The sequence below is a fragment of the Nocardia sp. CDC153 genome, assembly GCF_035818515.1.
GTDB lineage: Bacteria > Actinomycetota > Actinomycetes > Mycobacteriales > Mycobacteriaceae > Nocardia.
In genome coordinates this window covers 514,102-628,202 of sequence record NZ_JAYKYU010000004.1, presented here as the reverse complement: position 1 = coordinate 628,202, position 114,101 = coordinate 514,102, and the positions used below count along the sequence as shown (strand labels likewise).

At 68.3% G+C, this 114,101-nt stretch carries 103 protein-coding genes, 2 tRNA genes and 4 pseudogenes (2 of these 109 only partly in view); 52 read left to right on the top strand and 57 right to left on the bottom strand.

Annotated elements, in window-relative coordinates:
* Positions 1–1,264, top strand: partial view of an NAD(P)/FAD-dependent oxidoreductase gene (locus tag VMT65_RS25440; RefSeq protein WP_326310904.1) — the 3' portion only. It extends 23 nt beyond the left edge of the window; the window shows 1,264 of its 1,287 coding nt (coding positions 24–1,287); its start codon lies beyond the left edge, outside the window; its stop codon occupies positions 1,262–1,264.
* A 12-nt stretch (positions 1,265–1,276) separates the two neighbouring features.
* Positions 1,277–1,981, top strand: coding sequence for an aspartate/glutamate racemase family protein (locus VMT65_RS25435; protein ID WP_326310903.1), 705 nt, complete (start codon positions 1,277–1,279; stop codon positions 1,979–1,981).
* Positions 1,982–2,003: 22 nt separating this feature from the next.
* Here the strand turns inward: VMT65_RS25435 and VMT65_RS25430 are convergent.
* A pseudogene (locus VMT65_RS25430) lies at positions 2,004–2,927 on the bottom strand (RNA polymerase sigma factor); the annotation flags it as partial.
* A gap of 119 nt (positions 2,928–3,046) precedes the next feature.
* The gene (locus VMT65_RS25425) at positions 3,047–3,919 is read right to left on the bottom strand and encodes a helix-turn-helix transcriptional regulator (protein ID WP_326310902.1); all 873 of its coding nucleotides are present in this window, start codon (positions 3,917–3,919) and stop codon (positions 3,047–3,049) included.
* Between the two features lie 138 nt (positions 3,920–4,057).
* Here VMT65_RS25425 and VMT65_RS25420 point away from each other — a divergent pair, with 138 nt between their 5' ends.
* The gene (locus VMT65_RS25420; protein WP_326310901.1) at positions 4,058–4,837 is read left to right on the top strand and encodes an NAD(P)H-dependent oxidoreductase; all 780 of its coding nucleotides are present in this window, start codon (positions 4,058–4,060) and stop codon (positions 4,835–4,837) included.
* Positions 4,838–4,958: 121 nt separating this feature from the next.
* Here VMT65_RS25420 and VMT65_RS25415 read toward each other — a convergent pair.
* Positions 4,959–6,227 (bottom strand): annotated as a pseudogene (locus VMT65_RS25415) (MFS transporter); the annotation flags it as partial.
* Positions 6,228–6,636: 409 nt separating this feature from the next.
* Between VMT65_RS25415 and VMT65_RS25410 the strand changes: the two are divergent.
* The 3 genes and pseudogenes from VMT65_RS25410 to VMT65_RS25400 form a co-directional block, all read left to right on the top strand.
* Positions 6,637–6,777 (top strand): annotated as a pseudogene (locus VMT65_RS25410) (cell wall synthesis protein); the annotation flags it as partial.
* 88 nt (positions 6,778–6,865) lie between these two features.
* A complete protein-coding gene (locus VMT65_RS25405) occupies positions 6,866–7,462 on the top strand; it encodes an Rpn family recombination-promoting nuclease/putative transposase (protein ID WP_326310900.1) in 597 nt (198 codons plus the stop codon).
* 190 nt (positions 7,463–7,652) lie between these two features.
* Entirely contained in the window at positions 7,653–8,846 is a 1,194-nt protein-coding gene (locus VMT65_RS25400; protein WP_326310899.1) for a permease, read from the top strand.
* A 17-nt stretch (positions 8,847–8,863) separates the two neighbouring features.
* On the opposite strand, the gene VMT65_RS25395 is transcribed toward VMT65_RS25400, so the two are convergent.
* A complete protein-coding gene (locus tag VMT65_RS25395; RefSeq protein WP_326310898.1) occupies positions 8,864–9,364 on the bottom strand; it encodes a CGNR zinc finger domain-containing protein in 501 nt (166 codons plus the stop codon).
* 25 nt (positions 9,365–9,389) lie between these two features.
* On the opposite strand from VMT65_RS25395, the gene VMT65_RS25390 reads away from it, so the two are divergent.
* Positions 9,390–9,554, top strand: a complete 165-nt coding sequence (locus tag VMT65_RS25390) for a hypothetical protein (protein ID WP_326310897.1) — start codon at positions 9,390–9,392, stop codon at positions 9,552–9,554.
* A gap of 249 nt (positions 9,555–9,803) precedes the next feature.
* Here the strand turns inward: VMT65_RS25390 and VMT65_RS25385 are convergent, their stop codons facing one another.
* Positions 9,804–10,763, bottom strand: coding sequence for a sigma-70 family RNA polymerase sigma factor (locus tag VMT65_RS25385; RefSeq protein ID WP_326310896.1), 960 nt, complete (start codon positions 10,761–10,763; stop codon positions 9,804–9,806).
* Between the two features lie 135 nt (positions 10,764–10,898).
* Here VMT65_RS25385 and VMT65_RS25380 point away from each other — a divergent pair, with 135 nt between their 5' ends.
* Both VMT65_RS25380 and VMT65_RS25375 read left to right on the top strand, forming a co-directional pair.
* Complete coding sequence (locus VMT65_RS25380; RefSeq protein ID WP_326310895.1) at positions 10,899–11,627, top strand: DUF899 domain-containing protein; 729 nt, start codon at positions 10,899–10,901, stop codon at positions 11,625–11,627.
* A gap of 199 nt (positions 11,628–11,826) precedes the next feature.
* On the top strand, positions 11,827–12,789 hold the full coding sequence (locus tag VMT65_RS25375; protein WP_326310894.1) for an Rpn family recombination-promoting nuclease/putative transposase: 963 nt from the start codon (positions 11,827–11,829) through the stop codon (positions 12,787–12,789).
* 105 nt (positions 12,790–12,894) lie between these two features.
* Here VMT65_RS25375 and VMT65_RS25370 read toward each other — a convergent pair.
* Together VMT65_RS25370 and VMT65_RS25365 are read right to left on the bottom strand one after the other, a co-directional pair.
* A tRNA-Leu gene (locus VMT65_RS25370) sits at positions 12,895–12,979 on the bottom strand.
* A 95-nt stretch (positions 12,980–13,074) separates the two neighbouring features.
* Entirely contained in the window at positions 13,075–13,383 is a 309-nt protein-coding gene (locus VMT65_RS25365) for a hypothetical protein (RefSeq protein WP_326310893.1), read from the bottom strand.
* A 174-nt stretch (positions 13,384–13,557) separates the two neighbouring features.
* Here VMT65_RS25365 and VMT65_RS25360 point away from each other — a divergent pair, with 174 nt between their 5' ends.
* Entirely contained in the window at positions 13,558–15,831 is a 2,274-nt protein-coding gene (locus VMT65_RS25360; protein WP_326310892.1) for an excinuclease ABC subunit UvrA, read from the top strand.
* A gap of 42 nt (positions 15,832–15,873) precedes the next feature.
* Here the strand turns inward: VMT65_RS25360 and VMT65_RS25355 are convergent, their stop codons facing one another.
* The gene (locus tag VMT65_RS25355; RefSeq protein WP_326310891.1) at positions 15,874–16,707 is read right to left on the bottom strand and encodes a tetratricopeptide repeat protein; all 834 of its coding nucleotides are present in this window, start codon (positions 16,705–16,707) and stop codon (positions 15,874–15,876) included.
* 273 nt (positions 16,708–16,980) lie between these two features.
* On the opposite strand from VMT65_RS25355, the gene mihF reads away from it, so the two are divergent.
* Together mihF and VMT65_RS25345 are read left to right on the top strand one after the other, a co-directional pair.
* Positions 16,981–17,295: an integration host factor, actinobacterial type gene (gene mihF / locus VMT65_RS25350; RefSeq protein WP_033091590.1), complete on the top strand. Its 315-nt coding sequence runs from the start codon at positions 16,981–16,983 to the stop codon at positions 17,293–17,295.
* Between the two features lie 139 nt (positions 17,296–17,434).
* Positions 17,435–17,522: transfer RNA gene (locus VMT65_RS25345), tRNA-Leu, on the top strand.
* 562 nt (positions 17,523–18,084) lie between these two features.
* Here the strand turns inward: VMT65_RS25345 and VMT65_RS25340 are convergent.
* Positions 18,085–18,765, bottom strand: a complete 681-nt coding sequence (locus VMT65_RS25340; protein ID WP_326310890.1) for a TetR/AcrR family transcriptional regulator — start codon at positions 18,763–18,765, stop codon at positions 18,085–18,087.
* An 84-nt stretch (positions 18,766–18,849) separates the two neighbouring features.
* Between VMT65_RS25340 and VMT65_RS25335 the strand changes: the two genes are divergently transcribed.
* Entirely contained in the window at positions 18,850–19,866 is a 1,017-nt protein-coding gene (locus tag VMT65_RS25335; protein ID WP_326310889.1) for an FAD-dependent oxidoreductase, read from the top strand.
* A gap of 55 nt (positions 19,867–19,921) precedes the next feature.
* On the opposite strand, the pseudogene VMT65_RS25330 reads toward VMT65_RS25335, so the two are convergent.
* The 19 genes and pseudogenes from VMT65_RS25330 to VMT65_RS25240 all read right to left on the bottom strand — a co-directional run.
* Positions 19,922–20,737: pseudogene (locus tag VMT65_RS25330) on the bottom strand (proline racemase family protein); the annotation flags it as partial.
* A 49-nt stretch (positions 20,738–20,786) separates the two neighbouring features.
* A complete protein-coding gene (locus VMT65_RS25325; RefSeq protein ID WP_326310888.1) occupies positions 20,787–22,214 on the bottom strand; it encodes an FAD-dependent oxidoreductase in 1,428 nt (475 codons plus the stop codon).
* Positions 22,211–22,525 carry a (2Fe-2S)-binding protein gene (locus VMT65_RS25320; protein WP_326310887.1) on the bottom strand — a complete coding sequence of 105 codons (315 nt, stop codon included), beginning with the start codon at positions 22,523–22,525 and terminating at the stop codon, positions 22,211–22,213. The genes VMT65_RS25325 and VMT65_RS25320 overlap by 4 nt, the downstream gene beginning before the upstream one ends.
* A gap of 27 nt (positions 22,526–22,552) precedes the next feature.
* A complete protein-coding gene (locus VMT65_RS25315; protein ID WP_326310886.1) occupies positions 22,553–23,464 on the bottom strand; it encodes a dihydrodipicolinate synthase family protein in 912 nt (303 codons plus the stop codon).
* 126 nt (positions 23,465–23,590) lie between these two features.
* A complete protein-coding gene (gene mqo, locus VMT65_RS25310; protein WP_326310885.1) occupies positions 23,591–25,072 on the bottom strand; it encodes a malate dehydrogenase (quinone) in 1,482 nt (493 codons plus the stop codon).
* Positions 25,063–25,350, bottom strand: a complete 288-nt coding sequence (locus VMT65_RS25305) for a YciI family protein (RefSeq protein ID WP_326310884.1) — start codon at positions 25,348–25,350, stop codon at positions 25,063–25,065. Before VMT65_RS25305 ends, mqo begins: the two co-directional genes overlap by 10 nt.
* A 3-nt stretch (positions 25,351–25,353) precedes the next feature.
* The gene (locus VMT65_RS25300; protein WP_326310883.1) at positions 25,354–25,992 is read right to left on the bottom strand and encodes an FMN-binding negative transcriptional regulator; all 639 of its coding nucleotides are present in this window, start codon (positions 25,990–25,992) and stop codon (positions 25,354–25,356) included.
* A complete protein-coding gene (locus VMT65_RS25295; RefSeq protein WP_326310882.1) occupies positions 25,976–27,211 on the bottom strand; it encodes an MFS transporter in 1,236 nt (411 codons plus the stop codon). Before VMT65_RS25295 ends, VMT65_RS25300 begins: the two co-directional genes overlap by 17 nt.
* Entirely contained in the window at positions 27,208–28,290 is a 1,083-nt protein-coding gene (locus VMT65_RS25290; RefSeq protein WP_326310881.1) for an aspartate-semialdehyde dehydrogenase, read from the bottom strand. The genes VMT65_RS25295 and VMT65_RS25290 overlap by 4 nt, the downstream gene beginning before the upstream one ends.
* The gene (locus tag VMT65_RS25285) at positions 28,284–29,666 is read right to left on the bottom strand and encodes a hypothetical protein (RefSeq protein ID WP_326310880.1); all 1,383 of its coding nucleotides are present in this window, start codon (positions 29,664–29,666) and stop codon (positions 28,284–28,286) included. The genes VMT65_RS25290 and VMT65_RS25285 overlap by 7 nt, the downstream gene beginning before the upstream one ends.
* Positions 29,663–30,712 (bottom strand): amino acid kinase family protein, encoded by a 1,050-nt coding sequence (locus tag VMT65_RS25280; protein WP_326310879.1) that lies wholly within the window; start codon positions 30,710–30,712, stop codon positions 29,663–29,665. The genes VMT65_RS25285 and VMT65_RS25280 overlap by 4 nt, the downstream gene beginning before the upstream one ends.
* Positions 30,702–31,934, bottom strand: a complete 1,233-nt coding sequence (locus VMT65_RS25275) for a fatty acid desaturase (RefSeq protein WP_326310878.1) — start codon at positions 31,932–31,934, stop codon at positions 30,702–30,704. Before VMT65_RS25275 ends, VMT65_RS25280 begins: the two co-directional genes overlap by 11 nt.
* A 21-nt stretch (positions 31,935–31,955) precedes the next feature.
* Positions 31,956–33,344: an aspartate aminotransferase family protein gene (locus VMT65_RS25270; protein ID WP_326310877.1), complete on the bottom strand. Its 1,389-nt coding sequence runs from the start codon at positions 33,342–33,344 to the stop codon at positions 31,956–31,958.
* Positions 33,341–34,723, bottom strand: a complete 1,383-nt coding sequence (locus VMT65_RS25265; RefSeq protein ID WP_326310876.1) for a SidA/IucD/PvdA family monooxygenase — start codon at positions 34,721–34,723, stop codon at positions 33,341–33,343. Before VMT65_RS25265 ends, VMT65_RS25270 begins: the two co-directional genes overlap by 4 nt.
* 44 nt (positions 34,724–34,767) lie before the next feature.
* Positions 34,768–35,283 carry a hypothetical protein gene (locus VMT65_RS25260; protein ID WP_326310875.1) on the bottom strand — a complete coding sequence of 172 codons (516 nt, stop codon included), beginning with the start codon at positions 35,281–35,283 and terminating at the stop codon, positions 34,768–34,770.
* A gap of 103 nt (positions 35,284–35,386) precedes the next feature.
* A complete protein-coding gene (locus VMT65_RS25255; protein WP_326310874.1) occupies positions 35,387–36,388 on the bottom strand; it encodes a proline racemase family protein in 1,002 nt (333 codons plus the stop codon).
* On the bottom strand, positions 36,373–37,617 hold the full coding sequence (locus VMT65_RS25250; RefSeq protein ID WP_326310873.1) for an NAD(P)/FAD-dependent oxidoreductase: 1,245 nt from the start codon (positions 37,615–37,617) through the stop codon (positions 36,373–36,375). The genes VMT65_RS25255 and VMT65_RS25250 overlap by 16 nt, the downstream gene beginning before the upstream one ends.
* Positions 37,614–39,071 (bottom strand): aldehyde dehydrogenase (NADP(+)), encoded by a 1,458-nt coding sequence (locus VMT65_RS25245; RefSeq protein ID WP_326310872.1) that lies wholly within the window; start codon positions 39,069–39,071, stop codon positions 37,614–37,616. The genes VMT65_RS25250 and VMT65_RS25245 overlap by 4 nt, the downstream gene beginning before the upstream one ends.
* A 43-nt stretch (positions 39,072–39,114) precedes the next feature.
* On the bottom strand, positions 39,115–40,026 hold the full coding sequence (locus VMT65_RS25240; RefSeq protein ID WP_326310871.1) for a dihydrodipicolinate synthase family protein: 912 nt from the start codon (positions 40,024–40,026) through the stop codon (positions 39,115–39,117).
* A gap of 180 nt (positions 40,027–40,206) precedes the next feature.
* Between VMT65_RS25240 and VMT65_RS25235 the strand changes: the two genes are divergently transcribed.
* The 3 genes from VMT65_RS25235 (at position 40,207) to VMT65_RS25225 (ending at position 42,835) form a co-directional block, all read left to right on the top strand.
* Positions 40,207–41,595, top strand: coding sequence for an MFS transporter (locus VMT65_RS25235; protein ID WP_326310870.1), 1,389 nt, complete (start codon positions 40,207–40,209; stop codon positions 41,593–41,595).
* 76 nt (positions 41,596–41,671) lie between these two features.
* Positions 41,672–42,334: a GntR family transcriptional regulator gene (locus VMT65_RS25230; protein ID WP_326310869.1), complete on the top strand. Its 663-nt coding sequence runs from the start codon at positions 41,672–41,674 to the stop codon at positions 42,332–42,334.
* 90 nt (positions 42,335–42,424) lie between these two features.
* Positions 42,425–42,835: a hypothetical protein gene (locus VMT65_RS25225; protein ID WP_326310868.1), complete on the top strand. Its 411-nt coding sequence runs from the start codon at positions 42,425–42,427 to the stop codon at positions 42,833–42,835.
* Positions 42,836–42,842: 7 nt separating this feature from the next.
* Here VMT65_RS25225 and VMT65_RS25220 read toward each other — a convergent pair whose 3' ends face one another.
* A complete protein-coding gene (locus tag VMT65_RS25220; RefSeq protein ID WP_326310867.1) occupies positions 42,843–43,925 on the bottom strand; it encodes a hypothetical protein in 1,083 nt (360 codons plus the stop codon).
* A gap of 111 nt (positions 43,926–44,036) precedes the next feature.
* On the opposite strand from VMT65_RS25220, the gene VMT65_RS25215 reads away from it, so the two are divergent.
* The 3 genes from VMT65_RS25215 to VMT65_RS25205 all read left to right on the top strand — a co-directional run bounded on the left by VMT65_RS25215 (position 44,037) and on the right by VMT65_RS25205 (position 47,692).
* Positions 44,037–45,269: a lipase family protein gene (locus tag VMT65_RS25215; RefSeq protein ID WP_326310866.1), complete on the top strand. Its 1,233-nt coding sequence runs from the start codon at positions 44,037–44,039 to the stop codon at positions 45,267–45,269.
* Positions 45,270–45,556: 287 nt separating this feature from the next.
* Positions 45,557–46,366: an alpha/beta hydrolase gene (locus VMT65_RS25210; RefSeq protein WP_326310865.1), complete on the top strand. Its 810-nt coding sequence runs from the start codon at positions 45,557–45,559 to the stop codon at positions 46,364–46,366.
* A gap of 132 nt (positions 46,367–46,498) precedes the next feature.
* On the top strand, positions 46,499–47,692 hold the full coding sequence (locus tag VMT65_RS25205) for a lipase family protein (protein WP_326310864.1): 1,194 nt from the start codon (positions 46,499–46,501) through the stop codon (positions 47,690–47,692).
* Here VMT65_RS25205 and VMT65_RS25200 read toward each other — a convergent pair.
* Complete coding sequence (locus VMT65_RS25200) at positions 47,689–49,422, bottom strand: PucR family transcriptional regulator (RefSeq protein WP_326310863.1); 1,734 nt, start codon at positions 49,420–49,422, stop codon at positions 47,689–47,691. The two genes, VMT65_RS25205 and VMT65_RS25200, sit on opposite strands and share 4 nt — an antisense overlap.
* 154 nt (positions 49,423–49,576) lie before the next feature.
* Here VMT65_RS25200 and pruA point away from each other — a divergent pair, with 154 nt between their 5' ends.
* Both pruA and VMT65_RS25190 read left to right on the top strand, forming a co-directional pair.
* Positions 49,577–51,235: an L-glutamate gamma-semialdehyde dehydrogenase gene (gene pruA / locus VMT65_RS25195; RefSeq protein WP_326310862.1), complete on the top strand. Its 1,659-nt coding sequence runs from the start codon at positions 49,577–49,579 to the stop codon at positions 51,233–51,235.
* Entirely contained in the window at positions 51,235–52,194 is a 960-nt protein-coding gene (locus VMT65_RS25190; RefSeq protein ID WP_326310861.1) for a proline dehydrogenase family protein, read from the top strand. The genes pruA and VMT65_RS25190 overlap by 1 nt, the downstream gene beginning before the upstream one ends.
* Before the next feature lie 9 nt (positions 52,195–52,203).
* On the opposite strand, the gene hsaA is transcribed toward VMT65_RS25190, so the two are convergent.
* Positions 52,204–53,400 carry a 3-hydroxy-9,10-secoandrosta-1,3,5(10)-triene-9,17-dione monooxygenase oxygenase subunit gene (gene hsaA, locus VMT65_RS25185; RefSeq protein ID WP_326310860.1) on the bottom strand — a complete coding sequence of 399 codons (1,197 nt, stop codon included), beginning with the start codon at positions 53,398–53,400 and terminating at the stop codon, positions 52,204–52,206.
* Between the two features lie 287 nt (positions 53,401–53,687).
* Here hsaA and VMT65_RS25180 point away from each other — a divergent pair, with 287 nt between their 5' ends.
* Positions 53,688–55,115, top strand: coding sequence for an amino acid permease (locus VMT65_RS25180; protein WP_326310859.1), 1,428 nt, complete (start codon positions 53,688–53,690; stop codon positions 55,113–55,115).
* Positions 55,116–55,173: 58 nt separating this feature from the next.
* Here the strand turns inward: VMT65_RS25180 and VMT65_RS25175 are convergent, their stop codons facing one another.
* Both VMT65_RS25175 and VMT65_RS25170 read right to left on the bottom strand, forming a co-directional pair.
* Positions 55,174–55,836: an HAD-IA family hydrolase gene (locus VMT65_RS25175; RefSeq protein WP_326310858.1), complete on the bottom strand. Its 663-nt coding sequence runs from the start codon at positions 55,834–55,836 to the stop codon at positions 55,174–55,176.
* A 42-nt stretch (positions 55,837–55,878) separates the two neighbouring features.
* The gene (locus VMT65_RS25170) at positions 55,879–56,799 is read right to left on the bottom strand and encodes a DMT family transporter (RefSeq protein WP_326310857.1); all 921 of its coding nucleotides are present in this window, start codon (positions 56,797–56,799) and stop codon (positions 55,879–55,881) included.
* A 335-nt stretch (positions 56,800–57,134) separates the two neighbouring features.
* Here VMT65_RS25170 and VMT65_RS25165 point away from each other — a divergent pair, with 335 nt between their 5' ends.
* Positions 57,135–58,058, top strand: a complete 924-nt coding sequence (locus VMT65_RS25165; RefSeq protein ID WP_326310856.1) for an NADP-dependent oxidoreductase — start codon at positions 57,135–57,137, stop codon at positions 58,056–58,058.
* A gap of 76 nt (positions 58,059–58,134) precedes the next feature.
* On the top strand, positions 58,135–58,644 hold the full coding sequence (locus VMT65_RS25160) for an Lrp/AsnC family transcriptional regulator (protein WP_326310855.1): 510 nt from the start codon (positions 58,135–58,137) through the stop codon (positions 58,642–58,644).
* Positions 58,645–58,658: 14 nt separating this feature from the next.
* On the opposite strand, the gene ald is transcribed toward VMT65_RS25160, so the two are convergent.
* The 5 genes from ald to VMT65_RS25135 all read right to left on the bottom strand — a co-directional run bounded on the left by ald (position 58,659) and on the right by VMT65_RS25135 (position 62,092).
* Complete coding sequence (gene ald, locus VMT65_RS25155; RefSeq protein ID WP_326310854.1) at positions 58,659–59,765, bottom strand: alanine dehydrogenase; 1,107 nt, start codon at positions 59,763–59,765, stop codon at positions 58,659–58,661.
* A 188-nt stretch (positions 59,766–59,953) separates the two neighbouring features.
* Positions 59,954–60,265, bottom strand: coding sequence for a DUF3349 domain-containing protein (locus VMT65_RS25150; protein WP_326310853.1), 312 nt, complete (start codon positions 60,263–60,265; stop codon positions 59,954–59,956).
* Positions 60,266–60,293: 28 nt separating this feature from the next.
* The gene (locus VMT65_RS25145) at positions 60,294–60,596 is read right to left on the bottom strand and encodes a DUF3349 domain-containing protein (protein ID WP_326310852.1); all 303 of its coding nucleotides are present in this window, start codon (positions 60,594–60,596) and stop codon (positions 60,294–60,296) included.
* 3 nt (positions 60,597–60,599) lie between these two features.
* A complete protein-coding gene (locus VMT65_RS25140) occupies positions 60,600–60,896 on the bottom strand; it encodes a hypothetical protein (RefSeq protein WP_326310851.1) in 297 nt (98 codons plus the stop codon).
* Between the two features lie 11 nt (positions 60,897–60,907).
* On the bottom strand, positions 60,908–62,092 hold the full coding sequence (locus VMT65_RS25135; RefSeq protein WP_326310850.1) for an inorganic phosphate transporter: 1,185 nt from the start codon (positions 62,090–62,092) through the stop codon (positions 60,908–60,910).
* A gap of 361 nt (positions 62,093–62,453) precedes the next feature.
* Here VMT65_RS25135 and VMT65_RS25130 point away from each other — a divergent pair, with 361 nt between their 5' ends.
* Positions 62,454–63,569, top strand: a complete 1,116-nt coding sequence (locus VMT65_RS25130; protein ID WP_326310849.1) for a hypothetical protein — start codon at positions 62,454–62,456, stop codon at positions 63,567–63,569.
* 52 nt (positions 63,570–63,621) lie between these two features.
* On the opposite strand, the gene VMT65_RS25125 is transcribed toward VMT65_RS25130, so the two are convergent.
* The gene (locus VMT65_RS25125) at positions 63,622–64,752 is read right to left on the bottom strand and encodes a glycosyltransferase (RefSeq protein ID WP_326310848.1); all 1,131 of its coding nucleotides are present in this window, start codon (positions 64,750–64,752) and stop codon (positions 63,622–63,624) included.
* Positions 64,753–64,948: 196 nt separating this feature from the next.
* Between VMT65_RS25125 and VMT65_RS25120 the strand changes: the two genes are divergently transcribed.
* The 6 genes from VMT65_RS25120 (at position 64,949) to VMT65_RS25095 (ending at position 72,520) form a co-directional block, all read left to right on the top strand.
* Positions 64,949–65,674 carry a FadR/GntR family transcriptional regulator gene (locus VMT65_RS25120; RefSeq protein ID WP_326310847.1) on the top strand — a complete coding sequence of 242 codons (726 nt, stop codon included), beginning with the start codon at positions 64,949–64,951 and terminating at the stop codon, positions 65,672–65,674.
* A 195-nt stretch (positions 65,675–65,869) separates the two neighbouring features.
* Complete coding sequence (locus VMT65_RS25115) at positions 65,870–67,468, top strand: aldehyde dehydrogenase family protein (protein ID WP_326310846.1); 1,599 nt, start codon at positions 65,870–65,872, stop codon at positions 67,466–67,468.
* 30 nt (positions 67,469–67,498) lie between these two features.
* Positions 67,499–68,581: a hypothetical protein gene (locus VMT65_RS25110; protein WP_326310845.1), complete on the top strand. Its 1,083-nt coding sequence runs from the start codon at positions 67,499–67,501 to the stop codon at positions 68,579–68,581.
* Positions 68,582–68,594: 13 nt separating this feature from the next.
* Complete coding sequence (locus tag VMT65_RS25105) at positions 68,595–70,961, top strand: GMC family oxidoreductase N-terminal domain-containing protein (RefSeq protein ID WP_326310844.1); 2,367 nt, start codon at positions 68,595–68,597, stop codon at positions 70,959–70,961.
* Positions 70,962–71,069: 108 nt separating this feature from the next.
* Positions 71,070–71,291, top strand: coding sequence for a hypothetical protein (locus tag VMT65_RS25100; RefSeq protein ID WP_326310843.1), 222 nt, complete (start codon positions 71,070–71,072; stop codon positions 71,289–71,291).
* 5 nt (positions 71,292–71,296) lie between these two features.
* The gene (locus VMT65_RS25095; RefSeq protein ID WP_326310842.1) at positions 71,297–72,520 is read left to right on the top strand and encodes a hypothetical protein; all 1,224 of its coding nucleotides are present in this window, start codon (positions 71,297–71,299) and stop codon (positions 72,518–72,520) included.
* A 109-nt stretch (positions 72,521–72,629) separates the two neighbouring features.
* On the opposite strand, the gene VMT65_RS25090 is transcribed toward VMT65_RS25095, so the two are convergent.
* Positions 72,630–73,508, bottom strand: a complete 879-nt coding sequence (locus VMT65_RS25090; protein ID WP_326310841.1) for an NAD(P)-dependent oxidoreductase — start codon at positions 73,506–73,508, stop codon at positions 72,630–72,632.
* A 329-nt stretch (positions 73,509–73,837) separates the two neighbouring features.
* Between VMT65_RS25090 and VMT65_RS25085 the strand changes: the two genes are divergently transcribed.
* Positions 73,838–74,650: an LGFP repeat-containing protein gene (locus VMT65_RS25085; RefSeq protein ID WP_326311197.1), complete on the top strand. Its 813-nt coding sequence runs from the start codon at positions 73,838–73,840 to the stop codon at positions 74,648–74,650.
* 80 nt (positions 74,651–74,730) lie between these two features.
* On the opposite strand, the gene VMT65_RS25080 is transcribed toward VMT65_RS25085, so the two are convergent.
* Positions 74,731–76,284 carry an FAD-dependent oxidoreductase gene (locus tag VMT65_RS25080; RefSeq protein ID WP_326310840.1) on the bottom strand — a complete coding sequence of 518 codons (1,554 nt, stop codon included), beginning with the start codon at positions 76,282–76,284 and terminating at the stop codon, positions 74,731–74,733.
* A 64-nt stretch (positions 76,285–76,348) separates the two neighbouring features.
* Entirely contained in the window at positions 76,349–77,467 is a 1,119-nt protein-coding gene (locus tag VMT65_RS25075; RefSeq protein WP_326310839.1) for a phospholipid scramblase-related protein, read from the bottom strand.
* A gap of 180 nt (positions 77,468–77,647) precedes the next feature.
* On the opposite strand from VMT65_RS25075, the gene VMT65_RS25070 reads away from it, so the two are divergent.
* The 3 genes from VMT65_RS25070 (at position 77,648) to VMT65_RS25060 (ending at position 80,952) form a co-directional block, all read left to right on the top strand.
* The gene (locus VMT65_RS25070) at positions 77,648–78,865 is read left to right on the top strand and encodes a hypothetical protein (protein ID WP_326310838.1); all 1,218 of its coding nucleotides are present in this window, start codon (positions 77,648–77,650) and stop codon (positions 78,863–78,865) included.
* A gap of 181 nt (positions 78,866–79,046) precedes the next feature.
* Positions 79,047–80,396: a M20/M25/M40 family metallo-hydrolase gene (locus VMT65_RS25065; RefSeq protein ID WP_326310837.1), complete on the top strand. Its 1,350-nt coding sequence runs from the start codon at positions 79,047–79,049 to the stop codon at positions 80,394–80,396.
* Positions 80,397–80,415: 19 nt separating this feature from the next.
* Positions 80,416–80,952 carry a YbhB/YbcL family Raf kinase inhibitor-like protein gene (locus tag VMT65_RS25060; protein WP_326310836.1) on the top strand — a complete coding sequence of 179 codons (537 nt, stop codon included), beginning with the start codon at positions 80,416–80,418 and terminating at the stop codon, positions 80,950–80,952.
* 241 nt (positions 80,953–81,193) lie between these two features.
* On the opposite strand, the gene VMT65_RS25055 is transcribed toward VMT65_RS25060, so the two are convergent.
* The 4 genes from VMT65_RS25055 to VMT65_RS25040 form a co-directional block, all read right to left on the bottom strand.
* Entirely contained in the window at positions 81,194–83,023 is a 1,830-nt protein-coding gene (locus tag VMT65_RS25055) for an AMP-dependent synthetase/ligase (protein WP_326310835.1), read from the bottom strand.
* Between the two features lie 153 nt (positions 83,024–83,176).
* The gene (locus VMT65_RS25050) at positions 83,177–83,719 is read right to left on the bottom strand and encodes a GTP cyclohydrolase (protein ID WP_326310834.1); all 543 of its coding nucleotides are present in this window, start codon (positions 83,717–83,719) and stop codon (positions 83,177–83,179) included.
* 141 nt (positions 83,720–83,860) lie between these two features.
* Positions 83,861–84,706, bottom strand: a complete 846-nt coding sequence (locus VMT65_RS25045; RefSeq protein ID WP_326310833.1) for a GTP cyclohydrolase II — start codon at positions 84,704–84,706, stop codon at positions 83,861–83,863.
* A 118-nt stretch (positions 84,707–84,824) separates the two neighbouring features.
* The gene (locus tag VMT65_RS25040) at positions 84,825–86,345 is read right to left on the bottom strand and encodes a carbohydrate kinase family protein (RefSeq protein WP_326310832.1); all 1,521 of its coding nucleotides are present in this window, start codon (positions 86,343–86,345) and stop codon (positions 84,825–84,827) included.
* 452 nt (positions 86,346–86,797) lie between these two features.
* On the opposite strand from VMT65_RS25040, the gene VMT65_RS25035 reads away from it, so the two are divergent.
* On the top strand, positions 86,798–87,091 hold the full coding sequence (locus tag VMT65_RS25035; protein ID WP_326310831.1) for a hypothetical protein: 294 nt from the start codon (positions 86,798–86,800) through the stop codon (positions 87,089–87,091).
* Positions 87,088–87,324: a hypothetical protein gene (locus VMT65_RS25030; protein WP_326310830.1), complete on the top strand. Its 237-nt coding sequence runs from the start codon at positions 87,088–87,090 to the stop codon at positions 87,322–87,324. Before VMT65_RS25035 ends, VMT65_RS25030 begins: the two co-directional genes overlap by 4 nt.
* 22 nt (positions 87,325–87,346) lie before the next feature.
* Here the strand turns inward: VMT65_RS25030 and VMT65_RS25025 are convergent, their stop codons facing one another.
* The 3 genes from VMT65_RS25025 to VMT65_RS25015 are packed head-to-tail and all read right to left on the bottom strand — an operon-like array spanning position 87,347 to position 89,712.
* On the bottom strand, positions 87,347–88,426 hold the full coding sequence (locus VMT65_RS25025) for a quinone-dependent dihydroorotate dehydrogenase (RefSeq protein WP_326311196.1): 1,080 nt from the start codon (positions 88,424–88,426) through the stop codon (positions 87,347–87,349).
* Positions 88,427–88,444: 18 nt separating this feature from the next.
* Entirely contained in the window at positions 88,445–88,708 is a 264-nt protein-coding gene (locus VMT65_RS25020) for a DUF5703 family protein (protein ID WP_326310829.1), read from the bottom strand.
* Positions 88,708–89,712, bottom strand: a complete 1,005-nt coding sequence (locus VMT65_RS25015; protein WP_326310828.1) for a hypothetical protein — start codon at positions 89,710–89,712, stop codon at positions 88,708–88,710. The genes VMT65_RS25020 and VMT65_RS25015 overlap by 1 nt, the downstream gene beginning before the upstream one ends.
* A gap of 217 nt (positions 89,713–89,929) precedes the next feature.
* Between VMT65_RS25015 and VMT65_RS25010 the strand changes: the two genes are divergently transcribed.
* The 4 genes from VMT65_RS25010 (at position 89,930) to VMT65_RS24995 (ending at position 93,376) form a co-directional block, all read left to right on the top strand.
* On the top strand, positions 89,930–90,286 hold the full coding sequence (locus tag VMT65_RS25010) for a hypothetical protein (protein ID WP_442790307.1): 357 nt from the start codon (positions 89,930–89,932) through the stop codon (positions 90,284–90,286).
* Between the two features lie 104 nt (positions 90,287–90,390).
* Positions 90,391–90,927: a hypothetical protein gene (locus VMT65_RS25005; protein WP_326310826.1), complete on the top strand. Its 537-nt coding sequence runs from the start codon at positions 90,391–90,393 to the stop codon at positions 90,925–90,927.
* On the top strand, positions 90,879–93,029 hold the full coding sequence (locus VMT65_RS25000) for an MMPL family transporter (RefSeq protein ID WP_326310825.1): 2,151 nt from the start codon (positions 90,879–90,881) through the stop codon (positions 93,027–93,029). The genes VMT65_RS25005 and VMT65_RS25000 overlap by 49 nt, the downstream gene beginning before the upstream one ends.
* Entirely contained in the window at positions 93,026–93,376 is a 351-nt protein-coding gene (locus tag VMT65_RS24995) for a YrdB family protein (protein ID WP_326310824.1), read from the top strand. The genes VMT65_RS25000 and VMT65_RS24995 overlap by 4 nt, the downstream gene beginning before the upstream one ends.
* 25 nt (positions 93,377–93,401) lie before the next feature.
* Here the strand turns inward: VMT65_RS24995 and VMT65_RS24990 are convergent, their stop codons facing one another.
* Genes VMT65_RS24990 through VMT65_RS24975 form a run of 4 tightly spaced genes read right to left on the bottom strand, consistent with a single transcriptional unit; the run spans position 93,402 to position 97,430 of the window.
* Positions 93,402–94,259 carry a heme ABC transporter ATP-binding protein gene (locus VMT65_RS24990; protein ID WP_326310823.1) on the bottom strand — a complete coding sequence of 286 codons (858 nt, stop codon included), beginning with the start codon at positions 94,257–94,259 and terminating at the stop codon, positions 93,402–93,404.
* Positions 94,256–95,416, bottom strand: a complete 1,161-nt coding sequence (locus VMT65_RS24985; protein WP_326310822.1) for a FecCD family ABC transporter permease — start codon at positions 95,414–95,416, stop codon at positions 94,256–94,258. The genes VMT65_RS24990 and VMT65_RS24985 overlap by 4 nt, the downstream gene beginning before the upstream one ends.
* The gene (locus tag VMT65_RS24980) at positions 95,413–96,450 is read right to left on the bottom strand and encodes a heme/hemin ABC transporter substrate-binding protein (protein ID WP_326310821.1); all 1,038 of its coding nucleotides are present in this window, start codon (positions 96,448–96,450) and stop codon (positions 95,413–95,415) included. The genes VMT65_RS24985 and VMT65_RS24980 overlap by 4 nt, the downstream gene beginning before the upstream one ends.
* Positions 96,451–96,470: 20 nt before the next feature.
* Positions 96,471–97,430, bottom strand: a complete 960-nt coding sequence (locus VMT65_RS24975) for an aldo/keto reductase (RefSeq protein WP_326311195.1) — start codon at positions 97,428–97,430, stop codon at positions 96,471–96,473.
* Positions 97,431–97,873: 443 nt separating this feature from the next.
* Between VMT65_RS24975 and VMT65_RS24970 the strand changes: the two genes are divergently transcribed.
* From VMT65_RS24970 to VMT65_RS24935, 8 genes are all read left to right on the top strand, one after another.
* Positions 97,874–98,836 carry an undecaprenyl-diphosphate phosphatase gene (locus VMT65_RS24970; RefSeq protein ID WP_326310820.1) on the top strand — a complete coding sequence of 321 codons (963 nt, stop codon included), beginning with the start codon at positions 97,874–97,876 and terminating at the stop codon, positions 98,834–98,836.
* A 16-nt stretch (positions 98,837–98,852) separates the two neighbouring features.
* Positions 98,853–99,593 (top strand): histidine phosphatase family protein, encoded by a 741-nt coding sequence (locus tag VMT65_RS24965; protein WP_326310819.1) that lies wholly within the window; start codon positions 98,853–98,855, stop codon positions 99,591–99,593.
* A 20-nt stretch (positions 99,594–99,613) separates the two neighbouring features.
* Entirely contained in the window at positions 99,614–100,210 is a 597-nt protein-coding gene (locus tag VMT65_RS24960; protein ID WP_326310818.1) for a DUF3090 domain-containing protein, read from the top strand.
* Complete coding sequence (locus VMT65_RS24955) at positions 100,191–100,988, top strand: SCO1664 family protein (RefSeq protein ID WP_442790300.1); 798 nt, start codon at positions 100,191–100,193, stop codon at positions 100,986–100,988. The genes VMT65_RS24960 and VMT65_RS24955 overlap by 20 nt, the downstream gene beginning before the upstream one ends.
* A gap of 228 nt (positions 100,989–101,216) precedes the next feature.
* Positions 101,217–102,455, top strand: a complete 1,239-nt coding sequence (gene mshC, locus VMT65_RS24950; RefSeq protein ID WP_326310816.1) for a cysteine--1-D-myo-inosityl 2-amino-2-deoxy-alpha-D-glucopyranoside ligase — start codon at positions 101,217–101,219, stop codon at positions 102,453–102,455.
* A 19-nt stretch (positions 102,456–102,474) separates the two neighbouring features.
* Positions 102,475–102,951 carry a GNAT family N-acetyltransferase gene (locus tag VMT65_RS24945; protein ID WP_326310815.1) on the top strand — a complete coding sequence of 159 codons (477 nt, stop codon included), beginning with the start codon at positions 102,475–102,477 and terminating at the stop codon, positions 102,949–102,951.
* A 159-nt stretch (positions 102,952–103,110) separates the two neighbouring features.
* Complete coding sequence (locus tag VMT65_RS24940; protein ID WP_326310814.1) at positions 103,111–106,113, top strand: crotonase/enoyl-CoA hydratase family protein; 3,003 nt, start codon at positions 103,111–103,113, stop codon at positions 106,111–106,113.
* Between the two features lie 34 nt (positions 106,114–106,147).
* The gene (locus tag VMT65_RS24935) at positions 106,148–107,050 is read left to right on the top strand and encodes an alpha/beta fold hydrolase (RefSeq protein ID WP_326310813.1); all 903 of its coding nucleotides are present in this window, start codon (positions 106,148–106,150) and stop codon (positions 107,048–107,050) included.
* Between the two features lie 30 nt (positions 107,051–107,080).
* Here VMT65_RS24935 and VMT65_RS24930 read toward each other — a convergent pair whose 3' ends face one another.
* Positions 107,081–108,625: a multicopper oxidase family protein gene (locus tag VMT65_RS24930; protein WP_326310812.1), complete on the bottom strand. Its 1,545-nt coding sequence runs from the start codon at positions 108,623–108,625 to the stop codon at positions 107,081–107,083.
* A 182-nt stretch (positions 108,626–108,807) separates the two neighbouring features.
* On the opposite strand from VMT65_RS24930, the gene VMT65_RS24925 reads away from it, so the two are divergent.
* The gene (locus VMT65_RS24925) at positions 108,808–109,968 is read left to right on the top strand and encodes a sensor histidine kinase (RefSeq protein ID WP_326310811.1); all 1,161 of its coding nucleotides are present in this window, start codon (positions 108,808–108,810) and stop codon (positions 109,966–109,968) included.
* Positions 109,965–110,615, top strand: coding sequence for a response regulator transcription factor (locus VMT65_RS24920; protein WP_326310810.1), 651 nt, complete (start codon positions 109,965–109,967; stop codon positions 110,613–110,615). Before VMT65_RS24925 ends, VMT65_RS24920 begins: the two co-directional genes overlap by 4 nt.
* Positions 110,616–110,632: 17 nt before the next feature.
* Here VMT65_RS24920 and VMT65_RS24915 read toward each other — a convergent pair whose 3' ends face one another.
* The 3 genes from VMT65_RS24915 to fadD11 all read right to left on the bottom strand — a co-directional run bounded on the left by VMT65_RS24915 (position 110,633) and on the right by fadD11 (position 113,820).
* Entirely contained in the window at positions 110,633–111,286 is a 654-nt protein-coding gene (locus VMT65_RS24915; protein WP_326310809.1) for an enoyl-CoA hydratase-related protein, read from the bottom strand.
* Between the two features lie 13 nt (positions 111,287–111,299).
* Positions 111,300–111,908, bottom strand: a complete 609-nt coding sequence (locus VMT65_RS24910; protein ID WP_326310808.1) for a helix-turn-helix domain-containing protein — start codon at positions 111,906–111,908, stop codon at positions 111,300–111,302.
* A 112-nt stretch (positions 111,909–112,020) separates the two neighbouring features.
* Positions 112,021–113,820, bottom strand: a complete 1,800-nt coding sequence (fadD11, locus tag VMT65_RS24905; RefSeq protein ID WP_326310807.1) for a fatty acid--CoA ligase FadD11 — start codon at positions 113,818–113,820, stop codon at positions 112,021–112,023.
* Between the two features lie 259 nt (positions 113,821–114,079).
* Between fadD11 and VMT65_RS24900 the strand changes: the two genes are divergently transcribed.
* A protein-coding gene (locus tag VMT65_RS24900; RefSeq protein ID WP_326311194.1) for an MFS transporter crosses the window boundary here: on the top strand, positions 114,080–114,101 show its 5' end (the start). The gene runs 1,277 nt beyond the window's last position; 22 of the gene's 1,299 nt are visible here — the first part of the coding sequence; it begins with the start codon at positions 114,080–114,082; the stop codon falls past the right edge of the window.

Sequence of the window (114,101 nt, the reverse complement as noted above, 5' to 3'; positions counted from 1 at the left end):
CGTCGACCCGGATGTGGTGATCATCGGCGGGGGAATCGTCGGACTGTTCTGCGCGCAGCAGTTGCGGCGGCGCGGGGCGGCGGTCACGGTGCTCGAGCGTGGGAGGTTGGGTGGGCCGCAATCGTGTTCGTCCGGCAATACGGGATTCGTCGGCACCCACGGGGCCGCGCCCCTGGCCGAGCCCGGCATGCTCGGGCTCGCGGTGCCGGGCGCGACCGATCCGGATTCGCCGTGGTACATCGAGCCGCGTCAGGACGCCGACCTGACGCGGTGGCTGGCGCATTTCCGGCGTGCCTGTTCGGCAGATGCCGCGGTGGACGGGTTTCGGGCATTGATCGGGATGAAGAAGCGCAGTCTCGCGATCCTGCTCGAGCTGTGCGGGGCGTCGGAGGAGTTGGCGGCGCTGCTGGAGTCGCCCGGGATCGTGCTGGCGTTCAAGACGGCGCAGGGGTTCGCCGAGGCGAGTCGGGCGGTCGCGCGGACGGTGGCCGGTGGGGTGCCTTTGCGGGCGCTGGGGCCGGGGGAACTCGATGAGCTCGCGCCGAAGACCACCTTCGATATTCATGGCGCGCTGTACAACCCGGAGGGTGCGTATCTGCATGTTCCGGAGTTCGTGCTCGCGTTCGCGCGGGTGCTTCGCGAATCCGGCGTGGAGATCCACGAGCACACCGAGGTCACCGACTTCGGGGTGCAGGATCGGAATATCGTGCGGCTCGGCACGACTCGCGGCGAGCTGCGGCCCGCCACGGTGGTTATCGCGGCGGGCGCGTGGAGTACCGAGTGCGCCCGCATCGCGGGTGTCGATCTGCTGCTGCAGCCGATCAAGGGCCACAGTCTCACCGTGGCCGCGCCGCCGAGCGCGCCCGGGCTGCCGGTGCTGCTGAGTGAGGCCCGGGTGGCGATGGTCCCGCTCGGCGACCGGCTGCGGATCGGTGGGCAACTCGAACTGAGCGGGATGAGCGATACCGTGTCCGAACGGCGAATTCGGGCGCTGCTGACTGCCGTTCGGGAGTATCTGCCCGCCTTCGAGGAGTCGCCGACTTTGCAGACCTGGAGCGGTTTGCGGCCGTGCACCCCAGACAGCCTGCCGCTGGTCGGTCCGGCCGGGGAGCTCCGCAACCTGCTCGTCGCGGCCGGGCACGGCCACATCGGCATGGGGCTCGCACCCGCCACCGGTGAACTCGTCAGCCAGCTGCTGGCGGGGGAGTACCCGATCACCGACCCGATCCCGTTGCGGCCGAACCGTTTCGACGCATCCCATTGAATCGACGATCGTATGGCTGACACCAGAATCGGCGTCCTGTGTCTCGACACGGCGTTCACCAAATTCCCCGGCCACATCCGCAATCCGTCGACCTTCGACTTCCCGGTCGTCTACCGGGTCGTCCACGGCGCGACCCCGCACCGCGTCGTCACCGAAGCCGACCCGACGCTGCTCGACCCCTTCATCGACGCGGCCCGCGAACTCGAATCCGAAGGCGTACAGGCGATCACCGCCGCCTGCGGCTTCCTTGTGATCTTCCAGCAGCGGCTGGCCGACTCCGTTCGGATCCCGCTCTACACGTCGAGTCTCATCCAACTACCGCTCATCCACCGCATGCTCCCCGCCACCCGCAAGGTCGGCCTGCTCGTCGCCGATTCCCAGGCCCTCACCCGCCGCCACTTGCAGGCTATTGGCGGAGAGTCCATCCCGATCTGCGTCGCTGGAATGGCGGCCCATCCGGAATTCCGCGAGGTCATTCTCGAAGGCCGCCGCCCCGACCTCGACTCCGACCGCCTGGCGGGCGAAGTCATCGACGAGGCCTCCCGCCTCGCTGCTCACAACCCTGATATGGGTGCTTTGCTAATCGAATGCACCGATCTCGTGCCCTACCGCCACGCCCTCCAGACCCTGCTGGGCATCCCGGTCTTCGACATCGTGACCCTCACGAACATGGTCTACAACACCCTGTCCCACAAGCCTTTTCACGGTGAGTCTTAGACCGGCCGTCTCGGGCCGTCGGCTATTCGAGATAGTCGTGCAGCATTTGCGAACGTGAGGGGTGGCGTAGCTTCGACATCGTCTTCGATTCGATCTGTCGAATGCGTTCCCTGGTGACGCCGTAGATCTTTCCGATGTCGTCGAGTGTTTTGGGTTGGCCGTCATCCAGACCGTAGCGCAGGCGCATGATGCTGGCCTCGCGGTCGGCGAGGGTGTCGAGCACGGCACCCAGTTGCTCTTGGAGCAGCGTGAACGCCACGGCGTCGATGGCCACGACGGCCTCGGAATCTTCGATGAAATCGCCGATTTGGCTGGAACCGTCGTCACCGATCGTCTGGTCCAGGGAGATCGGCTCGCGTGCGATCTGCCGAATCTCGAGCACTCGCGCCGGCGTGATGTCCAAGGCTTCGGCGAGTTCCTCCGGTGTGGGTTCACGGCCCAATTCTTGAAAGAGGTCCCGCTGTACCCTGCCGAGCTTGTTGATGATCTCCACCATGTGCACCGGGATGCGAATGGTGCGGGACTGGTCGGCCATGGCGCGGGAAATCGCCTGGCGGATCCACCAGGTGGCGTAGGTCGAGAACTTGAATCCCTTGCTGTAGTCGAACTTCTCGACCGCCCGCACCAGACCCAGATTGCCCTCCTGGATCAGATCGAGAAAGGCCATGCCGCGGCCGGAGTACCGCTTGGCGATCGACACCACCAAACGCAGATTGGCCTCGAGCAAATGATTCTTGGCGCGCGTGCCATCCTGCACGACCCACATCAAATCCCGGCGACGCGCGGCGCTCAGACCCGCAGGCCCCGCGGACTCGTCCCGCAACTTCTCCGCCGCATAGAGTCCGACTTCGATCCGCACCGCGAGATCGACCTCTTCCTCCGCCGTGAGCAGGGGAACCCGGCCGATCTGCTTCAGATACGCCCGCGTGGAATCGTGGTCACTGGTTTCGGGTGCGGTCGTTGCCACATTCGCCTCTCCGACAGGTTCGGGTGGCATCGCGATTCGACGAACAGGGATCGCAGAGAGGCCTCGAGCGGCCCGGCAATAACGGACCGTCAACCAGTTTACTGGCCTACAGCCGGATTGTGCGGGTGGCTGTGCAAGAACCGAGCATTCGGCGCGGGTTGGCTGTCGTCGCTGTCCAGGCCCGCTAGCAGGCGTAGGCCGTCGCAGGCCGGGGTGCCGGGAGCCGCCGACAGCACCACCAACTCCATGCCCGAGTCGTCGGGGAGGGCGAAGTTCTCTTGATGCAGCTCCAGGAGTCCGACCAGGGGATGCCGGTAGGCCTTGCGGCCGTGGGTGCGGGCGCGCACATCCGCACGGGCCCAGAGGCGACAGAAACGGTCACTGCCCATGGCCAATTCACCGATGAGCGCGGCCAGACGCGGATCGTCGGGGTAGTGACCCGCGGCCAGGCGTAGGTGGCCGACCACGTCGAGGCTGCATTGCTCCCAGTCGGCGTACAGGCCGCCCTCGTCCTCCTCGAGGAAGAGGTGGCGGGCGGTGTTCAGGCCCGGCATCGGCCGGCCGAACAGGAGTCCGGCCATGCGGTTCCCGGCGAGCACGTCGAGGCGGTGGTTCATGATCAGGGCGGGAGCGTCGGGGACCAGATCCAGCACGCGCAGCAGCTCCGGCCGAACCTTTCTGCTCGGTGCCTTGGCCGGGCGGCGGCGCTGTCGGGCGAGTCGGTAGAGGTGTCCGCGTTCGGTTTCGTCGAGACCGAAGACCCGGGCCAGCGCGTCGAGGACCTGTTCGGAGGGTTGCGTCGCGCGGCCCTGCTCCAATCGCACGTAATAGTCGACGCTGACTCCGGACAGATGTGCGACCTCCTCGCGGCGCAGCCCCGCGACGCGCCGACGGCTGTCGGTGGGGATACCGGCGGCCGCCGGATCGACCCGGGAGCGCCGGGTGCGCAGAAAGCCCGCGAGATCGTCCATGCCCTCAGTATTGCCGGGCATACGCCGGGCAGGGTGGTCCTGTCATTACCAGGAAGTCCGGTCCGACGGAAGACGCGCCCCTGAATGCCGGGCGTCGCGGCAGTCAGGCTCGAGGGACCAACATCCCAAGGAGTTCTGATGAAGACGCTGATCGTCTATGCCCACCCGGAGCCGAAGTCGCTCAATGGATCGCTGAAGGATCTCGCGGTGTCCACGCTGCGCGGCGCGGGGCACGACGTGCTGGTGAGCGATCTGTACGCGATGAACTGGAAGGCGGTCGTGGATGCCGCGGACTACGGCCCGCACGCCTCGAATCCGTTGCAGGTCGCCCGGGACTCGGGTCGCGCCTTCGATGCCGGGGAGCTCAGTGTCGATGTCCGTGCGGAGCAGGAGAAACTGCTGTGGGCCGACACGATCATCTTTCAGTTCCCGCTGTGGTGGTACACGATGCCCGCGATCCTCAAGGGCTGGGTGGATCGCGTCTTCACCTTCCACTTCGCCTACGGCGTCGGCGAGCACAGCGACACCAAATACGGTGAGCGCTTCGGCGAAGGCACCCTCGCGGGTCGAAGGGCGCTGGTGTCGGTGACAGTCGGTGGCCCGGAATCGCATTACGCCGCGCGGGGGATCAATGGACCCATCGATGATCTGCTGTTCCCGATCCACCACGGCATCCTCTACTACCCGGGTATCGAGGTGCTGCCGCCGTTCGTGCTCCACGGCACCGACCGCATGACCGATTCGGACTTTCCGGACGTCGCCAAGGCCTGGGAGCACCGCCTGCTCACCCTGGAATCGACCGAACCGATCGCGTTCCGGCAGCAGAACTTCGGCGACTACGAGATACCGTCACTGCACTTGAAGCAGGGGCTGGAGCCGGTGGGACGCACTGGCTTCGGGCTGCATGTGCGCGGCTGACCGCGGGACGCTGGACTGAAGCGCGCTGGGTGCCAACCGATTCCGGTGGTCGGGGTCGGTCGGGCCCGGTCGGCGCGATATCGGGTTTCACGACCTCGCGCCAGGTGGAGGGGGCGTGTAGTTCGCGCAGGCGCAGGCCCGCGATGCGGGTGAGGATCAGACCGATGGTGACCGCGGCGAGGGCCGAGATCGCGCCGCCGGCGGCGAAACCGATCCGGGGGCCGTAGGTATCGGTGATCCAACCGACCAAGGGTGCGCCGAGTGGGGTGCCGCCGGTGAAGACCATCATGTAGAGCGCCATGACGCGGCCGCGCATGGCCGGGTCGGTGGCCATTTGGATGGAGGAATTGGCGGTCACGTTCACGGTCAGGCCGAACATGCCGATCGGGATGAGCAGGAGGGCGAACAGCCAGAATGACGGGGTGATCGCGGCCACCATTTCGAGCAGGCCGAAGATCAGGGCGGCGGCGACCAGCATGCGCAGGCGGGAGGTGGCGCGGCGGGCGGCGAGGAGGGCACCGGCCAGCGAGCCTGCCGCCATCAACGTGTTGAGCAGACCGTAAGTCTGTGCGCCGGAATGGAATACGGTGTGGGTGAAGGCGGTGAGCCAGATGGCGAAGTTGAATCCGAAGGTGCCGATGAAGCCGACCAGCACGATCGGCCAGAGCAGTTCGGGGCGACCCGCGACGTAGCGGAGGCCTTCGCGCAGTTGGCCCTTACCGCGGGGCGTGCGCTCGACCTCACGCAGCTCGTTGGTGCGCATCAGCAGCAGTGCCGCGATCGGTGCCAGGAAGGACAGGCCGTTGAAGACGAAGGCATAGCCGCTGCCGATCGCTCCGATCAGCACACCGGCGACGGCGGGACCGACCAGCCGGGCCGACTGGAAATTCGCGGAATTCAAGCTGACCGCGTTCGCCAGTTGGTCCGGTCCGACCATTTCCGAGACGAAGGTCTGGCGTGCCGGATTGTCGACGACCGTGACCAGTCCGAGCACGAATGCCGTTGCGTAGACATGCCATACCTGCACATGACCGGTCAGCGTGAGTACACCGAGAGCGAGCCCGGTCGCGCCCATTGCCGCTTGGGTGCATACCAGCAGTTGCCGCTTCGGCAGTCGATCCACCAGGACGCCGCCGTAGAGGCCGAACAAGAGCATGGGCAAGAACTGCAGCGCCGTCGTGATACCGACCGCGGCGGCTGATCCGGTGAGGCTGAGTACCAACCAGTCCTGCGCGATCCGCTGCATCCAGGTACCGATATTGGAGACAACCTGCCCGCTGAAGAACAAGCGGTAGTTGCGAATTCGCAGAGAACCGAAGGTGCTATGTGGGGGAGTGTCGCCGGGGTCGAGTCGGATGTCGGACTGGGGCGTTACAACTCCCGGCCTCACAGGTTTGCCTCCTAGGGTGCGACGGTCTTCGGGTGTGCGGGCCCACGCCCTGCACCGCAACCGCCCCGGAGGGGGGAAATCAGCCGACGTCACAGACGTTCGACTCGGACATCGCCAACTCTGCTCGAGGATCGGCGGCACACGGCCCGGTTCGAGTCCATCCACCACCGGCCGCCGCAAGAACTTCGGCGATCAACACAGTGCGCAACAGCGCAAAACTCCAGCTCTGGGACAGGCCCTACGACAACATCGGCGCACCCGGGAAGCCCAACACTTTCCTTAGCCTAATCAATTTGCTACCCCGATGCCACCAATTTTGTCCAGACTCACACCACCGACCACGACCACCCGTACGGTCATCGACATGCCCCGTAACGACGATCAGGATCCGCCTCAACCACCCTTCAAGAACAACGACGAGGTGGCGGCCTACCTCGACCTAGTAGAGCAAGAGCTGTCCCGCTTGATCGAAGAGAACAGCGACCTCCGAGCGATAGTCGCCGAACGCGACCACACCATCACCGAATTGAGATCCAAACTCGGCGAAAGCTAACGCCACGGACGCGTCGCAGCGTGTCGCGACGAAGGCATTCATAAGCGCCCTCGCAGCAGTCGTTCTCGGCGTAGATTGCTCGAATATGGCTGTGTCAACGTGGAATAGGCACGATTGCTACTTTCGGCACGTCATGTCTCGCGCTGCCGACGCGGCTACCGAGTTGCGGCCGTGGTTGTCGAAAGCGGTTGCCGAGCGCCTACAGTGGGACGAATTGGAGTTGGTTCCGGGCAGTTTCGTCTCCCACGAACTACAGTCCCGCTGCACCGACATCCTCTACCGCACCCGCTACGACGACCGCGAGGGCACCCCGCACGCCACGCCTGGGGCTGGAGGATCTGCGCCCGATCTGCGCTATCTGGGCACGCTGGCGCGGTCCGGTGGCGGCGAATTGGAGGCCGCCCTGACGTACATTCTGTCTATGGGTGACACCGATCGCACCGATCTGGAACCCGTGGTCGACCAGCTCGGACCCGAAGCCAAGGAGGCATTGATGACCACCGCGGAACGATTCGTAGCGAAGGGACGCGCGGAGGCCCTCCTCGAACTGCTGGCATTGCGGTTCGGACCCGTTTCAGCCTCGATCACAGACCGGGTCAACAATTCTTCCATCGACCAGCTTCAACAGTGGACGGCCCGCGTACTCACCGCCGAAACGCTTGCGGAGATTTTTGAGTTGTAGGCGGTCGCTCACTCACGCGCTCTCTTGAATTGCAGTTCACGCGCGGGGGAAGTCTGGCGGGTGGCAATCCTGTGGCCGTTGTTCGTGGTCGACCTCTGGCGTCGAGCGGTTGCTGGGTACCCGTACCGGGTATACCCTTGCGGCCGGATGGGCACGGCGGTCGGCGGTGCGGACGAGACGAGGAGGGGCGATGGGCGCGATTGGACACGCACTGGCATTGGCCGGGTCGATGACCTGGGAGATTCTGTGGGCGTTGATTCTTGGGTTCGCGCTGTCGGCGGTGGTGCAGGCGGTGGTGCGCAAGTCGACCATTGTGCGGTTGCTAGGTGACGACAGGCCGCGGACTCTCGCTGTTGCGGCCGGGTTGGGGGCGGCATCGTCGTCGTGTTCGTATGCGGCTGTGGCGCTGGCGCGTTCGCTGTTTCGGAAGGGGGCGAACTTCACCGCGGCGATGTCCTTCGAGATCGGGTCGACCAATCTGGTCGTCGAGCTCGGGATCATTTTGGCCCTGTTGATGGGGTGGCAGTTCACCGCGGCCGAATTCGTCGGCGGGCCGATCATGATCGTGCTGCTGGCGGTGCTGTTCCGGCTGTTCGTGCGTTCCCGGCTGGTGGAGGCCGCCCGCGAACAGGCCGACAAGGGGTTGGCCGGATCGATGGAAGGCCATGCGGCCATGGACATGTCGGTGCCGACGGAAGGGTCGTTCCTGCGGCGACTGTTCTCGCGGCAGGGCGTGACCGCCGTGTCCCACGTTTTCGTCATGGAATGGGCCGCGATTCTGCGCGACCTGGTGATCGGGCTGCTCATCGCGGGCGCGATCGGCGCGTGGGTGCCGGATAGCTTCTGGCAGAAGTTCTTCCTGACCGACCACCCGCTGCTCTCGGCGATCTGGAGCCCGATTGTCGGCCCGCTGGTGGCGATTCTGTCGTTCGTCTGCTCGATCGGCAATGTGCCGCTGGCCGCGGTGCTGTGGAACGGCGGCATCGGCTTCGGCGGCGTGATCGCGTTCATCTACGCGGACCTGCTGATCCTGCCGATCCTCAATATCTACCGCAAGTACTACGGCACCCGCATGATGCTCACCCTGCTGGGCACCTTCTACATCGCCATGGTCGGAGCGGGCTATGTCGTCGAGATCCTTTTCGGCGCAACCGGTCTCATTCCCGGCGAGCGCAACGCCATGGTGATGGCCGAGGGCATCCGCTGGAACTACACCACCTGGCTCAACATCGTCTTCCTGCTGCTCGCCGCCCTGCTCGTGCTGCGTTTCGTCCGCACCGGCGGCATCCCCATGCTGCGCATGATGGGCGGCTCGCCCGACCATGAACATGATCACGCCGACCACGGCCACACCGGACACGGACCGGCCGGGCACGCCCACTGATCACCCCAGCGCGCACCTCAGGCAGGGTGGCGGCGTCGATGCTGGGCCACGTGCACCCGGGTGGAACAGCGAGTGGAACAGAAGCGGCGCTTGCCATTTCGGGAGGTGTCGATGAAGACGATGTCGCAGCCGTCACGGTCGCATCGGCCGATTCGGGTGGGTTCTTCGCAGAACAGCGTGGCCAGACCGAATGCGGTGTAGGCCTTTACGCGTTCGTCGATGGGGGCGGTCTCCTGGGAGTAGTGCAGGTGCGGCGCTCTGCCGTCGTGAGTCGAGATGTAGGGCCGGTGGGTGGTCTCGGCGAGCAGCGCATTGAGTACCTCGACCGAGGGGTTGCTGAACACCGCGTCGAGTTCCTTGATCCAGCTCCGCAATTCGGCCTCCTGGCGGGGATCTATCGGGCCGACGGGCCGGTACCCCGCCGCGACGAGCAGCTGCTCGAGGTCCTGATCCGGCCCCGCGTTCACCAGCCGAGCCGCGATCTCCGCCGCCACCCCGCCGTAAGGGTTGAAGTGCACTAGGTCATTACAGCAGGGTGAGTACATGTCCGCCACCTGCCCCACCTGCTCCTGGCCCACCCCGACTCTGGTCTCCACCCACAGGAACGTGCGCTACTTGCGCTGCGTCTGCGGCAAATGGCTCATCGAAGACCTGGCGGTGGTGATCGCCACCGCGGGCGAAAGCGCATTCGCCGAATCCGGCCGTTGACGGTCACGATGCAGGGCTCATCTTCGGACGCCGCACAGGTGAGCCACGATCCTGAACAACCAAACACGTTCCGACGGCCAATTCTGTTGAGCACCTTGCTGATCCGAGACCCGCTCGTAGATCTGCCGAAGCATGAGGTCGGCGGCGTCCGGTGAACCGAGCATGAGACAGCAGAAGATTCGCAGCTGTGAACGCAGCGCCTCGGCAGATGGTTCGACAGCGTCTGGCTCGCACATGTCGGTTCTCCCGTCAGAGTCCGAACAAGGGGAACAGGTCCGGTCCGTGGAATGCGACGACCCTGCTGACGCCCGCGGCGGTGATCGTCAGGACGTGGAGGGCATGGGAGCGGTAGGTGCCGTCGCGGCCGCGGGCGTACACCCCGAAGGCGGCTTGTCCATTGGCGGAGGTGGGAACGAGCATGGCCGGTCCGACGAGCCGCATCTGCCTGGCGAGGAAGGCGAGGATGGTGTCGCGCCCCTCGAACCAGGCTGCGATCGGCGGCATTTCCCACCTGGCGTCCTCGGTGAGAACCGCGACCAATTGATCGACATCGGCGGTTTCGAAGGCGCTGACATATCGATTCAGCAGGGTCCGCCGATCGGGCTCGACAGGTTCGGTCAGATCGTCCGCACTGATCGGAACCTGGGCGCGGGCTCGCTGAAGTGCGCTGTTGACGGCTGCCGTCGATATCTCCAGCAGCTCCGCCACCTCGGCGGCCCGCCACTGCAGGACGTCGCGAAGGATCAGCACGGCACGTTGCCGCGGCGGCAACTGCTGGAGCGCTCCCATCAGGGCGAGCCGCATGGTCTGCCGTTCCACCACGATCGTCGCCGGATCGTCGGGTGCGGCGGTGAACAGGAAATCGGGTATCGGTTGGAGCCACGGCACTTCCCGATTGCGTCCGAGGGCCGCATCCGGATCTGCCTGGGGGCCACCGAGATCCGCTGGTAGCGGCCTGCGCCGACCCTTCTCCAGCGCCTTGAAACACGCCCTGGCCGCGATCCGGTACAGCCACGTCCGCAGCGACGATCGCCCCTCGAACCCGTCGTAGGCCCGCCAGGCGTCGAGCAGCACCTCCTGCACCACCTCTTCGGCCTCCTCGACCGAACCGAGCATGCGGTAGCAGTAGGCGAGCAGCTCGCGCCGGAACGGCTCGGCCAGCCTCCCGAAATCCTCAGTGCCGACCTTGGTTTCCACCACCGAATTCATGACCAACCACCTCCTACTCATACAGAGGCGATCTCGAGGCGAAATTCATCGGTGACCGATCGAAGCTTCTCCGATGAGTTTCGCGGCCATCGATCCTCCGTATCTGTGAAGGGGTCGACAGGAATGGAGCGATCGATGAGTTCTCGGGTGGTATCGAGGCAGGAATGGCTCACCGCGCGGCTGGCGCTGTTGGACGAGGAGAAGGCGCTGAGCAAGGCCCAGCTGGCACTGGCGGAGAAACGGCGGGCACTGCCCCCGGTGGCGATGGACAAGGAGTACACGTTCGAGGGACCGCACGGAAAGGTCGGACTGCTCGACCTCTTCGAGGGCCGCTCGCAGCTGATCGTCTACCACTTCATGTGGCTGCACGACATCGACTCCGGTTGCCCGAGTTGCTCGTTCGCGCTCGACAACATGCCCGACCCCGTACATCTGAACGAGGCCGCCGACACCACATTGGCGGTGGTGGCCCGGGCCCGATACGACCGGCTGGCGCGGTTCCGCGAGCGAATGGGCTGGACACTGCCGTTCTACTCGTCCTACGGCAGTGACTTCAACTTCGATTTCCATGTCTCCCAAGACGAGTCCGTCGCGCCGGTCGAATACAACTACAAGGACAAGGCGACACTCGAGCGCGATGGCATCGGCTACTACGCCCACATGGACGGCCAAGGAATCAGCGTCTTCACCCGCGACGACGACCGGATCCTGCACACCTACTCGACCTACGGGCAAGGCGCGGACGTCATGCTCAGCACCTACCGCTTCCTCGATCTAACCCCGTCCGGCAGACAGCGCTACATCAACGAATTCCCCCTACACGATACCTACGGCACCGCACACGAACCCGCGCATCATCACTGATTCCGCTTCGGACACAAAGGAGTACGGCAATGAACGATCTGCTCGCGCGCACACCCACTGACCCGAATTCCCCTCCGACACAGAGAGTCGCCAATCAAGACCGACACGACACAAGGTGCTCGAGCAGACGCCGCGTGTCGTGACGACAACACCTACAAAGGCCCTCTAGTCAGGTCCAGTCGGAGTAAGTTGCTCGAATATGGCTGTGTCACCATGGAATAGGCACGATTGCTACTTCCGGCACGTTATGTCTCGTGCGGCCGACGCCGCTACCGAGTTGCGGCCGTGGGTGTCGAAAGAGGTTGCCGCACGCCTACGCTGGGACGAGCTGGAACTGGTTCCGGGCAGTTTCGTCTCCCACGAGCTACAGTCACGTTGCACCGACATCCTCTACCGCACCCGCTACGACGACCGCGAGGCGTATCTCTACCTGCTGCTCGAACATCAGAGCAGCTCCGATCCGCTGATGGCGCTGCGCCTGGCCGAGTACCAGATCGCGTTCTGGCGGCGCTGGCTCAAGGACAATCCGAACGCTCACAGCGTACCGATGGTGTTCCCGGTGGTGCTGTTCTGCGACCCATCCGGCGGGCACTGGACCGCACCCCTGGATCTGTCGGAGGTGATCGACCCCGACGACGCCTCGCGCGCATTCCTCGCCGACTACCTGCCCCGCTGGCGGTACGTCGTGGACGACCTCTCGACGGTAGACGTGGACGCCCTGCTGGCCCGGGATCTGGCTCCAGCGGTAGCAACCCTGTTCTTCCTTCTGAAGGTCGCACCCCGCAAGCCCCGGCTGGGGCTCGACGATCTGCACCCGATCATGCGCTATCTGCGCGTGCTCGCACAGGGCGGCGGCGGGGAATTGGAGGCGGCACTGACGTACATTTTGTCTATGGGTGACACCGATCGCACCGATCTGGAACCCGTGGTCGACCAGCTCGGACCCGAAGCCAAGGAGGCACTGATGACCACCGCGGACCGACTCGAAGCAAAGGGCCGCGCCGAGGGGCGTGCCGAGACCCTCCTCGAACAGCTGGCATTGCGGTTCGGACCCATCCCCGCCTCGATCGCAGACCGGGTCCACAACTCTTCTATCGCCCAGCTTCGACAGTGGACGGCCCGTGTCCTCACCGCCGATACGCTCGCGAAGGTTTTCGAGTAGTAGGGAGAGCACCCGCCACGCGCCGGAATGTGCGCGGGTTCGACTTGGTCTTCAAATGCCAGCAGGCGAGTTCCTTTGTATAGCAAAGGAACTCGCCTGTCTTTGTGTCCGGAGGGGGACTTGAACCCCCACGCCCTAATACGGGCACTAGCACCTCAAGCTAGCGCGTCTGCCATTCCGCCACCCGGACCGGTGATGCTGGACAAGATTAGCGGAGAGGTTGGGGGAAAGGGAAATCGGGGCTGGGCCAGGCGAAATGGGGTGCGCGGGCGGGGGATTCGGAGGCTAGTGGAGGATGCCTAGGAGGTTGGCGTTTTTGATGGGGGTGTCCTTGTTTGCCTGGACTTGGCAGAGGGATTGGACGGCTGCCATGGAGAGGTCGACCTGGGTGCCGGGGGGCTCGTGGTCGTTGCCGGTTTGTTGCTTGATGAACTTGGTGATGGTGACGCGCTGGGTGTCGGCGTTCTGGGCGAGGTAGTCGCTGCATTTGGTGTCGCCGCCCTTGTTGAGGGCCTTCTCGACATCCGAGCAGCCGGACAGCAGGGTTACGGCTAGTGCGGCGGCGGCCACGGCCGTCCATCGCGCGGTGTTCATCATGCGTTCCTCGTGGGTCGTGCGCGGCGGTGTCGGCCGCGCGATCGACCGCCACTGTAGATGGGCGCGACCGTTCGGCAATCGGGGCTGGACCCGGAGATTCGAGCCGAAAGGCTGTGATTTGCATCACAATTCCCCGCACATGAAGGGGGGTACGAATGGCATGGTGGGGCAATGCCCTTCGCCTCCGCCGAATCGATTCGGGTCCTCGGTGCCCGCGAGCACAATCTCCGCAACGTCTCCATCGAAATCCCCAAGAACAAGATCACTGTCTTCACCGGGGTATCCGGCTCCGGTAAGTCGTCGATCGTTTTCGACACCATCGCCGTCGAATCCCAGCGGCAGCTGCAGGCCACCTTTCCGGCCTTCGTGCAGAACTTCCTGCCGCGCTACGAGCGCCCGCACGCCGAGGCCATCGAGAACCTGACCGCGCCGGTCATCATCGATCAGAAGGCGGTCGGCGGCGGGCCGCGCTCGACGGTCGGCACCATGACCGACATCTACGCATTGATCCGAGCTCTGTTCGCGCGCTTCGGATCTCCGTCGACCGGGCTGGTCTACGACTACTCGTTCAACACACCGCAGGGCATGTGCCCGGACTGCGACGGGCTGGGTGTGGCCATCACCGCCGATCCGAACAAGCTCGTGGATCGCGCGAAATCGCTGAACGAAGGCGCGATTCTGCTGCCCGGTTACAACGTCGGCAGCGGCGACTGGCAAATGTATGCCAACTCCGGCCGTTTCGACGCCGACAAGAAACTCGCCGATTACGACGACGCGGAATGGCACAATCTGCTGCACGGCAGCGGCGGCAAAGTGGAATTGTCTTTCGCGAGAGGCACCTGGAAAGCCAATTACGAAGGGCTCGTGGACAAATTCACCCGGACCCGGCTCAAGCGCGATACCTCGGGACTTTCGGAGAAGACCCGAGAGCAGATCCAGCGCTTCCTCACCGAGGGCGTGTGCCCGTCCTGTCGGGGGGCGCGCCTGAATCCGAAGGCGCTGGCCACCAAGCTCGGCGGCCGCACCATCGCCGACTGGACCCGCCTGCAGATCACCGACCTGATCGAGGTGCTGGGCGAAATCGAGGATCCGGCCGCGCTGGGCCTGGCCGACGCCACCCGCATCGCCCTGCAGCGCGTCGCCGATATCGGTCTCGGCTACCTGAGTCTGGATCGCGCGACCTCGACGCTGTCCGGCGGTGAAGGCCAGCGCCTCAAGATGATCAAGCATTTGGGCAGCACGCTGGTGGGGATGACCTACATCTTCGACGAGCCCAGCGTGGGCCTGCATCCGCGCGATGTCGGGCGGCTCAATCGCATGTTGGCGGCGCTGCGGGACAAGGGGAATACGGTCCTGGTCGTCGAACACGATCCGGATGTCATCCAGATCGCCGACCACATCGTCGATGTCGGGCCGCGAGCCGGTGCGCACGGCGGCGAGGTGGTGTTCACCGGAAGCTTCGCGGAATTGAAGCAGTCCGACACGCTCACCGGCGCGGGACTGCGCCGCACCTTCCGGGTCAAGGAGACCTTCCGGACCGCGACCGGCACGCTGACGGTAGCGAATGCCAAGGCGCACAACCTGAAAGATGTCACCGTCGACATTCCGACCGGGATTCTCACCGCGATCACCGGTGTCGCGGGCTCGGGTAAGAGCAGCCTCATCCGCGACGAATTCCTGGCCCGCTACCCGGAATCGGTGTTCGTCGACCAGTCCGCCATCGCCGCGTCCTCGCGCTCGACCCCCGCCACCTACCTCGGCCTCATGGATCCCATCCGCAAGCTGTTCGCCAAGGCCACCGGCGAACCCGCGAGCCTGTTCAGCTTCAATTCCGACGGCGCGTGCCCGGAATGCGGCGGCCGCGGTGTGATCATCACCGAGATCGCCTACATGGATCCGGTGACCACGCACTGCGAATCCTGTGACGGCCGCCGGTTCTCCGACCGGGTCCTCGCACTCACGCTGCGCGGCAAGTCGATTGCCGATGTCCTGGAACTGTCGGCGGAGGCGGCCGTCGAGTTCTTCCCGGAGAGGGCATTGAATGCCAAGTTGCGCACCATGAACGAGGTCGGTCTCGATTATCTGAGTCTGGGGCAGGCCATGAGCACCCTGTCCGGTGGTGAGCGTCAACGCATCAAGCTGGCGACGCAACTGCAGAACACCGGCACCGTCTACGTCCTCGACGAGCCGACCACCGGCCTGCACATGTCCGACGTCGACACCCTGTTGACGCTCATGGACAACCTGGTCGAGCGCGGCAATACCGTCGTCGTCATCGAACACAATCTGGATGTGGTGGCCCACACGGACTGGGTCATCGATCTAGGCCCGGACGGTGGCAAGAATGGCGGCGAGATCGTCTTCACCGGGACACCCGCGCAGCTGTTGGCCGACCAGGTCTCACTGACGGGGGAGTACCTGCGCCGCTACAAATCCGCCGCCTGACGACAATGGTTGCAGCGCATGCCGATTCGCACTGACCGAATTTCAGCCCAGGTGCGATTCGGCGGCGCTGGCGGCCCGCCACACCCGCGCCTCGCTGGTATTACCCCGCCTGTTCAACAGTTCCGCGAGCCCGGCCATGGCGCGCGCGTCGCCATGTTCGGCCGCGGTGCGCCACCAGTGTTCGGCCTCGGAGAATTCACCTCGCCGGTAGCGCAGCACGCCGAGGTCGTAGGCCGCGGCTAGGTGCCCGAATTCGGCTGCCTGCGTCCACAGCTGGCAGGCCTGATCCTCGTCGCCGCGACTCTGCATCGCCACACCGAGCTCGTAGAGCGCGTTCTGGTAACGACTGGCCTCGGCGCGCGGTTCGGGCGCGGGCGGGGTGAGGGCGACGGCCAATTCGACGACGAGCTCACCGAAATCGGGCGGTCCGACCCCGGTGCTGCAGTGCAGCACGGTCATGGTGGGTTCGCGGGTGATGAGCATTCCGTAGTTGCCCGACCACGACACGGTGGCATCGCTCTCGTCCACCCAAACCGGTGTCAGAGTGATGGCGGCGTCGGCTCCGGTCGGGCAGATCTCGAGGTCGATGCCCCCGGTCATGGCATCGCTCCACACGTCAACCCCCCTGAGCCGGCGGCCGCCCAGCAACACGTCGCCGCGGTCCACGCCGAGGCCGATGCCGAGGCTGCGCACCCCGGGCCGCGGCGCGGCCGTGCGCAGGGTGAGTCGGACCGTGGTCGGTGAGACGCCGATGGCCTCCGAGTGCAGGGGATAGACCTGCGCCCCGTTCCAGGTCACGGGCTCCGCGCTGTCGTATCGGTCCGCCAGGGGTGGTGCGGTCGCAGCCGGTTCGGCGTACGAATACGACCCCTTCATCTGCCCCGCCTTCCGCCGGTGCCGTGTGATGTTCGCGCATACCGTAGTACCGATACCGCCCGCGGCGTCCCGTATTTGCCAGCTACGTTTTTCAGCAAACACCTGGTCATGTGACCGGTGTCCGAAGTGCCCCTCGCGGGTACTCGAAGGCCGTAATTCGCCGGTCGTTCGACGTGTCGGCCGCGTCTACGCGGTGTGTCGTACTTGCGCAAGGCCCACTGTCCTGTTGAATCGTCGGCGAAATACCAGCGAACGAGTGAAAGGTAAGGACATATGGCTCTGCCCACCATGACCCCCGAACAACGCTCCGAGGCGCTGGCCAAGGCCGCCGCGGTTCGCAAGGCTCGCTCGGAGATGATCGCGCAGGTCAAGAAGGGCTCGCTCAGCCTCGGCGAACTCCTCAAGCGCGCCGACAAGGAGGACCTGGTCAAGAAGACGAAGGTGTCGGCGGTCATCAAGGCGCTCCCGGGCATCGGCCCGGTCAAGGCGGCCAAGCTGATGGACGAGGCCGAGATCCCCGCCGACCGTCGCATCGGCGGTCTGGGCTCCCGGCAGCGCGCCGCGCTGCTGGAGGCGCTGAAGGCTTGAGATCGGGGAGTGGCCTGCCGGGTCGCGAAATCGACCCGGCGGCAACCACTCCACCGCGTCTGGCTGCTCGGTGAAACCGCAGGAAATCGGCCGATTTGGTCCACGCGGTCCGATCCGATAACCTTGCTGAGCACCACCGGTCCGGGTGGCGGAATGGCAGACGCGCTAGCTTGAGGTGCTAGTGCCCGTATTAGGGCGTGGGGGTTCAAGTCCCCCTCCGGACACCACGAAGCGCGAGCCCCGTTGCATTGCAACGGGGCTCGCGCTTTTTTCACAGGGTGTGGTGGATGAGGATCAGTAGCGCACATGCCGGGGCGGCGAGGCTCACCACGAGGGACAGCCAGGTGGCTGCGCGGGCGAGGGGCCTGCGGGTGAGGTCGGGCTCGAACATCGATGTTCTCCGAGGTGGCATGTGATGCGGTGGATCTGGCAAATGTAATCGCCATCACATGCCGATCGAAGACGCATAAGCTCCAAGACCGTGGGAGGGGCCGATGGGGGCGGTTGGACGAACCTCCAGCCGCCCGGGCATTACTTCCGGTTGCGGTATTCGGCGATTTCGCGCGCGCGGAAGTCCATGTTGTTTCGATCGTGGAAGAAGGCGAACACTCCCGCTGTCACAATGCCCGCGAGGATGAGCGTCGTCATGAGGAACCGCCTTTCGTCGTTCGGGGAAAACAGTGGACCGTTCGCGAGCGTAGGATTCCGCGACGCCGATCGGCAATGCGATGGGACGGACGGCACAGTCGACCGTCGCAGCCTCACATCGACGGCCGAATGTGGCCTGGCTCATTGCTTGTGGCGCAGTGTGTCGATGCCGCCGAGGATCAGGTCGATACCGGCGAGGAACTGCTCGCGGTCGTCGTGATCGCGCAGTTGTGCGGCGATTCGGTGGACGAAGGGGTGTCGGTCGGCGTCCAGCCGCGCCCACTCGGCCGCGACCGTGGCCAGGAAGGCGGTCCGATCGGTGTCGGGCGGCACCAGGCGCGCGGCCGCGGCGTAATGTCCCGCGAGACCGAGCAGATAGTTGACAAGTGCTGAGGCGCAATCGAATTGCGCGTGCTCGGGAACCCCGAGCGCCTGCACTTGCGCACCCATGCCCTCGAAAATCCGCAGCATCGCGGACTGCCACGGCTCTCGTGACAGCTGCGCGCCTGCCCACGGGTGCGCGTCGATGGCGTCGAACACCCCGAGCGCGAGAGCCCGGATCGTGTCTCGCGGCGTGGCTGCCTCGGCAGTGTCCACGACGACCCGGGCGATGATCGCGTCCGTCGCGGCCGCGAGCAGCTCGTCCTTGTTGGCGACGTGGTGGTAGATCGCCCCGCTGCCGGTGGCCAGACGAGCGGCGAGGGACCGGAAGGTCAGGGCGTGCTCGCCGCCGGTGTCGAGGATGTCGATCGCGGCCTCGACGATCCGCTCCTTCGAAAGTCCGTCCGCGCGCCGCCCGGACCGTCGCGTTGTGGTCGTCATGACACTCATCTTGACACGAATGGAACGTTGTTCCAAAGTGGCTATGGAACAACGTTCCAATATCGATTCGAGAGGAGTACGACGATGACGACGCCAGTCACGATCATCGGCGCGGGCCTGGGCGGACTCACGCTCGCCCGCGTCCTGCACGTTCACGGCATCCCCGCGACCGTTTACGAGGCGGATCCCACTCCGCAGGCCCGCACTCAGGGCGGCCAGCTCGACATCCACCCCAACGACGGGCAGTGGGCGCTGGCAGCGGCCGGGCTGACCGACGAATTCCGGGCCATCATCCACGCGGGCGCGGAAGCCACGCGCGTGCTCGACCAGCACGGCACCGTGCTGCTCGACCTCCCCGACGACGGCACCGCCACTCGTCCCGAGGTGCTGCGCGGCGACCTGCGCCGCATTCTGCTCGATGCCCTGCCCGCGGAGACGGTGCGATGGGATCACAAGCTGAGCGGCGTTCGCCCCCTCCGTGCGGGCCGCCACGAGCTGTCGTTCGCCAACGGGGAGACGGTGATCACCGACGTGCTGGTCGGCGCCGATGGCGCCTGGTCGAAGGTGCGCCCGCTTTTGTCTTCGGCCACACCCGAATACGTCGGCGTGACGTTCATCGAGACCTACCTCCACGACGCCGACACCCGCCATCCCGCGACGGCCGAGGCGGTGGGCGATGGCGCGATGTCCGCGTTGACGCCGGGCAAGGGCATCGTGGCCCACCGCGAAGCGGGCGGCACCCTGCACACCTATGTCGAGCTGACGCGCCCCGCCGAATGGATCGCCGCCCTCGATTTCAGCGACCCTGATGCTGTAATCGACCGTCTGGCAGCGGAATTCGACAGTTGGGCCCCCGAACTCACCGCGCTGATCACCGCCTCCGACACCGCCCCGGTCGCCCGCATGATCCACACCCTGCCCACCGGACACCGCTGGCACCGCGTCCCCGGCGTCACCCTGCTCGGCGACGCCGCGCACCTGATGCCGCCCTCGGGCGACGGCGCGAACCTGGCCATGCTCGACGGCGCGGAACTCGCCCTGGCCATCGCGGCGCACCCCGATGACATCGAAGCGGCCCTCGCCGCCTACGAGGAGAAGTGATCGTGGGCACGATCGCGGGCCGGTCTCCGACGGTGGTGGCCCCGACCGATCGGGCGTGGAAGGTGGTGCCGATGAGCGAATCGCTGCGCAGCACATCGTCATTGGCGAGGTATCCGCGCGCGTGCTGGCGGGCCAGCAGCGCCGAGGTGCCGGTGCCGCAGGGGGAGCGGTCCGACCAGCGCGGGTAGTTGGCCATGAGATTGCGGACGTGCGCGGGTTCGGAGTCCGGGGCCAGGAACATGGCGTGTTTGCAGCCGGAGATCCGTTCGTCCTCCGGATGCACGGGACGCTGGAATTCGTTGATGGCGTCCATGATTCGCAATCCGATGTCGAGGATGCGGTCCTTGTGCTCCCGGTCGTAGGGCAGCCCGAGCTTGCCCAGGTCGATGATGGGGTGGAAGTTGCCGCCGTAGGCCATGTCGTAGCGCACCGTCCCCAGCCCGGGCACCTCGATATCGTTGTCGAGGCTCTCGCAGAACGCGGGCACATTGGTCAGGGTGACCGAGTCCGCGTGCCCGCCGGAGACCGCGACCGCGGCGACAATGCGTCCCCTCGGCATGTCGAGCCGGATCTCGGTGACCGGCTCGGTGACCGGCACCATTCCGGCCTCGACCAGGGCGGTGGCGACGCCGATGCTGCCGTGCCCGCACATCGGCAGCATGCCGCTGGCGTCGATGAACAGGACACCGAAGTGACCGTCGGGGGTGGTGGCGGGTTGCAGGATCGCGCCGACCATCGACGCGTGTCCGCGCGGTTCGTTGACGAGCAATCCTCGTAGTCCGGAATGGTTTTCGGCGAAGAATGCCTGCCGCTCGGCCATGTCGATGCCCGGTATCGGGCCGATCCCGCCGGTGATGATGCGGGTGGGCATGCCTTCGGTGTGGGTGTCGATGGCGGAAATGAGGTGGCTGCTACGCATTTCAGGGTTGTCCTTCAGTGTCGAATTCCGCGAGTTCGCGCAGCCGCACCGGTGCGGCGAGCGGACGCCAGGCCGGGGTGGCGGCGGCGAGGCCGTCGGTGGCGGTCGCGTCGGGGTAGGGGTGTGCGCGCAGCGCGTCGATATTGGCCGCGCACATGCGCCCCTGGCAGGGGCCGAGTCCGGCGCGGGTGGCGAGTTTGGCGGGCCGGTAGCCCTCGCCCGCGGAGCGGGTCCAGGCCGCGGTCAGTTCGGCGTGGGTGGTGCCCTCGCAGCGGCAGATCACGGTGGTCGGCCGCGCCCAGCTCAGGACGCCGGGCCGGATGGGGTGTGCGGCCGCCAGCCGGGCGACGAACTGTTGCGCGGTGCGGTGGCGGGCGCGCAAGGCCCGGTCGGCGTCGGGATCGCCACCGGCGGCGGCGATTCCGGCGACCGTGCCTTCGATATCGGACACGGCGGCTCCGCCGATGCCCGTGATTTCCCCTGCCGCCCACACGGTTTCGGCGGTGGTGTGCTGGGTGTCGTCGACCTGGACGAATCCGGAGGCGTCCAGGCGCGCTCCGGCCGCGAGCGCGAGTTCGTGCTGCGGGGTGAACCCGTGGGAGACCGCGACGGCGTCGACCGCGACCGTGGTGTGGCTGCCGGGGATGGGTGTCCAGTTCTCGTCGAGCCGGGCGACGGTGGCCTCTTCCACACGACCGTCACCGGCCACCGCGACCACCGCGCGCGAGGTGTGCAGTGGAATCCGATGGCGCACACCGCATCCGATGTACTCGAACAGCTCGCCGACCTTGCCGAGGCTGTGGCGCAGCTGCCACGGCCGCGCGGCCCAGTGCCGCAGGATGCGCCGCCCCGGATTGGCCTCCAGTACGGCCGTCACCGTCGCCCCGCCCAGGGCCAGTGACTGCGCCACGGGGAGCAGGAAGGGACCGGTACCCGAAATCAACACCGACCGGCCGACGAGCACCCGCTGGGTTTTCGCGAAAGTCTGTGCGGCACCGGCGGTATAGACGCCGGACAGGTCCCACCCCGGAAACGGGCACACGCGATCGTAGGCACCGGTGGCGATCACCAGCGCGTCGCCCTGCACCAGCCGGTGGGTGCGTCGCTCGCCCTCCTGGCCGATCAGCACACGCACGGCGGGGCAGCCGCCCTCGGCGTGCTGTTCGATCTGATAGACCGCCGCCCACGCCAGGTATTCACAACGCGGATGCTCGCGCAGCAGGCGCGCCCGGTGTTCCGCGGCGGTGTAGCCGTGACCGATGCTCAGCGGCCGCCGCACCCCGTAGTCGGCGGGGATTCTGCGGTTGTATTGGCCGCCGAGTTGTTCATTGGAATCGATGAGCGTCACTCGCGCGCCACACCCGAGCGCGGACGCGGCCGCCGCGGTGCCCGCCGGTCCGCCGCCGATCACCACCACGTGCCGGGTCATCGCGCGCCGCCCTCGAGCCGGGTCTGGGTGGTGACCGCGTCACCGTCGCGGGCGGGACGCCGACACAGGCGCACGTCCGGGATGCCGTTCACGGTGGCCACGCAGTCGAAACACACACCGATGCCGCAGAACACCCCGCGGGCCCCGCCCGTCGGCGCGGTGCGCCACCTGGTGCGCCCGTCGGCCAACAGCACCGAGGCCAGCGTCTGCCCGTACACGCCGGGAACGGCGGTGCCGTCCAAAGTGATCGACAGTGGCCGATCGGCGCGGCCGACCGGGTCGGAGTCCGGGGGAATGATTGTGGGGCTCAAGGAAATATCTCTCTCGTAGCGGGCGGATCAGTGGTGGCCCAGGGCCAGGACCGCGCGGGTGTCGGCGTCGATGCGGGCCAGCAGTTCCGATGTCAACGGCAGCCGGGGCGGACGGCAGCGGCCGCCGTGTCGCCCGGCCAGATCCATCGACCGTTTGATGGCCTGGACGAATTCGGTGCGCGAATCCCAGCGCAGCAGCCGGTGCAGTTCGCGGTACAGCGGCAGCGCCTTGTCCAGGTCGCGGTTCAGCGCGGCGTCGTAGAGCGCGACGGCCGAGCGCGGAATCGCGTTGGCGTAGCCGGAGATCCAGCCGACGGCCCCGGCGATGCCGAGTTCGAGCACGACGTCGTCGGCGCCGATGAGCACGTCGAGATCGGGTGCCAGTTCCTTGATCTCGTAGCTGCGCCGGACATCGCCGGTGAACTCCTTGACCCCGACGATCAGGCCCTCGGCGTGCAGTTCGGCGAGCAGGGCGGGGGTGAGGTCGATGCGGGTGTCGACGGGGTTGTTGTAGGCCACGATCGGCAGTCCGACCCGCGCCACGGTCCGGTAGTGGTCGAGGATGCTGTCGCGGCCGCCGCGATAGGTGTTGGGCGGCAACAGCATCACCGCGTGCGCCCCGGCGTGGGCGGCCTGCTCGGCCAGGCGGGCGGCCTGCAGCGCGCCGTAGGCCGCGACGCCGGGCATGACGGTGAATCCCGGTGGGGCGGCGGCGATCGCGGTGGCGACGACCGCCGCCCGCTCGGCGTCGGTGAGGGTCTGATATTCGCCCAGCGACCCGTTCGGGCTGACGCCGTGACAGCCATTGGCGGCCAACCACGCGACGTGCTCACCGAAGGCGTCGTGATCGACGGAGTAGTCCCGCGCGAAGGGCAGCGTCGTGGCGACCAGCACCCCGTGCCAGGGCCTGCTCGCGGGCGTCGCGATCGAATCGGACATCGTCGTCTCCTTCTGTGAGCCGGTGCGGGATACCGCCACCCGAACGCTCTGTGTTATGTGAAGTGTGACATTGCACAGAGCGTAGCCAAGTGGCCTGCGTCACGCAAGATGGGTTTTGCTGTCAGATCACGCGGTCGGGCGCAGCCGCAACGCCGAATTCGTCCATGCCGAAATCTCCTCGCAGAGAGCGGGATCGGAGTCGAGCGAGCGGCCGTAGGCCGGGATCATCCGGCGAATCTCCGGTTCCCAGCGCGCCCGCCGCGTCGGGAAGCAGCGGTCGATCAGTTCCAACACCGCCGATACCGCCCCCGACGCGCCCGGCAGTGTGCCCAGGAATCCGGCCAGCGAGCCGTCCGCGGTCGCGGCCACGGAGGTGCCGAATTCGAGTCTGCCGCCGCGCAGCCCGCCGTCCGACAGCACGGATTGGACGCGCTGACCGGCGGTGATCAATTCCCAATCGCCCGAATCGATCTGGGGCGCGAATTCGCGCAGTGCGCGCAGCCGCCCGTGCATCGGCTGGGTGACGTCCTCGATCAGGAACCGGAGCAGCGGCCGATTGTCCATCGCCACCCGGGTCAGGGGAACCAGATTCCCGAGGCCCACCGATCGTGGAAAGTCCAGGGGCGAGCCGTGTTTCAGGAACCGCGGCGACCATCCGCTATAGGCCCCGAACTCGAGGTACCGCTGGCCGTCGATGATCCGGGTGTCGAGATGTCGGGCGGACATCGGGGGAGCGCCGGGGGCGGGCAGGCCGAAGACCTTGGCGTGATGGGACCGCACGACCTCCGGGTTCGTGCAGCGCAGAAACTGTCCCGACACCGGAAATCCGCCCACGTACCGGACTTCCCGCACCCCGGCGCGCCGCAGCAGCGACAGCGAGTGCCCGCCCGCGCCGACGAACACGAAGCGCGCCTCGACCGTGGACCGGTTCTTCGAGCGCCGGTCCTCGAGCTGCAGACGCCAGCCGGGATCGGCTCTGGACAGCGAGGTCACCTCGCATTGGAGATGGATGGTCGTTGTCGTGCGCAGGAATTCGAACAGCCTCCGGGTGAGTTGCCCGAAGTCGACGTCGGTTCCCGCTGTGCTCCAGCTGATCGCGGTCTCGGCGGGTGAGTCGCGACCGGCGGCCAGCAGGGGCAGCCGATCGGCGAGCAGGCCCGGGTCGGCGCTGAAGCGCAGGTCGGCGAACAGCGGATGGGTTGCCAGCGTGTCGTATCGCCGCCGCAGGTACTTCACATTTTCAGCCCCCTCAACAAAGCTGAAATGATCGACCGCGTTGATGAATCCGCCGGGCTCGCCGAGTATCGAGTGCTCGACCGCCCAGGCCCAGAACTGGCGCGAAATCTGGAATTTCTCATTCACTTCCAGCGCTTTGGCGATATCGACGGAGCCGTCGGGTCCACGCGGCGAATAGTTGAGTTCGCACAGGCCCGCGTGCCCGGTGCCGGCATTGTTCCAGGGCTCGCTGCTTTCCAGACCCACCTCGGGCAAGCGCTCGTATACCGCGATCGACCAGTCCGGCTGTAATTGTCGAATCAGGGTGGCGAAGGTCGCGCTCATGATGCCCGCGCCGATGATGGCGACATCGACCCGCTCGGTCACAGCCATCCGAACCTGACGCTCCACGGCAGCACCCGCACGCCGGTGAGGACGTCCTGGGTGGCGAACGGGTCACCGGCGAACAATTCCCGGACCGCGGTCTCGTCCTCGGCCTCGACGACGAACAACGCACCGGACAGATCCGCGTACCTCCCGGCCAGGTGGATCGTGTTCGCGTCGTAGAGACTCTTGACCCAGTCGAGATGCGGAACATGCAGCCGCTCATAGTTTTTCGCCTGCGTCGACCCGGGAGCGCCGTAGGCGTATTCCACTGCGAAGATGGGCATGGTCTACCTCGTGATCCCGAAGGCGTCTTCGATGACGGCCCGCTCGTCCGCGTGCCGTACCACGGCCATCGCCTCGGCGGCTCGCGCGCGGTTGTCCGCGTCCAGGTCCTGGGAGACCTTGAACCGGCCGACAATGTCGTGGATTTCGATTTCGAATCCGGTGACCCGGCCGATTATCTGATCGATTCGCGGATGGCCGTAGTCGAGTTCGTAGTCGTGGGGGTCGGATTTCTCCGCGATGCTGGCTATGCCGTCGAGGAGTTGTTCGCGGTCGTTGAGGAGCGTGGCGGTGCCCCGGACATGGACGCTGATCGAATTCCAGGTGGGCAGTGGATTTCCGGTGAGCACCTTCGGCGACAGGTAGGCGTTGGGCCCGTGGAACAGCACGGTCACCGGTCGCCCGTCGAGGAGTCGGGCGTGCGGGTTGGCGCTGTCGAGATGGCCGAAAAGGGTGCCGCGCGGCCCGCGTTCGCGCTGCAGGATCAGCGGCAGGTTGGTGGCGACGATCTCGTCGGGCCGCGGCGCGGAGAGCATGGTGGCGAATCGATACGTCTCCATGATGCGCAGGGATTTGCGCTCGTCCATTTCCAGATGCACCCGTGGCGGGTACAGCGGATTGTGCCGTTCAGAACTGTTGGACACGGACCTGTGCTCCTTCTTCTCGAGGGCTTTCGATGAACACGCCACGCCCGGCGTACGCTCCCGCGACGCCTTGGATGACGATGCAGACGGCGAGGACGGCCAGGACCGGGCCCCACGAGCCCGTAAGGTCGTGCAGCGCACCGGCTCCCACCGGACCGACCGCGGACAGGGAGTACCCGACGGTCTGGGTGAGGCCCGCGACCAGGGCCGCCTCGGCGGCGCTGCGGGTCCGCAGCAGGGGCAGCGAGAACGAGGCGCCACCGGCGATGCCGAGCCCGGCCCCGAACACGATCATCCACACCGGGGTCCAGCCGTCGGGCCGCAGCGCGATGGCGGCCGTCCCGGCCAGCAGCAGCGCCGGACCGAGGACGGTGGCCCACACTTGGTTGCGGGTGCGGTGGATGGCAATCGAGACGCCCAGCGCGCAGGGGATGGCGGTCAATTCAGCGAGCGCGAGCAGGAACGAGGCGCTGCCGCTGCCGTGTCCGGCCTGCACCAGGATGTTGGGCAGCCAGCCGGCGATGGTGAAGAACAGGACCGACATGATGGCGAAGAACGTCACGATCGACCAGGTCAGCGGCTGGTAGCTCACCGCGGCCAGGCTGATCGTGCGGCGCTGGGCGACAGCGGTTTCGGTGTCGCCCTCGCGCCTGCGCAGCAGCAGCCAGGCCGGTGCCGCGATCGCCACCGGGATCACCCACACGAACAGGCCCAGCTGCCAGGAGCCGAGCCATCGCGAAATCGGCAGCGTCACAGCGGCTGTCAGCGCGGGACCCAGGTACAGGCAGACGGTGTAGAGGCCCATCAGCGGCCCGCGGCGGTGCGGCGGGTGGCCCTTGATGTAGGCGGGCAGCAGCACGTTCAGTCCGGTGATCCCGGCACCGATGACCACCATGCCCCACAGCATGGGAATCAGGCCGGGCAGCAGTCGGATGCCGAATCCGGCCGCCAACACCAGCAGGGCGTAGGCGACGACGGATTGATAGCCCAGCCGCGTGCCGAGCCTCGAGACGAACGCCGACAGCAGCCCGAAGACCAATATCGGGGCGGCGCTGAGCATTCCGATGGTCGCCGAGTCGGTGTGCGCGTCGGCGCGAATGAGGGTCGCGACCGGGGCGATGGCGGTGATCGCGGGTCGCAGATTGAGCGCGACCAGGAAGACGGTGACCGACACCGCCCACATCGGCACGGGTTTCGCGGTGAACGCCGCCGTGCTCATGAGGATCCGGCCCGATCGTGGAGCGGATCGGCGATGAGGAGCTCGGCGATCTGAACGGCGTTGAGCGCCGCGCCTTTTCGGAGATTGTCGCCGCTGATGAACAGCACCAGGCCGCGCCCGTCCGCGACGCCGCGGTCCTGTCGGATGCGACCTACCAGGCTGGGATCGCGACCGGTGGCCGACAGCGGTGTCGGCAGATCGTGCAGGCGCACACCCGGTGCGGCGGCGAGCAGCTCGGTCGCCTGTCGCGGCGTGATCGGTTCGGCGAATTCGGCGTGCACGGCCAGGGAGTGACCGGTGTAGACCGGGACCCGCACGCACGTGGCCGACACCCGCAGGTCCGGGATGGCGAGGATCTTGCGGCTCTCGTTGCGCAGCTTCTGTTCCTCGTCGGTTTCCAGCGAACCGTCGTCGACCAGACTGCCCGCCAACGGGATCACGTTGAATCCGATCGAGGCGGGGAAGCGCGCCGGTTCGGGAAAGTCCACCGCGTCGCCAGCGAACGCCAGCGCACGGCCGTGCCCGCGGGCGGCGTCGACGGCGGCCGACAGTTCGTCGAGCCCGGTGAAGCCGCCCCCGGACACCGCCTGATAGCTGCTCACCGTCAGCCGGACCAGTCCGGCGCGGCGATGCAGCGGCGCGAGCACCGGCATGGCGGCCATGGTCGTGCAGTTGGGGTTGGCAATGATGCCCTTGCGCGCCTGGGACACGGTGTCGGCGTTGACCTCCGCCACGATCAGCGGGACGTCCGGGTCCAGCCGCCAGGCCGACGAATTGTCGATCACCGTCACACCCGCGGCCGCGAAGCGCGGGGCATGGGTGCGGGCGATGTCGCCGCCCGCGGAGAAGATCGCGAGGTCGAGTCCCGACGGGTCGGCGGTGGCCAGGTCCTCGACCGCGATCTGCTCGGCGGCGATGCCGTTGCGCCACGGTAGTTTTCGTCCGGCCGATCGCGCGGAGGCGAAGTAGCGCAGCTCGGCGACGGGGAAGTCGCGTTCGGCGAGGAGGCGGCGCAGTACCGCGCCGACCAGTCCGGTCGCTCCGACGATGCCGACCCGTAATCCGTTTTCTCTCAGCATGTTCGGGCTCCCGCCGGTGTCGGATGCAGCCAGCGCAGGGGGTCGGGCTCGCAGGCGCGGGCGAAATATTCCACGTCGCGCACCAGTCCCGCGCTGTCGACCGGCGTCCCGGCCGTTCGCTCCAGCCGCTGGTCGTTCTCGCGTCGGCTGCGGGTGCCGAAGGGCAGATTCCCGAAGCGCGCGAAGCGGATCGCGCCCTGCGGGTCGCGGCAGGAGATGACCTCGCCGCGCACGAACCGGCTGGCCGGGAACGGCACGTCGAGCCGGCCCTCGGCGAAGGCCACGCCGATCGAGTCGATGAGGTCGGGGGCGTCGAGCACCGGGTCGATCAGCTCGCGCACTTCGCGTTCGATCGCGTCCTGCTCACGCGCGATGGCCTCCTCGTCGAGGGCGAACCAGTCGAAGGCGGCGCTCATCCCGAAGCGGGTGGTCACCAGGCCGACGGCGTTCTCGGCCATGGTCGGAATGCCGCTGGCCTCCGCGGGCGATTTCGTGATCACCTTGGCCGCCCGGCCGCGCGCCGCGATGAGCCCGCCGTAGCCGATCAGTTCGACGGCGCGGTCGCGGTCGGCGGGAAACACACCCATGAACTGATGCAGCACGGTGTGCACCCGCACCTCGGGCCGGTCGGCCAGATAGTGGGCGGCCAGGGCGGTGATCGCGCGCAGCGCGGCCAGATCCTGCCAGGGGTGACCGCCCTGCGGATAGGAGATCGACAGGCACCGAACCCCCTGTGCCGCAGCGAGTACGGCCTCGAGCAGCGTGGTGGCCAGGCAGATCGACGGCGGCATGAGCACGCCGGTGAGGGTGCCGAACAGCTCGCGGTCGATGGTCACGCCCGCGGCGGTGATCTCACCCGCCATCCGGTCGATCTGCTGCCAGGACCGCAGTGATTCGGTGATCGGCACGTCCTTGGCGTAGGGCACGTTGTAGCCGATGCCGCCGCCTTCGAACGAGGTGAATCCCGAGGCGATGCTGACCGCGAACAGCTGCCGGGCGTCGGGTGAGCCGTGCCGGACCTGAATCGGCGCGGCCACCGCCTCGTTCAGCTCCCGACCCCGTCGCCAGCCGTGCGTGACCAGCGGGTAGCCATTGAGGCTGGCCGGATCGGCGGCCAGGGCGGCACGCACGCTGTCGAAGCGCAGCAGCCGGGTGTGCGAGTCGACGGTGACGGTCGCGATATCGGGTGCGGCCGTCGCCTCGAGCCCGGTCAGCAGGGCCCGCATGGCTTCGTGGCCGCCGACCCCGCAGCGCGGCTGTATCAATGGCCTGGCGCGCGAGGCGGTTTCGTCCAGCAGCTGGGCGACCGTTGGTTTGCCCAGCGCTCGCATATAGGCGAGGGAGGAATCGAGGTCGGGCAGTTCGGAGACGATCACGCCGGATCACCTCCGGAATGGTCGGGAGCCCCCGAGCGGGTCAGCAGGTCACTGTGGTTCGAGCGGCGTTTGGGCCGTACGAATTCTGTTGCGGGCGCACCGCTTTCGACCAGTCGTGCGTGCAGGGCGTTGGCGACCGAGTCGAGCTCCGCGAGGCCGACGACGCTGCTGCGCGCCCGGCCGTCGGTGTCGATGACCGACACCAGCCCGTACTCGCCGATCGGGTCCAGTCGGCGTCGGTCGGTGACGACGGCGACGCGGCCGGATCCGGTGCCGACCACGGTGCCGGTGGCCGCGACCAGCGCGCCGCCGACATCGCCGGGCGTCAGCGCCCGGCATTCGATGCGCACGCCGTGCGCCTCGGCCATGCGGACCGAATCGTGGTGCAGCACTTTCGCACCGGCCAGCGACATGGCCGCGCACTGCCGGTAGCTCAGCTCGGGCATCAGCTGCGCCGCGGGCACCAGGTGCGGGTCCGCGGTGAACACGCCGGGCACGTCGGAGAAGATCTCGCAGCGGTCGACACCGAGCATGGCGGCGATCGCCACCGCGGTCAGATCGGAGCTGTTGCGGCCCAGCATGGTGACCCGGCCGGTGGCATCGGTGGCCTGCCCGCCCGCGACCACCACCACGCGGTGCGCACGCAGTGCGTCCAGCAGCGGCCGCGGGTCCATCGAGATGATCCGTGCCCGGGTGGCCTGCCCGTCGCTGCCGAGCCCGTTCTGTCCGGCCCACAGGTCGGTGGCCGCGCAGCCCCGCGCGTCGAGCGCGGCGCGCAGGAAGCTCGCGCTGACCATTTCGCCGGTGGCCAGGATGTGGTCCTGGGCCGGTGCCCGCAGTCCGGGGTCGAGGGTTCGGGCCGCCTCGAGTAGTCGGCCGGTGGTGCCGGACATGGCGCTCACCACGGCCACCGCGCGTCGGTTCGAGGGACCGTCGGCGCTCACCAATGCGGCCAAATAGCCTGCCACGGCGGTGTAGTCGTCGAGATCGATGAAGCAGGAGCCGCCGAACTTGACGACGGTGATGTCGTATCCGCTATCCGGCACGGCGTACCTCGGCGACGGCGGCGGCCTTACTTCGGCGCTTCTCGCCGGAGAGTCCCCATTCGGTGGGCTGTTCGTGGGCGAGGATCTCGAACACCTTGCCGATCGAATTGCCCAGGCCCCAGACATCGGTGTACGCGGGCCATTTCGGGTGTCCGGCATCGATGTCGGCTTGGCGGGCATAGCCCGCGCGCACCCATTCGCTGGTGGAGGGTCGCCGGTGGTGGAAGTCGTGCTGGGCCAGGTCGCCGGGCACCACGGTGATTCGAGACGGCAAGTGGTAGAACATCATTCGCAGCGTCCAGCGGGTCCAGGCGCGCAGCGCGGTGCCCAGGGGCAGGCCGGGTGCGGGGACCGGGTCACCGCTGAAGCGGCCCCAGGAGTGCGACACGTGGAAGGCGCGGCCGGACAGTCGCAGATCCTTGGCCTTGAACCAGGCGTGCTCGCTGAGGAACTCCAGCAGCGCGACGACGTGATACAGCGGCACCAACGGCACCAGCACCGCCAGCGTGAATTCCAGCCACGTGCCCTGCCAGGCGACCAGCCCGAACACCGCCGCGAGATACACCGCACCCATGACCTTGCGGTAATTGGCGCAGCGCCACAGGTTTTGGGCGAAGCGGGTGTAGAGGAACTCGCCGTGGAACTTGGGGGAGACGATCACCACGGCCAGCCGCCGCCACAGCGCGCGCTCGCTCATGCCCGGCCGGAAGCGCAGTTGCAGCAGATGCTGGATCGTGGGATCGGCGATGGTGGCGAAGGTTTCCTTGCGGTGGTGCAGGTTGATGTGGTCCTCGTAGTACTGGTCCGCGTCGTCGGTGCACACCAGCGTGGACAGCACCTGGTGGATCATGCGGTCGCGGTGGATCTTGTGGGTGAAGCGGGCGTGGATCGCGTGATGGGCGATCACCGTGGAGCACACCCGCGACGCCGAGGTGCTCAGCATCCAGCACAGCGGCAGCAGCAGCCACCACCACGACACCCCGCCCGCCACGATCCACCAGGCCGAGCCGATGCCCACGGCCAGCGCGAGCAGATCGCAGATCAGGTAGGTGACGGGGTTGAGCCGGATCAGGGGTTGCTGCCCGGGCAGCGCCTTGCCGGTGATCCAGGTCCACAGGTGCTGGGTCCAGGCCGGAAAGCGTTGGTAGGAGGCGCGAATCGCGGCCGACTCGGCCTCATTGTCGGGTGTGACGGGGGAAGTGTGGCCCGTTGATGTGACCATCGTGGGCTCCCTTCTGGGTGTTCATTCGAGGCCACCGGTGGGTTCGGTGGCGCGGTGGGCGGCGACCTCCGCGCAGGCCGCGCCCAGGATTTCCAATGCCTCGGCGGCCTCGTCGCGGCCGAGGGTCAGCGGCGGCAGGAACCGCGCGACATTGTCGTTGCGGCCCGCCAGCTCGAAGAGCAGTCCGCGGCGCAGCGCCGCGCCCCGCAGACGTTGCGCCACCTCCGATGACGACCAGGGGCCCAGGTCGGTGAGCTCGACGCCGAGCATCAGTCCGAGCCCGCGGACCTCGCCGAGGAACCGGTGGCGCGATTGCAGTTCGAGCAGACCCCGGCGCAGCACCGCGCCGACGTCGATCACGTTGTCCAGCACGCCGTCTCGGGCCACCACCGCCATGAGCGCGGCCCCGGCGGCGAAGGCGAGTTGATTGCCGCGGAAGGTGCCGGTGTGCGCGCCGGGCCGCCAGCCGTCCAGGCGGCGGTCGTAGAGGATGACCGCGGCCGGGTGGCCGCCGCCGATGGCCTTGGAGGCGACGACCACGTCGGGCTCGATGCCGTACTGCTCGAAGGCGAACCAGGTGCCGGTGCGCCCGCATCCGGTCTGCACCTCGTCCACGATCAATGGAATGTCGTTGGCGGCGGTGATCTTTCGCACCCGCTCGACGAATTCGCGCCGTGCCGGGATGACTCCGCCCTCACCTTGGACCAGCTCGAGAATCACGGCCGCGGGCCTGCGCACGCCACCGTTCGGGTCGGCGAGCATATTGTCCAGGTATTGCGCGCAGTTGATCTCGCAGCCGTCCGGTGTCAGGCCGAGGGGGCAGCGGTAGCAGTAGGAGTAGGGGAAGAACGCCACGCCGGGAAGCAGATTCGTGAGGTGTTCCTTGGATCCGCGCAATCCGGTGAGGGCGATGGTGGACTGGGTGCTGCCGTGGAATCCGCCGTGGAAGGCGATTACGTCGCCGCGGCCGGTGGCCGTCTTGCACAGTTTCACGGCCGCGTCGATGCCGTCGGCACCGGTCGGGCCGCAGAAGTGAATCCTGGTGCGCTCGCGCATCGGTTCGGGCAGCAGCCCGATCAGCCGGTCGGTGAATTCCTGTTTGGCCGGGGTGGGGAAGTCCAGCAGGTGCGGGTGCACGTCGAGTTGGCGGTGCGCGGCCGCGACCAGGTCCGGATGGTTGTGCCCGAGGGCGAGAACGCCCGCGCCGGACAGGAAGTCGAGGAACACATTGCCGTCGAGGTCGGTCAGATAGGAACCCGAGCCACCGGCCACCGCGATCGGCGTGTGCCGCGGATAGGTACGGGCGGAGGACTCGACCTGCGCCTGATGTTCCAGGAGCCGTTGCGAGCGCGGGCCGGGCAGCTCGGTGCGCACCGCCGCACGGGGTCGTAGGGGAAGCTGCTGCGTCATCGGGGCAGCCCTCCCGACACACTGTCTCCGGCCGGAGCTGCCACCGGTGAGGTGCCCCCGCCGAACAGCACCGGGGCAACCTGCACCGCGGGGTCGAGCAGGTCGGCGACGGTGCGCGAGATCGTCTCCGCGCGCAGCGACAGCAGGCTGAACGATCCGGCGTCGGAGATGCCGTGCGAGGACTCGCACAGGTTGTAGACGAACAGCGGCGGCAGGCTGCGCCCGTGCGCCCCGGCGACCCGGTAGTCGTAGCCGACCGCGAGTGCGCCCTGATCGGTGCGATGCAGCTGCGGGGCAAGGTTTTCCAGCAGCGGGGGATAGGGTTCCTGGTCGGGGCGCGGACCGAAGTTGCGGAAGCCGGTGGCCAGCAGGACCAGGTCGAACCGTTCCCGTGCCAGGTCGCCGCGGTGCCGGTCGCGGACGGTCAGCTCGACCTGGTTCGCGGTCGCCGACACGGCCGAGACCTCGGAGTTGTTGCGTACGAACACCTTCTGCGCGCCGTCGAGGCGCTGTTCGTAGATCATCAGGTACAGCGCGCGCAGCACGTCGGCGTCGGCGGCCGAATAGTTCGTGTAGCGCAGATCGCTGTCGAGCAGGTCCTTGCTCTGTTGTGAGGCGTGGAAGTAATAGTCGACGAATTCGGGCATGATGCTCTCCTCCATGAAGGGGGAGACGTCCTTCATGCGCGGACCGAAACCGCGTACCAGGGTGACGATCTCGGTGCGGGGAAACCGCCTGGCCAGATCGAGGGTCAGTTCGACGGCGCTCTGGCTGCTGCCGACGACCGCGATCCGGCCACCGGCGGCGAATTCCTCGGCGTACCGGGTCACGGTGCTCTCGTACTTGGTCAGGTGGACGACGCGTGCGGAGTCGACGGCGTCGAAAGGCGCGGGCAGGTACGGGGTTCGGCCCGGCGCCAGCACCACCACGCGGGCCAACCGGGATTCACCGGAGGCCAGCCCGACCCGATACCCCTCGGTGCCGTCGGGCAGGGTCGTGACGTCCACGGCGTCGACGGTCGCGCCGTACTCGACCCGGTCTCCGAAATGCGAGGCCACCCAGGAGATGTACCGGCTGTATTCCTTACGCAGCGGGAATTCCAGTCCCAGGTTCAGGTATTCGAGCATCCGGCCCTGCTCGAACAGGAAATTCAGAAAACTGTATTTGCTGCGCGGATTGCGCGGTGTGACGAGGTCGCGGACCGGATTGTTCTGAGTGTCCGACCCGGCGAGCAACATTTCCGGCTGCCACACGACGCGGTCGCGGGCCTCGAGAAACAAGGGGCGCACCCGGGGCTGTAATTCCTCGAGTGCCACGGCCAGCGCGATATTGGCCGGGCCGAAGCCGATCCCGATCATGTCGTGCACGATCGCGGTCATGATGATCTCCTTCAGGGGCGACGCGGCGGAGTCCGAACCGTCGGTCAGCCGACGGCGGAGAGCCGTTCTCGTCGCGGTGTGACAGCCGCCTGCGCGGTGTGGACGCGGGCCCGTCGCCGCAGCCGGTCCAGCACCCGGGTGAGCTCGTCGATATCGGAAAGGACGTGGTCCACGCCGAGTTCGAGCAGTCGCCGCGGCTCGTCGCCGGTCTTGGCGCTGCCCACCGACAGGTTGCCGCCGACGATGACCGGGCAGTCCAGCAGACCGGCCGCGCGGGCGGCGCGCAGCGGGGAGACGTCTTCCACGGCATGGCCGTTGACCGAGCCGATGATCACCGCCAGGGCGTGCGGGTGCGCCGCGAAACAGTCGGCGAACTCCGAAATGGGTGTGCACGGACCGAGATTGACGACGTGGTAGCCGAGTTGCCGCAAATGCAGGGCGATGATGTGGTTCGCGACCGCGTGTGAATCACTCGCCGCGACACCGAGAATGACGGTCGGTGAAATGGTGGGCCCCCCGGCGCACATTTCGAGGTTTTCGCTTCCGGGTAATGCGTACATAGTGGGCTCTCTCGAAAAGCGGTGTGGCTCAACGTACTATGTGAAGTGTGACATTGCACAAGGCTAGCGAAGTGACCTACGTCATGCAAGGTTCATTTCGCGACTAGAACACGAACCCCTCCGGGAACGGGTCCGACGGGTCGAGCAGGTAGTTGGCCGTGCCGGTCAGCCATGCGCGCCCGGTGATTTCGGGCACGATCGCGGGTCGGTCGCCGACCACGGTGGTCGCCACGGCACGGGCGTAGAAGGTGGTACCGAGGAAGGAGTCGTTGCGCAGCACCTGGTCGTCGCCGAGCAGGCCGCGCGCGTGCTGGCGGGCCAGCAGCGCGGAAGTGCCGGTGCCGCAGGGGGATCGGTCGAACCAACCCGGGTGGATGGCCATGGCGTTGCGGGTGTGCGCGGGTTCGGAGGCCGGGTCCAGGAACAGCACGTGCTTGCATCCGGAGATGCTCGGGTCCTCGGCATGCGCGGGGCGGCGGGACTCGTTGATGGCGGCCATGATTCGCAGCCCGGCGTCGAGGATGCGGTCCTGCTCGGACCGGTCGAAGGGCAGCCCGAGCTTGGCCAGATCGACGACGGCGTAGAAGTTACCGCCGTAGGCCAGGTCGTAGCGCACGGTGCCGATGCCGGGCACCTCGACGTCGTTGTCGAGGCTGTCGCAGTAGGCGGGCACATTGCGCAGGGTGACCGAATCGGCGTGGCCCGCGCTGACATTCACCGTCGCCACCACCCGCCCGGCCGGGGTGTCGAGCCGGATCTGGGTGGTCGGTTCGGTCACCGGCACCATGCCCGCCTCCACCAGCGCGGTCGCGACCCCGATGGTGCCGTGTCCGCACATCGGCAGCAGCCCGCTGACTTCGATGAACAACACCCCGTAGTGGCCGTCGGCGGTGGTGGCCGGTTGCAGGATGGCCCCGCTCATCGAGGCGTGGCCGCGCGGCTCGTTGACCAGCAGTCGGCGGAGGCCGTCGAGGTGTTCGAGGAAGTAGGCGCGCCGTTGCGCCATGGTGTGGCCGGGGACGGTGCCGACCCCGCCGGTGACGACGCGGGTGGGCATGCCCTCGGTGTGGGTGTCGATGGCGGTGATGATCATGCTGCTGTGCACGGGGTTTGCCCTTCTCGAGAAACGATGACGGCGGGCCGGTCGACGGCGAAGGGTGCGATGTCGAGCTCGCCGGCGCGGCCCGCGAGCGCGGCGGCCAGCACGTACGCGGTGCCGATGGACAGTCCGATCCCGGCCCCTTCGTGACCGGTGGCGTGCCAGAGACCGGGCAGCCGGGGGTCCGGGCCGATCACGGGCAGATGGTCGGCGAAGTACGGCCGAAAACCGCCGTAGGCGCGCATGATCGGCACCTCGGCGAGCACCGGGTACAGCCGCAGCGCCCGGCGGGCGATGGCGGCCATGCTGTCGGGTCGCAGCCGGTTGTCGAAGCCGCATTCGCGCCGGGAGGACCCCAGCAGGATCGGCCCGCCGTGGGTGGACTCGACCACCGCCGAGGACTGCAGTTCGGCCTGCGAACTGCCCACCGCGCCCACATAATCCGCGTCGTAGACCTTGTGGAACACCGTCGGCGGCATGGGTGCGGTGATCAGCACGTCGCCGCGGCGGGTGCGCACCGCGATGGGCGCGTCCAGGCGCTGCGAGACCCGGCCCGACCAGGGGCCGGCCGCATTGATCACCACATCGGCGTAGCGCGCGCCCTGACTGGTCTGCACGCCGATCAGCCGCCCGCCCGCCACCAGGGGTCCGGTGACGACACACCGGGTTTCGACGGTGGCCCCGGCCGCGACGGCGGACCCGATCAGGGCCGCCGCCGCGCCGACGGGCTGGACCTGAGCGTCGTCGGGGTAGTGGACGCTGCCGGTCACCTCCCGGGTCAACGCGGGTTCGGCGATCGCCAATTGATCCGCGTCGAGATCTTCGCAGTGCAGTCCGACCGCGCGTTGGCCGCGCGCGAACTCCGCCAGGGCGGCGGCCCCGGCGGCATCGGTGGCGACCACGATGCCGCCCTTGGGATCCCATTCGACGGCCGCGGCCTCGGCGGGCAGTCGCGCGGCGATGCGGGAGAGCACCTGCGGCCAGAGTCGACGGGACAGGCGGGAGAGTTCCAGCTCGGGGCCCGCGCCCTTGTCGGAGACCAGGACATTGCCCTCGCCGTGGGCGGTGGTGCCCGAGGCGAGTCCGCCCGCCTCGCAGACCCGCACCGACGCACCGGCCAGGGCGAGTCGGTCCGCGAGCGCGCAGCCGATGATGCCCGCGCCGATGATCAGCACGCCCAGCCCGGACAGGGCGGCGATATCGCGGGAGTCGAGGGTCGAGGAGTCGAGAGTCATTGCGCGCGCTCCCCGTTCACCGACCGCGGCAGTCCGAGCGGATTGTCGGTCCGCAGGGCCGGTGGCAGCAGCTCCTCGGGCATCGACTGGAAGGCGACCGGCCGCAGGAACCGGGTCATGGCGGCGGTGCCGACCGAGGTGGTGGTCGGCGTCGTGGTGGCCGGGTAGGGGCCGCCGTGCTGTTGCGCGTAGGTCACCGACACTCCGGTGGGCCAGGAGTTCCAGAGCACGCGACCGGCCGTGTGGGTGGCGGCGGTGAGCAGGGCGTGCGTGGTCTCGTCGGCGCGTTCGCCGAAGATCGACACCGTCAGCTCGCCGTGCAGCGACCGGGCCAGTTCCAGCAGTTCGTCGGTGTCGCGGTAGGTCACCAAGAGTGTTGCGGGGCCGAACATTTCGCGCATGAGGGCCTCGCGGTCGGCCAGGACGGCCCGCGCGGTGGTCGCGAGGAGCACGGCCGCGCCGGGTGACGCGGACAGCACCCGTACGTCGCGATGGTCCCGGACCTGTGCGACGGCCGCCGCGAATCCGGTCGCGATGTGGTCGTTGAGCAAGTCCCCGGTGAGCATGGGCGGCAGGGCGCTCAGTTCGTCCACCAGCGTGGAGGTCTCGGGCACCGCGACCAGCCCGGGTTTCGTACACAGTTGCCCCGCACTCGAACTCACCGCGGTGAGCAGGCCCGCGGCGATCTCACCGGCCCGTGACCGCGCCGCCTCGGCGGTCACGAACACCGGGTTGATCGACCCCAGTTCCCCGTAGAAGGGGATCGGCACCGGCCGCGCGCACGCCAGGTCGTAGAGCGCCCGCCCGCCCGCCGTTGAGCCGGTGAAGCTGACGGCGGCGACGGCGGGGTGGGTGAGCGCACGCACCCCGGCGTCGCGACCGTGGATCATGCCGAAGATCCCTGGGGGAGCGCCGCATTCGACGATCGCCTCGTCGATCAGATTCCCGACCGCGCGCGACAGGACCGGATGACCCGGATTGGCCTTCACGATGACCGGGCACCCGGCCGCCCAGGCCGAGGCGGTGTCACCGCCCGCGACCGAAAACGCGAACGGGAAGTTGCTCGCGGCGAAGTTCAGCACCGGGCCGAGCGGAATGTTCATCCGGCGCAGATCCGGCCGCGGCACACCCATGGGCCATTCCGCGTCCGCGGTGTCGATGCGCGCGTCGAGGAAGCCGCCGTCGAGCACGCACCGCGCGAACAACCGCAATTGGAAGCTGGTGCGCCGCAATTCGGCGCTCAGCCGCGGCTCGGGCAGCCGGGTCTCGTGCCTGGCGAGGCGGATCAACTCCGCGGCCTGCGCGTCGAGGCGCTCGGCGACGGTGTCGAGCAGTCGGGCCCGGTCGGCCAAGGCCAGTGCCGCCCAGGGCCCCGCGGCCGCCGCCGCGGCCTCGACCACGGCATCGACCTGCGCGGGCGTCGAGTCGGCGATCGGTACGATCGAGACGGTCATCGCGTTCTCACTCCCAAATCCAGTGCTGGCTGCGGGTTTTCGGCTACCGGTAGCCGCGGGCCAGCACCTCGCGGGTGTCCGCGGTGATCTTGGCGACCAGCTCCGGGGCCAGCGGCACGCGCGGCGGGCGGCAGGGGCCGCCGCGGCGTCCGGCCAGATCCATCGACAGCTTGATGGCGTGGACGAATTCGGTCTTGGAATCCCAGCGCAGCAGCTTGTGCAGTTCGCGGTACAGCGGCAGCGCCTTGTCCAGATCGCGGTTGACCGCGGCGTTGTACAGCTCGACGGTCACCTGCGGAATCGCGTTGGGGTACCCCGCGATCCAGCCGACCGCCCCGGCGATGCCGAGCTCGAGCACCACATCGTCGGAGCCCACGAGCACATCCAGATCCGGTGCCAGTTCCTTGATTTCGTAGAAGCGCCGGACATCGCCGGTGAACTCCTTGACCCCGACGATCAGGCCCTCGGCGTGCAATTCGGCGAGAATGTCGGGGGTCAGATCGATGCGGGTGTCGATGGGGTTGTTGTAGGCCACGATCGGCAGTCCCACCTGGGCCACGGTGCGGTAGTGGTCGAGAATGGAATCGCGGCCGCCGCGATAGGTGTTGGGCGGCAACAGCATCACCGCCTGGGCACCGGCCTCGGCGGCCTCCTCGGCCCAGCGGCGCGCCTGCAGCGCCCCGTAGGCGGCGATGCCCGGCATGACGGTGAAGCCGTCCGGGGCCGCGGCGACGGCGGTGGTGACCACCCGGGCCCGCTCCTCATCGCCGAGGGTCTGGTATTCGCCCAGCGATCCGTTCGGGCTCACGCCGTGACATCCGTTGTCCGCCAGCCAGGCCACGTGTTCGGCGTAGGCGTCGTAGTCGACCGAGAGGTCCGCGGTGAACGGCAGGGTCGTGGCGACCAGTACCCCGTGCCACGGCTTGTTGGCCGTGGGCGTGGTGGTTTCGGGCATGGAGAGCCTCCATCGAATCGAGAGTCCGGGTGAAGCGCCCGGTCGCGCCCGTCACACCAGTGCGGTGTGACATTGCACAGACGGTAGCGGGCGTGACGGGGGTTACGCAACCACTTGCGTGATCGTCATCACTTCTCTACGGTGCAATGTCACACACCACCGAGGGATGAGGGTGCGCCCATGACCGCTGTCGACGACGGGACCGCGACCGATCGACCACTCGCCGACATCGACGCCAAAGTCGCAGCGTCCCAGGCGAAACCGCCCACCGGGCTCGGGCGCATCGTGGCCGCGGCCATGGCGGGCGCGGTCGCCGAGTGGTACGAGTTCTTCCTCTACGGCACCGCCTCGGCGCTGGTGTTCGGTCAGGTGTTCTTCCGCTCCAGCGGCAATGCCATCGATGGCGTCATCGCGGCCTTCGCGCTGTACGCGGTCGGCTTTCTGGCGCGGCCGTTCGGGGGAATGCTGTTCGGCCACTTCGGGGATCGACTCGGACGCAAGGCGCTGTTGCAGGTCAGTCTGGTCATCGTCGGCGTCTCGACCTTCCTGATCGGCTGCCTGCCCACCTACGGGGTCATCGGCTCCTGGGCGCCGATCCTGTTGGTGGCGTTGCGATTGGTCCAGGGCTTCGCCTTCGGCGGCGAGTGGGGTGGGGCGGTGCTGCTCGTCAGCGAGCACAGCCCCGATCACCGCCGCGGGTTCTGGGCCAGTTGGCCGCAGGCGGGCGTGCCGCTGGGCAATATTCTGGCGACCCTGGTCATGCTGGCGCTCTCGGCGCAACTGTCCGACGCGCAGTTCCTGGCGTGGGGCTGGCGGGTTGGCTTCTGGCTCTCGGCCGTGGTGGTGATCATCGGCTACTGGGTGCGCTCGAGCGTGGACGACGCACCGATCTTCCGCGAGGCGCAGGCGAAACACCGGGCGGAGCAACAGCGTTCGCCGGGCCTGATCGCGGTGCTCCGCCATCACCGGCGCGCGGTATTGATCGGGATCGGCGCGCGCTTCGCCGAGAACATCCTCTACTACCTCGTGGTCACCTTCTCGATCACCTACCTGAAACTCGTGGTGCACGTCGACACCGCGCCCATCCTGACGCTGATGCTCCTCGCGCATCTGCTGCACCTGGCCATGATTCCGGCCGCCGGTCTGCTCTCGGACCTGATCGGCCGCCGACCGGTCTACCTCACCGGCGCGGTGCTCACCGCGGGCTGGGGCTTCGTGGCCTTCCCGATGATGGACACCGGCAACTACGCGGCCATCATGGTCGCGATCACGCTGGGCCTGGCCATCGAATCGCTCACCTACGCACCGTATTCCGCGCTGCTGACCGAGATGTTCCCCACCCGGGTCCGCTATACGGCGCTGTCGTTCTGCTATCAGGTCGCGCCGATTCTGGCGGGTTCGCTCGCGCCGCTGATCGCCGTCGGCCTGCTCGACCGGCTGCACAGCTCGGTTCCGATCTCGCTGTATCTGGTTGCGGCGGCGGTGATCTCGGTCGTGGCGGTCGGGCTCGCGCGCGAGACCGTCGGCACCTCGCTGCGCGCGGTGGACGCGGCGGCCGCCGAGCGCTGAACGCGCTATACAACGTGATATGGCATAGACTGTCCCAGACCGAGCCAAGCAACGGATATGGGCAGGGGATGCCGACGTGAGTATCGACCACTTCACCCAGATGGAGAAGGTCAGTCTCCGCGACAAGGTGTCGCAGGCGCTCCGGGCGGCCATCATCGCGGGTGAGATGGAGCCGGGCGTGGTGTATTCGGCACCGTCGCTGGGCGCGCGATTCGGCGTCTCGGCCACCCCGGTGCGCGAGGCCATGGTCGATCTGGCCCGCGAGAATCTCATTTCGATCGTGCCCAACAAGGGTTTTCGCGTCACCGAGATCGCCGAGAAGGATCTCGACGACATCACCCAGATCCGGCTGCTGCTCGAACCGCCCATCGTGCGCGAGGTCACGCCGCTGATCCCCGCCGAGGACTTCCCGCGGCTGCGCGAACTGGCCACCAAGATCGTCGAGGGCGCCGAGCGCGGCGATCTGGTCGAATACACCGCCGCCGACCAGATCTTCCACCTGACCCTGCTGGGCTACGCCGAGAACACCCGGCTGACCCAACTGGTCTCCGACCTGCGCGACCACACCCGCCTGTTCGGCCTCGCCTCCCTGGCCAAGAAGGGCCAACTCGTCGATGTGGCCCGCGAACACTTCACCATCGTGGACCTCATCGAGTCCCGCGATCAGGACGCGGTCGAAGCCTTCCTGCGCGGCCACATCGGCCAGGCCCGCGGCCGCTGGGCCAAGCCCGAGGACTAGCCCGCCCGGTCATGACGGTCGGGTGGCGATCGAGGAACAAAACCGTATTGGTTGCGGCCCGGGTGCGGTAGCCGGTCGTAGCCTGGTTTGGTGGCTGAGCAGCAGGTTGCGGCCCCGGTCGGGCCGCCGTTGGTGGTGCGGGTGGCGGGTGTGTTGGTGGCCGTCGAGGGGCTGGTGGCGACCGTCGCCGCGATCTTGATGTTCGTGCGGGCGACGACCGGGCGTCACGGCGACTACGGCATCGCGATTTGTCTTGTGCTGCTGGCCGCTTCGGTGTTCTTCGCGGGCATCGAACTCCTCGTCGGGCGCTGGTGGCCGCGCACGGTGGTGGTGATCGCGCAGGGGCTGTTGTTCATGATGGCGTGGGACATGTTCACCGGTACCCAGCCGATGCTCGGTGTACCGCTGGCGATCGTGACGCTGACCATTCTCGCGCTGTTGTTCTCGCCGCCGTCGAATCGCTGGATGGCCGTGCCGTTCGATTTGAGTCCCTCCGCCTGAACCGAAGCTAGGGCAGGGCGTGCAGCCACAGGCGGGTGTGGGTGTCGTCGGTGGTCGCCAGGAGTAGGCCGGCGCGCAGGGTCGTCATGCGGGCCGTTGCGGTGGTGACCGGCAGGGGGATCTGTTGCCAGTCGGCGCAATTCGAGGCGACCGAGTGCAGGGCGACGGTGTGGTCGAGGGTGGTGAGGGTGAGCAGGCGGGTGGGGGTCGCCAGTGCCTGGAGGGTGTCGACGGTGGGGGCCGATGGACCGGGGAGAGGATCGGAATCGGTGGTGGGCCAACACAGTACGTGCGGATTCGCGCCGAGGGTTTGGCCGAAGACCGTGCACGACGCGGTGCCGCAGGCGACTCGGGCGGCGACGGCATTGGTGCCGGGTAGGGGGTGGCGCTGCCAGGTGACGGCGTCGGGTGAGGTCCACTCGAGGGGCCGGAGGACGTTGTCGCGCAAGGTTTCTCCGACGATGACGAAGCCGTCGGGACCGGTCGTGACCCCCGCCGCGCCGGTCTGTTCGCCGGGGGCGGAGGCCAGGGCCGGGTCTTCGGCGTGGCGTTGCCAGTCACCGCCATTGGGTGAGGTCCAGTACGCGGCGCCGTAGCGGCCCTCGGGGCCGTCCCAGTCGCCGATCAGCAGATCGGTGCCGCGCAGGGCCGCGGCGGTGGTCACCGCGATGGCGTGTGGGCCGCCGAACATCTCCATGGCCTGCGGGTATTCCTTCAGGCCGTGAGCGTCGCCGCTCCAGATGGTCATGCGCGGATTGCTGTGTGCGCCACCGAAGGCCTGGCCCAGCACCACGGTGCGGTCGCCGACCCCGGCCGAGATGAGTTCGGCCTGTTGGGCATACGGGCTCTCGGGGTGGACCGGGACGGAGTTCCAGTGCGTGCCATCGGTGGTGGTCCAGGCAGCCGGGGTGCGGCTCTCGCCCGCGGGGATCGAGCCGAGCGCGAGGATGCCGTCGGCGGTGGGGGCGAATTCGAGGATGCGGGCGTCGCGCTGGGGCGGGGACAGTTCCCGCCAGGGGGAATCGGGCGTGTGTGTGGTGCATGCGGTCGCCAGCGCCAGCACCGCTACCAGGACGAGTGACCACCTCATTCGGACACTGTGCCAGGAACGGGCCGGTCGTGGCGGGGTTCCCGGTGATCTCCGCGCCGCGCCGGGGCAAATCCGAAAAGCAGACCATCCGGTATGCCACGATCCTGGGCCGTGGCGACAATCCGGACAATACGGATGTGGGTGCTGGTGGCGTTGGCGACGACGCTGCCCGTCTGCGCGCACGCCAACCCGGTGCTGGATCTGATTCAGCCGCAGCACGATCCGGCGGCCATCATGCCGACCCCGCCGTCGGATCCGTTCTATACGCCCAAGCCCGGATTCGAGGCGCTGGCGCCGGGCACGCTGTTGTCGGTGCGGGTGGCGGGCGGGTTCTTTCCCACGGCGCGCTCGCTCGAGCTACTGGTCCGTTCCACCGATTCCCACGATCAACCGGTTCCGGTGGTCACCACCCTGTTGCTGCCGAACGCGCCCTGGAAGGGGCCGGGCCCAAGGCCTTTGGTGTCCTACGACATTCCGATCTCCTCGGTGGGGCACTCCTGCGCGCCGTCGGCGGAGCTGAAGCGGGGCGTGTCGGCGGACATGCTGGCGATCCAACTGCTGCTGGCCAAGAACTACGCGGTCGTCATCCCGGATCATCAAGGCCCGCGGCAGGCGTACGCGGCCGGGCTCATGGGCGGGCACGCGGTGCTCGATTCCATTCGGGCGGTGACCCGTACGCCGATGCCGGGGCTGGGACCCGACACCCCGGTGGTGGTGACCGGCTACTCCGGTGGCGCGATCGCGACCAGCTGGGCCGCGCAACTCGCCCCGACCTACGCCCCGGAGATCAAGTTGGCGGGCGCGCTGATCGGCGGCGGCCCCTCGGATTATCAATTGCTGCTGCCGCGCATGGACGGGGTCAACTTCGCCTCGGGTGTGTTGTTGGCGGCGGCGTTGGGGTTGGCGCGCGAGTATCCGGAGCTGCTCGGCCTGCTCAATGACAACGGCTGGCGCGTGGCGAAGCTGTTCCGCGACATCTGCATCGCGCAGGAGACGGTGCTCGGCGTGGTCGCGCCATTGCGGATCGATCAGCTCTCCAGCGTGGCCGAGCCGACGAAACTGCCCATGGTGCAACACATCTTGGCGCAGAACCAGCCGGGCGCGGTCGCGCCGACCGCCCCGGTGTTCATCTACCACGGCGTCAACGAGATCTGGATTCCCTATGTGGGGGCGCAGCACCTGTTCGAGGACTGGTGCGCCCGGGGCGCGCGGGTGCGGTTGCAGCCGTTTCCGGGCGAGCATTTCCTCGTGGGCGCGCTCTCGATTCCGCTCACGAATGGCTGGATCGAGCAGTTACTGGCCGGGCAGCTGGTGCCACCCGGGTGCACCGGTCCCGGACACTGAGCCGTAACGGCGATTTAGCGAATAGTTAGCAAAACACGCTCCGCGTCGCTTCCGTTGGATCACAAATATTTCGCTTAGCATGCGAATTGCCCGGACAGCCGGATCCTGATGAACGGAAATCGATGACCTCGGATATGCGCAGGGCCGTGTCCGCGATACTCACCATGATGGTCTTACTGATATCCGGCAACGGTGCGGTCCGCGCCGATTCTCCACCGGAGTCCGCCATTGTGGGGGTGCGGGAAATGGGCCCGAAACGATCACGGATCACGGTGTATTCAGCCGCCATGGGACGTGCGGTCACCGTCGATGTACTGCACCCCGACAACGAGCGTGAGCGCCCGTCGTATTACCTGCTCGACGGCGTGGATACCGCGGCGGGCGAGACGAATTGGACGCAGAAGACCGATATCGCGGAGTTCTTCGCCGACAAACACGTCAATGTGGTGCTGCCGGTCGGGGCGCGGGGCAGTTTCTATTCCGATTGGGAGCGGCCGGATCCGGCGCTGGGCGGGGTGCAGATGTGGGAGACGTTCCTGACCCGCGAGCTGCCGCCGCTGATCGACGAGCACTTCCACGGCAGCGGGCGCAATGCCATCGGCGGGCTGTCCATGGGCGCGCTGTCGGCGGCGACGCTGACCACCCGGGACCCGTGGCTGTATCGCGGCTTCGCGGCCTTCAGCGGCTGCCTGGACACCGAGAGCGCGAATGCCAAACTGGCCATCCGCAATTCGGTGAGCTGGGTGGGCGGCAATCCGGAGAACATGTGGGGGCCCGACGGCGACCCGGCCTGGTCGGCGCACGATCCGCTCAGTCATGCGGCCGCATTACGCGGCAAGGCGGTCTACATCTCGACGGGCAGCGGAACGCCGGGACCGGAATCGCTGACCGATCCGCTCATGCCGCAGGCGGTCACCTTCGGGGCGGTGCTGGAATATCTGGTGCACGACTGCACCGAGGCTTTTCAGCGGCGACTCGAGGAACTGTCGGTGCCCGCGACATTCGTTTTCCACCCGCAGGGAACGCATTCCTGGCCCTATTGGCAGGAGGATTTACACGAGTCCTGGCCGCTCATGGAGTCGGCGCTTTCCGAATAATCCAGAACCACGCAGATGAACTATTGATGATGTCGGCGTGTCGCGGTCTCCGGTGCGCTCCCGACAGTTGACAGTGCTATCGGCAACTTATTCGCTATCCACCCCGGAGGTACTTATACCGTGCTAGCCCGCGTGCGCCGTTTTATCGCGCTCGGTGCCCTACCCGTGCTGCTCGTGCTCGCCGCCGCACCCGTGGGCGCGTCGCCTTTGTATCCGACACCGGATCCCGACCCTTTCTATGCGGCCCCGCCCGATATCGGCGCCGCCGCGCCCGGCGAGGTTTTGGCGGTGCGGGCCATGCCGCCGCTGCCGCTGTTCCCGGGTGTTTCGGTGTCGTTGGTGAAGTTCCGTTCCACCAATTCCGCGGGCGATCCGATTGCCGCCACGACCACCGTGCTGCGCCCCGCCAATGCGATTCCGGGCGCGCCGCTGCTGTCGTATCAGCACATCATCAACGGTCTGGGCACCCAGTGCGCGGTGTCGCATGTGCTCTATACCCAGGACCCCAATCTGGCGGTGCGCGAAGCGCCGGTCCTCAATGGGTTGCTGCTGCGCGGCTGGTCGATCGCGCTGCCCGATCATCTGGGTCCGACCATCGCCTACGGTGCGGCGCGGTTGGGCGGGTTGATCACCTTGGACGGGATTCGCGCGGTGCAGCGGGTGCGCGAGTTCGGGTTGCAGACGAGTCCGGTTGCGCTGCTGGGTTATTCGGGTGGCGGCATGGCGACCTCGTGGGCGGCGGCGTTGCAGCCGCAGTACGCGCCGGAGTTGCATCTGGTCGGGGCGGCCGAGGGCGGGGTGCCGATGAATCTGGTCAAGATGATCGAAGGGCTGGGGTATCAGCATCATCCGGTGTTCGGGCTGGCGTTGGCCGCGGCCATCGGGCTCGAGCGCGAATATCCCGATCAGCTGCCGGTCAGCGACAATATGAATGCCGCGGGGATCGCGGCGCGCAATGCCATCGCCAATGGCTGCACCAATGACATTCTGGTCGCGGGCGCGGGCCACAGTGTGCTGGATTTCGCCGCCTCCACCTCGCTGGTGTCGGATCCGCGGGCGCGACGTGTGGTAGAGGACAACAGCATCGAGCTCTTCGACGGCGTGCCGGGCATCCCGATCTTCGAATGGCACGCCCCGCAGGACGCGCTGATTCCCGTCGACGCCATCGACAACACGATGCGGCACTACTGCGCGGCCGGTCTGCCGGTGGAGTCGGAGTTGTTCCCCAGCCCGGACCATCTCACCACCGCCGTGCTGGGTGCGCCGACGGCGATCAACTGGATCGACGCCCGCTTCCGCGGTGAGCCCGCACCCTCGAACTGCTAACCGCGCGAACGGTCCGCACCACGGCGATGGCGGGCCAACTGCAGTTCCAGCAGCAGCCGATCGGCCGGATCGTCGAGATCGATGCCGGTGATGTCCTGGGCGCGACGCAACCGATAGCGCAAGGTGTTCGGGTGAATGCTCAGGGCGGTGGCGGCGGCGCGCACATCGCCGTGGTGGCGCAGATAGTGGTCGACGCTGGCTTCGAGTTGGGCGGCGTGGGTGCGGTCGTAGTCGAACAGGGCGGTCAGCCGCGGGTCGTGGAGTTCCGGGCGGGCGGCGAGCAGATCGAGGATCTCGCCGAGCAGCACCGCCGTCCGGGACTCCGCGAGGGTGGTGACGCGGTCCTTGGGGAAGGTGGCCGCGGTGCTGTCGAGGACCCGGTCGACCTCGAGTCGGGCGCGGGCGACCTGGCCCAGGTCGGGGACGGGCACGGCGATGGCGGCCCGCAGGACCAGGGCGCTGGCCGATTCGAGCTGGTCGACCAGTTGCCGGGTCCAGGCGGTGACGGCGCGGGCGGACTGGTAGCGGGGGAGCAGGATGTAGGCGCGGTCACCGAGCACGGTGGCCAGGGCGTCGCGGCGAAAGGCCCCGGCGCGCAGGCGAAGTGCGCTGCCGAGGACCTCACGGTCGCGTGCTCCGGGGGCAGCGCCGGTGAGGGCGAATCCGATGACCGCGCCCGGGCCGGTCACCGGTATGCCGAGCGCACCGGCGACCGAGGGCACATCCACGCCGCCCCCGCGCGCGCCGAACAGCCGTTGGATGAGCAGCGCCTCGGTCGAGGGCGCGTCCAGGCTGCGGGAAATGATGCGGGCCGCGATCGCCGACGCACCTCGAAGCACCTCGGCCGCACCGGGTTCGAAGGGCCGCTCGCCCTCCTGCAGCCAGATCGCGCCCAGCACGGTGGCGGCCGGATCGTCCCCAGGCCGCCGAATGCCCACGGCCAGACGGTGTTTGATGTCGAGTTCGTCGTGCGCGGGCAGGTCGATGACCTCGTCGGACTGCCGCAGCCGGTCGAAGACGCCCCACTGCTGCAGGATGCGCAGGTATTCGCGTGGACCCTCGCGGCCCAGAATCGATTGAATCCGTAGGCGATCGGCGGCGTCGTTGGACGCGGAGTAGGCCAGCACATGCGAGTGCGCGTCCTCTATGGTCACCATGCCGCCCGCGTGCTGGGCGATGATGTGCGCCAACCCGAACAGATCGGTATCGGCGGCCAGCAGATCACGCTCCTCACCGTCGCGCGCGCCCCGGGTGCGATCGAGCATGCGACGAATCAACGGGTACACGTGATCCCAGCGCGCCTGCGGATGCACCGCGACCACGGCGACACCGGCGCGCTGCGCCGCCGCCCGCACTCCGCCGGACTCGCCCGCGGTCTTGGACAGCACCACCCGCGGCCGCTGCGCCGCCGCCCGCGCGCCGACCTCCCGCAGCCAGGTGACCGCATCGTGCTCGGACACACCGACGTGCAGGTACATGTCCGACATCGGTGCGTGCGCGGCGATTTCGGCCGCCAGGTCATCGCTGTCGGCGAGGACCACCGACCGGATGGCGACCTCCTCGCCCAGCGGCGCATCGACCAATTCGACCAGCGTCGCACCGAGCGCGCCGAGCAGTTCCCGCAGGGCGACACCGGGTCCATCGAACGTGCGACGCGAGTCGTCGCCGGTGACGGCGCGGGGTGTGGCGGTGCGGGCCGAACGGTGGTCGGCGGTGGTGTCTGGGGTCATGGTGCTGACTCCGGGTCGGCCGATGGGGTTCGGCCGACCGTACAACACTCGCGGGGTGTCTTTGGCCGATCGGCTCAATATCTGCGCGGGATTTCAGGGTTGACTCGGCGTCATCGCCCCTGTGGCTCGGGCCACATGTCGCCAGGAGGATGTCATGGACGCTGTCACGGTCACTCCGCCGCCGGTGAACGAACCGGTGGGGACTTTCGCGCCCGGTACCCCGGAGCGTGCGCGACTGCGGCGCAAGCTGAGCGAACTCGCCGCCGCGTCGATCGAGATTCCGCATGTGATCGGCGGGAAGGAGCGGCGTAGCGCGGGGGAGGTGGTCGATGTGGTGCAGCCGCATCGGCATTCGGCGGTATTGGGGACGATCACGATCGCCGAGGCCGTGGACGCGGCCGATGCGATCGAGGCGGCCACCGCGGCCGCGCCCGGGTGGCGGGCCTTGTCGTTCGATGAGCGGGCGGCGGTGTTCTTGCGGGCCGCCGACCTGCTGTCGGGGCCGTGGCGCGAGACGCTGGCGGCGGCGACCATGTTGGGCCAGTCCAAGACCGCGTATCAGGCCGAGATCGACGCCCCCTGCGAACTTGTCGATTTCTGGCGGTTCAATGTGCATTTCGCACGCGAGATCATGGCACAGCAGCCGATCTCGACGCCCGGGGTGTGGAATCGCGTGGAATACCGGCCGCTCGAGGGGTTCGTGTACGCGATCACGCCGTTCAACTTCACCGCCATCGCGGGCAATCTGCCGACCGCGCCCGCGTTGATGGGCAATACGGTGGTGTGGAAACCCTCACCCACGCAAGCGTTTTCGGCGTATTGGACGATGCGGTTGTTGGAGGCGGCGGGCCTGCCGCCCGGTGTGATCAATCTGGTGCACGGGCGCGGCCCGGAGGTGTCGGCGGTGGCGCTGGCCGATCGGCGGCTGGCCGGAATCCATTTCACCGGGTCGACGGGCACCTTCCAGCATTTGTGGCGGTCGGTGGCGGAGAATATCTCCGGGTACGACACCTATCCGCGGCTGGTCGGGGAGACCGGCGGCAAGGATTTCGTGCTCGCGCACAGTTCGGCGGATCCGGAGGTGTTGAGCACGGCCCTGATTCGCGGGGCGTTCGACTATCAGGGGCAGAAGTGTTCGGCGGCGTCGCGGGCGTTCATCCCGAAGTCGGTGTGGTCGCGCATGTCGGGCGATTTCCTGGCCAAGGTGTCGGAGTTGCGCTACGGCGATGTCACCGATTTCACGAATTTCGGTGGGGCGGTGATCGATCGACGCGCCTTCGACCGCAATGTGGCCGCCCTCGAGCGGGCCAAGGCGACCCCGAGCCTGACCGTGCTCACCGGTGGGCGCGCCGAGGACAGCCAGGGCTGGTTCGTGGAGCCGACTGTGCTGCTGGGTGAGGATCCGGCCGATGAGGCGTTCCGCACCGAGTATTTCGGGCCGATCCTGGCCGTGCACGTCTACGACGATTCCACTCCGGGTGGCTTCGAGGACGTGCTGGGTCTGGTCGATGGCGGTTCGGCCTACGCGTTGACCGGTGCGGTGATCGCCGACGATCGGGCCGCGGTGGCGCGGGCGACCGAGCGACTTCGCTTCGCGGCGGGCAACTTCTACATCAATGACAAACCGACCGGCGCGGTCGTCGGCCAGCAGCCCTTCGGTGGCGCGCGGGCCTCGGGCACCAACGACAAGGCCGGGTCGGCGCTGAATCTGTTGCGCTGGACCTCGGCGCGCACCATCAAGGAGACCTTCGTGCCGCCCACCGATCACCGGTATCCGCATCAGGCGGTCGCCTCGGAAGCGGAGGAGCGCTGATGTTCACGGCCACATTGCGTCCGGCGCTGTTGGCGGCCTCGCGGTCGCCGCGCGTGGAGAAGACGGTCACCGCGATGGCTTCGACCCGAAAGGTGGTGCGGCGCTTCGTCGCCGGGGAGACCGAGGCGCAGGCGGCCGCGGCCACCGCGGCACTGCGGGACTCGGGCCGCTACGTCAGCATCGACTATCTGGGTGAGGACACCACCGATATCGAGCAGGCCCGCGCCACCGTCTCGCACTATCTGACGCTGCTGGACACGCTGGGCGAGCTGCCCGGATCGCCGGGAGAGATACGGCCCCTGGAGGTTTCGCTCAAGCTCTCGGCGCTGGGGCAGTCGCTGCCGCGCGACGGGCACGCCATCGCGCTCGAGAACGCCCACAAGATCTGCACGGCCGCCGCGGCCGCGGGCGTGTGGGTCACCGTGGACGCCGAGGATCACACCACCACCGATTCGACCCTGGCCGTGGTGCGGGCGCTGCGGGCGGATTTCCCGTGGGTGGGCACGGTGTTGCAGGCGTATCTGCTGCGCACCGAGGGCGACTGCCGCGACCTGTCGGGTCCGGGTTCGCGAATTCGGTTGTGCAAGGGCGCGTATCGCGAACCGCCCGGGGTGGCCTATCAGGATCGCGACGAGGTGGACGCCTCGTATCTGCGCTGCCTGGACATTCTCATGCGCGGGCAGGGCTATCCGATGGTGGCCACCCACGATCCGGTCATGCTCGAGGCCGCGGCCGGATACATCCGTTCCGCGCGCCGCGAGCCCGACCGGTTCGAATTCCAGATGCTCTACGGCATTCGCGACGAGGAGCAGCGGCGACTGGTCGCCACGGGCGCGCATTTGCGCACCTATGTGCCCTACGGCGATCAGTGGTACGGCTATTTCATGCGCCGCCTGGCCGAGCGCCCGGCGAACCTCGCGTTCTTCCTGCGATCGTTCGGTCCGGGCGCGCGGCGGTAATCGGCTGGGCTACACCATGATCAGCTCGGGGTCGAGGCCGAACTTGTACTTGCCGTACATGTCGTAGACCTTCTCGGCCTCATGGGTGGCGTGCACGCGGGCGGCGTGCGCGTCGCGGAACAGCCGCTGCAGCGGCGTGCCCTTGGCCAGGGCCGCCGCACCGGCGGACTCCATGAAGACATCGATGGCCGCGACATTGCGCTGGGTGGCGCGGACCTGGTCGCGGCGCGCGTCCAGCCGGGTCTCGATCGACACCTCGTCGCCGGCGAGCAGGGTCGCGTACTCCTCGGCGATGTGGCCGAAGAGCTGACGCCGGGAGGCGTCGATATCGCTGCTGACCCGGCCCACCCGCTCGGTGATGTAGGGATCCTGCTTGGCCTGCTCACCGGCGAAGGCGGCCCGCCAACGCTCACGCTGGTATTCGACATAGATATCGCGCGCGCCCTCGGCCATGCCGAGCACCGGGGTCGACAGGGCCGTGGGCAGGATGGTGCCCCACGGCATGCGGTAGACCGGCTCGGTGTTCACCCGCACGCCCGGCATGGTGCCGTCGTTCATGTCGTGGAAGCTCAGGAATCGGTGTTCGGGGACGAAAACGTCCTGCACCAGCACGGTATTGGAGCCGGACCCGGCCAGACCGAAGGTGTCCCACACCCGGTCGATGGTGAACTCCGACTTGGGGATCAGGAAGCTGCCGAACTGCGGCTTGCCCTCCACCATGATGGGTCCGCCATCTTCGAGCACCGGTCCACCCAGCAGCGCCCACTGCGCGTGGTCGCAGCCCGAGGAGTAGCGCCACGCGCCGCTGACCCGGAAGCCGCCCTCGACCTTCAGGCCCGCGCCCATCGGGGCGTAGGAGGAGCAGATCAGCGCTTCGCGATTCTCGCCCCAAACCTCGTGCTGGGCTTGCTGATCGAACAGCGCCAGGTGCCAGGGGTGGATGCCGAACACGCCGGCGATCCAGCCGGTGGAGCCGCAGGCGCTCGAGATCCGCCGGATGGCGTCATAGATGATCACCGGCTCGGCGGCGTAGCCACCCCATTGGGTGGGCTGGGTGAGCTTGAACAACCCGGTCGCCTGCAGGTCCGCGACGGTTTCGTCGGGCATGCGCCGCAGATCCTCGGTCTCCTGCGCGCGCTCGCGCAGGGTCGGCAACAACTTGTCGATCGCCTCGAGCACTTCGTGATCGAACACACCATGGGCCACGTGAACCGAACCCCCACCTTCACCATCGAAAAGAAACACGTTTCGGTTTGAGACTAGATCACCCACCCACCCCGTGCCCGCCGAAATCCCCGCGCCCCAATCCATTCCGGACCGCGGGTGCGGCGCGCCGGGAGGGCGGGCTTTGGCCGGTTGGACAACAGTTTTGAACTTTATTTAACCAATCGCCCGATCACAGCGTCGGTCATGGTCCGATTAGCTGAGCTAGCTCGAGTGTGACCTGCGTTACTCGCATCGGAGCGGGGCGCGGCGGAACGAAAGGATCCCGCATGTCGATTGCGGAGTTGCGCGGCCAGATCTTGCGCCGCAAGCCGATTACGGAGGTGGAGGACGAAGCACCCGTCGATGAGCGGCTCTCGCGACACCTCGGCCTGTGGCAGCTGACGGCCATCGGGGTCGGCGGCATCATCGGTGCGGGGATCTTCGCGCTGGCCGGGTCGGTGGCCAACAAGACCACGGGGCCTTCGGTTCTCATTTCGTTCCTGATCGCCGGTGTGGCCAGTGCGTGCGCGGCGCTGTGCTACGCGGAATTCGCGGGCATGGTGCCCAAGGCGGGCTCGGCCTACACCTACGGCTATGTCTCGCTCGGCGAGTTGGCCGGGTGGTTCATCGGCTGGGATCTACTGCTCGAGTACGTGGCGGTGGCGGCGGTGGTCGCCATCGGTGTGTCGGGCTATTTCAACTTCCTGTTGGATCAGATCGGAATCACCTTGCCGCACTGGATGCTCGGGGCCTCGGGCACCGGCGACGGGCATGTGGTGGATGTGTTCGCGATCCTGTTCTGTCTGGGCAGCGCGTGGGTGCTCTCGCGCGGGATCAAGAGCGTGGGGCGCTTCGAGACGGTCGCGGTGGGGATCAAGGTGGCGATCGTGCTGCTGATCATCGTGCTCGGCGTGTTCAAAATCGACAGTGCGAACTATCACCCCTACTTCCCGTTCGGCACCGGCGCGGTGTGGACGGGTGCGGCGACGGTGTTCTTCGCGGTGTTCGGCTACGACGCCATGAGCACCGCGGCCGAGGAGTCCACCGAGGCGAAAAAGCATCTGCCCAAGGCGATCATCTACTCCCTGGCCATCGCCATGGTGCTGTACGTGCTGGCGTGTCTGGTGTTGACCGGCATGCAGAAATACACCGAGATCAGCCCGACCTCCGGGTTCTCGACCGCGTTCAAGTCGGTGGGCATGGGCTCGGTCGCCAATATCATCGCCGTCGGCGCGATCGTCGGCATCATCACCGTGGTGCTGACCTTCATGCTGGGCGTGACTCGCGTGTGGTTCGCCATGAGCCGCGACGGTCTGCTGCCGGAGTGGTTCGCCAAGACGCATCCGACCCGCAAGGTGCCCACCCGGGTGACCTGGATCGTGGGTGTCGGTTCGGCGATCCTGGCGGGGCTGTTGAAGATCAATGTGGTTGCGGAGCTGACCAATATCGGCATTCTGATGGCCTTCATCGTGGTCAGCATCTCGGTGATCGTGCTGCGCTACACCCGCCCCGACGAGCCGCGCGAGTTCCGGCTGCCGCTCATGCCGGTCGTGCCGGTGGTGGGCATCGGGTTCTCGATCTATCTGATCTGGTCGCTGCCCTGGGAGACCTGGGTGCGGTTCGCGGCATGGCTGGTGCTGGGTCTGATCATCTACTTCGGCTACTCGCGGTTCCACTCCCGGCTGGCGCGCCCGACGGCGCTCGAAAAGGCCTGAGCCGCACAGACTCCGGGCGGCGTCCCGACGCCAGACGCCGCCCGGACCCTTCCTGCGCTCAGGCCAGGATGTGGATGTCGATCGTGCCGTCGGGGGCGGATTCGACGCGAATGTGCGTCAGGTCGGCGACGTGGGCGGTGGGGGCGAAGGCGGCGGCGCGGGGGCCGACACCGACCACGCGCATGCCCGCGGCCTTGGCGGCGGCGATGCCCGCCTGCGAATCCTCGAACACCAGGCAGTCCTGCGGGGAAAGCCCCAGTTCGGCAGCGCCTTTGAGGAAGCCTTCGGGATCGGGCTTGCTGACGCTGACCGATTCGGCGGTGATGAGAATGCTCGGTAGCGCCAGACCCGCCGCCTGCATGCGCCTTTCGGTGAGGGCGATATTCGCCGAGGTCACCAGGGCGTGGGGGAGATCGGCGACGGCGGCCATGAATTCGGGTGCGCCCGCGATCGGCACGACGCCCTCGACGATGCGGGTTTCCTGCTCGAGCATGCGGGCATTGTCGGCGCGATTGAGTTCCTCGGGGCGGTCGGGCAGGAAGTGGGCCATGGTGGCCCACCCCTGTCGCCCGTGGGCCACGGCGAGAACGTCCTCGAGCGGTATCTCGTGTTCCTCGGCCCAGCGTTGCCAGAGGAACTCCACGACGGCTTCGGAATTCACGAGCGTGGAGTCCATGTCGAGCAGCAGAGCGCGGGCGGAGAGCGTGGCGTCAACCGTCATCTACTGGTTATAACCACATCCCGCCCGCGGTGCAATGTGGGCTCAATCCCGCGCGCGTGCGGGCCTGGTCAGCAGGGCCAGGCCGACGGCGAGCACGGCCATGCCCGACCACGACAGCAGCGGCAGGCGTTCCCCGACGACGGTGACGCCGAGCAGCGCGGCGACCGCGGGTTCGGCCAGGGTCAGGGCAGTGGCCGTTTCGACCGTGGTGTGGCGCAGGCCGTAACCGAACAGGCGGTAGGCCAGGAAGGTCGTGAACACCGCCAAGTGCAGGGCCACGGCCGCGCCGCGCGCGGTGAGCACCCAGGCCGGACCGCAGGCGAGCACGATCGGCAGGGCCAGGGCCGCGGCGAGTCCGAACATGGTGCCCATGACCGAGTTCGAGGCGTGGCCGCGGGCGATGAGCAGGCCGCCGATCAGCGAGTAGACCGCGTAGGTGAGGCCGCCGCAGAGGGCGAGTGCGACGCCGAGCGGGTCGATCGTGGTGGTCGCGGTGGCCAGTTGGGGGCCGACGACCAGTAGGGCGCAACCGATTACGGCGATCAGCGTGGCCAGACACCAGCGCGGGGTGGGTGTGCCGCGTCCGGTGAGCCAGGCCAGCAGGCCCGCGAACACCGGTGCGCTGCCGAGGGCGATCACGGTGGCGACCGCGACACCGGTCCTGGCCACGGCGGGGTAGAAGGTGACCGGATATCCGGCCACGGCCACTGCGCCCAGCAGCAGCAGCCACCGTTCGGAGGCGTTGGGCCGTAAGCGCTTTCCACGACCGGTGAGGTAGAGCAGCAGCCCGCCGAGCGCGAGACCGGCCGAGCCGATGGCGGCGGCCGAGGTGCCGGCCGGGGCGAAGGAGGCGGCGGTGCCGGTGCTGCCCCACAGGACCGAGGCGGCGAGAATGGGCGCGCTGCCGCGCCAGGCGGCGGTGTGCGGGCGCGCGGGAGCGAGGGTGGAGGTGCGAGAGGACACGATGGTGGACTCCGTCGTCGAATTCCGAACAGGGCGGGGATTCGAAACGGGCGCACGCGAAATCCAGGCTGCCGCAACGGGTCAGCCGAGTGCTAGGCGAAAGTCAGCCGGTGCGCCCGATCAGGCGGCGACCGGCGGCGGCGTGACCGCGTGCCAATGGATGTCCACGCGACGAGCCTACAAGACGGGTGCGACGGTCCGGGCGATCGGGTCGATGATCGAGCGCAAATCGTTTCGCAGGAGGCGAATTCGATATTGTCCGGCCTTGCTGCGGCGTACCGTCCCCACCAGGCATGTCGCCGGCACAGCGATCCGCCGACGAGAAGGAGCGGAGCATGAAGGCCATTCGCACGCACGAGCCGACCGCGGGCATCGGCGGGCTCGTCTATGAGGACGTCCCCGACGCCAAGGCCGGGCTGTGCGAGGTATTGATCAAGGTTGTCGCGTGCGGAATTACGCACAATGAGCTGGATTGGCCCATTTGGACGTGCCGGGCCGGGCATCGGCGCGCGGCGATCATTCCGGGTAACGAGGTGTCGGGGGTGGTCACGGCGCTGGGTTACGGGACCGCCGGATTCGCGGTCGGCGACGAGGTGTTCGGGCTGACCGACCAATTGCGCGATGGCGCGGCCGCCGAATACGTCGCGGTGGAGGCGCGCAATCTGGCTCCCAAACCCCGGTCGCTGGACCATTTTCAGACCGCCGCCGTGCCGCGGGCGGGGCTGACCGCCTGGCAGGCGCTGTTCGACCACGGCAAGCTGGAGAAAGGGCAGACCGTCGTCGTCCACGGCGCGGGCGGGGCGGTGGGGTCGGTGGCGGTGCAGTTGGCGCGCTGGGCCGGGGCGCGGGTGATCGGCACCGGGCGTGAGCATTCGCGTTCGCTGGCAACCGAACTCGGGGCCGAACGGTACATCGCACTCGACAAGGGCGGCCTCGACGAGATCGCGGGGCAGGCCGATCTGGTGGTGGATACCGTCGGCGGGGAGGTGCTCACCGCTTCCTCGGCGCTGCTGCGGCCCGGCGGCACCCTGGTCACGATCAAGGCCGCGGCCGAATTCCCCACCGACCGTGACGACATCGCCACGATCGTGTTCGTGCAGCTGCCCAATCGCGATCAGCTCGTCGAGATCGCGCGACTCATCGACGACGGGCACGTGCGCCCGCAGGTCGGGGCGGTGTATCCACTCGCCGAGGCGGCGCAGGCGTTCACCGTGAAGGCCGCGGGCGGTGTCCCGGGCCGGATGATTCTGCGGCCGTGACGAATCACCCGCGTGCCGGGTGAAGATTTAGCCGATCTCGCCCCTGGGTATGAAGGATCTTCTGTACAGTTCGATCATGAAGAAGGTTTCTTCAGCATCGACCGGGGCGGGTTCGTCCGGGCGGCCGGCGCCGCTGGACGCCATCGATCGATTGCTGCTCGATGAACTCGCGCGCGACGGGCGCATGACCAACAATGCGCTCGCCGCCGCGGCGGGTATCGCGCCCTCGACCTGCCTGGGGCGGGTGCGGGCGCTGGTGGAGCGCGGGGTGATTCGCGGTTTTCACGCCGATATCGATCCGGCCGCGCTGGGCCGGGATCTGCAGGCCATGATCGCGGTGCGGGTGCATGCGGCCGCGCGCAGCCATCTGGCCGAATTCGGCGAGCAGATGGCCGCGCTGCCCGAGGTCGAGAACGTGTATTTCATTGCCGGAGCCGATGATTACCTCATTCACGTGGCGACCGCGGATTCCGGGGAACTGCGGACCTTCGTGCTCGACAATCTGAGCGCGCACCCGGCCGTCGCGTCGACGGAGACCATTCTGATCTTCGATCACGTGCGGCCGGGGCATCACGGCGGTTCCTGAAAGGGCGGGTCGGCTCAGGCGGCCAGCGGGTGGGCGGCGTAACCGTGTGCCGCCGCAACCGATTCCGAGAGCAGCTCGCCCTTGTGGGTGCTCAGTCCGGCGGCCAGGCCCGCGTCGGCGGCGACCGCGGCGCGCCAGCCCTGGTCGGCCAGGGCGACCGCGTAGGGCAGGGTGGCGTTGGTGAGGGCCACCGTCGAGGTGTGGGGGACCGCGCCGGGCATGTTGGCCACGCAGTAGAAGATCGAGTCGTGCACCCGGTAGGTCGGGTCGGCGTGGGTGGTGGGGCGCGAGTCGGCGAAGCAGCCGCCCTGGTCGATGGCGATGTCGACCAGCACCGAACCCGACTTCATCTGGGCGACAAGCTCATTGGAGACCAGCGTGGGGGCCTTCGCGCCGGGCACCAGGACCGCGCCGATGACCAGGTCGGCCTCGCGGACCAGGTTCTCCACCTCGAACCGGTTGGACATGACGGTGCGGACCTGACCGTGGTAGAGATCGTCGATCTCGCGCAGGCGGGCGATATTGAGGTCCAGGACGGTTACATCGGCGTGCATGCCGTGCGCGACGGCGATGGCATTGCGGCCGGACACGCCCGCACCGAGCACGACCACCTTGGCCGGGCGCACACCCGGGACGCCGCCCATGAGCACGCCGCGACCGCCGCCCGAACGCATCAGGTGGTAGGCGCCGGCCTGCGGGGCCAATCGGCCCGCGACCTCGCTCATGGGCGCGAGCAGCGGCAGCGAACCGTCACGGGCGGTGACGGTTTCGTAGGCGATGGAGGTGATGCCCGCCGACAGCAGCGCGTCGGTGCATTCCTTCGAGGCGGCCAGGTGCAGGTAGGTGAACAGCACCTGATCGGCGCGCAGGCGCGAATACTCTTCGGCGATGGGCTCTTTGACCTTGAGCACCAGATCGGCGGTGCCCCAGACCTCGTCGGCGTGGTCGAGGACCTGGGCGCCGGCGAAGCGGTAGGCGTCGTCCTCGAAGGTGGAGCCGATGCCCGCGCCGGTTTCGACGTAGACCTCGTGGCCGCGGGCGACCAGTTCGTGGACACCGGCGGGGGTGGCCGCCACGCGGTATTCGTGGTTCTTCACCTCGCGGGGGATTCCGATCTTCATGGCACTCCTCGGTTCTCTCGGCTGGGTCGGGTGGGATCGCCACCCGGGAGAGAGTATGAAGATTGTGCGAGATCATCACCAGACCGCTGAATGAAATTCTCTAATTCGCGCATTCAGTTCTTTGATCTGCGAAACGAGTGGGTGCGAGGTGGGTCACACCGAAGCATCTTCGGCGGTGTGCGAGGGCCTTATTCCGGGGCTTGCGGCCAGCCCTCGTCGATCGGCCAGCCGCCCGCGCGCAGTTGCGCGCGCACGCGTTCGAGGTCGCTGTCGCGGGGCATCTCGTCGGTGAGCTTGGTGATGAGGACCCCGACGTCGGCGCGGTCGGCGGGCAGCGCGCCGAGCAGGATCAGCTCGGCGGCCACCTGCCGCACCTGGTCCTCGGTGAGCCGCTTGGCCAGCACCGCCAGCAGCGGCAGATAGTCGGTGTCGGGCACGCCCTGCGGATACCCCGCGCGCAACCACGCCACGATGCGCGCGAGCAGTTCGGAGAGGGCCATGCGATCGGTTTTCCCTGCTTGTCGCGGGTCACGCCTCGGACGGATGGCCCAAAGGCCAACCGGCGGCGGCCAATCGGGCCGCCACGCGATTCACGTCCTCCGCACCGGGCTTCTCGTGGGCCAGTTTCTCGATCGCGGTCTCGATGGCGGCGCGGTCGAGCACCCCGTCGGAGGCCAGCAATTGTTCGATCACCTCGTCGACCTCGAGCTCGGTGAGCTTGCGGTGCAGCACCGCGAACAGCGCCACGTAGTCCTCACGCGGGACGCCGTGCGGGTAGCCCGCGCGCAGCCAGGCCAGGACGGCGGCGAGGATCGAACGATTGGTCGTCATGGCTCACTTCTTCGGGGGTTTCGCGCCGAACAACTGGATATCGAAAGTGTGGCTGATGAAATCCTTGGCGATGTAGAGGATTCCGGCGAGCACCACGACCAGCGCCACCGCGAAACACACGTAGGCGATGGCGGTGGCGGCGGTGTTGCGATTGGAGGTGGCCGGGCCGTCGGCGGTGGCGGGTTCGAGGGCCCAGAACCGCACGCCCAGACCGAAAATCACCGGGACGCCGACTCCGAGCACCAGCGCGATCAGGGTGACCTCGCCCAGGGACTTGGCTATGGCAGTGAAGGTGTGCACGGACGCTCTCCTCAGGCCGCGGCGGTCTCACGCGGCTGCGACGGCGGGATGAGCCCGCCCTCCCAGTCGTCGTTGACATTGCTGGTGTCGATGGGATTGCGCCGCGAGCGCAGGTACATGTACGCCGACGCCGCGATCAGCAGGGTGGTCACGATCAGTACGCCGAGCAGCCCGCCGCCCAGATCGGCCAGCCACCAACAGAACGCGCCCACCAGCCCGGCCAGCGGCAGGGTGAACACCCACGCCACGGCCATGCGCCCCATGACGCCCCAGCGCACCTCCGCGCCCGGCTTGCCCAGGCCGGTGCCCAGGATCGAACCGGTGGCGGTCTGGGTGGTCGACAGCGGCAGACCGAACTGGGCGGAGGTGAGAATGATGGCCGCCGAGGAGGATTCGGCCGCGAAGCCCTGCGGGGAGTCGATCTCGACCAGGCCCTTGCCCAGGGTGCGGATGATGCGCCAGCCACCCAGGTAGGTGCCGGTGGCGATGGCCAGCGCGCAGGCGACCTTCACCCACAGCGGGATGTCGTCGGCGGAGGTGTAGGTGCCGCGCGCGACCAGGGCCATGAAGATGACGCCCATGGTCTTCTGGGCGTCGTTGGTGCCGTGGGCCAGCGAGACCAGCGAGGCGGAACCGATCTGGCCCCAACGGAATCCGGTGCTCACCCGATCCTTGCGGGAGTTGCGGGTCAGCCAGTAGACGGCGTAGGTGCCCAGGCCCGCGACCAGCGCGGCCACGAACGGGGCCAGCAGGGCCGGGACGATGATCTTGTTGATCAGGCCGGTCTTCTGGTCCCCGGTCCAGATCACACCGCTCGCGCCGAGGGCGGCCACGGCCGCGCCGATCAAACCGCCGAACAGGGCGTGGGAGGAACTCGACGGAATTCCCATCAGCCAGGTGAACAGATTCCACAGAATTCCGCCGACCAGGCCCGCGAAAACTATGTGCAGCAAGGCCATGTGGTGCACGCCGCCGATATTCAGCAGCCCGCCCGAGACCGTCTTGGCGACCTCCACCGACAAGAACGCCCCGACCAGGTTCAGCACGGCCGACAAGGCCACCGCCACCCGGGGAGCGAGCGCACCGGTCGCGATGGAGGTCGCCATCGCGTTTGCCGTGTCGTGAAAACCGTTGGTGAAATCGAAGGCCAACGCGGTGATCACCACGATCAAGAGGACTATAAGCTCAGCGCTCACAACTCCAGTGTCACAACGCAATAGCGGCCATCGCGGCCCTGCGCGCGGGAGTTCACTCGAAATTCAGATCGGAAACCCGGGGCCGTAGCCCCGGGGTAGACCGCTCCTTACATGACGGTCATGCCGCCGCAGCAGCCCAGCATCATCGAGCACATCCAGTTGCACAGCATCTGTAATGGATTCATTCGCTATCACCTCCTCGGGCGTGATTCGGAGACGATCGGCCCAAGGCGTGTTCGGGCGGGTGAGCGCCGAATCCGGCACGAGTACGCCGAGGGTGAAATGAACGGGCGGGGTGGGTGATTCGTGGCGAGAATGGGGCGGGCCGGTTCGGCTGTGATCGTTTGGGAGGCTGTGGGAGATGGACGAGGTGCTGCTCACGCCGCCGGATGCCGCGGAGGTGCGGTTCGTGGCGCGCGGTGTGGTGAGTGCGGTGGGTGGGGTCGAGGGGTTGACGCCCTTGCAGCAGTTGCTGATTCCGGCGTTGTTCCTGTCGATGACGGGGCATCCGGTGGAGTTGGCGGAGGTCTCGCCGATCGGGGCGGCGGAGTTCGCGGCGGGGATGGCGCGGCGGAATGCGATCTTCCGGGAGCGGGTGTTGCAGACCGCGCTGCTGGCGGCGCTGGTGGTGCGGCCGCTGCCCGAGGAGGTCGCGGATCGGCTGCGGGAGTTCGCCGACGCGTTGGGCGTGGACGACGAGATGATCACCGTGGCGCAGTTGTATGCCGAGGGCGCGGTGGATTTGGCGGCGGTCGACTTCTCGCGCAACGGCTATTTGGGCAATGTGGACGCGCTGCGGATGGGTGCGCTGCACACCGAGGGCCTCGACAGCTCCTGGAGTGCGGTCACCGATGATCCGGCGCTGGCCGGGCGCTGGGCCGAACTGTGGGACCTGCCGGTCGGCACGCTGGGGCGCGGGGTCGCCGATTTCTACCGGGATCGCGGATTCGTCACCCCGGGTCTGCCCGGTTCCGCGCCGCCGCTGCTGGCCCAACACGATTGGGTGCACGTGCTCGCCGGATACGGCACCACCCTCGAGAACGAGATCGAGGTGTTCGCGTTCATGGCCCGCGCCAATGACGATCCGCGCGCGTTCAGCCTGCTGGCCATGGTCATCTCGCTGTTCGAGACCGGGTATCTGCGCGCGGGGGCGGGGCTGTTCGAGGCCGACGAGGGGCATCTGCGCACGCGCGGCATGGCGCAGCGGCTCGGGGATGCCATGCGCCGCGGCGCGCTGACCCGGGGCAGTCACGACTTCCTGGATCTGGACTGGTTCGCTCTGGCCGATCGCCCGATCACGGTGGTGCGCAATGAGATCGGCCTGGTTCCCAAGGCCGACGCCGCGGTCGCGGCGGGCTCGGCGGGCCCGTGGCAGCCGGGCGGAATCACGCCCTACCAGCTCAATTCCTCGAAGTCCGCCGCGGAATCCGCGGGCCGCCCCTACATTCCGTGGCAGCCCGACCCGACCCGCGACTGAGTGTCTATCGCGCGCTGTTCAACCGCGCGCGATCGCACGGCGTGGGCCGGGATCAGGCCGAGCCGAGGAGGCTGAGCATGCCGGAAACGGCTGCGGACCAGGTGAATTGCTCGGCGCGGTGGCGGGCGGCCCGGCGGCGCTCGCTGAGGGGACGAGACAGGACGTCGGTGACCGCTTCGGCGAAGGCGCGGGGGTGGTCGGCGGCGACCGCGCCGGCCTCGGCGGTGATGATGTCGGCCAGGGCCGAGGAGCGGCTGGCCACCACGGGGGTGCCCGCGGCCAGGGCTTCCAGGGCGGCCAGGCCGAAGGTTTCGTGCGGGCCGGGGGCCAGGGAGACGTCGGCGGTGGCGAGCAGGGTGGCCAAAGCCGGTCGGTCGCTGATGAATCCGGCGAAGTGGACGGTGGGTTGGCCGTCGGAGAGCGGGGGGATCAGGCGGGCCTGGCGTTCGAGGGCGTCGCGGCGGGGGCCGTCGCCCGCGACCACCAGGCGGGTGTCGAGGCCGCGGCGGCGCAGGGCGCTGACCGCGGCGATGCTGCGGTCGACGCGTTTTTCGACCGAGAGGCGGCCGCAGTGCACCAGCAGCGGATAGTCGGTCGCGCCGAGGTCGGTGCGCAGGCGCAGGTCGTGACGGTCGGGGCGGAACATGTCCAGATCCACGCCGAGCGGGACCAATTCGACGTTCTCGACATCGATGCGCTGGAATTCCTCGCGCGCGAACTGGGTGGTGCACACGACGATGTCGTAGTTCTGGGCGGTGCGGCGGTTGGCGATATCGGCGGCGCGGCGCGCGATCGGGCCCGGCATGATCTGGCCCAGCAGCCGGTCCAGGCGTTCGTGGGAGATCATCACGCCCGCGATGTCGCGGCGGCGGGCCCAGCGGCCGAATCCGCGCAGCGTCAAGCGATCCGACACTTCCAGCACGTCCGGGCGCAATCCGGCCAGGGTGTCGGCGACCCGGCGCGGGTCGGCGGCGCGGTAGCCGCCGGTCCACGGGATCTCCGGTGCGGGCACCGTGATGCGCAGGACCCCGCTGGGCAGCACCTCCTCCGCGCGCCGGGTGCCCGGCACGATCAGCACCACCTCGTGCCCGGCGGCCACGTACCCCTCGCCCAGGTGGTGCAGCGCCGTGCGCAGTCCACCCGAGCGCGGACCGTAGAAATTCGCCAGCTGAACGATGCGCACGTGGCCGATCGTGCAGGGCAACGGGTTCCCCGCGGCACCCCCCGCCTCAACGCCACATGAACACCCGCGAAAGAACCGGCGAACCCGGTGTAGTCGGCAACCCGCACCCACCCGCCCGAACCTCCCATCCCGAACCCCGCGGGTGATACTGGTCTGGCCGCTTGACCTGTTGGGGTGGGGGATTTAGCGTTCGGGGATGGCGTTCAAGCGGATCGATCGGCGGACGGTGCCGGATACCGTGTTCGAGCAGCTCGTGGGGGAGGTGTTGGACGGGGAGTTGGCGCCGGGGGCGGCGTTGCCCGCGGAGCGGGCGTTGGCGGAGACGTTGGGGGTGTCGCGGCCGACGGTGCGCGAGGCGTTGCAGCGGTTGGCGCACACCGGGTTGGTGGAGGTGCGCCAGGGTGGGTCGACGACGGTGCGGGATTTTCGGCGGCACGCAGGTCTGGAAATGTTGCCGCGGTTGCTGATTCGCCAGGGGGAGCTGGATTTCTCGGTGGTGCGCTCGATTCTGGAGACGCGGCGGGTGTTGGGGCGCGAGGTGGCGGGGTTGGCGGCCGAGCGGGCGGCGGGAAGCCTGGGGTCCGAGCTCGACGCGGCGGTGGAAGCCCTTGCCGCGGAACGTAACCCGGTCACACAGCAGCTGCTGGCGATCACCTTCTGGGACCGCCTGGTCGATGGCGCGGACTCGATCGTGTACCGGCTGCTCTACAACGATCTGCGCGCGGTCTACGAACCCGCGGTCGAGGCCCTGGCCGGTCTTATGGCCGCCGAAGTGGGCAGCACCGACCGTTATCGCGCGCTCGCAGCCGCGATCATCGACGCGGACGCCGACGAGGCACGAGCAGCGGCGGACGCACTGCTGGCCATTTCCGCGGCGGAGTTCGAAGCCTTCGCGAAACAGCCGGACAGCACGCGCGCCTAGGCCGCTCGACGAAAGGCCCCCGGCGATCCCGGTCCGGGTTCGACCCCGCTGACCTCGCATCATGGTCTGGGCCGTGGGGTGGTGGCGGGGTCAGGGTAGGAATTCCGTCCTTGCCTTCTGTCGACGGCTCGCTATATTGGTCTGACCACTTGGCCACCTGGCCAAGATCGGGTGGTTCGATAGGCGGGTTTGGGAATGACGCACCTTCTGCAGGCGCAGCGCGAGAGTGCCGAGGGCGAGCCGGGCGTGCTGGCGGCCGAATTGGTCGGGCGGGCGCGGGAAGCGCAGGCGACGTGGGGTGCGCTTGCGGTCGAGCAGCGGGTGCGGGTCATGAGCGCGTTGCCCGAGCTGCTTCATGCGGCGATGGATCGCATTGCCCAGGTGATCGTCGAGGAGAACGGAAAGCCTCTGGCGGAGGCGCTCGCACACGAGGTGGTTCCGGCGATCGCGTTGACCCGCCACCATCTCGAGACGGCGGCGGCCACGCTGGGATCGAGTCGGATCGCCTCGGCGACCGCGCCGTACCGCAAGGCGGTGCGCACGCATCGGCCCTATGGCGTGGTGGTCGCGATCGCGCCGTGGAATCTGCCGTTCCTGATTCCGTTCAGTCAGGTGCTGCCCGCGTTGATCGCAGGGAATGCGGTGGTGCTCAAGCCCTCCGAGCTCACGCCCCGGGTGGCGGAGGTGCTCGTGGAGGTGGTTCGGGCGTGCGGTCTTCCGGAAGGGATGCTGCAGTTGGCCATCGGCGATGGGGCCGTCGGAGCGGCGTTGATCGAGGCGCGGCCGGACAAGGTGTTGTTCACCGGGTCGGTCGCGACCGGTCGCGCGGTGATGGCGGCCGCGTCCCGGTTCCCGATTCCGGTGGGGCTGGAGCTGGGCGGGATCGACGCGGCGATCGTGCTGGAAGACGCCGATCTGGAGTACACGACCTCCGCGGTGGCGTGGGGCGCGAATTTCAATGGCGGACAGGCCTGTTGCTCGATCGAGCGGGTGCTGGTACACGAGTCGCTGCATGACGCATTCGTGGTCCGGTTGGAGGACAAGCTGCGGCGCATCGACCTCGGCAGCGATCTCGCACCGGCCATCGATGAACGCCAGCAGCGGATTTGGCAGCGCCACCTCGCCGAGGCCAGGGAACACCCGATCCCGGTGGCCGGTGGTGAACCGAGCCGGGAACATCGGGTTCGGGTGAGCGCTGGCGAACCAGTGCGCGAACACCGAGTCCGGGTGACCGGTGGCGAACCAGTGGGCCAACGCCGAATCTCGCCCGCGGTGGTCAGCGGCGAGGACGTCCGCGACACCCCGGTGTGGCGGGAGGAGACGTTCGGGCCGGTGGTGGCGGTGTCCCGGTTCGGGTGCGAGGACGAGGCGGTGGCATTGCACAACGCCACCGAGTACGGGCTCACCGCGAGTGTGTTCTCCGCCGATGTCGCGCGAGCGCGGGCGCTGGCCGGTCGACTGCGGGCAGGGTCGGTGTCGATCAATGATGTGGCGGCGACGATGTATTCGACCCCCGAGCTGGCGTGGGGCGGGGTCGCGTTGTCGGGGTTCGGGCGCTCCCACGGTGTCGACGCACTCTTGGATGCGAGCTGGGTGCAGGTGGTGGATCTGCCGCGCGGCCCGGCCTTCGGGCCGAAGCGGCCGTGGTGGTTCCCCTACGACGTCGGTCTCGAGGACGCCATGCGCGAGCTGGCGGCGAGCCTGGTCGCGCCGCATGTCACCCCCAAGCTGCGCGGTTATGGACGCGCCGGTCGTTCCCTGCTGGGCATGCTCGCCCGTCGACCGAAACTCTGAAAGGCGCGAAATCCGATGAAGGACAACGCCATGACCGCCATCGCGCAGAACTCGCCGCGCTTGCGCCCGGGCTCCGATCACGTCGAATCCTGGTTCGTGCGGGCCAATGATCCGCACTCGCCGCGCGCGGTGTGGATCAAGGCGACGGTGCTGACTTCCGGCGACCGCCCGGCGCGGCGGCCACAGCCGCCTGCGGCGTCCCATCACGATCCACGCCGCGCCGACACCGATCCCGGGACCGCCGTGGCGCAGGCGTGGTGCAGCGTGTTCGACGGCAAGCGCACGCGCGCGTGGTGTGTCGACATTCCCTTGGCGACAGCGCGGTTCGAGGCGCACGCGCTCGGGCAGGATATCGCGGTGGGCCCACTGTCGCTGCTGTTGCACGCGCGCGGCGGCAGCACGGCGGGCGAGCTGTCCGATGCCGAGCAGACCATCGCGTGGGATGTGGGTTTCACCAAGGTGGCGGGTCTCGGTGACCCGATGTCACTGTTGCCGACCGACCGGTTGCTCGACAGTCCGGTGCCGAGCAACAAGCTCGTGACCCCCTTCCCGTTGCTCGCCGTGACCGGGCATCTCGACTGGGAAGGCGAGCGCTGGGACCTGAGCGGCTGGCACGGCATGCAGGGCCACAACTGGGGTCGCGAGCACAGCCCCGAATACGCCTGGGGTCAATGCGTTTTCACCGATGCCCGCTCCGGTGAGCCGTTCGCGGTCGCCGAGGCGGCCTCCGGGCGGACCCGGATGGCGGGCCGCACCTCGGCGCTGCTGTCGATGCTGGTGGTCCGCCGCGGCGGCGAAGAGTTCCGTTTCGACCGGATCGTGGATCTGTGGCGGCAGCGCCCGCACCTGGATTTCCCGGACTGGTCGCTGCGCATGAGCGGTCGCGACGGGACGGCCGAACTGCGCATGCACGCCGAACCCGAGCAGATGGTGTGCCTGGCCTACCGCAACCCGGCCCGCGCCACCAGCTACTGCCTCAATTCCAAGACCGCCGCGGTGTCGGTGCATGTCGCGCCGCGCAACGGCAATGCCTTCGAGTTGCGCAGCCCGCACGGTGGCGCGCTGGAATTCCTGGTGCCGCAACCGGTCGACACCGTGTCCCCGATCGTCTGAGAGTGCTTCCCCGATGCCTTTGACCTTCTTCGAGACCATGCGCGGCGAGCTCTATGACGCCGACGGCGAGGCCCATCACCTGGCCATGGATCTGCGCTGCGAATCCGGGCAGGCGCGCGGGTTCGTCACCAATGGGCGCGCCCGCATCACCGGGACCATTCGCGCGCTGCCGTGGGTGGATGGCGCGGCGGTGATCGGGACGCTGGTGGCATTGCCGGTGACCAAGCGACTGATGAGCTACGAACTGGATTTTCGCGACGAGCAGGATCGGGCGTGGCGGTTGAGCGGGCGCAAGGATGTGCGGTGGTTGCGGCGCGCGCACGCGAGTCTCACGAATCTCGACACCACGCTCTCGTGTGAGGGCGAGCAGGTCGCGCACGGGCGAATGCAGTTCTTCGCCAACGACTATCCGAGCTTTCTGCGCTCGTTCGAGCCGTGGGTGTCGCTGCGCGACGATCTGCCCGACGGCACCCGGCCGCAGGGCGTGTTCTCGCCCGGACAGCTCGAGACCCTCGCCGCACTGGCGGAGGTGCTCATCGAGCCCGGTGGCGCGGTGCCGTCGGTCGACTCGGGCACCCTCACACGTGTCGACACCTACATCGGCAATATGACCCCGCTGATGCAATCGGGTCTGCGCACGGCCCTGCGCGGCCTGGACGCGGCGGCGCGCGCCAAGCACGGCAAACGCGCTGCGGCGCTGCCTATCCCGCACCGCCGGGCGCTGATCGAGGACGCCCGGCACGGCAGGACGCTGCGCCATGCCGTCGAGGCGATCGAAACACCGTTGCGGATCGCGCATTTCAGCGACCGCCGCTACCTGGACGCGATCGGCGCACCCCGCTATGACGAGCCGGTCCGCGAGCAGCGTCCCGGCTGGACGGCCAATGTCAGTACCCCGGGCGAGCTCTCGCCGCGTGAGCTGGTCGACTGCGATGTCGTGGTCATCGGCACCGGTGCGGGCGGCGCGGCGGTCGCGGCCCGGCTGACCGAACGCGGCCTGGGCGTGGTGATGGTCGAGGAGGGCGATTACGCGGGCCGCGCGGAATTTCGCGGTGAGCTGGGGGAGCGCACCCAGAAGTATTGGCGCGACGGCGGATACAACCTGGCGATCGGCAACTCGGTGCTGGGCGTGAGCACCGGGCGGCTGGTCGGCGGCACCACCGCGATCAACTCCGGCACCGCCTTCCGCACCCCCGACGCGGTGTTGCGGGAATGGCTCGACCTGGGCTTTCCCAGCGACTTCAGCCCCGAGGCGTTCACACCGTATTTGGACGAGGTCGCCGCCGAATTGGGCATCACCACCGCCGATCCCCGCTATCTGGGCCGCGTCGCCGACATCATCGGCGCGGGCGCTGACGCCCTGGGCGCGGCGCACGGGCCGTTGCCGCGCAACGCGGTCGGCTGCGACGGGCAGGGTCAGTGCGTGTACGGCTGTCCGACCGAGGCCAAGCGCAGCAGCAATGTCAGCTGGGTGCCGCGTGCGCTCAAAGGGGGTGCGCAGCTCTACACCGGCCTGAGCGTCAACCGGATTCTGCTGTCGGGCAACCACGCGGGTGGGGTGCTGGCCGAGGGGCAGGACGAGCACGGCGCGGCACGCACCGTCGAGATCCGTGCCCGCGCGGTGGTGGTCGCCACCGGGACGCTCGTGACGCCCTTGCTGTTGCGCCGCAACGGGATCAGCCTGCCCGCGCTGGGCCGCAACCTGTCGGTGCATCCGTCGCTGGGCGCGGTCGCCATGATGGCCGAGCCCGGGTCGCCGTGGACCGGGATCCCGCAGGGCTATCAGGTCGAGGGCCTGGGCGATGAGCTCGTCACCTTCGAGGGCGTCACCATCCCACCGCAATTCGCCGCCGGAGTGCTGCCCTTCCACGGTGCGCGCCTGACCGAGTGGATGAACCGCTGGACCCACACCGAGCAGTTCGGCGCGATGGTGCGCGACACCGGGTGCGGCAGCGTCCATCACGGTCCGGGCGGGCGCACCCTGATCCGCTACGACATCACCCCGCGCGTGCAGACCGCGCTGCAGCACGCGTGCGCCGGGTTGGCCGAGCTGTTTCTGCGCGGCGGCGCGGAGGCGGTCGCGCTGCCGATCGCGGGCACCCCGCCGATCCGCACCCTCGATCAGGCCCGCACGGTCGCCGACGTGCGGTTGCGCCCGCGCCAGTTCCGCATGATGGGTCCGCATCCGCTGGGCACCGCCCGCATGGGCCGGGATGCGCGCGCGGCGGTGGTCGGGTTCGATCATCGGGTGTTCGGTACGTCAGGGCTCTATATCGCCGACGGCTCGGTGGTGCCGACCTCGCTGGGGGTCAATCCGCAGGTCACCATCATGGCCTTGGCCCTGCGCGCCGCCGATCTGATTGCGGCCGACCTCAATTGACCCGATTCGTGGCCGCTGTTGTCTGGCGCGCTGCCAACGATCTTGGTAGAGATTGATTACCGCACAAAAGGGGTGATCCGGGTCATTCCGGAGAATGGGGACGAATCAGTGGGTGCCAGAGCCGATTTGGAACGGGAACTGGGCGGGCCGGTGGCCGCGCTCGACCTGCTGAGCGAGGCCGAGACCGCCGACCTGCTGGACATCTTCCAGCAGGCGCGGCGCACCGAGAACGCCGCCATGGTGGAGGCGGTCGACAAGACCGTCGGCGCGCTGCCGTGGCCGTTGCGGACCGCGGCCAAGAAGATCATGTTCGGCAACAAGCTCGGATAGCGGCGATGAGCGATCTGGTGACCCGCGCGCAGATCACCCTGCTGTCGCGGACCCTGCACGTGCCCGAGGAACGGCTGACCCATCTCGAGAAGTTGGGCGCGGCACACCTGCACGAGTTGCAGGCGGCCATGGCCAAAGTCATGTTCGCCGAACACAATGCGATCTTCTCGCGGCTGTCGCTGCTGGTGCCGATCATTCCGCTGTCGATCTCGCTGCCGTTGGTGCAGAAGATGGTGCCGCCGGTGATGGCCGGGCGCGCGGCGGGGGCGATCGGGGTGGATCATCCGAAGAAGGCCGCCGAGGCGGTCGGCATGCTCGAGCCCGGGTATGCCGCCGAGGCCGCGCCGTACATGGATCCGCACAGTGTCGGGCAGTTGGCCGATGTGGCGCCGCCGAAACCGGTCATGGCGATCATCAACGAGTTGTTGCGGCGCGGGGACTACATCACCGCGGGGCCGTTTCTGGCCTATGCGACACCGGAATTGGTGCGGGCGGTCGAGGAGGATGTGCACGATGACGAGGGGTTGATCCGCTCGGCGTCGTACTCCTATTCGGGGGAGAACATCAGCGTCATCATCCGGCATCTGCTCGCCGGGGAGGGTCGGCGCATCCCGAGGTTGGTGCGCACGATTCTGCAGGGGTCCAAGGAGTTGCGGCTGGCGGCGCTGTCGGTGTTCGCGCGCTGCGACACCGATGTGGTGGTGGCGATCGGCGATATCCTCTTCGATCTGGGTTCGGCCGAGGAGATCGCCGATCTGACCGAGACGTTCATCGCGGCCGGGGCGGTGCCGGAGACGCTGCGCTTCGTCGGGCAGCTCAGTCCGGCGGCGTTGGATCTGTTGGCGGCCAACCCGATCCTGCGCGAGGCCGAGGCGGTGGACGCGGTCGCCGCGGCGGTGAACGGGTGCGACGAGGCCGCGGTGTGGCGGGGGCTGTTGGAGTTGGGTGAGCGCACCGAGGCGGTGGTGTCGCGTCGAATCGGCGGGGCGATCTCCCGTTTCGACACCGCGACGCTGACTCGGCTGCCGGAGCTGGCGGTCACCGCGCACCTGTGGCCGCCGCTGTTGAAGGTGCTGGCCACGGCCGAGCCGGATGCGCAGTCGCGGATCGGGGAATTGTGGTCGGCGCTGCCGGTGCTCGAGCGCACCGAGATTCAGCAACGCATCGCCGGTCTCGGGCTCGATGAGCAGTTGGCGACACTGAGCGCAACCTTGCAGTTGACGCAATAGCGCGGGCTGCGCCTTTGCGTGCACATCATGCAGAATGCCTGCGGCCCCTCACGATTCGACGATCGCGAGGGGCCACAGCGGCGTTGGACGCTGGCTGGTCCGCGGGGGTTCAGCGCTGGCGCAGGGCCTCGGCGCTGCGTTCGAAGGCCGCCGCGCCGTGGCCCTCGGCGACCTGGCGATCGACCAATCCGGCGATGCCGGACAGTGGTTCGGCGCTGATTCCGGCATCGGCTGCGGCTTGGCGCAGGGCGTCCATGGCCGATTTGGTGAACACCAGGTCCTGGAAGACCTCGCCGGTGTAGTCGCCGGTGTCGATGATGCGGGCATAGCCGGGCAGCATTTGCGCCATGGCCGTCATGTAGGCCGCCGCGCGCGGAGCGAACTCGCTGGCCGACACTCCGGCCGAACCGACCAGGGCCACTCCCTGGAAGAACCCGCCGAACATTGCGTACATGTTGGTGAGCAGCGCGAAGTCGGTGAGCGCGGCCAGGCCCGCGTCGGCCCCGAAATACTCGGCACTGCCCCACAGTTCGAGCAACGGCCGATGCCGGTCGAACAGGGCTCGCGAGCCGCTGTAGAGGATGCTCGCGCCCTCACCGCCGATCATGGACGGGACCGCCATGATGCCGCCGTCGAGGAACTCGATACCGTGCTCGGTGGCCCAGCGCGCCAACTCCCGAGACTGTTCGGGGCTGGTGCTGGTCAGGTTGAGCAGCTGCTTGCCCGCCAGCTCGCCCACGATCGGGTCGAGGGTCTCGTGCACCGAGGCGTGATCGAACAGCACCGCGATCACCAGTTCACTCGCGCGCACCGCCTCGGCGACCGTGCCCGCCGAAACCGCCCCGGCCGCAACCACTTCCACGTCCTTGCCGGCCGTGCGGTTCCACACCGCGGTCCCCACCCCGGCCTTACGCAAGGTCTGCACCAGCGCACTACCCATGGCGCCGAGCCCGAGCACCGTCACCGGGCCGTGCTGAATGTTCGTCATTGCGGGAGAACTCCTTTTTCGATCATCAAGTGAGTGTTTTCGGCGCGCGCTGAGGTCGAGACTGCCGGGGCCGGTGTCGCCCCACAAGTACGCACTTGCCGCTCAGCGACTAACCCGAAGGTTTGTCTCCAGCTGGACGCCCCGAGCGCGCCGGAATCGAGTAGTCCACTACTGGTGCGCAGAGTCGCTGGCGCGCCCACCGTTGAGCTGTGCGAGTGGTCGTGAATCGCCAGGCGCACTGAAGTCCCATCCAAGAGAACGGAACCCAGAAATGACCGACCCGATCATTCGCCCCCACATCGATCCGAACATCGTGATGGTGCTGCCGAATTCATTGGCGCAACGAGGAAAAGGGTGACAAGGCCGGGCAACTCGCCCCACCGTTCGTCGACAAATACCGGGCAGTCGGAGGTCCCACCGGCTTTCTCGGATTTCCCTACGATGTGCACGACGCCCCGACTCCCGACGGTGTCGGTCGATTCCTGCACTTCGAGTACGGCGGCATCTATACATCTCCGGCGATCGGGGTGCACGAAATTCACGGCGAGATCTGGAAGAAGTGGTCCGATCAGGGCTGGGAGCAGGGGGATCTGGGGTACCCGACCTCCGATGAGCAACCCGGACCCCACGGAACAGGCCGGGCCAACAGCTTTCAGAACGGCTGGATCTATTGGACTTCGGCCTCGGGCGCATTTGCGACCATCGGGCACGCCGTCCCAGACCAAATCGTGGTCACCAACAAGAATTTCACCTTCTCCAACAACACTCCGGTCGGGGGATGGGCCACCGTCACACTCAACTCCGATGGCAGTTGCGCTTTCAGCGGCCACGTCCATGACTCGGGTGCCCCGGACTACGACGTGTCGGCCTCGTGCGCGGTCGTTGCCGTGCACACGGGAACCGCATACATCCTGCAGCACACCGGATCGACGTCGGGGGACATCAGCGTTCTCAGTGGCTCACGCGATATGGATTGGAATGACCATGGATCGCATCCGGAACTCACGGCGGGATGGTTGGACCTCAACGCGTCCTACGAGGTCACCTGGAATCTCACGGCGAGCATGAGCCTGTCCAGCTGGATCGACCTCGTCAAAAAGGCATATCCCTACGTGCAGACGGCGGTCGCTCTGCTCGCCTGAGCCGGACGAGCGCATCGCCCCCGGATCGGCGCGCCGATGGTGGCACGACCGTTGGCCCGCCGGTCCAATCGTGTGACAGGTCAGTCCGGCTGCCCGAACCAGGTGGACAGTGCCCCGTCCAGGGCGTGGGGAGCAGCGGAGGTCCAGGCGATGATGCCGTCGGGGCGGATCAGTAGCGAGAGGGGCTCGCGGGGTTGGGCGGGTTTGGTGGTGAGGATCTCGACGCGGTCCGACCAGGGGGCGGCGGTGGCGCGGAGGGCGGGGGAGTCGGTGAGGTCGAGTAGGACGGCTTTGCCGGAGGTGAAGTGGTCGGCCAGGCGGGTGCCGTCGGCGAGGTCGAAATCCGGTGTGGCCGTGCCGACGAGGGGGTCGTCGCTGCCCAGGTCGTAGCGGTGCAGGACGCCCGCGAGGCGTTTGGCGATGAGGGTGGCGGCGTCGGGGGTGTCGAGCAGTTCGGTGACGACGCTGCGCAGGGCGCGGCTGCGGGGATCGGTGCGCATGAGCGCGACCTGCGCGCGCGTCCACTCCAGGACCCAGGCACCGATGGGGTGGCGTTCGCGAGAGTAGGTGTCCAGCAAGGTTTCCGGGGCGCGGCCGCGGATGACGGCGGCCAGTTTCCAGCCCAGGTTGGCCGCGTCGCCGATGCCCAGATTCAGGCCCTGCCCGCCGAAGGGGGAGTGCACGTGGGCGGCGTCGCCGGCCAGCAGCACCCGGCCCTTGCGGTAGTCGGGGACCTGGCGGGTGTTGTCGGTGAAGCGGGTCGCCGAAATCACCTTGCTGATTTGGACTTTCACGCCGGTGACGCGTTCGAAGCTGGCCTCGAGCTCGGCGGCGGTGACGGGGGTGACCCGGTCGGCGGGTGGGCCGTCGAGTTCGACGGTCAGGATGCGGCCGGGGGTGGGGCCGTAGACGTAGATGCCGGTGGGGGTGGTGTTCCAGCCGCGGGGCACATCCTCCGCGCCGGTCATCTCCACCACGGCCTGGCGGCCGGCGATTTCCGGGTCCAGGCCCGGGAATTCGAAGCCGGCGAGTTTGCGCACGGTGCTGCGGCCGCCGTCGCAGCCGACCAGCCAGCTCGCGCGCACCCGGTGCTCGCCGCAGTCGACGCTGACCCCGATACCGTCGTCGTCGAAGCCACTCACCTCGACCCCGCGCCGCACCGGCACGCCGAGTTCGGTGGCGCGGGCGGCGAGCATCGCCTCGAGGGCCTGCTGGTCGACGAAGCGGGACTCGGCGGCCGGGCCGAGATCGGCGAAGGCCGGGTCCTCGGTGTCGATTCGGTCCGCGGAGAGCATGATTCCCGCGAAGTGCCCGCCCGCGCGCGGGCGCATCGGGGCGGCGGGCGCTGTCGGTACCGCGGACGTGGCGGGCCCGGCGGGAGTCTTCGGTTTCGCGAAAAGCTCCATCATCCGCGCCATCGCCGCGTCGTGGGCCGCGCGCAACGAGGGTTCGAGCCCGCGCCGGTCCAGCGCCTGGGCGACGGGGGCGTTGATGCCGCCCGCCTTGATGGTCGGATCCGGGGCGGTCAGTCGCTCGACGACGAGCACGTCCACGCCCGCCAGGCGCAGCTCGCACGCCAGCATCAGCCCGACCGGTCCGGCCCCGACCACCACCACATCTCGTGTCTCGTTCATGGCGACCACTGTGGTGGCGGCCGATTACCGGGCGCTTGCGTGCGCTTACGCAGGGCTTGCGCGGTCAGTTCCACCCGCGCGAATCCTGCTTGAGGGCGGTGTCGATGGCCAGACCCGAGGCCACCACCATCGACAGCAGCGGCTGGGGCAGCTGGCGGTGGATCTGCACGACATAGTTGTCGGCGGTGGTGAACATGGTCTTGAGCAGGCCCTCCCAGGTCTTGGTGATGCGGGCGACCTCTTGGCCGGTGTGGTCGTGGATGGCGAAGTTCCAGGCCCGCCAGTTCTCGGCGCGGATGCCGCCGATCTGTTGGCCGTTGACCACGAAGGAGAAGTTGATCTTTCCGATCATGTTCTCCTGGATGATCTCCCCGATCGGCGCGCCATTGCCGTGCTCGAGCAGGAACTTGGACTTGAACACCTTGGCCGGGCGGGTGATTCGCAGCAGGCACTGGCCGTGCGCGTCGCGGATCTCGAGCTTGTGGGTCATGAACTGGTCGTAGCTGGACAGGAACCGCACGGCCTTCTTCAGTGCCGACTGCCCGACCTCGGCGACCGCGCCGATCTGGCGGCCGTGCTGGTCGAAAACGCTGTACTCGTTGACCATTTCGATCAACTTGACCTTCTGGTTCACCACCAGCACCGGTTCGGTGAACACGGTGCCGCCACCGGCCTGGGCGGGGGCGATACCGGCCTGCTGCCGCACCTGACGCTGAATATCGGCCGGATTGTCGGCGCTGCCGATCTCGAGCTCCCACGGGGTGGCCTCACTGCGCCCGCCGAACTGCTGCGGAGGCCCGGGGTAGGGCTGGCCCGGCTGCTGGGGCTGCGGCGGACGCTGACCGAATTGCTGTGGAGGCTGACCGAATTGCTGGGGCTGCTGACCGTAGGCCTGCTGGGCATGCTGGTGCGGCGGCTGCACCTGATGCGGCTGTGATTGCTGGGCGAGGGGTTGCCCGCCGAACTGCTGCGGCGCGTAAGGCTGTCCGCCGGTGTGGGATTGGTTCGCCTGCTGGGGGCGGGGTTGCTGGGCGTACTGGTCGGAGGCTGCCCGGTCGGGTTGCTGGGTGGGTTGTCCCGGTTGCTGGTGGGGCTGGGTGTGATTGGTCCATTGGCTGCCGTCCCACCAGCGCAGCACTGGGGATCCGGGACGCTCGGGGTACCACCCCGCGGGTTGACTCATGGCCGCATCCTAACGGTGTACAGGCACTCTGCACTTTTTGCACTATTCGCCCGGTGATCACCTTTATGATGGGCGGTCGACATCGGGTGGCCGGGTCCAGGCCTTCCGGGGAAACGGGGAAAGCATGGCCGCCACAGTCGAATTCGCGGTTTGCCAGCGCTGCGTTAACCGGCCGGTCTCATGAGCGATCTGGTGACGCGAGCCCAACTGGTGCTGCTGGCCCGGACCCTGCACGTCCCGGTGGAGCGGCTCGCGCACCTCGAGAAACTGGGCCCGCACCGGCTGCACGAGCTGCAGCAACGCCTGGCGGTGCCGCTGTTCGACCAGCACCAGGCCGTCTTCGAGCGGATCGCGGCGCTGGTTCCGCTGATCCCGCTGAGCATTTCGTTGCCGATCGTGCAGAAGTTGGTGCCGCCCAGTATGACCGGGCGCGCGGCCGGGGCGATCGGGGTGATCTATCCGGACAAGGCGATCGAGGCGTTGCTGCGCATGGATGTCGGCTATGCCGCGGACTGCGCGCCGTTCCTGGATCCGCGCACGGTCGGCCAGCTCGCCGATGACGCGCCGCCCGCGCCGGTGGTGGCGATCCTCAACGAGCTGCTGGCCCGGCGTGACTACATCACCGCCGGCCCGTTCTTGGCCTATGCGACACCGGAACTCGTGCGCGCGGTCGAGGCGGGGGTGCCCGATGACGAGGGCCTGATCTTCTCGGCGTCCTACGCCTATTCGGGGGAGTCGCTGAGCGCGGTGGTGCGACAGTTGCTGGCGGGCAGCGGTCAGCGGCTGCCGCGGCTGTTGGGCACGGTCGTCAACGGCTCCAAGGAGTTGCGGTTGGCGGCGCTGTCGGTGTTCGCGCGCTGCAGCCCCGAGGTGATCGCCGCGGTCGGTGACATTCTGTTCGAAGTGGCCCCGCCCTCGGCGATCGCGGATCTGATCACCACGTTCATCGCCGCCGACGCCACCGCCGACATGCTGCGCTTCCTGGGGCATCTGAGCCCGAACGCGTTGACGCGGCTGGCGTTGAATCCGGTGGTGTCGGAGGTGGCCGAGATTCTCGTCGACGCCGTGGACGGCAGCACCGAGGTGGCGATCCTGCGCGGTGTGCTCGAACCCCTCGCCCGCACCCCCGCCGAGGTGCGCCGCCGCGCCGGGCTGCGCCTGGCCTACCTCGACACGTCGACCGTCTTGGCCCTGCCCGCCCTGGCCCAGGCCGCGCGCCTGTGGCCGCCGCTGCTGTGGGTGCTCGCGGCCACCGACGTCGACGTCCAAGCCCATATCGGCGAGCTGTGGGCCACCGCCACCCGCGTCGACCTGGCTGTTCTGGAACGCCGCATCGCCGACCAGCGCCTGGACTCGCTGCTGGCCACCCTCACCACCACCATCCGCTTCCTGCGCTGAGCGTCGACTGGCACATCCTGGAGGGGATTTGCCCGGAACAGCCGCCAGGGTGTGCCACTCGGCGACTCGGGTTGGGGGATGGCTGATTTCAACTGTTGGCGAGTGGGTTGGACTGGGTGCGCGGGTGTGGGGTCCGACCGCGGATGGGTGCGCGATGCCGGGGAAGTGGTAGGAAAGGGACGTGTCCGAAACTGCCGAAACCCACACCCCGCGTGCCGTGTCGGAAGTGGTGGACCTGGTCAGTGCGCTGATCCGGTTCGACACCTCCAATACCGGTGAACTCGAGACCACCAAGGGCGAGCGCGAGTGTGCGCTGTGGGTGGCCGAGCAACTCGAGCAAGCCGGGTACGAGACCGAGTATGTGGAGTCGGGGGCGCCCGGGCGCGGGAATGTGTTCGCCCGGTTGAAGGGCGCGGACTCCTCGCGCGGTGCGCTGATGATGCACGGGCATTTGGATGTGGTGCCCGCCGAGGCGGCCGACTGGAGTGTGCACCCGTTCTCGGGTGCGGTGCGCGACGGCTACGTGTGGGGGCGCGGGGCGGTCGATATGAAGGACATGGTCGGCATGATGTTGGCCGTGGCCCGGCAGTTCAAGATCGAGGGGACGGTGCCGCCGCGCGATATCGTGTGGGCGTTCGTGGCCGATGAGGAGAACGGCGGCCGGTGGGGGTGCCAGTGGCTGGTGGAGCATCGACCGGATTTGTTCGAAGGTGTCACCGAGGCGGTCGGGGAGGTCGGCGGGTTCTCGCTGACGGTGCCCAAACCCGATGGCGGTGAGCGTCGCCTGTATCTGGTGGAGACCGCGGAGAAGGGTTTGGGTTGGATGCGGTTGCGCGCCAAGGCGCGCGCCGGGCACGGGTCGTTCCTGCACGAGGACAATGCGGTCACCATTTTGTCCCAGGCGGTGGCGCGGCTGGGCACCCACACCTTCCCGCTGGTGGTCTCGGATTCTGTGGCGGAGTTCTTGGCGGCGGTGGCCGAGGAGTCCGGGCTCGAATTCGATCCCGCCTCACCGGATATCGAGGGTCAGCTGGCCAAGTTGGGCACCATTTCGCGCATTATCGGTGCGACGTTGCGTGACACCGCCAACCCGACGATGCTGCGGGCGGGTTACAAGGCCAATGTGATTCCGCAGAGCGCCGAGGCGGTGGTCGACTGCCGGGTGGTGCCGGGGCGCCAAGCCGAGTTCGAGCGGGAGGTCGACGCGTTGATCGGCCCGGATGTGGAGCGCGAGTGGATCACCAAACTCGACTCCTATGAGACGACCTTCGACGGGCATCTGGTCGATGCCATGAACGACGCGATCCTGGCTCACGATCCGGCCGGGCGGACGGTGCCCTACATGCTCTCGGGTGGCACCGACGCGAAGGCCTTCGCCAAGTTGGGGATTCGCTGCTTCGGGTTCGCGCCGCTGCGGCTGCCCCCGGAGTTGGATTTCACCGCGCTGTTCCACGGGGTCGACGAGCGGGTTCCGGTGGAATCGCTCGAATTCGGCACCCGCGTGCTGGAACACTTCCTACTGCACAGCTGACGAATCGAAAGGACCTGTCGTGCCGGATTATTCGTACAACCCGTATGCCGCGCTGCCGCAGCTGCCCGAGTTCACCCTCACCTCCACCGATATCAGCGACGGCAAGCCGCTGGCGCTGGACCAGGTCTCCGCGTTGGGCGGGGCGGGTGGGCGCGATATCTCCCCGCAGCTGAGCTGGTCCGGATTCCCCGCCAAGACCAAGAGTTTCGCGGTCACCATGTACGACCCCGACGCCCCCACCGCCTCGGGCTTCTGGCACTGGGTGCTGGCCAATGTGCCGGTCACCACCACCAGCCTCGAGACCGGGCAGGCCAGCGCCGGCGGCAGTCTGCCCGCCGGGGCGCTGCACCTGCGCAATGACGCGGGCCTGCGCGAGTACACCGGCGCGTTCCCGCCCGCCGGGCACGGCGCGCACCGGTATTTCGTGGTCGTGCACGCGGTCGGAGTGGAGCGGCTCGAGGTCGACGACACCGCCTCACCGGCCTACCTGGGCTTCAACCTGTTCATGCACGCCATCGGGCGGGCGACGATCATCGGCACCCACGAGCAGAAGTAGGCGTCGACCCCGAAACCGCCTTGGGCCGATTCCTGCACAATCCCTCGCCGATCGACGGTTTCCTGTCGATATCGCTGCGAGAGTGCAGGAATCGGCCCATTGCCGTAAACAGCGGCCAGCACCGCGCGCTCGCCCTGGTCGCTCATCGGCTCGGCGTGCGGCGTGACCGGTGAGCGGATACGGCTGTGGGCCCGGACTTTTCGTCCGGGCCCACGTTCGTGTGCTGATCACCGGGTGGGGGTCAGCTCATGTTGATGACGCCTTCGGGGGGCGGGGTGAGGTAGAGGGAGGCGATGTGGGTGGCGTATTTGGTGGCGATGGGGGTGCGCTTGAGTTTGAGGGTGGGGGTCAGTTCGTCGCCGCCGGGTTCCCAGCCCTCTTCGAGGATGGTGAAGCGTTTGATCTGTTCGACGCGGGAGAGTTTGGCGTTGGCGATGGCGACGGCGGCCTTGATCTCGGCGACGATCTCCGGGTGGGCGGCCAGGGTTTTCAGGTCGGCGTCGGGGGTGCCCAGGGCCTTGGCGCGGACCACGGCGGTGTCGGGGTCGAGCACGATGAGCGCGGAGATGTAGGGTTTGGCGTCGCCGATCGCGACCACCTGGCCGACCAGTGAGGACGCCGCCTTGACGGTGTTCTCGATATTGGTGGGAGACAGGTTCTTTCCCGCCTCGTTGATGATGAGTTCCTTCTTGCGGTCGACGATGCTGACGTAGCCGTCGCCGTCGATGGTGGCCACGTCGCCGGTGTGCAGCCAGCCGTCGGCGTCGATGGCCTCGGCGGTCTTCTCGGGCATCTTGCGGTAGCCGCGGGTCACGATACCGCCGCGAATGAGCAGCTCACCGTCCTCGGCCAAACGCAGCTCCACACCTTTGAGCGGGACACCGACGGTGCCGGGCTTGGGTTTGGCCAGCGGGGTGTAGGTGCCGACACCCGAGGTTTCGGACATACCCCAGACCTCGGTGACCGTGAAGCCCAGGCCCAGCAGGTATTCCAGGGTTTCGGGCGGGATGGCCGCGGCGCCGGAGGCGGCGACCTTGAGCTCGTCGAAGCCCAGCGCGTGACGCAGCTTGCTCAACACCAGCGCGTCGGCCAGCTTGTGTTGCACGTCGAGCAGCACGCCGCGCGGGGTTCCGGCCAGGTCGGCGCGGGCGGCCTGCGCGCCGACACCGAGCGCCCACCCGGCGAGGGCCTTTTTGACCGGGCTGGCCTCGGTGGCGAGTTTGGCGTCGATCCCGGCCTTGATCTTCTGCCACACGCGCGGCACCCCGAAGAACGCGGTGGGGCGCGCGTCGGGCAGGGCGGCCGCGATTTCGCGCGGGTCGGGCACGCAGGTCATCTGCACGCCGGTGAACAGGTTGGCGCAGTGGCCCGAAATGCGGTCGGCCACATGGGCGGCGGGCAGATACGACACCGAGCGGTCGTCCAGGCCGACGGTGAGCGGGCCCTCGACCAGGCCCACGATCTGGGCCACGACATTGGCGTGGGTCAGTTCCACGCCCTTGGAGGGTCCGGTGGTGCCGGAGGTGTAGATGAGGGTGGCGATGTCGTCGGGTTTGACCGCGCGCCAGGCGGCGTCGAAGTCGAAGTCGGCCTTGGGTGCGGCCTCGACCTCGGCCAGGGTCAGCGTGCCCGCGGCCGAACCCTCCACCAGCACAATGTGTTCGAGCTCGACGCCCGCGCCGCGCACGGTGTCCAGGAACGCCGGTTCGGTGATGACCACCTTGTTCTCGGCATTGGTGAACAGGTGCGCGATCTGTTCGGGGGAGCTGGTGTTGTAGATCGAGAACGGTGTGGCGCCCACGTGCAGTGCGGCGGTATCGACCAGATTGAATTCGGGCCGGTTGGTCAACATGATGCCCACGGTGTCCCCGGGCCCGACCCCCAACCCGGCCAGCCCCGCCGCGATCGAGCGCACCCGCTGCGCATACTCGGCCCAGGTGATCTGCCGTGTACCCCCCACGGTCCGCAACGCCACCTGCCCCGGCCGCAACGTCACCGTCTCCTGAAACGCCTCCGGAATCGTGTGAACGGTCTTCCCCGATGCGTGCGCATACCCGATATCAGTCGTCATAACCCTTTTCCCGATTGCCTCTCGCTGCACCGGCCACCCGCGCACCCATCCACCCCTGCGATGGCCACGCGCCGTTTGTGGCGCGGCTCACTCATCGTAACCAGATCGTCGCGATCGTGTCGTGGGCTACACCGGCCACCCGAGTGGCCGAATTTATCGATCCCGGGCCGGAAGCTGTGAATAGGCGCTGCGCCGCTTGGCCTTGGCCGCCATGTAGCGCGCGGCCCGGACGCTGCGTGGCGTGGTGTGCAACGAGATCGCCCGCACCCGCAGCCCGGCGTTTTCGACCGCCTGGACCTTGTCGGGGTTGTTGGTCATCAACCGCACCGACCGCAGCCCCAGCTTCGCCAGCGCCACCGCGGCGTGTTCGTAGGTGCGGGAGTCTTCGGGGTGGCCGAGCAGGCGGTACGCGTCGAAGGTGTCCGCGCCGGTTCGTTCCCCGACGTGCAGCCCCCTGGCCTTGACCTCGAGTCCCAACCCACGTCCCTCCTGCTCGAGGTAGATCACGACACCTTGGCCGCCCTCGTCCTGGATCATGTCCAGGGCCAGTTGGAATTCGGGCCCGCAGTCGCAGTCGTCGGAGCCGAGGGTGTCGCCGTAGAGGCAGCGTGAATGGATGCGCACCAGACAGCCGTCGGTCGGCTCACCGAAGATCAGCAGGTGCCCGACACCGGTTTCGTCGCGTATTTCCTTCACCCGCACCCGCAGTTCGCGTCCCTTTCGGAACAGCGAATGTGCAGTTGCCTGAAGCTCTTTCACGCCCTACCCCGCCTTGCCGACCGCCTTCGGCAATTATGGCCGAGCGGTCGATTGCAGGACATGAGTTGTTCGAAGCCGTCAGGGTCGAGAGCCGCGGGCCAGCGTCAGCCGGATCCGGGCGCGCAGCAGTCGCGTGCGTTGCGGTCCGAAGCGTCCGATCGCCAGGCCGGCGAGGGCCGTGGCGGCCGAGACGACCGGCAGCACCCAGCGACCGTCGACGCCGGCGGCGATGAAACCCGCTGCGCCCGCGCAGATTCCGCCGAACACGGCGATGCACGTGCCGCCGGAGAGCGCCCGCAGCGCCCGGTGCGTCCCCCAGCCCTGCGGCAACCGGTGGCCGCGGTGTTCGCGCTTGGCCTGCAGGTACTGGTGCACCCAGGGATTGCCCGGCACCACCAGCAGCGGCACCGGATGCACCGCCACCCCGGCCGCGCGCAGCTGTGCTTCCTTGTCGGGGTTGTTGGTCAGCAGTCGTACCGAGCACAGTCCGAGGTTGAGCAGTGTCTTCGCGGCCGCGGTGTAGGTCCGTGCGTCCGGGGGCAGGCCGAGTTTCGCGTAGCTGGCGAAGGTGTCGAGGTGTTCACGCTGGCTCAGGGCGTAGCCGCGGGCCTTGCCGATCAGTCCGGCCCCGCGGCCTTCCTGTTCGAGGTAGAGCAGCACGCCGCACCCCTCGGCCTGGATCATGTCCAGGGCGAGTTCGAGTTCGGGCCCGCAATCGCAGTCGTCGGAGTGCAGGGCGTCGCCGTAGAGGCAGCGGGAATGAATGCGAACCAGACAGTCGGGTTCGATGCGGCCGAAAATCAGCGCATGGCCGAGACTTTCGTCCGAATCCAGCGGTATCACCCGCAGCCGGATGGCGCGCCCGTAGCGGGTGAAGACGTGTTCGGTGTCGTCGTCCAGGGACTGCGCGTTCGCTGTCGTCAAGCGATCCTCCGGTCAGGGACGATAACCACGGCATTGGGGCCCTCACCGATCGCTTCATATGCCGGGCCGCGCACGATGCTATACCGGCCGCGGGCTCGGTGCCGGTTTTCCCCTCGTGTCATTCCTGGGTCGATCGCGTCGAGGATTCGGCGACGATCGCGTCGATCGCGTCGGCCGCTGCCATGGTGTCGGGTGTGCCGTGTCCGGGTGGCATGCGGGCGGCGCGCAGGTTGAGGTCGGCCATGGCCGCGGTGGCCCATTCGAAGTCGGCCGGGACGGCGGCGCGATCGAGTGAGACGAGTCGGTAGGTCAGGGCGGAGGAGAACGCCGAGGCCGCGCCCGAGACACCGGGATAGTCGTTGTCGAAGAAGCAGACCTCGATGGTGCCGGCGCCGGCTCGGTGGATGGTGCAGCGGGAGCGTTCGATGACGCAGACCGAACCCACGCCGCGATCGAGCAGCCACCCTGCCACCGACTCGGGCGGCTGATCCGGGCGCAGCGCGGCGATCTCGTCGGGTGAGCCGACCAGATGATCGATCGCCGACAGGTGCGCACTCATCGCCGCGGTCAAGGGGCGCTGCGGTGCCACGTTCACGACCAGCCACGGCGGACCCGGCGCGGTGGTCGTGTTCTTTTGCGCGCCAACCGCTTCCAGTGTCCGTTCGATCACGGGGACGGATTGCTCGAAGGTGAGCAGTACGGCTTTCACGTCGGTGAGCGCCTGTAGGTTGGCGGCTTGGTCGAGGTCGGAGGAGGCGAGTTGGGTGCGGCCGCGCTTGGCGGCGATCGGGGTGTATTCCTCGCCGTCGGCGGCTTCGATCATGATGGTGACCGGGGTGCTCAGCTCGGAGACCATCTTGATCAGGCTGGTGTCGACGCCCTCGCGGGCCAGGTAGTCGAGGATCTCACGCCCCTCGCGATCATTGCCGATGGCGGTGAGCAGCCGCGTCTCGAGACCCAGCTTCGCCAGTGTGACAGCGCGTTTGAGTCCCTTGCCGCCCGGGCGTCGCCGGAAATCGCCCCACATCGGGACGCCGCGCCGGGGGAAGTTGTCGACCTCGACGATCATGTCCATGACCGCGTCGCCGATGATGGTGACCGTTTTGCGTTCGGCCGCTTCGGGATCGGACGCGGAGGTCAGCAGGGTCGCCAGCGCGGTGAACGCCCGCTCTTCGGGTGCCTCGCGCAGGGTGCGCACACTGGGTGCGCCGGGGATCGTCGTCGCGCCCAGTGCCTCGTGCAGTCGGCGCCAGTGCAGGGTGAGGTAGCGGCGTCGGGCGGTGAGCTCGGTGGCATAGAACTGGCGCAGGTCGATGCCCGCCGGCGGGTGGTCACGCAACATCCCCAGACACAACTCGGCGTCGACGATCAGGCGATCGGTGACCTCGAGATTGCAGGCGACGTGGCGGATCGCCTCCAACAGCGCGACCTCGGGGGTGGTCTTGCCGCGGTGGGCGTAGTGGCGAACCACGCTGAGCCGCAACAGGCTCCGAAGATCGACCTGAGTCCGGTGCACGCGGCCGGGGACCAGGCCCGAGCGTTTGCGCAGGCTCTTGAGGGCAGCGGTGACGGCCAGGACCGTGTCATCCGGTGCGATCATGGCGGACTCGGGGCCGAGGGGAAGATTGCCTGTTGCCATTTGCCCCAACAATACCGTCGAACATGTTTACTGAACAGCCGAAACGTAAAACCAGTTGGGATAGTGACAAATGCCGGACCTCACCGGCTAAAGACGGTGACACACGGCAAATGTCATACTGATGGTGGCGAAGTACCGCGCCCACCAGACGGTTCGGGAGGTCCGGTGTCCGGAGTGGTTCTGATGATTCGACACATCCGCCGACACAGGCGGGCAGCGATGAGTGACGGCGACGCGGAGCAGGAAATCGACGTCGCGGTGCGCTAGTCGGGCGGCCTCCGCCCGCGCAGCTGCCACCCACCCACCCGCGGCGTCGATCATTCAGGCCGACAACGACATCCGCGGATTCGAGCGCCCGGCCGACCACCCCACGAGGTCGGCCGGTATTCGGCATCTCGCGGTGTGCTCGCGCTTCGGCGGTGACGCACTCCACTTCCCATCCGGAGACCTCGATGACTCTCTACCTCGCCCCTCATTCCATCACCACCAGCCTCACCGCGGAGTGCGCCGAGCACCTGCTGCGCCGACCCGAACCAGCGTGGCAGCTCAGCTGGCACCCCGACCGCCTTCTGACCTACGAACAGGCCTCGGCGGCAATGGAACTCACCGAATTGATCTGTGCGCTGCCGTGTGTGTCCGAGGCGGCCTGGCAGCGCGCGCACGCTCTTGCCGACGAACTGAGGATCGATCTCGAGCAGGCCTGCGAGACGCTGCGCGGGCGTCGTGCCGAACGGGGGGAGCTATGACCGCGCACTGGCAGCTGAGCTGGCTTCCCGCGCGTCACCTCACGCGCGAGCAGGCGCGCGCCGGAATGGAATTGGACGAGATCCTGTCCGACCCGGCCATCGTCGAGGACGAAGCCGCCCACCTGTGGGCCGCCGATCTGGCCACCCGCCTCGGCATCGGTGTCGAACGCGCCGTCCTGCTGCTCGCCCGACGTCTGGCCCAACGAATGGCCGAGGACGCGATTCGCTCCTAGTCCAGGTTGGGCGGCGGTCGGGTCAGGCGCGGGTTTTGTGTTCTGCGCCTACGGCTTCGGAGAGGGAGGTGTAGCCGTGGGCGCGGAGGTGGGCGGCCAGGCCCTGGTGGATGTGTTTGGGCCAGAGGGGGCCGCCGTAGATGAAGCCGGTGTAGCCCTGCAGGAGGGAGGCGCCGGCGCGGATGCGGGCCCAGGCCTGGTCGGCGGTTTCGATGCCGCCGACGGAGATGAGGACCAGTTTGTCGCCGACGCGGGCGTAGAGGCGGCGCAGGACTTCCAGGGAGCGGTCGGCGACCGGGGGGCCCGACAGGCCGCCCGCGCCGATCGGTTCCACGTCGGCGGCGGGGGTGGTCAGCCCGTCGCGGCCGATGGTGGTGTTGGTGGCGACGATGCCGGCCAGGCCGAGTTCGACGGCGAGGTCGGCCACGGCGTCGATGTCCTCGTCGGACAGGTCGGGGGCGATCTTCACCAGCACCGGGATCGAGACCTCGGCCAGGACGGCCTGCAGGATGGGGCGCAGGGACTCGACGGCTTGCAGGTCGCGCAGGCCGGGGGTGTTGGGGGAGGAGACGTTGACGACCATGAAGTCGGCCAGCGGGCCGAGCAGTTTCGCCGAGATGGCGTAGTCGGCGGCGGCGTCTTCGGGTTCGACGACCTTGGTCTTGCCGATGTTGGCGCCGATGGGCACGCCGCCGGGCAGCCGCGCGGCCAGGTGTTGCGCCGCGGCGGCGGCGCCGAAGTTGTTGAAGCCCATGCGGTTGATGAGCGCGCGGTCCGCGGGCAGGCGGAACAGCCTCGGCGCGGGGTTGCCGGGCTGGGCCTGGGCGGTGACGGTGCCGATTTCGGCGTAGCCGAACCCGAGCGGGCCCCATGCGTCGACACCGTCGGCGTTCTTGTCGAATCCGGCGGCCAGTCCCAGCGGTGCGGGGAAGTCCACACCGAACACGCGAGTGCGAAGGATCGGGTCGGGGTCGACGAGCATCGCCGCGGTGAGCTTGCGGCCCGGGGCGAACCGGGTCGCCAGCCGCATGGCGGCGAAGGCCAGATGGTGGATGGTTTCCGGCTGCAGTCGGAACATCACCTTCAGCAACAGGGCGTACAGGCGCTCATACATATTGGGTTACATCACCGCCTCGGGTGTCGGGGATAGCTGGGGAGTCTTGCGGCGGCGCAACAACACTCGACGCGAGCCGTCGGTGTAGGCGCGCACGCGTGAGAGCTCCCAGCCGCTGTATTCCGCGTGGATGGATAGCCGGAGGGCGGCGGTGACCCTGCTGACGCCGGGCGGCAGTCGCAGGGGCACGTATTCCCATTCGTCGCTGGTTTCCTCCCAGCCTTCCGGTAATGTGCGCGATTGGTGCGCCGATCGTGAGGCCCGAGCCATCACTGCCCTCTCTTCCGCTGGTCCGCGCCGATCCGTTGCAGACCGTCGCCGGTCGCGGATCCCACGAACATGTCGCCGGTGCGGTTGTCGACGGTGACCGAGTTGGGCTGGCGCACCGTCGGGTAGCGCCCCACCTCTACCGGTATACCCGTTGACAGGTCGTAGCCGACGACTTCGTTGCTGGCTGTCAGCGTCACCCACACGGTCTCGGACCGCTGATCGTAGGCGAGTGCGTAGGGAGCAGAGCCTACCGGGAAACGCTGGTGCAGGACCAAGGGATCGGCGGTGTAGACCAGCAGTTCGCCCCCGGCGGTGTCGGTGACCAGGCTGCGGCCGAAGTGGTCGCCGATCATGGCGGTGGCGCCGTCGCCCGCGCGCAGCGACAGCCCGAGTTTGGTGTCGCCGTCGAGCGCGACGATGGCGGTCTGGCGGCGGTCGAGGATCACGACGCCGTCGGGTCCGGCGGTGAGAGCGTCGGCCGAGGACAGGCCCGAAATGGTGTGGCGCACGGCCCCTTCGGCGTCCAGGAGCAGTACTTTCCCGTTGGCCAGGCCCGCGACCAGGGACCCGTCGGGGCGCAACGCGACCGCGTGCACATCCCCGTCGATCCTGATCTGGGTCGTCGCGCCGGTGGCGGCGTCCACGCGCACGATCGCGTTCGGCACCGCGACCAGGATCTCCCCGGGCCGGCCGGCCGCGAGGGCGGCGGCCTTGCCCGGCAACGAGATCGGCCGCGTCGCACCGTTGTCGATGAGCTGCAGTGTGGTGCCGGAGTCGACGACCGCGGCCAGCACCCCGGTGGCCGGTTCGTCGAGCAGCAGCGAGATCGGCGCGCTCGGGCTCACCTGCCCGGCGGGGGTGGCCGCCGGTGTGGGGGCGAGCGCGGGGGTGGCCGGTTCCCGGGTGGCGTTGTCGGAGTTGCTCTGCTGGTCCGAGCATCCGGCCAGCAGGGTCACCACCGCCGCCCCCGCGAGGGCCGAACGGATCCAGCCGCGACGGCGCATGCAGCGAACTCCTTACTGACCGAACTGACCGACGAAATCATGCGTGCTCTCTAATCTGACCATGTTCCTCTCGTGCGGCCGACAAGTGGGGGTCTTCGCGACGGCGTGGCGCGTGCACCGCGTGCCGATTTGCATGATGTGACATGGGGATTCGGTGGCGGTGTCGGGGCGGACGGTTACCGTGGAAGGCAAAAGGGCGCTGTATCAGGGAGATGTGTTGGTAGCCGAGGACCGGTCGGGTTTCCGGGTCGAGGACGTGACGGTGGGCCGCTACGCGCACGGGTTCGGGGTCACCGCCGACGGGCGCTCGTTCGCGTTTCGCACCCATCGGGCGAGTTTGACGGTGGAGATCTATCGCGGCGACCTCGAGTCCGCGGTGCCCGCGCCCGAGGATGTGGTGGCGGTGGCGGTGGCGCCGGTGACCGATATCGATCTCGACGACGAGCGCAGTGTGGTGGCGTTGGTGCGGGATCTGATTCCGGCGGCGCAGCCGGTGGCGGCGGCCGCGCCGCGCGAGGCCACGACGGTGCGGGCGCTGTTGGGTCGGTTGAGCGCGGTCCTGGACGGTATGTGAGCCACCCCGGCGCCGGTGGTGTCTGTGACAGGCGAATCACTCTGCGCGAGCGCGCATGACAAACTAGCGGCACACAACCGCAGTTCGAGCTGACGAGGATGTTGATGCGACTTCGACGACCGGTGACCGCCACGCTTGTGTTGACCGTGCTCGGCGCGTCGCTCGCCGCGTGCGGCGGGAGCGATGACGAGTCCAAGGTGGCCGCGGCGCGGTCCTCGGCGTATGCGGCGTTGAGTGCGTCCTCGGCGGCCGCGGCGTCGTCGAGTGTGGCCGCGCGCCCGGCGATTCCGACCGCGGCGCAACTGGATCAGCAGATCAAGTCCGCGCTGGATCCGAACCTGCCCGACGCGGACCGCACCGCGTTGATCGAGGACGGTGACGCGTTCAAGGACGCGATCCCCGACATGTACAAGGCTCTGGCCGATCATCCGCACGCGGTGTACGGAGTGCGCGATCCGGTGTTCGACAATCACGACGGCACCCTGACCGCCACATTGAGTCTGGACAAGGACGGCACCGGCACCGATGTGCGCACCACGGTGGTGCATTTCGTGTACAAGGACGGGCGCTGGAAGATCTCGCGCACGGATCTGTGCGGGATTCTGCGCTCGGCCGATTACAAGACCGCGGCCTGCGGCTGATGGTGGAGGCCGGATCCCTACGGTGGGGGCGAACGATCCACCATTTCCGGTTTCTGGTGTTCGCCGCCTTCGCCGTCGCGGTGCTGGCGTCCGGATTCTATGGCCGCGACCTCGGTAAACATCTCACGCAGGAGGGCTGGTTCGATGAGTCGAGCCAGTCGGTGGCGGCTTCCAAGCTCGCCGATACGACCTTCGGCCGCGACACCGACGCGGACCTGATCGCCCTCTACACCGCCCCGCCCGGGCTGACCGTCGACGACGAGCCGGTGCGCAGTGCGGTGGCCGCGGAGCTGACCCGGCTGCGCACTGCCCACCCGGATCGGATCTTGAAGATCGATTCGTATTGGGACGGCGCGTTGATGGGCCAGTTCGCCGACGCCTCACGCACCCATGCCTTCGCCAGTATCGGGTTGCGCGGTGACGGCGGCACCGACACGGTCGAGAACTATCTGGCCATCAAGAACGAATTCCATGCCGGCACACCGGGGTCGGGTCCGGGCGGCACGACGGTGCAGTTGGCGGGGATGCAGCCGGTGGTGGAGGGCATCAACACCGGCATGCAGGACGACATCCACCGCGCGGAGTTGATCGCGCTGCCGTTGGTGGCGATCCTGCTGTATTTCGTGTTCGGCGGCGTGATCGCGGCGCTGCTGCCGGTGCTCATCGGCGGGATGACGATTCTGGGCAGCCAGGGCATCATGCGGCTGTTGACCGATCATCTGCAGGTCAATGTGTTCGCCTCGGCGGTGGTCACCTTGGTGAGTTTGGGGTTGGCCATCGACTACGGGTTGTTCGCGGTGACCCGATTCCGGGAGGAGTTGGCGGCCGGGCGCAGCGTGGAGCAGGCCAGCGCGGCCACGGTGGCCACGGCCGGGCGCACGGTGTTGTTCTCGGCGGCGATCATCGCGGTGAGTTTGGGGGCGTTGTTCATCTACCCCAACGGGGTGCTGCGGTCGGTGCCGTTGGGCGGTATCTCCTCGGTGGTGTTGGCGGCGGTGTTGTCGGTGACGGCATTGCCGGCGGCGCTGTCGATCGTGGGTCGACGCATCGATCTATGGGGCTGGCATCGGCTGGCCAGTATTCGCACCGCCGAGCAGATCGACGCCGGGTTCTTTTCCCGGCTGGCGGTGTTCGCGATGCGCAAACCGTGGCTGGTGATCGTGCCGGTGGTGGTGATGCTGGTGGCGTTGATTCTGCCGTTTCGCCACATCGAGTTCGGGGGGTTGAGCGAACGGTATCTGGCGGCGAACAATCCGGCGCGGGTGGCCCAGCAGGATTTCGACCGCATGTTCCCCCAATTCCGTACCGAGCCACTGAAATTGGTGGTGGTGGGCGCGAACTCGCAGCAGCTGTCCGATATCCGGTTCGAGGCCAATCAGCGGGTGGGGGCGCGCATGACCGGGCCGTTCGATCCGGCCGCGCCGAGCAAGGATCAGGTGACGGTGTTGGCCAGCGGTTTGGCCGACAAACGCGACGCCGACACGGTGATGGCGGCGCTGCGCGCGATCCCGGCACCGGCGGGGGTGGTGGTGATGGTGGCCGGGGTGCCCGCCCTCGAACGCGACAGCATCCAAGGGTTGATCAAAGGGCTGCCGCTGCTGGCGACGATTCTCGTGGTGGCGGCGATCGCGTTGATGTACGCGGCATTTCGGTCGCTGGTGTTGGCGATCAAGGCCGTGGTGATGTCGGCGTTGAGTTTGGGCGCGACCTTGGGGGTGTTGACCTGGATCTTCGTCGAAGGGCACGGGGCGGGATTATTCGATTTCACGCCGGGCCCGTTGATGTTCGCGGTGCTGGTGTTGATCGTGACGGTGCTGTTCGGGCTCTCCACCGATTACGAGGTGTTTCTGCAGTCGCGCATGGCCGAGGCGCGCGCGGCGGGAGCCGATGCGCCCGAGGCGATCCGCTACGGCATCGCCCACACTGGCGGCGTGATCACCTCGGCCGCGGCGATTCTGATCGTGGTGACCGGGGCGTTCGGGTTCTCGGATCTGGTGCTGATGAAATACATTGCCTACGGCATGATCGCGGCGTTGGTGTTGGACGCCACCGTGATCCGCATGCTGTTGACTCCGGCGGTATTGAAGTTGGTGTGGCGATGAAGGTGCTGCAGGGCGCGAACCTGTTGCTGATGTTCGTGCTGGAACTGTGCGTGCTCGCCGCGGCGGCGTGGTGGGGGTTCACGGTGTCCGCACCGTTGGCGGTGCGCATTCTGGCGGGGTTGGCGGCCCCGGCGGTGTTCATCGTGGTGTGGGCGTTGTTCGGGGCGGCCAAGGACGCGCGGTTCCCGCAAAAGGGGTGGCGGCGCATCGTTTTGGAGATCGTGTGGTTCGGCGCGGCCTCGGTGCTGTTGGCGCTGGCGTGGACACCGGTCGCGGGGGTGGGGTTGTTCGTGATCTGGTTCCTCAACGGGGTGCTGCGGCTGGTGTGGGGTCAGCAGGAACTCTGACCCGGCTCGCCGATTCCGTGGTGTCTCACCGGTTCTCGTCGCGCCCGCGCACGGGCAGCACCAGTTGCGCCCCGGTGCGCGGGTGGTCGAACACGTCGACCGGATGCTGGTAGACGCGGGTGAGCAGCTCGGGGGTGAGGATGTCGCGGGGTGGGCCGTCGGCGGCGATGCGTCCGGCCTCGAGGACCGCGACGCGGTCGGCGTAGGCGGCGGCGACCCCGAGATCGTGCAGCACCACGACGACGGCGGCCCCGGCGCTGGCGCGTTCACGGGCCAGGCGCAGGACCTGTTCTTGGTGGCCGAGATCGAGGGCGGCGGTGGGTTCGTCCAGCAGCAGGGTCGCGGTGTCCTGGGCCAGCACGCGCGCGAGTGCCACGCGGGCGCGTTCACCGCCCGACAGCGCCGGGAACGGGCGGGCGGCGAAACGTTCGACATCGGTGGCGGCCATGGCGACGGCGATGGCGGTGTCGTCCTCGTCCTGGCGGGCGGTGCGCGCCCATGGGGCCCGGCCCATGGCCACGACCTCGCGGGCGGTGAACGGGAATCCGACGGTGTGGGCTTGCGGCAGCACCGCGCGGCGGCGCGCCATCTCGAGGTGGGTCCAGTGGGTCAGGGCGTGTCCGTCGAGTTCGACACTGCCGCCGGTCAATTCGAGTTCTCCGGCCAAGGCGGCCAGCAGTGTGGATTTGCCCGCGCCGTTGGGGCCGACCAGGGCCACGATCTGTCCGGCGATGACCTCGAAGTCGATGCCGTCGAGCACCGGGCGCGCACCGCGTGTGGCGCTGACCTGACGAGCGCGCAGGGTGGCGGTGCCGGGTTCGGGGGGCTCGGGCAGCGCGGGTGGGCGTCGAAACACGGTGGCCAGGTCGCGGAGTCGGTTCATGCCCAGCCTCCCGCGCGCGAGCGGGTGCGGCGCAGCAGCCAGAAGAAGAACGGTCCACCGACCAGGGAGGTGATCATGCCCAGGGGCAGGTCGGCGTTGTGGACCAGGGCGCGCGCGCCGATGTCGGCGGCCACCAGCACCGCGGCGCCGAGGATGGCCGAGAGCGGGATCAGCACTCGGTGTGCGGGGCCGACGAGCATGCGCACCACGTGCGGGACGATCAATCCGACGAACAAGATGATGCCGGTGAAGGCGACCCCGGCCGTGGCCAGCACCGCGACCACCACAATGATGTTGCGCCGCAACCGTTCCACGTCGACGCCGAGGTGGCGGGCCGCGGATTCGCCGAGCGCGAGGAGATCCAGGCGCGGGGCCATCCACACCGCGGCCGCGATCCCCGCCAGGGTCAGCGGCCACACCACGTTGACCGCCTGCCAGGTGGCGCCGTTGAGCGAGCCCATCTGCCAGAACACCAGCTGATCACGGGCGGCCGGGGAGGCTTTGAACAGCAGGAACGAAATCAGGCCCCCGGCAAAGGCATTGATGGCCACACCGGTGAGGATCAAGGTGACCACTTCGGTGCGCCCACCCGAGCGCGACAGCAGATACACCAGGGCGGTGGTGCCCAATCCGGCCACGAACGCGCCCCCGGCCACCGACCAGGCGGCGGTGAACGCGCCCCCGATCACGATGACGGTGCCCGCCCCGACCGCGGCACCGGCCGAGACGCCGATGACGCCGGGTTCGGCCAGGGGGTTGGCGAACACGCCCTGCAGCAGCGCGCCCGCGGTGGCCAGCGCCGCGCCCACGAGCACGGCGAGCACCACGCGCGGGAATCGCACCTGCCACAACGTCACATCCCCGGCCGGGTGATGCGGCATCGGCCCCCAGTCCAGGCCGAAATGGTGAAAGAAGCTGCCCGCGACTTCGGCGGGACTGGTCGGCACCTGCCCGATGCCCGCGGAGATCACCGCGAGCACCACCAGCGCGACCACGGCGGCGGCGAAGACGACGGTGAGCCGCGACCGACTCCGCGGACCGGCCGGTTCGGGGTCGACGCTGGCCGGGAACCGTTGCACGGCAACGGCTTCGCGCTCGGTGTCGTTGATCGAGGTGGAGCCGACCGAATTCGGTTGCGGGGGTAGGGGGTCGCTCATGCGGTGGGGGTGCCGTAGACGGCCTTGATCAGGGCGGTCAGGACGCGGCCGGTGTTGGGGCCGAAGGACAGCAGTACGGCGTCGTTCATGTCGACGACGCGGCGGTCGCGTCCGGCGGGGGTTTGGGCGACGCCGGGGACTTTCTCGAGGCCGTCGACGCCGCCGACGGAGGCCAGCCCGTCGCTCATGACCAGCAGCACGTCGGGGGCGGCGGCGATCATGGCTTCGCTGGTGATGGGCAGGAAGTCCTGGGTGATGCCCGAGGCGGTGGCGGCGTCGATGCCGCCGATGGCGCTGATCAGCGATTCCGCGCCGGAGCCGGGCCCGAAGATCATGGTGATGGCGGTGGAGCGCAGATACAGGAACGCTATCTTGGGTTTGGCATCCTGGTGCGGCACCGACGCGGTGGCCGCCGCGATCTCGTCGGTGGTGCGTTTGGCCAGTGCCTTGCCTGCCTGCGAGACGCCCAATGCGTCGGCGACGGCCTGGATTTGCGGCACGACCCCGTCGAGGGTGCGTTTGTCGTCGAAGTAGACGACCGTGATGCCCAATGCTTTGAGTTGCTCGCGCAGGGCGGGGGTGACCGCGGTGGTGTCGGTGAGGAACACGCTGGGTCGCAGTGCCGCAACGGCTTCCACGCTCAAGGTGCCCGAACCGCTCGACACGGTCGGCAGGTCCTTGACGGCGGGGAAGGCCGCGGAGTTGGAGCGGCCCACCAGTTTCGAGCGCAGTCCGAGCGCGACGACGGTTTGGGCGAGGGTGCCGTAGCGGTCGGCGGCGATGATGCGGCTGGTGTCGGTGACGGTGACCGGCGACCCGTCGAAGGAGGTGACGGTGGCGGGCAGCACCGGGGTGGGTTCGGGCCCGATGGGGACCGGGTCGAGGTCGCCGACGCTGGCGGTGACGGGTCCGCGCTGGCCGGTGGTGCTCGAAGTGCCGTTGCCGCAGGCGCTCACGCCCGCGACCAGACCGAGGCCCAGCACCAGGATCAGCAGCGTGCGGATGGCCGGGCGGGCATTCACGAGACACCTCATGCCGGTAAGGGTAGCCTTGCTCATTCTGTGCGTGCGCTCACGTCTCCCAGGGCCGCGGCGATGGCCCGCGGCAGTTCGAGGGTTTCCGCGGCCAGGATTCCGGTGAGCTGCCCGATGTCGCGGGCCCCGACCAGCATCGACGCGACCCCGGGTTGGTCGCGGATCCAGGCGATGGCCACCGCGAGCGGGGAGGTGCCCAGACCGTCGGCGGCGGTGACGACCGCGTCGACCACGCGCACCGCGCGGTCGTCGAGTCCGGCGATGATCTCCGCGGCGGTGGCCTCGTCCGCCCCGCGCGAGTCCGCGGGCACACCGTCGCGGTATTTGCCGGTGAGGATGCCCCCGGCCAGGGGTGCGGTGGCGATGACGCCGATGCCGTGATGCTGTGCGGCGGGCACGAATTCGTGTTCGACCCCGCGCGCGAGCAGCGAGTAGGGGATGTGGGTGGCGGTCAGGGGCGCGGCGGCGGCGAGGGTGGCCAGCTGCCAGCCGTCGTAGCCGCGGGCGCCGGCGTAGCGCACCCGGCCCGAGCGCACCGCCCAGGTGAGGGTGTCGGCGATTTCCTCGAGGGGGGTGTGGGGGTCCCAGGCGGCGACCGACCAGATGTCGAGGTGGTCGGTGCCCAACTGGCGCAGGGTGTGGTCGAGTTGGCGCATCATGGTGCGCCGGGAGGCGTCGACGGTCCAGCGCACCGCCGCGGGGGTGTCGGCGGGGGTGTCGGCCAGTATCGGTGTGTATCCGGCGTTTCCGCTCAGCACGAGGTCTTCGCGTCCGATCTCGGAGAGCAGTTCGCCGAGGATGTGTTGCGCGGCGCCGTCGCCGTAGGCGGGCGAGGTGTCGACCAGGGTGCCGCCGGCCTCGACGAAGGCCATCAGTTGGGCGGCGGCGTCTTCGGCATCGGTTTCGCGGCCCCAGGTGTGGGTGGCCAGCCCGAGCCGCGAGACCCGCAGTCCGCTGCGGCCGACCGTGCGTTGTTCCATCACCGCGCTTGCACTTTCGTCACACGCGTCAGCCTAGGCGCAGCCGACGCGTGCGCCCCGCTATGGCCGTCTCCTGCGCGGCGGGTCGAGCCGAAAATCCCGCGTGCGTGTCCGAATTCGGACACGGGCCGGTAGGGTCGCTGCGGTGTTGCGGCGCGCCTGCGCCACCGGGCGCGCCGTTGGGATGCGCTGGCGCGGTTGCCCGGAAAGGCGCGGCGGTGGCCGAGGGCGCTCGGCGACCACCGGTGCCACTACCGGCGTTACTGCCGCGACGGGCACGAGTGCTGTGGCGGGTAGCGGCGTTGCCGCGCCGACGAAGCCGTGGCAGGTAGTGGCATCGCGGCGGGCAGTGATGCGGTGGCAGGCGGTGGCGCTGCGGCGGGCAAACGATGCTGTCGCGGCCGATGCTGCTGTGGCGGTAGGGAATTCGGACTGGAGGGTGTGTGGGCGAGTCGATGACGTGGGTGCAGGCGCTGGTGTTGGGCCTGGTGCAGGGTTTGACGGAGTTTCTGCCGATCTCTTCCTCGGCGCATCTGCGCATCACCTCGGCGGTGTTCTTCGGTGACGACGCGGGCGCGTCGTTCACCGCGGTCACCCAGTTGGGCACCGAGGCGGCGGTGCTGGTGTATTTCGCGAAGGACATCTGGCGCATCCTGGTGGCGTGGTGCACCACGCTGTGGTGGAAAGTCCATGCGCCGCACCGGGAATCGGTGCCGCTGCACGAGCGCGCGACCACCCGGCTGCCGGTACTGACCGACGACGGGCGCTTCGGCTTGGGCCCCGATCCCGACACCCAGCGCGCCCTGGACTATCGGGTGGGCTGGTATGTGATCATCGCCACCGTCCCGATCGGCGTGCTGGGATTGGTGTTCAAGGACCAAATCCGTACCGGCGCACGGAATCTGTGGCTGATCTCGATCATGTTGATCGTGTTCGCGCTGGTGATCGCGGCGGCGGAATGGTATTCGGGCAAGGCCTACGGGCGCGCGCGTCGCCCGATCGAACTGCTCACCACCCGTGACGGCCTGATCATGGGTCTGGCCCAATGCCTGGCGTTGATCCCGGGCGTGTCGCGGTCGGGGGCCACCTCGTCGGCGGGCCTGTTCTGCGGGTTGACCCGCGAGGCCGCGGTGCGGTTCTCGTTCCTGCTCGCCATTCCCGCGGTGGTCGCGTCGGGATTGTTCTCCCTGCCCGATGCGTTCGAACCCGCCGGTGAGGGCCTCAACGCCTCGGGTCCGCAGCTGCTGGTGGCCACGATCGTGTCGTTCGTGGTCGGGTACGCGTCGGTGGCGTGGCTGTTGAAGTTCGTGACCCGGCATTCCCTGGATTGGTTCGTGGGCTACCGCATCGCGCTCGGTGCGCTGATGCTGGTGCTGTTGTCGACCGGCGTCGTGTCGGCGACCTAGTCGGTAGGCTGTCCCGGTGACGGTGATCCTGTTGCGGCACGGCGTGTCCACCTCCAATACCGCCCGCACCCTGGCCGGGCGCAGCGCCGGGGTCGATCTGACCGACCGTGGCCGCGACCAGGCCCACGCGCTGGTGGCCCGGCTGGGATCGCTGCCGATCGAACACATCGTGTGCTCGCCGCTGCTGCGCTGCCAGCGCACCGTGGCCCCGCTGGCCGACAAGCTCGGCCTCGAGGCCGAACCCGACGAACGGCTCCTGGAAGTCGATTACGGCGACTGGACCGGCAAGGCCCTCGCCGATCTGGTGAACGAGCCGTTGTGGAAGGTGGTGCAGCGCCACGCCAGCGCCGCGACCTTCCCCTCCGGAGAGTCCTTGGCGCAGGTTCAGTTTCGCGCGGTGTCCGCTATCCGCGAACGAGATCGGCAATTGGCCACCCGGCATGGTAGCGATGTGTTGTGGATTGCGTGCACGCACGGCGATGTCATCAAGTCGGTGTTGGCCGATGCGTTGGGCATTCATCTCGATGGTTTCCAGCGGATCGTGGTCGAACCGGCCTCGATCAGCGTCGTCCGCTACACCCCGACCGCCCCGTATGTGTGGCGGGTCAATGACACCGGCCCGGATCTGTCCGGGTTGGCGGCGATTTCACCGCGAACCGGCGGCGAATCGCGTACGGGCCCGGTGCCCGGCGGGGAAACGGGTACCACCGACAGTACGGATAATGGGGTAGCGGAACGCCCCGATTCATCAGTGTGAGTGAACCGAATGGAGGTGCAATGGGCCGAGCAATCCATATTTTCCGCACCCCCGATCGTTTCGTCGCGGGCACCGTCGGCGAGCCGGGCGACCGCGCGTTCTACCTGCAGGCCGTGCAGGATCCGCGCGTGATCAGTGTGCTGCTCGAGAAGCAGCAGGTGAAGGTGCTCGCCGATCGGATGGGGTTGCTGCTGGACGAGGTGCAGCGCCGCTTCGGCACCTCGGTGCCTCCGCAGGCCGCCGATGTGGCCGACACCGCGCCGTTGATCACCCCGATCGATGCCGAATTCCGGGTCGGCACCATGGGTTTGGGCTGGGACGCGGACGCGGGCGCGGTGGTGGTGGAGTTGTTGGCGATCACCGAGACCGAGGTCGACGAGTCGGTGGTGCTCGACGACACCGAGGAGGGCCCCGACGCGGTACGGGTGTTCTTGACCCCGGAGCAGGCGCGGGAGTTCTCGTTGCGCTCGGCGCGGGTGATCGCGGCCGGGCGCCCGCCGTGCCCGTTGTGCGGGGAGCCGCTCTCGTCGAAGGGGCACATGTGTGTGCGTACCAACGGCTACAAGCGCGGCGATATCTTCGGTGTCGCCGAGATCGATGACGAGGACGAGGACTGAGGCTGTGGACGACCCGCTGGGCACCGCCGAGTTGACGGTGATCGGGCAGGTCACCACCGCCAGCAATGTGACCCTGGTGTGTGAGGCGGCGGGGTCGGGGCTGCGGGTGGTGTACAAGCCGGTGCGCGGGGAGCGGCCGCTGTGGGATTTTCCCGACGGCACCCTGGCCGCCCGCGAGGTCGCCTCCTATCTGGTGTCCCAGGCGTTGGGGTGGGGGGTGATTCCCGAAACCATCCTGCGCGAGGGGCCTTTCGGGCCGGGGATGGTGCAACGCTGGATCGATACCGTCGACGACGAGTCGGTGCCGGATCTGGTGGATCTGTGCCCGGTCGGGCAGGTGCCCGAGGGCTATCTCGAGGTGTTGCGGGCGTTGGATCCGGCGGGGCATCCGGTGTCGCTGGTGCATGCCGGCGATGCGCGGTTGTGGCGGATGGCGGTGTTGGATGTGTTGATCAACAACGCCGACCGCAAGGGCGGGCATGCCCTGTTGGGTGCCGACGGGCGTGTGTACGGGGTCGATCACGGGATCTGTCTGCATCACGAGCCGAAGTTGCGCACGGTGTTGTGGGGGTGGGCCGGTGAGCGGATCGCCGATGAAATGCTCACCGACGTCACGGTTTTGGTGAAGGCGATCGCGGGAGAGTTGGGTGATCGGCTGGCGGAGTTGATCACCGACACCGAGATCGACGCGCTCGAGGCGCGCGGTCGGGCCCTGTTGCAGGATCCGGTGATGCCGGGGCCGAGCGGGTCGCGTCCGATCCCCTGGCCCGCGTTCTGAGCGCCGCGCGCCACGGTCTATCGTGCTGCGCGCCACCGGCTTTTAACCCGCGGCGCGCGTGCCTTTCGGCTCGGGTCGAGCGCAACGTTCGCTTCGTCGTGATTGCAACCGTTGACACACCGCTGGCGGGGACTAGGGTGCAGGTCGGCCCGGGCGGGTGCGTGTCGCGCGGCACACCGGTGTGGGGGCGGCGGGGGCGCACCGCGATCTCGGCGTTAACCTCGAGTCATGCAGTCCTGGTCCGATACCGCTGTCCCGACCGTCCCCGGATCCGGACCAGCGTTGCGTTTGTACGACACCGCCGACAAGCAGGTGCGCCCGGTGACCCCGGGACCCACGGCCACCATGTATGTCTGCGGCATCACCCCCTATGACGCGACGCATCTGGGCCACGCGGCCACCTATCTGACCTTCGATCTGGTCAACCGGATCTGGCGTGATGGCGGGCACGAGGTGCATTACGTGCAGAACACCACCGATGTCGATGATCCGCTGTTCGAGCGTGCCCAGCGCGACGGCATCGACTGGCGTGCGTTGGGCACCCGTGAGATCGAGTTGTTCCGTGAGGACATGGCCGCGTTGCGGGTGATTCCGCCGCGCGATTACATCGGCGCGATCGAGTCGGTGCCCGAGGTGGTCGAACTCGTCGACAAGCTCCTCGCGTCGGGGGCGGCGTATGTGGTCGCCGACGACCAGTATCCGGATGTGTACTTCCGTCACGACGCGACCGAGCAGTTCGGGTACGAGTCCGGCTACGACCGGGCGACCATGGAGCGACTGTTCGCCGAACGCGGCGGGGACCCCGATCGCCCCGGCAAACGCGATCCGATCGATGCGTTGTTGTGGCGGGCGGCGCGTCCGGGTGAGCCGTCGTGGCCCGCGCCGTTCGGGGCGGGACGCCCGGGCTGGCATATCGAGTGCGCGGCGATCGCGTTGAATCGCATCGGCAGCGAGTTCGATGTGCAGGGCGGGGGCAGTGATCTGATCTATCCGCATCACGAGTATTCGTGCGCGCACGCCGAGGCGTTGGTGAAGGGCCGCCGCTTCGCCCGCCATTACGTGCATGCCGGGCTGATCGGTTTGGATGGCGAGAAGATGTCGAAGTCGCGCGGCAATCTGGTGTTCGTGTCCAAGCTGCGGCGGGCGGGCACCGATCCGGGCGCGATCCGGCTGGGGTTGTTCGCCGGGCATTACCGCAGTGACCGGGAGTGGTCGGATGCGGTACTGGCCGAGGCGCTTTCGCGACTGCAGCGCTGGCGGGCGGCGGCGGCACTGGGCTCGGGTCCGGACGCGGCCGATACGGTGGCGCGGGTGCGTCAGCATCTGGCCGATGATCTCGACACTCCCAAGGCTCTGGCCGCGATCGACGCGTGGGCGCAGCAGGCGTTGACCTACGGCGGCCCCGATGCCAGCGCGCCCGGGCTGATCGCCGATGCGGTCGACGCGCTGCTGGGCATCAGACTCTGAGCCGGACGCTGCTCTGACGATGCCGGATGTGGTGCGGGTCGAGGAGTTTCACGGCGACCGCGCGGACATCGCGTGGTCGTTTCGGTTGGCCGAGGATTCCGAACAGCTCCTCGCGGCCTATCTGGGGCGCGGGCGAGTGTGGGTGGCGCGCAACGAATCCGGGCAGGTGATCGGGCACATTCAGGCGGTGCCGGCGGCCGAGGGGTCGGTGTGGGAGATCACCAATACCGCGGTGGCCGAACCGTATCGGGGCACCGGGGTGGGGCGGGGGTTGATCGAGGCGGTGGTGGCCGCGGCCACGACGGCCGGGGTGGGCCGCTTGGAGTTGGCCACCGCGACCGCCGATGTCGGGAATCTGCGCTTCTATCAGCGCTGCGGGTTCCGGATGACGCGCATCGTGGCCGACGTGTTCACCCCCGAGCGGGGTTATCCGGAGTTCGTGGAGGTCGACGGGATTCGGATGCTGGATCAGGTGTGGTTTTCCCGCGCGCTGTGAGCGTGCGCGCCGCTCACCCCGCCGGGTGCGGGGGTGCGAAGTGGGGGTTGGGGGTGCGAAGTCGGGTGTTTACCGTCGTTCTGTCTTCCGGTGGGCCGGTGGCGTCGATACCGTGAGGGCCGGAAGGTGTTTCGGTGTCCTCGATGTGGAGGTGGGGCCGTGGATGCGGTGGCGGGGTTGCGGCGGTTGCGGGCGGTGGTCGAGCAGGGCCTCGAGCGCGGCGGCGGCGTGCGCAAGGGGTTGCGCGCCGGCGGGCAGTTGCTCGAGAGTGTGCGCCGCGATCCGCGGATCGTGCGGGAGCTGATCGCCGGATTCACCGGTCTGGGAAGCGAATCCGAGACCGCGCCCGCCCCGGCCGAGCATCGGTTGCCGCCCGGGCTGGCCGAATATGCGCGCACCGTGCACGCCGAGCGGGAGCTCGAGACCGGGGCGGCGGCGACGCTGGCGTATCTGGCCCGGTTGTCCGGGCTGGCCGACTGGGTGAGCTTCCACGGCGGCTGGCGGGGCGAGGCGCCGGGTGCGGCGGCGGTGGGTGTGGAGTTCACCCAGATCGCCAAGTTCATGGGGATTCCAGCGGATCTGCGGTGGATCGTCACCGAGGTCGGCGACAGCGGGCTGGCATTGCGCGGCACCGGACCCCAAGGCCTGGTCCTGGGCTTGTGGATCACGGTGGCGCCCAACGGGTCCGGGTCGATCGTGTTCGTGGATGCGGGGCTGTCGGGGCAGCCGATCGAGGGCCCGTTGGGGGCGACGGTGGCACGCGCGCTGGGCGAGGCGTTGCGTGATTCGCTGGCCGGGTTGCCGGCCGCGATCGCGGCGGCCCGGACCACGCCCGGTGCCGGGCGGGCGGCGGCGAAGGCGGTGCGGCATCGGGCTTCGGGGGTGGTGTTGGCTCCGAACACGCCGGTGTTGATCGGGGTCGGGCAGGTGGTGGCACGCACCCCCGATGCCGGGTATGCCGATCCGTCGCAGTTGGCGGTGCGGGCGTTGCGGGCCGCAGCACAGGATTGCGGGGCCGGGTCGGGGTTGTTGGCGCGCGCGGACGCGGTGTTCGCGGTCGCCCCGACCTCGTGGCAGTACCGGGATTTGGGTGCGCTGGTGGCCGCGGCGGTCGGCGCGGGCGAGGTCGAGACGGTGCAGTCGAGTCCCTTCGGCGGGGACGGCGGGCAGTTGGTGCTCAACGAGGCGGCCGCGGCGATCGCGGCCGGCACCTATGAGCTGGTGTTGGTGACCGGCGCGGAGGCCGGTGCCACCCAGGCGGCGGCGCAGCGGGCCGGGATCGACTTGGATTGGCCGGTGCAGGATGCGACGGTGGCCCCGACGCGCACGGTCGGGATCGACAAGCCCGCCAACAATGCGGCCGAGACGGCGGTGGGTTTGCAGGCTCCGATCACCATGTACGCGCTGTTGGAGTCGGCCAATCGGGGTCGGTTGGGTCGCACGCCCGCCGAGCACGCGGGCGCGGTGGCCGAGTTGTGGTCGCGGCTGTCGGCGGTGGCGGCGGGTAATCCGAATGCGTGGCAGCCCCAGGAGTTCTCGCCCGCGCAGATCGCCACGGTCACCGACGTCAACCGCGCGGTCTGCGCGCCCTACACCAAGCTCGAATGCGCGAACCTGAGCGTGGACATGGCTTCGGGCATCATCGTGGCCAGTGCCGCCGCGGCCGAGGCCGCCGGTGTGCCGCAGGACAAGTGGGTGTTTCTGCATGCGGGCGCCTCGGGTTGTGAGGAGTGGTTCGTCAGCGAACGCGCCGAGTTGGCCGCCTCCCCGGCCATCGCACGGCTGGGTGCGGCGGTGTTGCAGCATGCCGGGATCGGCGTCGAGGATCTGACCCACATCGATTTGTACGCGTGTTTCCCGGTGGCGGTGCAGATCGCCGCGCGCGAGTTGGGTTTGCCGATCGATGATCCGAAGCGGCCGTTGTCGGTGACCGGTGGGCTGACCTTCGGGGGCGGGCCGGGCAACAATTACGGCGGGCACGCGGTGGCGACCCTGGTGCAGCGGTTGCGTGCCGAACCGGAATCCTTCGGTCTGGCGACCTCATTGGGCTGGTATCTGACCAAACACGCGCTCGGCGTGTATTCCGCGACCCCGCCGCGCCAGGCGTACCGGCATCTGACCCCGGTCATCGAGCATCCCCCCGCCCGCCCGGCCCGCACCGGCTTTGAGGGGGAAGCGGTGGTGGAGGCCTATACCCTTCCCTACGGGCGCGACGGACTACCCGAGGCGGCGATCATGAGCCTGCTCACGCCTGCGGGCGAGCGAGTTCTGTTGCGTACCAACGACTCCGAGGTCCTGGCGGGGTTGACCGACTCGGATTGGTTGCGTCGACCGGTCACCGTCACCGGTGACACGATCTCGCTGACCGGTGGTGAGCGGGTCGAGTTGCCGTCGCCGCCACCGGCTCCGGTGCTGATCGAGCGCCGCGACCACGTCATGATCATCACGATCAATCGTCCGGCGGCCCGCAATGCGATCGATCTGGCCACGGCGTTGGGGCTCGAGCGCGCGATCGACGCCTTCGAGGCCGACCCGCACGCGCGGGTGGCGATCCTGACCGGGGCGGGCGGGTTCTTCAGCGCCGGAATGGATCTCAAGGCCGCCGCGCGTGGTGAAGTGCCGGTGACCGAGAAACGCGGCATCCTCGGCATCGTGTCGGCGCCGCCGAGCAAACCGTTGATCGCCGCGGTGGAGGGTCCGGCGCTCGCGGGTGGGTGTGAGTTGGCGTTGGCGGCGGATCTGATTGTGGCCGCGCAGGATTCGACGTTCGGGATTCCGGAGGTCAAACGTGGTCTGGTCGCGGTGGGCGGTGGGGTGTTGCGGCTGTCGCAGCGACTACCGCGGGCGCTGGCGATGGAGTTGGCGTTGACCGGTGATCCGATCACCGCGACACGGGCCGCGCAGATCGGGTTGATCAACCAGGTCACCGAACCCGGTCAGGCGCTCGCGGCGGCGTTGGTGTTGGCGGCGCGGATCGCGGTGAACGCGCCGTTGAGTATCCAGGCCAGCAAACAGATCATCGAGCAAGCCCCGGATTGGTCGGTGGCCGAGGCGTTCGCCAAGCAGGGCCAGGTCGCGGCGGCGGCGCTGTCGTCACAGGACGCGGCCGAGGGGATGCGCGCGTTCGTGGAGAAACGGCCACCGGTGTGGCGGGGCCGCTGAGGCGAATCTGATCGACGAGTAGGAAAACATCGCGATGACATCGGATCTCACCGAGTCCACCCTCACCTTGAATCGTGACGGCCTCACCTTGACCGCGCGCCGCTTCGGTTCCCCGGATGCGCCGCTGGTGATGCTGTGGCACGGGTTCCCCGACACCCCACACTCGTTCGACGGGCTGATTCCGTTATTGGTACGGGCCGGTTTTCAGGTGCTGGCCCCGTGGCTGCGCGGCTACACTCCCGCCTCGGCGTCGCGGTCGGCACGCTATGACCTGATGGCGGTCGGCGCGGACGTGACCGCGTGGCACGAGGAATTGGGTAGCCCGCCCACGCATCTGGTGGGCCATGACTGGGGTGCGTTCGCGGCGATGATCGCGGCCAAACAACAGCCGCAGCGTTGGGTGTCGTTGACGCTGTTGGCGATTCCGCCGTTCGGCGGCGGCGTCGCGACCGGCATGTGGCGGTATCTGCCGAAGCAGATGCTGCTGTCGTCCTATATCCCGGTGATGGCCTCGGGGTTGTCGCCGCGGCTGCTGTCCCGCCGGGATGCGGCGTTCGTGCGTGGGCTGTGGCGGCGCTGGTCGCCGGGGTGGGCGTTCACCGACGCCGAGTTCGCGCCCACCGCAGCGGTTTTCACCGATCCGCTGCGGGCGTGGGCGGCGACCCGCTACTACCGGTCGCTGTTCACACTGACCCAGCAGCCGACTCGCGAGTTCGATCGGGTGCTGATGTCGCAGCCCGCGCCGCTACCGAGTCTGGCGTTGTCGGGGTTGCGCGATGGCTGTATGTCGCAGGACTTGCAGCGTGTGCTGGCCGAGCATGCGGCGGTGCCGTACGCCCAACTACCCGGCTGCGGTCATTTCCTGCACGCCGAACAACCCGAAGCGGTGGCCGCACGCCTGATCCCGCATCTGCGCGCCGCCGCCTCCACCTCCTGACCGCCGACCGCGGTGGTGCTGGCCGACGGCTCAATGGCCGTGGTGAGCGCCTGGGTCCATCGGGTCCATGCTGTTCGGGTCGCCGGTCGGGTTGTCGGGCATGGGCATCGAATGCTCGGCCATGGGCGCGGGAGTGAACGCCGGGGCTTGGCCGGGATCGAGGATGAGGAATTGGCCCATCATGCCCGCGTCTTCGTGGTGGAGCAGATGGCAGTGGTACATGTAGGGCAGGGTGGGGTCGGCGGGTCCGGCGAAATGCATGGCCAGCTCGTACACGCGTCCGGGTTCGGTGTAGACGGTGTCCTTCCAGCCCGCCAGCGCCGGTGGTGGTGGGGCGTTGTCGATGGAGCGGATCTGGAATTGGACGTCGTGGACATGGAAGTTGTGCGGCCAGTCCTCGAGGTTGCGCACCGACCACACCTCGGTCGCGCCGGTGGGGATGGTCAGGTCGATGCGGTTCATGTCCATCTTCGCGCCGTTGATCATGAACCATTTCAGGTCGAACCCGCGCGTGACCGGCAGCTCGGCGCCCACGGCCGGGATCGTGGCCAGGGTCGCCGGGAGCGGGTCGGCGGGGGCGGCGGTGGTGTCGGCGTGCATGGTGAGGACATCGAAGTCGTCGTCGAAGCCGAAGCGTTGGGGTCGGTCGATGCCGGTGCGGGTGGTGATGGGGAAGCTGCGCAGGGTGGCGGTCTCGCCGGGGCTCAGGTCGACGATGATTTCGGCGCGTTCGCCGGGGCTGAGGGTGAGCCGGGGCAGCGGGACCGGGCTGGTGAGCAGGCCGCCGTCGGTGGCGATGAGCCCGAATGGACGGTTGTCACCGAAGCCGAGGTTCAGCAGGCGGCTGGCGCAGCCGTTGAGCAGGCGCAGGCGGGCGCGGGTGGCGGGCAGGCGGTGGTGGGCGGCGGTGGCGCCGTTGACGATCAGGGTGTCGCCGAGCAGTCCGTATGTGCTGGTGGGTTTTTCGTCGAGTTGTCCGTCGGGGGTGAAGCGGCGGTCCTGGATGACCAGGGGGATGTCGTCGATGCCGTAGCGGCGCGGCAGGTCGAGGCGGTCGCCGGGGTCGTCGTCGAGGTAGAACAGTCCGGCCAGGCCGCGGTAGACGTGTTTTTCGGTGGTTCCGTGCGGGTGCGGGTGGTACCAGAGGGTGGCGGCGGGTTGGTCGATGCGCCACCGCGCGGTCCAGGTGGCGGCGGGTGCGAGCATCTGGTGGGGGCCGCCGTCGGCGGCGGCGGGCACGTGCATGCCGTGCCAGTGCACGCTGGTGGCCTCGGGCAAGGTGTTGGTGACGGTGACCGACACGGTTTCCCCGCGCCGTGCCCGCAGCGTGGGGCCGAGCATGTCACCGTTGTATCCCCAGGTGGCGGTGGAGATTCCGGGCAGGATCTCGCTGTGGCCGGAGCGGGCGGTGAGGCTGAAGTGACGGACCCCGGCGGCATCGACGTGCGAGTCGGCCAGCGGCGGGATCGGCAGCAGTCGACGGCGCGGCGGCGCGGGGGCGGTGCGGGTGCAGCCGAGGGCGGCGGTCACGGACAGGGCGGCGGTGCTGACGAGCAGTCGTCGTCGCGAGATCACGGGTGGGCTCCTCGAATCGATGGTCGAGTTCCAGCCTGCGGCGCGCACCCGGGCCGGCGAGCCCTCCTGGTGGCCGCGTTCGGGGCCACGAGCGCGACCACCAGAGTCTTGCGGGCGGGCAACCGTTGTGCTAACGCGACCCGTGTGTGCCGGTGGGGCCGGTGATTCTCTACCGTGGAGGCGTGATCGACCTTGGTGGGCGTGGGCTGCGCTGGCGGGCGGTGCGGTGGCTGCCGCTGGCACTGACGCCGGTGGTGTTGGCGGCGAGCACGTTCCCGGGCCGATACCACGTCCCGCTCGTTTACTGGCTGCTTGCCGTGGCGGCGTGCGTGGTGTTCGCCCTCGGTGGGCGGTGGCCGACGGCGGTGTCGCTGACGGTGTCGGCGCTGGCGCTGCCGATGTTCGCGATCCCGGCGTGGGGGCCCTCGGAGCTGGTGCCGTATCTGGGTGCGGTGGCGTTGATGGAGGCGGTCATGCGGGGCGGGCGCGCGGCGACCCTGTGGGCGAGCGTGGTGTGGGCGGCGGCGTGGGTGGGTGGGCATTGGGGCGGGCACGCGCCGATGTTCTGGCGCGGGGCCACGTTCGTGGAGGCGGCCGCCAATGTGGGGTTGCCGCTGTTGGCGGGGTTGTATGTGCGCGGTCAGCGGGAGCTGGCGGCGAGTCTGCGGGCCCGCGCGGTCGAGGCCCGGTCGCTGGCCCGCGCCGAGGAGCGCACGGCCTTGGCGCGGGAGTTGCACGATATCGTCGCCCACCACATGGCCTCGATCGTGTTGCGGGTCAAGGTGGCTCGCCGGGTGCTGGGCGGGCTCGACCCGCGGGTGGGTGAGGTGTTCGACGATGTGGGCGAGACCGCCGCGGGTGCCCTGGCCGATATCCGTCGACTGTTGGCGGCGTTGCGGGATCCGGAGTTGAGTGCGGTGCCGCTGCTGGATGCGCACGCGGTCACCGCGGAGATCGAGGCCGCGGTGGAGCGGGTGCGCGCGGCCGGTTTCGTGGTGGAGGCCGACATCGACGCCGGCGTGGCGGGTGTCGACGCGATCACACGGCTGACATTGTTGCGTCTGGTGCAGGAGTCCTCGACCAATGCGATGAAGCACGCCGATCCCACCGAGCCGGTGCGGATCACGTTGTCGCACACCGACTCCGGGCTGGTATGGCAGATGGTGAACACGATCGCCGAGCGCGACAGCGCCACGGGCACGGCCGGCGGGCACGGTCTGATCGGTATGGGTGAGCGCGCGGCGCTGGTCGACGGTGTGATCGAAGCCGGGGCGCGGGGCCGGCAGTGGCTGGTGCAGGCCGAGTTACCCGCTGGCGCGCAGACGGTCGAGGTGGTGCGGTGATCGGGGTGTTGTTGGTCGATGATCAGCGGCTGGTGCGGGCCGGGTTGTCGATGCTGGTGGGCGCGAGTGCGGATGTGGTGGTGGTCGGTGAGGCCGCCGATGGGGTGGCGGCGGTGCGGGCGGCGACGGAGTTGGCGCCGGATGTGGTGGTGATGGATTTGCGGATGCCGGGGATGGGCGGGGTGGAGGCGACTCGTGCGATCGTGGCCGCCCGCCCGGCGGCGAAGGTGTTGGTGTTGACCACCTTCGACGATGACGAGCATGTGTTTCCGGCGTTGGCGGCGGGCGCGAGCGGGTATCTGGTCAAAGACACCGACCCCGAGCAGTTGGTGGCCTCGATTCGGCGGGTGCACGAGGGCGAGTTGTTGTTCTCCCCCGCGCTGTTGCGTCGTCTGGTGCGGCGCGCGGTCGAGGCCGCGGTCGAATCCGATGCCGGGGTCGAATCCGCTGCTCCCGCGGTGGATCTCACGCCGCGGGAGCGGCAGGTGTTGGCGTTGGTGGGTGCGGGTTACTCCAATGCCGAGATCGCCGAGCGTCTGCATCTGGGGGTGACGACGGTCAAGAAGCATGTGGCGCGTTTGATGGACAAGACCGGTGCCGACAATCGAGTCCGGTTGGCGGTGTTCGCGGTCCGCTCGCCGCGGTGAGCATCCGGTGGCGGTGGTCAGGGGTTGGTCAGGGCGGTGACCGCGTCGGCGAACATGGTGGTCTTGATCGCGCCCAGGGTGGCTTGGTCTTTGGCGCCCAGCGGTGCCAGCAGGGCCATCGCCTGGTCGGTGAGGTTGTCGGCGTCGGCGATGGCGTCGACGAGGTCGTGGGCCAGGGCGTCGGGTCCGCCGAAGCGGCGGCCGGTGGTCATGGACGCGATCGCGGATTTGGGGGTCAGTTTGGTTTGGATGAGCGCGGCCATGCCGCGGCTGAAGGGGATGTGGATGTCGGCTTCGGGGAAGCAGAAGTAGCCGCGGTCGGCGCGCATCACCCGCCAGTCGTGGGCCAGGGCGAGCATGGCGCCGGCGCCGAAGGCGTGGCCGGGCAGCGCGGCCGCGGTGGGCACGGGCAGGGTGAGCAGGCGCGCGAGCAGTGACTGCACTTGCGCGACATACCATTCGGCGCGGTCGCCGTGGGCCGAGAGCCAGTCCAGGTCCAGGCCGTTGGAGTAGAACTTGCCCGAGGCGGTGGTGATCAGGGCGTGCGCGCCCTCGGCGAGCACGGTGTCGAGGGCCCGGTCGACCTCGAGCAGAAACTCCGGGGAGAAACGGTTCTCGTCCTCGCCGAGGTCCAAGACGGCGATCTTGTCCCGGTAGGTGAGTGTGGGCATGGGTTTTCCTTCCTCAGGGTCGGTGTCGAGCGGGCGCGGGCCCGATGTCGAGCACCGCGTGCACGGCGGCCCGCAGTTGATGGCGGGCCACGGGATTGGTGAGTCGGTCGCGTTCGAGCAGGATCGCGGTCGGCAGGTCGACCAGGCACAGAGTCACGGTGTCCACGGCCGAGGCGTCGGCGCGGTCCCACAATCCGCGCGCGAGGGTTTTCATCAACGCCACCAGCGTCGTCTGGGTGGCGGTGATCTCGTGTCGCAGGGTGTCGGGCAGGTCGTCGCCGAGCAGCTCGTCGCGACGCACTCGAAAGAACAGGTCGGTCGAGCGCGGGTAGCGGGTGGCGAATTCGGCGGGCGCGTCGGCGGCGGCCAGGACCGCGGCGACCCCGCCCTCAGCCGCGGCGACCATCTCGGCCTGCAACGCCAGGAATCGGTGGGCGGCGCGAATCCAGGTGCGCCCCAATAGTTCTGCCCGCGACCCGAACGTGTGATACAGCGCCCCGTTGGACATCCCGGTGGCGGCGGCGACCGCGCGGATGGTGACCGCGGCGGGCCCGGACTCGACGGCCAGGGCTTCGGCGGCATCGAGGACGAGGTCGGGGTCGTGGGTGCGGGGGCGGGGCATACCGAACACCATAACAGAGCAGATGCTCTGTTATGAAGGGTTCAGTCCTGCCGGACAGGGCGGCTGGTGCTGCTATCCCGGTTGTATGCACGCCCGGGTCCGCGAATCCCGGTCAGTCGGTGGCGGGTTCGTGGACGCCTTCGGCGAGGGTGGGTTGGTACATGCGCTCGATGTGGTCGGCGTATTTGGCGGCGATGGGTTTGCGGCGCAGTTTCATGGTGAGGGTGACTTCGTCGCCGCCGGGTTCCCAGAAGGTGGGCAGCACGGTGAAACGTTTGATCTGTTCGACGCGCGAGAGTTTCGCGTTGCCGGCGGCGATGCCGCGGGCGATGTCGGCGAGCAGGTTCTTGTCGGCGGCCAGGGTTGGCGCGGTGGCGTCGGGCAGGTGGTGGCGGGCGGCGTAGGCGGTCGCGGTTTCGGCGTCGAGGACGATGAGGGCGGTGTTGTAGGGCCGGTTGTCGCCGATGGTGGCCAGCGCGCCGATGAGCGGGGTGGCGGCTTTGATGGTGTTTTCGATATTGGCCGGGGACATGTTCTTTCCGGCGGAGTTGATGATGAGTTCTTTTTTGCGGTCGATGACGCGCAGGTAGCCGTCGGGGTCTTCGGTGATGATGTCGCCGGTGGCCAGCCAGCCGTCGGGGTCGAGGGCTGCGGCGGTTTTCTCGGGTTCGCGCCGGTATTCGCGCATGACCAGGGGTCCGCGCACGAAGTATTCGCCGTCGTCGCCGATTTTGGATTCCAGGCCCGGCAGCAGCCGTCCGACGGTGCCCAGGCGGGCCTGTTCGGGTGGGCTGACCGACACGATGCAGGTCAACTCCGACATGCCCCACACTTCGGAGATGGGGATGCCCAGGCCGTAGAAGAAGCCGAGGGTTTCCGGTGGGATCGGCGCGGCCCCCGACAGCGCCCATTTGAGTTGGTCGAGACCCAGTTTCGCGCGCAGGGGCCCCAGCACGGCGGCGTCGGCACGCTCCCATTCGGCGGCCTGGGTGTCGTCGAGCGCCACCCCGGCCAGTTGCGCTTGGGCCTTGCGAGCGGCTACGCCGAGGGCCCAGTCCAACCCGGCGCGGCGGGCGGGGTCGGTTTCGGCAGCGACGGAGTTCTCCACGGCCGCTTTGAGTTTCTCCCACACCCGCGGTACCGCGCCCCAGATGGTGGGGTGCACGTCGGCCAGCGCGGCCGGGAGTTGGGTGCGGTCGGGGACGACGGTGATCTGGGTGCCGAAGTATTGGTGCAGATACAGGTTGGTGACCCGGTCGGCCATGTGCGCGGTCGGCAGGAACGAGGTGATGCGGTCACCGAATTCGACCGGCATGACCGAGGCGTAGGCGCGGCATTCGAAGGCGAGGTTGGCGTGGGAGATCTCCACGCCTTTGGGGTTGCCGGTGGTGCCGGAGGTGTAGCAGAGGGTGACGATGTCCGCGCCGGTGATCGCCTGCCAGGTGGCGTCGAAGTCGAAATCGCTGCGCCCCAACTGTTTGAGCTGCGCCACGGTCATGGTGCCGGGCACGGCGGCATCGAGGGCCACGATGGTGTGCATCGGCACCCCGCTGGCACGAATCGTGTCCACATATTGGGCTTCGCAGATCACCACCTTGTTCCCGGCGTTGGTGAACACGTAATGCAATTGTTCGGGCGAGAGCGTGTTGTACACCGAGAACGAGGTGGCCCCGGTGTGCTGGGCGCCGACTTCGAGGGGATAGAACTCGACCCGGTTGCCCATCATGAACGCCACCGTGTCCCCGCGCCCGACCCCCAAGGCCGCCAACCCGGCCGCCACCTCCCGCACCTGGGCGGCGTACTCGCCCCAGGTCAAACTCTGGGTGCCGCCGATGTTGCGGACCGCGACCGCGCTCGGGTCGATGGCGGCGGTCGCTTGGAACGCGGCCGGGGACATATTGGGTTCATTCATCGCATGTCTCGATCCACTCACCAGTCAAGCCTTCTCAGACGGTAAGGCGCACAGCGGCTTCCGCGGGCGGGTTTCACCGGCATCGATGCGCACCCGATCGTCCTAAGGAACGGTTAGGAAACCGCGCGAGGGCTTCTACGCAGGGTGTGTCGGCGGCCACAGTGGAGCCCGGAATGCGATGCGGCATTCGTGTCGGTAAGGGAGAACAGCTGTGAGTAGGACACGCGTGGCCGGGGAACGGCGGGTGGTGGCGAACGTGATGCGAGGTTCGATCGGCAACC

Bases quoted from the DNA above. Each gene is read 5' to 3' on its own strand.
- VMT65_RS25435 (WP_326310903.1), top strand. From the start codon at position 1,277: ATGGCTGACACCAGAATCGGCGTCCTGTGTCTCGACACGGCGTTCACC.
- VMT65_RS25425 (WP_326310902.1), bottom strand. From the start codon at position 3,919: ATGGACGATCTCGCGGGCTTTCTGCGCACCCGGCGCTCCCGGGTCGAT.
- VMT65_RS25420 (WP_326310901.1), top strand. From the start codon at position 4,058: ATGAAGACGCTGATCGTCTATGCCCACCCGGAGCCGAAGTCGCTCAAT.
- VMT65_RS25405 (WP_326310900.1), top strand. From the start codon at position 6,866: ATGGCTGTGTCAACGTGGAATAGGCACGATTGCTACTTTCGGCACGTC.
- VMT65_RS25400 (WP_326310899.1), top strand. From the start codon at position 7,653: ATGGGCGCGATTGGACACGCACTGGCATTGGCCGGGTCGATGACCTGG.
- VMT65_RS25390 (WP_326310897.1), top strand. From the start codon at position 9,390: ATGTCCGCCACCTGCCCCACCTGCTCCTGGCCCACCCCGACTCTGGTC.
- VMT65_RS25385 (WP_326310896.1), bottom strand. From the start codon at position 10,763: ATGAATTCGGTGGTGGAAACCAAGGTCGGCACTGAGGATTTCGGGAGG.
- VMT65_RS25380 (WP_326310895.1), top strand. From the start codon at position 10,899: ATGAGTTCTCGGGTGGTATCGAGGCAGGAATGGCTCACCGCGCGGCTG.
- VMT65_RS25375 (WP_326310894.1), top strand. From the start codon at position 11,827: ATGGCTGTGTCACCATGGAATAGGCACGATTGCTACTTCCGGCACGTT.
- VMT65_RS25365 (WP_326310893.1), bottom strand. From the start codon at position 13,383: ATGAACACCGCGCGATGGACGGCCGTGGCCGCCGCCGCACTAGCCGTA.
- VMT65_RS25360 (WP_326310892.1), top strand. From the start codon at position 13,558: ATGCCCTTCGCCTCCGCCGAATCGATTCGGGTCCTCGGTGCCCGCGAG.
- VMT65_RS25355 (WP_326310891.1), bottom strand. From the start codon at position 16,707: ATGAAGGGGTCGTATTCGTACGCCGAACCGGCTGCGACCGCACCACCC.
- mihF (WP_033091590.1), top strand. From the start codon at position 16,981: ATGGCTCTGCCCACCATGACCCCCGAACAACGCTCCGAGGCGCTGGCC.
- VMT65_RS25340 (WP_326310890.1), bottom strand. From the start codon at position 18,765: ATGACGACCACAACGCGACGGTCCGGGCGGCGCGCGGACGGACTTTCG.
- VMT65_RS25335 (WP_326310889.1), top strand. From the start codon at position 18,850: ATGACGACGCCAGTCACGATCATCGGCGCGGGCCTGGGCGGACTCACG.
- VMT65_RS25325 (WP_326310888.1), bottom strand. From the start codon at position 22,214: ATGACCCGGCACGTGGTGGTGATCGGCGGCGGACCGGCGGGCACCGCG.
- VMT65_RS25315 (WP_326310886.1), bottom strand. From the start codon at position 23,464: ATGTCCGATTCGATCGCGACGCCCGCGAGCAGGCCCTGGCACGGGGTG.
- mqo (WP_326310885.1), bottom strand. From the start codon at position 25,072: ATGGCTGTGACCGAGCGGGTCGATGTCGCCATCATCGGCGCGGGCATC.
- VMT65_RS25305 (WP_326310884.1), bottom strand. From the start codon at position 25,350: ATGCCCATCTTCGCAGTGGAATACGCCTACGGCGCTCCCGGGTCGACG.
- VMT65_RS25295 (WP_326310882.1), bottom strand. From the start codon at position 27,211: ATGAGCACGGCGGCGTTCACCGCGAAACCCGTGCCGATGTGGGCGGTG.
- VMT65_RS25290 (WP_326310881.1), bottom strand. From the start codon at position 28,290: ATGCTGAGAGAAAACGGATTACGGGTCGGCATCGTCGGAGCGACCGGA.
- VMT65_RS25275 (WP_326310878.1), bottom strand. From the start codon at position 31,934: ATGGTCACATCAACGGGCCACACTTCCCCCGTCACACCCGACAATGAG.
- VMT65_RS25270 (WP_326310877.1), bottom strand. From the start codon at position 33,344: ATGACGCAGCAGCTTCCCCTACGACCCCGTGCGGCGGTGCGCACCGAG.
- VMT65_RS25265 (WP_326310876.1), bottom strand. From the start codon at position 34,723: ATGACCGCGATCGTGCACGACATGATCGGGATCGGCTTCGGCCCGGCC.
- VMT65_RS25260 (WP_326310875.1), bottom strand. From the start codon at position 35,283: ATGTACGCATTACCCGGAAGCGAAAACCTCGAAATGTGCGCCGGGGGG.
- VMT65_RS25250 (WP_326310873.1), bottom strand. From the start codon at position 37,617: ATGACTCTCGACTCCTCGACCCTCGACTCCCGCGATATCGCCGCCCTG.
- VMT65_RS25245 (WP_326310872.1), bottom strand. From the start codon at position 39,071: ATGACCGTCTCGATCGTACCGATCGCCGACTCGACGCCCGCGCAGGTC.
- VMT65_RS25240 (WP_326310871.1), bottom strand. From the start codon at position 40,026: ATGCCCGAAACCACCACGCCCACGGCCAACAAGCCGTGGCACGGGGTA.
- VMT65_RS25235 (WP_326310870.1), top strand. From the start codon at position 40,207: ATGACCGCTGTCGACGACGGGACCGCGACCGATCGACCACTCGCCGAC.
- VMT65_RS25220 (WP_326310867.1), bottom strand. From the start codon at position 43,925: ATGAGGTGGTCACTCGTCCTGGTAGCGGTGCTGGCGCTGGCGACCGCA.
- VMT65_RS25210 (WP_326310865.1), top strand. From the start codon at position 45,557: ATGGGACGTGCGGTCACCGTCGATGTACTGCACCCCGACAACGAGCGT.
- VMT65_RS25200 (WP_326310863.1), bottom strand. From the start codon at position 49,422: ATGACCCCAGACACCACCGCCGACCACCGTTCGGCCCGCACCGCCACA.
- pruA (WP_326310862.1), top strand. From the start codon at position 49,577: ATGGACGCTGTCACGGTCACTCCGCCGCCGGTGAACGAACCGGTGGGG.
- VMT65_RS25190 (WP_326310861.1), top strand. From the start codon at position 51,235: ATGTTCACGGCCACATTGCGTCCGGCGCTGTTGGCGGCCTCGCGGTCG.
- VMT65_RS25180 (WP_326310859.1), top strand. From the start codon at position 53,688: ATGTCGATTGCGGAGTTGCGCGGCCAGATCTTGCGCCGCAAGCCGATT.
- VMT65_RS25175 (WP_326310858.1), bottom strand. From the start codon at position 55,836: ATGACGGTTGACGCCACGCTCTCCGCCCGCGCTCTGCTGCTCGACATG.
- VMT65_RS25165 (WP_326310856.1), top strand. From the start codon at position 57,135: ATGAAGGCCATTCGCACGCACGAGCCGACCGCGGGCATCGGCGGGCTC.
- VMT65_RS25160 (WP_326310855.1), top strand. From the start codon at position 58,135: ATGAAGAAGGTTTCTTCAGCATCGACCGGGGCGGGTTCGTCCGGGCGG.
- ald (WP_326310854.1), bottom strand. From the start codon at position 59,765: ATGAAGATCGGAATCCCCCGCGAGGTGAAGAACCACGAATACCGCGTG.
- VMT65_RS25150 (WP_326310853.1), bottom strand. From the start codon at position 60,265: ATGGCCCTCTCCGAACTGCTCGCGCGCATCGTGGCGTGGTTGCGCGCG.
- VMT65_RS25145 (WP_326310852.1), bottom strand. From the start codon at position 60,596: ATGACGACCAATCGTTCGATCCTCGCCGCCGTCCTGGCCTGGCTGCGC.
- VMT65_RS25130 (WP_326310849.1), top strand. From the start codon at position 62,454: ATGGACGAGGTGCTGCTCACGCCGCCGGATGCCGCGGAGGTGCGGTTC.
- VMT65_RS25120 (WP_326310847.1), top strand. From the start codon at position 64,949: ATGGCGTTCAAGCGGATCGATCGGCGGACGGTGCCGGATACCGTGTTC.
- VMT65_RS25115 (WP_326310846.1), top strand. From the start codon at position 65,870: ATGACGCACCTTCTGCAGGCGCAGCGCGAGAGTGCCGAGGGCGAGCCG.
- VMT65_RS25110 (WP_326310845.1), top strand. From the start codon at position 67,499: ATGACCGCCATCGCGCAGAACTCGCCGCGCTTGCGCCCGGGCTCCGAT.
- VMT65_RS25105 (WP_326310844.1), top strand. From the start codon at position 68,595: ATGCCTTTGACCTTCTTCGAGACCATGCGCGGCGAGCTCTATGACGCC.
- VMT65_RS25095 (WP_326310842.1), top strand. From the start codon at position 71,297: ATGAGCGATCTGGTGACCCGCGCGCAGATCACCCTGCTGTCGCGGACC.
- VMT65_RS25090 (WP_326310841.1), bottom strand. From the start codon at position 73,508: ATGACGAACATTCAGCACGGCCCGGTGACGGTGCTCGGGCTCGGCGCC.
- VMT65_RS25080 (WP_326310840.1), bottom strand. From the start codon at position 76,284: ATGAACGAGACACGAGATGTGGTGGTGGTCGGGGCCGGACCGGTCGGG.
- VMT65_RS25075 (WP_326310839.1), bottom strand. From the start codon at position 77,467: ATGAGTCAACCCGCGGGGTGGTACCCCGAGCGTCCCGGATCCCCAGTG.
- VMT65_RS25070 (WP_326310838.1), top strand. From the start codon at position 77,648: ATGAGCGATCTGGTGACGCGAGCCCAACTGGTGCTGCTGGCCCGGACC.
- VMT65_RS25055 (WP_326310835.1), bottom strand. From the start codon at position 83,023: ATGACGACTGATATCGGGTATGCGCACGCATCGGGGAAGACCGTTCAC.
- VMT65_RS25040 (WP_326310832.1), bottom strand. From the start codon at position 86,345: ATGGCAACAGGCAATCTTCCCCTCGGCCCCGAGTCCGCCATGATCGCA.
- VMT65_RS25035 (WP_326310831.1), top strand. From the start codon at position 86,798: ATGACTCTCTACCTCGCCCCTCATTCCATCACCACCAGCCTCACCGCG.
- VMT65_RS25030 (WP_326310830.1), top strand. From the start codon at position 87,088: ATGACCGCGCACTGGCAGCTGAGCTGGCTTCCCGCGCGTCACCTCACG.
- VMT65_RS25020 (WP_326310829.1), bottom strand. From the start codon at position 88,708: ATGGCTCGGGCCTCACGATCGGCGCACCAATCGCGCACATTACCGGAA.
- VMT65_RS25015 (WP_326310828.1), bottom strand. From the start codon at position 89,712: ATGCGCCGTCGCGGCTGGATCCGTTCGGCCCTCGCGGGGGCGGCGGTG.
- VMT65_RS25005 (WP_326310826.1), top strand. From the start codon at position 90,391: ATGCGACTTCGACGACCGGTGACCGCCACGCTTGTGTTGACCGTGCTC.
- VMT65_RS24995 (WP_326310824.1), top strand. From the start codon at position 93,026: ATGAAGGTGCTGCAGGGCGCGAACCTGTTGCTGATGTTCGTGCTGGAA.
- VMT65_RS24990 (WP_326310823.1), bottom strand. From the start codon at position 94,259: ATGAACCGACTCCGCGACCTGGCCACCGTGTTTCGACGCCCACCCGCG.
- VMT65_RS24985 (WP_326310822.1), bottom strand. From the start codon at position 95,416: ATGAGCGACCCCCTACCCCCGCAACCGAATTCGGTCGGCTCCACCTCG.
- VMT65_RS24980 (WP_326310821.1), bottom strand. From the start codon at position 96,450: ATGAGGTGTCTCGTGAATGCCCGCCCGGCCATCCGCACGCTGCTGATC.
- VMT65_RS24975 (WP_326311195.1), bottom strand. From the start codon at position 97,430: ATGGAACAACGCACGGTCGGCCGCAGCGGACTGCGGGTCTCGCGGCTC.
- VMT65_RS24960 (WP_326310818.1), top strand. From the start codon at position 99,614: ATGGGCCGAGCAATCCATATTTTCCGCACCCCCGATCGTTTCGTCGCG.
- VMT65_RS24955 (WP_442790300.1), top strand. From the start codon at position 100,191: ATGACGAGGACGAGGACTGAGGCTGTGGACGACCCGCTGGGCACCGCC.
- mshC (WP_326310816.1), top strand. From the start codon at position 101,217: ATGCAGTCCTGGTCCGATACCGCTGTCCCGACCGTCCCCGGATCCGGA.
- VMT65_RS24945 (WP_326310815.1), top strand. From the start codon at position 102,475: ATGCCGGATGTGGTGCGGGTCGAGGAGTTTCACGGCGACCGCGCGGAC.
- VMT65_RS24935 (WP_326310813.1), top strand. From the start codon at position 106,148: ATGACATCGGATCTCACCGAGTCCACCCTCACCTTGAATCGTGACGGC.
- VMT65_RS24915 (WP_326310809.1), bottom strand. From the start codon at position 111,286: ATGCCCACACTCACCTACCGGGACAAGATCGCCGTCTTGGACCTCGGC.
- VMT65_RS24910 (WP_326310808.1), bottom strand. From the start codon at position 111,908: ATGCCCCGCCCCCGCACCCACGACCCCGACCTCGTCCTCGATGCCGCC.
- fadD11 (WP_326310807.1), bottom strand. From the start codon at position 113,820: ATGAATGAACCCAATATGTCCCCGGCCGCGTTCCAAGCGACCGCCGCC.